The sequence below is a fragment of the Microbacterium sp. LWH13-1.2 genome (genome assembly GCF_038397735.1).
Taxonomy (GTDB): Bacteria; Actinomycetota; Actinomycetes; order Actinomycetales; family Microbacteriaceae; genus Microbacterium.
Genome location: NZ_CP151635.1, coordinates 2866796 through 2979956 on the forward strand (window position 1 = coordinate 2866796; position 113161 = coordinate 2979956).

Here is a 113161-nt window from a genome sequence, read left to right on the forward strand (position 1 = left end):
GCTCGGAGGAGTGCTGCAGAAGACCGACCGCTCGCGGTCGAGCCTCGACGCCCTCGGAGACCGGCGCCCCGCGATCGAGCGCTACGAGGAGTTCTGCGCCGAGCTCGGCATCCGCCCCGGTGTCGTCGCGATCGCCTGGCTGCTGCACCAGCCGGCGGTGACCGCCCCGGTGATCGGTCCGCGCACGATCGACCAGCTCGACTCGGCCGTCGAGGCGCTCGACGTGACGCTCGATGCCGAGACGCTCGCCGAGCTCGACCGCATCTGGCCCGGTCCCGGCGGCACCGCCCCCGAGGCCTACGCCTGGTAGCGAGCGCACACGGAGACCGGATGCCGGGGACATCGCCCCGGCATCCGGTCTTCGTCGTTCTAGTAGACGATCACGGGCAGGCTGCGAGGGCCGCGGGAGTCCTGCCACGGCTCCGTGCCGTCGAATCGCACCGTGAGCAGGTGGATCCCCCGGCCGAGCTTCGGCACCGAGACCGTGGCCCTGCCCTTGTCAGCCGACGTCAGCTCGACCGTCGCGACGATCCTTCCGCGGTCATGCACCGTCACGGTTCCCACCGGGGCCGTGCCATCGTCGGCGGTGACGGTCACCTTGACCGCGGCGCTCTTGCCCGCCTTCACCAGCACATCGGACGAGGCACGCACGCGGGTGTCGATCGGCTGCACCTGGTCGTCGACGAGCACGGCGACCGAGCGGGCGGGGATGGTCACGGTGCCGGTCGCGGCATCCCACGTCGTGGTCTTGACCACGGCATCCGCTCCGTTCGCCTGGGCCGGCGTCAGGGCGAACGAGCGTCCGGCCAGGCCTGCCACCGTCTGCGTGACCGGCGCGGGTGAGGAGTTGAAGGCGACGAGCGCCCCGTCGAGCTCGGCGTCGGCATCAGGACCGACCAGATCGTCGATCTGCATCAGGATCACGCCCGGCGCTGCGGCCTCTCCGCCGTTGGGGAAGGTGACCTTCTGCTGGATCAGCTCGGCGGAGCCGAGACGCAGCAGGTCGACCTCCTCGCGCACCCGCAGCAGATCGAGGGCGGATGCCTCGGCTGCCGCCATGTCGGCGGGCGCCGGCTTGAGCGCGGGATCGGCGAGCAGCGGCGCCATGATCGGCCACTTCTCCTCGTTGTCGGCTGCGGTCGGGAGCCCGGATCCGAAGGTCGACTCCTGACCCGTCCAGTCGATGCGGTTGAACCAGTCGCCCGAGTTGTAGCTGTTGCGGTCGAGTGATTTCGATCGCAGCAGCTCGGTACCGGCGTGCCAGAACGACGGCGACTGCGAGAGCGTCACCGTCGCGAGCTCCAGAGTGTTCATGCGCACCCGATCGGCCATCGACGTATCGACGGGGAGCTTCAGCACCGAGAGGTCGTAGAGGGTCTCGTTGTCGTGCGCGTCGACGTAGTTGATCACCTCGTCGGGCTGATCGGCATAGCCTGCCGCCGAGCCTCGGTAGTCGATGGCCTCGCCTGCCGTGACCGCGCCGTCGCTCGTCGTGAACGAGAAGTCGCGCAGATTGCCCGCGAGCCCGAGCTTGACCAGATCGGTCTCGTGCCCGAGGTCGGCGAGAGCCTGCTCGACGGTTCCGTTGATCGGATCGCCGTTCGGATCGGTGCCGAGCCCCGTGCCGAAGCCCTGGCGGAACGTCGACGACGAGTCGACCGGGCTGCCGCCGTGCACAGCATCGCGCAGCCGGTCGTTGAACGTCCCGATGCCCGTGCCGCCGAGCTGGCCCTGTGTGGCCTGCTCGAACAGGCCGTTGTCGGCGACCTCACCGAAGTTCCAGCCCTCGCCGTACAGGTGGATCGCGGATCCGTCGATGCCATCCTTGTTCAGAGTCAGCGCGTCGAGTGCGTCACGGATGGCCTGCATGTTCGTCGTCGAGTGATGGCCCATGAGGTCGAACCGGAAGCCGTCGACCTTGTAGTCGCGGGCCCAGGTCACGACCGAGTCGACCATGAGCTTCTCTGCGGCGAGGTGCTCGGTCGCGACGTTCTGACAGCACGTCGATGTCTCGACGCCGCCTGCCGCATTGAGGCGGTGGTAGTAGCCCGGAACGACCTGGTCGAGCACCGACTTCTCGGCCTGACCGGATGCCGCGGTGTGGTTGAACACCTGATCGAGCACCACCTGCAGGTCCATGGCGTGCAGAGCACCGACCATCGACCGGAACTCGCTCACCCGTGCGCCGCCCTCGGCGTTCACGGCGTACGAACCCTCAGGGGTCGAGAAATGGTACGGGTCGTAGCCCCAGTTGAACGCGTCGGCATCGGCAACCGCCTGAATGCACGCCTGCTGCGCCGAATCGGCAGGGCCGAACGAGGCGAGGTCGCAGTCGGGCAGCGCCTGTGCCGCTCGGTCTTCCTCGATCGATGCGATGTCGAACGACGGCAGCAGATGCACGGTGTTGATGCCGGCATCCGCGAGCTGCTTCAGCTGGTCGGTGCCCGCGCTGTCGCGGGTGAAGGCCAGATAGGTGCCGCGCTCCGCGGCCGGAACCGTCTCGTCGCTGATCGAGAAGTCCCTGATGTGCAGCTCGTAGATCGCGCGGTCGACCGCTCGCTCCACGATCGGCGACGTCGTCTTCTGCCACTGCTTCGGCTGCCAGGCCTTGTCATCGAGATCGATGGCCACCGAGCGCTCCGAGTTCAGCGTGAGGGCGGTCGAGTACGGGTCGGTGACCCGGTTCGTCTCGATCACGCCGGTGGTCGGAGCGTAGACGACGACCTCCCAGAGGAACTCGTCACCCTTGAGGCCCTTCGCGCCCGCGACCGACCACACACCGGAGGCCGCATCCCACGTGGCCTCGTGACGCACGGGGTCGCCCTCAGCGCCCTCGTTCCAGGTGAGCAGCGTCGCGCTCTGCGCGGTCGGCGCCCACAGTCGGAACGTCGGCTTCTTGCCCGAGAACGTCACGCCGAGGTCGGCATCGTCGAGTGCAGCCGCGTAGACGTCGTCGAGCACACCCGCGATCTGCACGCCGGTGAACGCGGTGAGCGTGCCCGCCTCGTCGCGCTGGGCGACCGCGAGCTGCGTGCGCAGCAGCGTCGCGGCATCCGCATCGGTCACTCGCAGGGCGAGGTAGCCGTCGAGCGCCGGGAATCGGGCGAGCTGATCATCGGTCAGGCCGCTCTCGATCACCTCCAGCGCGATCGGCTCGGCGCCGGCGATGTCGCCGTCGACCACCGTGAGTGAGGCGTCGGACGACGAGTGCAGCTGGTAGGCCGCCTTGTCGACCGACCCGAGGGTCGCCGGCCAGGCGATCGTCTCGGCATCGACCCACTGCGCGCGCTGCTCCCCCGTGCCGGGGAGCTGCGGGGTGTCGCTGCCGACCTCGAGGACGTGCGTCGCCAGCGTGTAGCGGAACGATGTCACCATGCCCTCGGTGGCGCTGAACGAGATGTTCGCGCCGCCCGGCACGCCGTCGGCCCCGTAGTTCTCGGCCCAGCTCAGACCGTGCGCCACCTTGAGTTCATACGCGCCGGTCGGCAGATCCGCCGTCGAGAACTCGTAGACGCCGTCACGGTCGCCGTCGGCCATCAAGGTGCCGAGGCAGTCGGGCGACCAGTCGGCGGCGCAGCCGAGCTCGTCCTGCAGGGAGCCCGGGAGCGTCACGATGGGTCCGTCGGCCGTGGTCTGCACGATGTTCGTGCGCGGGTCGAAGTAGAAGGTGATCGGCCCGCCCGCATGGGTGAGAGTGACGTTCGCGCCGTCGGGCACGCCGTTCGCTCCGTAGTTGATCGCCCAGCTGCCGTTCACCGCGGCCTTGTACTCGTAGTCGCCCGCCGGCAGGTCGAAGGTCCCCGCCCACACACCGTCGGCACGAACGGTCAGCTTCGCCTTCTCGCACGCCGGATCCCAGTCGCCTGCGCAGCCCATCTCGGAGTTGAGGCTGCCGGGCACCGTCACCATGTCGATCGGCGACTCGGGCTCCTCGCCCACTTCGAGCGTCACGGCGTTGCCGACCGATGCGTAGGTCGAGGCGGCGGCGTGGTTACCGGCGGCATCCGTCGTCACTGCCCGGTACTCGATCAGGGTGCCGTTCGCGAGGTCGCGGATGTCGTGGAAGACCCGGGGATCCGTGTCCTCCGCCGTGCCGAGGGCCTGCCACTCGTCAGAGCCGACGACGCGCCAGGCGAAGCTGGTCTGCGCCCACTGATCGGCGATGTCGGCCTGCACGGCGGACTGCCCGGCGACACCGGCTCCGGCGGTCGGCACGGACACCTCGACGGATGCCGCCTCGGTCGGCGCCGTGACGGTGGAGTCGGCCTTCCAGACCACGGCCGAGAGAGCGGGCACCGTGATCGACGCAGCCGCACCGGCATCCGTGGTGAGGGGTGCGGCGTCGCCGTAGAGCACCTCGTACGACGCGTCGGCGGTCAGCGTCGCGAGGTCGACCGTCTGCGCGGTCGCGGCGTTGTTCACCGCGACCAGGTACTCGACCTTGTCGTCGGCATCCACCCGCGAGAAGGCATAGACACCGGCGCCGGACGCCGCGTAGCGCTCGATCTGCGCGCCTTCGCCGAGAGCCGGGTTCGACTCGCGGAGCTCTGACAGCGCGGCGATGTGCTCGTAGAGCGCGGCATCCGTCGCGTAGCGGTCGACGGAGCCTGCCTGCTCGCCGGTGATGAGGTTCTGATCGGCGTACTCGGCCACCTGGGTGGCGAACAGCGACTGCCTGGCGTTCTTGTCGCCGCCGGCGCCCGTGAATCCCTGCTCGTCGCCGTAGTAGACGACGGGCTGGCCGCGGGTGAGGAACATGAGCTCGTGCGCCAGCTCGTCGCGCTGCAGCGGAGCATCCGTCGACTGCAGGAAGGATCCGACCCGGCCCATGTCGTGGTTGCCGAGGAAGGTGGGCAGGGCGGTCGACGACGAATCGGGCGTCGTATAGCGGTCGTCGCCCGCGAACAGCGACTGCAGCCCCCTGGCCGAGTTGCCGGACGCATAGCTGACGGCCGACGACTGGAAGGTGAAGTCGAGGATCGAGTTCATGTCGGTGTCTCGCACGTACGGGGCGAGCTTCACCGGATCGGCGTCGTAGACCTCGCCGAACATGAAGAAGTCGTCGTTGCCCGTCTCGTGCGCGTAGTCGAGGACGTCGGCGGTCCACTTCTCCCAGAACTCGAAGTTCACGTGCTTGACGGTGTCGATGCGGAAGCCGTCGATGCCCAGGTCGATCCACTTGTCGTACACCTCGACGAAGCCGTTGACGACGGTCGGGTGCTCGGTCATCAGGTCGTCGAGCCCGTCGAAGTCGCCGTAGGTGACCGACTCGCCCGACCAGGTCGAGTTGCCGCGGTTGTGGTACAGCGTCGGGTCGTTCAGCCAGGCCGGCACCTTGACGTCGGTCTCGCTGTCGGCCACCACCGGCGTGTACGGGAAGCTGGTTGCCGGGTCGAGCTCGGGGAAGCCGTCGGTGCCCGCGTGGTCGGCAGGGTCGAACGTCGCGCCCGCGGCATCGGTGTAGGGGCTCGTCGCCTGGTCGATGTAGGAGTACTGGCCCTCGGTGTAGTCGATCACGTCGGCCGTGTGGTTCGTGATGATGTCGAAGTACACCTTGATGCCGCGGTCGTGGGCCTCGGCGATCAGCGCCTGCAGCTCTTCATTGGTGCCGAGGTGGGGGTCGATGCGCGTGAAGTCGGTGATCCAGTAGCCGTGGTATCCGGCCGAGGCGTTCTCCCCCTCGCCCTGCACCGGTTTGTTGGCGAAGCTCGGCGTCAGCCAGATCGCCGACGTGCCCAGCCCCTCGATGTAGTCGAGGTTGTCGCGGATTCCGGCGATGTCACCACCCTGGTAGAAGCCCTTGTCGGTGGGGTCGAACCCGGTCGTGAGCCGGTCGCCCTCGAGTCCGCCGGTGTCGTTGGAGGTGTCGCCGTTCGCGAAACGATCCGTCATCACGAAGTAGAACTGCTCGCCGGCCCCGGCCTGGCGTGCCGGGCTCTTGACGAGCGCATCATCGTCTGACGTGTAGCCGCCGCGCAACTCGGTCGCCTCGAGACCCACCCGCTTGAGGGTGTCGTCGAACGTGAAGCGCAGGGTCGTCGGGCCCGCGATCGTGAGGGGGATGTCGTCGGCGCCGCCATCGAGGCCGTACGCCTCGTCCCATGTGTCGTTCAGGGCGACCTTGTACTGCCAGGTGCCCGCGGGGACATCGAACTCGGCCGAGTAGACGCCCTCGGCACCCGTGGGCTCGAGCTCGGTCTCGGCGCAGGCGGGAGCCCAGTCGGCCGCGCAGCCGAGCTCGGACTGCAGCGAGCCGACAAGGGCCACCGTCCGATCGGCGGCCGAGGCGGATGAGCCCCCGAGGGCGCCGTCCGCACCGAATCCCGAGACGACGAGGGCGGTGGCGGCGAGGAGGGCGAGCGGACGTGAGGCGGTCGTCTTCGACCGAGCCGGCTTGAACAAGTGATGCTCCCTGGGTGGCGCGGACACGACGACGTGTCCGAAGGCTTGCGAGTGAAGCTAGCAGGGCGGGAGTGAAGACTGCAAGCGCTTGCAGTGGGGCTATGGCGAAAAGTCAGGGATGTAGAGGATACTGCTGGCCGAAAGTCGCAAGCGCTTCCAGGCGCCGGCATCCGCGCCGATGAGGATTTATCGCCGCGTTCACCGTCCGGACACCTTCGCCGACTAGAAATGCAGATGCGCGGACACAGACTCAGACCGGATCGGGTAGTCACGTCATCCGCGCACCACGGTGAGCGTCTGCTCCCGTTGCGGTGACACACCGCGAAGGACCCCCGCCGAATCGGGTCGGCGGGGGTCTTCTCTGTCGTGCCCGTCTTGGCTGTCCCCGGGCGGGAGGATCAGTCGGGCCGGAGGCAGGGGCTACAGCCGCTCGATGATCGTCGCGTTCGCCATGCCGCCGCCCTCGCACATGGTCTGCAGGCCGAATCGCCCTCCGACCGCGTCGAGCTGGTCGATGAGGGTTCCGAGCAGGCGGGTGCCCGACGAGCCGAGAGCGTGCCCCAGGGCGATCGCCCCTCCGCGCGGGTTGAGCTTTGCGGCATCCGCCCCGACCTCGGCCGCCCAGGCGAGCGGCACCGACGCGAAGGCCTCGTTGACCTCGTACGCGTCGAGGTCGCCGATCGAGAGTCCGGTGCGCTCGAGGATGCGACGTGTGGCGGGGATCGGGCCGGTGAGCATCATGAGCGGGTCGTCTCCGACCACCGCGAACGCGTGGAATCTCGCCCGAGGCGTGAGCCCGAGGGCGTCGGCGCGCTCGGCGCTCATCAGCAGGGCGGCGGATGCTCCGTCGGTGAGCGGCGAGGAGTTGCCGGGGGTGATGCGCCAGTCGACCTCGGGGAAGCGAGCGGCGAGCGCGTCGGTGCGGAACGCCGGGTTCAGCCCCGCGAGCCCCTCGGCCGTCGTGCCCGCGCGGACGGTCTCGTCGGCGACGGCATCCGGGGCCTCCGCGACAGGGATGACCGTGCGGTCGAAGAACCCCTCGGCCCAGGCATCCGCCGCACGGCGATGCGACTCGGCGGCGTACTCGTCGAGCACGGCACGATCGAGGCCCCAGCGCGCGGCGATGAGCTCGGCCGAGACGCCCTGGTTCACGAGGCCTTCGGGGTATCGCTCCCGCAGTCGCGGCGACATCGGGCTTCCGCCGGCCGCAGACGACCCGAGGGGCACGCGGCTCATCGACTCGACACCGCCGACGATGACCGCGTCGTAGGCGCCGGCGATGATCCCCTGCGCGGCGAAGTGCACCGCCTGCTGGCTCGACCCGCACTGGCGGTCGATCGTCGCGGCGGGGATCGACTCGTCGAACCCGGCCGCGAGCACGGCCTGTCTGGCGATGTTCGACGACTGGTCTCCCACCTGACTCACACAGCCGAGCAGCACGTCGTCGATCTGCCGCGATTCGAGGCCGCTGCGTTCGAGGACCGCAGCGAGTGCTCCGGCCGCGAGATCGACCGGATGCACGCCCGACAGGGCACCACCCGGCTTGCCCCGCCCGACGGGGGTGCGGACGACATCGATCAGGACGGCTTCGCTGCGCGTGCTCATGCGTCCCATTCTCTCCCTGTCGCGGAGTCAGGGGCGGATGCCGTCTGCATCGGAGCGACGGATGCCGCCTTCGCGCGCCGCGAAAACGAGCGGTGACCCACTGCATCCGAAATACAATCGTTGATGCGCCCGCACCCCGGCGCATCCCCCACCGTCGAGGCGCCCGTGACCCGGGCGACCGCACTCTCCGAGGACCGCACCATGTCCAGCGAACCCATCACCGTCTCCATCCGCCGCGAGGTCGACCCCGAGCATGTGGCCGCCGCCACGGCCTGGGTGCAGACCGGCGTGAACCTCGCCCACCGGTATCCGGGATTCCTCGGATCAGGATGGGTGCGCGACGGCGAGGACTCGCACGTCTGGCACATGCTCTATCGCTTCACCGACGAGAAGTCGCTGATCGCCTGGGAGCAGTCCGGTGAGCGCGAGTGGTGGAAGTCGACCGGCGACCAGTTCGTGCGCAGCGAGCGCGTGAAGCGCCGCACCGGCATCGAGGGCTGGTTCGACGAGCCGACCACCGACACGATCACCCTGCCCCGCGCCGACGGATCGACGACCACGGTCGCGATGGTCAGCACTCCCCCGCGGTGGAAGCAGGCCGTGTCGATCTGGCTCGGATTCTTCCCCGTCAACCTCGCCTTCACCTATGCGATGAGCCCGGTTCCCGGCTGGAACGAGCTGCCGATCTGGCTGCGCGTGCTGGCGACGACAGCGGTATTGACCCCGATCATGGCCTACTGGGTGCTGCCGTTCGTCACGCGCAGGCTGCGCCGCTGGCTCTCCCGCTGAGGCTGCGCGCTGCCGCGGCTGCCCAGCCGGCGCTGCAGGCGCTGCCATGCGGGGTCAGAAACGCATCGGAATCGAGGGTTTCGGGTGCAGAACTGACCCCACACCGGCAAGCGGATGCAGAACTGTCCCCGCACCGGTCGAGCGGACGCCGATCGGAGGACGATCAGCCGCCGGTCAGAGGCCGACGACCGCCGCGCGCAGCGTGCGCTCGACGAGCGCGACCCCCTCGGACAACGGCCCCGGCCGCCGCACGAGGTGCAGGGTGTTGATGGGCGGGTCATCGGTGTCGCGCAGCACCACGAGTCGGCCCTCGGCGAGTTCGTCGGCGATCAGGTAGGTCGGCAACACCGTCACACCCGCGCCTGCGACGGCAGCGGCGGCGAGCGCGCGCAGATCCGCGACCACGAGTGCGGGCTCTCGCTCGAGACGGATGCCGAAGGTGTGACGCCAATACCGCCGGAGGATCGGGACATCCCGCGCGTAGGCGAGCAGGGGCACCTCGCCGAGAGGATCCGGTCTCAGGTGCGGCGACGGCGCGATCCCCAGCGACGGGGCGGCGACGAGCACGAACTCCTCATCGAAGAACGGCAGGCTGGGCAGCGAGCGACCGCGTGGCCGCACGGCCGAGACCACGAGGTCGAGGCTGCCGACTCTGAGGTCGTCGAGAAGATCATCGGCGAGGCCTGCCGACACGGTGACTCGCAATCCGTCTGCAACGGCCGGCGCGAGAGCGGGCACGGCGACGCGCGCGAGGAACTCGGCAGCTCCGGCCAGGCGCACGATCGGCTGCTCGACGGCCGGACGGCTGCCGAGCGCATCCGCCAATGCGTCGAGAGGACCGGAGACTCGGGCGGCGAGCTCGTCGGCGCGGGGCGTCGGACGGATGCCGCGGGCATGGCGCACGAACAGCGGCTCGCCGACACTCGCCTCCAGCGCCTGAAGCTGCGTGGTCACCGAGGACTGCGCGAGTCCCAGCACGCGCGCGGCAGCGGACACCGAGCCCGATCGGTGCGCCGCGAGGAAGGTGCGCCACAGTCCGAGGTCCTGCAACCCATCGGCAACCCGATTGCTCATATCGGCAATCTATCGGAATCGTTCCCCTGAGATCACGGTTGTCCCGGATATCGCATCCGCACGGCATCCGTCGTCCGACCCTTTGGGAGCATTCATGTCATCCGTCCTCTTCGTCGTCACCGGCGCCCGCACCTGGACCCTCAACGACGGCACCGAGCACCCCACCGGCTACTGGGCAGAAGAGCTGCTCGCGCCCTACCGCCTGCTCACCGAAGCCGGGCACGACGTCGTGTTCGCGACTCCCGGCGGTGTCGAGCCGGTCGCCGACACGGCGAGCCTCGGCGAGGGCGATGCCGCCGCTCTCGCTGAGATCTCGGGGCTCACCACTCCCCTGGTGCTCGCCGACGTCGACAGCGCCGACTACGCGGCGCTCTACTACCCCGGTGGTCACGGCCCCATGCAAGACCTCGCAGTGGATGCCGACTCGGCCGCGCTCATCTCGGCGACCGTCGCCGCCGGCCGCCCGTTGGCCGCCGTGTGCCACGGGCTCGCCGCACTGCTGCCCGCACGCACCGCCACGGGAGAACCGATCGTCGCCGGGCGCCGCATCACCGGCTTCTCCGACGAGGAGGAGCGCATCGGCGGACTCGCCGACCGCGCACCGTTCCTGCTCGAGACCTCGCTGCGCGATCTCGGCGCTGAGGTCGAGGTCACGGATCCCTGGGGCGATCACACCGTCGTCGACGGGCTGCTCATCACCGGCCAGAACCCTCAGTCGTCGGCATCCGCGGCCCACGCTCTGCTCACGGCTCTGGCCTGATCGGAGGGGCGCGGTGCGCATCCGCGACATCCGCGCATCCGCTCTCGCCGCTCCGCCCATGCGGGCCGAAGCGGCGTCGCGCCGAAGCGGCGTCGGGCCGGCCGCCAAGACTCAGACCGCCGCGATGCTCCACGATGCCGCGTGCGCAGCTCCCGGTTCGAGCACGACCAGGTCGGTTCCCGAGTTGAACGCATCCGGCGGGCAGGTCATGGGCTCGACCGCGAGGCCGATGCGGTGGATCGCATCGATCCCGGGGTTGTCGGCCGTGTGCACCTGCACCCACGGACAGCGCTCGTCGAACGTCATCGCGACGCCGGTGCCGGCATCCGTCACGACCCGCACCTCGGCGACGCCTCCCTCGCGGGCGAGCCCGGTGAAGGCATGGTCGATGAAGACGTCGCCGAGCCGGCGCGCAGCGCGGAAGTCCCACTGCGGATGCTCGGCCACACCCTCGAGAGCCACGGGGCTCAGTCGGTCGTCGGTGACGGTCAGCACCTCGGATGCCGGCAGGGTGAGCGTCCAGTCGTCCACCCGCCCCTCGGGGCCGGCGACGAGATACGGATGCGGTCCGGTGCCCCAGGGTGCAGCATCAGCCCCGAGGTTGTGCGCGGTCACGGTCTGACGCAGGCCCTCGGCGTCGATGCGGAACTCGGTCTCGACCTCGACGCGGAACGGGTACCCGGTCTGGGGCTCGATCACGGCGGCGAGCACGACCCGGTCGTCGAGCACGAGACGGTCTTCGAACTCGGCCCAGGCGAGCAGGCCGTGCAGCGCCTGGCCACGGGCGGGCTCGGTGAGAGCCAGCTGGTGCTCGACGCCGCCGAAGGTGTAGCGACCATCGACGATGCGGTTGGGCCACGGCGCGAGGGTGGTGCCGCGGTATCCCGGCCGCACCTCGTCGGCCCCGAACGGTACGACCAGGTCGCGACCTTCGAAGGTCAGCGCCCGCAGCGATGCGCCGACGCTCGCGATGACTGCCTCATAGCCGTGTCCGGCGATGCGCAGCTGTCGACCTGAGCGCGGCCGCGCGGCCGTCGCGAGATCCACGGCAGCAGCAGAACCCTGCGTCATCACAGCCCCTGCGCGAGTCGGTAGTACGCCTGGTTCCAGCGGACCTGCTTCTGGAACTCGGGGAGCGTCGTCGCGTCGTCGATCACGAGCAGCTCGACCTCGGCCATCTCGGCGAAGTCGCGGAAGGCCTCGAGCCCGACGGCCGTCGACATGACGGTGTGGTGCGCGGCACCCGCGGTCAGCCAGGCGGCGGCTGAGGTGGTGAAGTCGGGCTGCGGCTTCCAGACGGCGCGGCCGACCGGGAGCTTCGGCAGCGACTGGCGCGGCGGCACGTTCTCGACCACGTTCGCGGTGAGGCGGAACCGGTCTCGCATGTCGCTGAGCGCGACGACGATCGCCGGGCCCGGGTCGGCGGTGAAGACGAGGCGCACCGGGTCGTCCTTGCCGCCGATGCCCAGCGGGTGGATCTCGAGAGTGGGCTTCGCGGTGGTCAGCGACGGCGAGACCTCGAGCATGTGCGCGCCGAGGATCAGCTCGTCGCCGGGGGTCATGTCGTAGGTGTAGTCCTCCATGAGGCTCGCCCCACCGGGAAGCCCCGCACCCATCACGTTGGCGACGCGCACGAGGATCGCGGTCTTCCAGTCGCCCTCGGCGCCGAAACCGTAGCCCTCGGCCATCAGGCGCTGCACGGCGAGACCGGGCAGCTGCTTGAGCGCACCGAGGTCTTCGAACGAGGTCGTGAAGGCCCCGAAGCCGCCCTCTTCGAGGAACGTCCGCAGACCGATCTCGATCGCGGCACCGTCACGCAGCGACTGGTGGCGGTCGCCTCCGCGACGCAGCTCGGGCACGACCTCGTAGAGCTCTTCGTACTCGGCCACGAGGGCGTCGATCTCGGACTCGGATGCCGCGGCGACGGCATCCGCCAGGTCGTTCACGCCCCAGGTGTTGACCTGCACGCCGAAGCGCAGCTCGGCCTCGGTCTTGTCGCCCTCGGTGACGGCGACGAAGCGCATGTTGTCGCCGAAGCGGGCGAGCTTGAGCGAACGGGATGCCGCGAGACCGGCGGCCGCACGCTGCCAGGTCGCGATCTCCTGGCGCACGCGCGGGTCGCTCACGTGACCGACGACGGTCTTGCGGGGCACGCCGAGGCGCGTCTGGATGTAGCCGAACTCGCGGTCGCCGTGCGCCGCCTGGTTCAGGTTCATGAAGTCGAAGTCGATGTCGGCCCACGGCAGCTCGACGTTCGCCTGCGTGTGCAGATGCGCGAGCGGCTTCTGCAGCACGTCGAGACCGGCGATCCACATCTTCGCGGGGCTGAACGTGTGCATCCATGCGATCAGACCGATGACCCGGTCGTCGGCGTTGGCCTCGAGCGCGGTGCGCTTGATGGCCGCGGCATCCGTCAGCACCGGCTTCCAGACGATCTTCACCGGAACCTCGCCGGCCTCGTCGAGGATGCGGGCGATCTGCTGCGACTGCTCGGCGACCTGCGCGAGGGTCTCGGGGCCGTAGAGGTGCTGACTTCCGGTGAGGAACCAGACCTCGTAGCCGTCGAGCGAGGTGGAGAGCGGGGTGCGGGGCATGAGGGGTCCTTCGGTGTTCCGGTATCAGCGGGGCGAGTTCGCGGGAGAGTTCCGAGTTCGCGGGAGAGTTCAGAGAGCGGTGGTCGCAGCGGCTTCGATCGCGAGGCCCGCGCGGTAGCGGTCGAGGTAGGCGGTGAAGCCGGCGACGTCGGCGGGGTCGGGGTCGGCGACTGCGAGGGATGCCGAGGCGAAGACGTCGCCGTCGAGGTACTCTCCGAGGGTCTGCGTGTCGGCGTGCGCGAGATACGACGCGAGCACGGCGATGCCCCACGCGCCGCCCTCGGAGGCGAGCTCCCCTACAGCGACCGGAGCACCCAGCGCTCCGGCGAGGAAGCGCTGCGCGACTCCCGCGGTGCGGAACATGCCACCGTGCGCGAACATGCGATCGAGTTCGACGCCTTCAGCGGCGAGCACCTGCATCCCGAGCGCGAGCGTTCCGAAGACGCCGTAGAGCTGCGCGCGCATGAAGTTCGCGAGGGTGAAAGCGCTGTCGGGGGTGCGCACGAACAGCGGGCGCCCCTCGGTCAGACCGGCGATCGGCTCGCCGGCGAGGTGGTTGTAGGCGAGCAGGCCACCGGCATCCGCCTCGCCCTCGAGCGCCTCCCGGAACAGGGCATCGAAGACGGCGTCGTCGCTCAGCGGCTGGCCCGCCGCGGCCGAGAAGCGGGTGAAGAGACCCGCCCAGGCGGCGAGCTCGCTGGCGCCGTTGTTGCAGTGCACCATCGCCACGGCGTCGCCCGCGGGAGTCGTGACGAGGTCGAGCTCGTGGTGCACCTCGGCGAGCGGATGCTCCAGCACGACCATGGCGAAGATGCTCGTCCCTGCCGAGACGTTGCCCGTGCGCGGAGACACCGAGTTGGTCGCCACCATGCCGGTGCCGGCGTCGCCCTCGGGCGGGCAGAGCGGGATGCCGGGCCGCAGTGCTCCGGTCGGGTCGAGGAGCGCCGCCCCCTCGGCGGTGAGCGCTCCGGCCGCGGAGCCGGCGGGCAGGACGGTCGGGAGCAGGTCCTTCGCGCGTGCCGGAAGGCGGTGTGCAGCGAGGGCGTCGTACGCCTCCAGCATCCGCACGTCGTAGTCTCCGGTGGTCGAGTCGATCGGGAACATGCCGGATGCGTCGCCGACGCCGAGCACGCGCTCGCCGGTCAGGCGCGTGTGCACGTAGCCCGCGAGGGTGGTGACGAAGTCGAGCCGGGGCACGTGCTCCTCGCCGTCGACGACCGCCTGGTGCAGGTGGGCGATCGACCAGCGCAGCGGGATGTTCACGCCGAGCAGCTCGGTCAGCTCGGCCGCCGCGACACCCGTGTTGGTGTTGCGCCACGTGCGGAACGGCGTGAGCAGCTCGCCCTGCGTATCGAACGCGAGGTACCCGTGCATCATGGCCGAGATGCCGATCGCTCCGAAGGTCTCGGGGCGCACGCCGTGGCGTTCGTGCGCGTCCGCGACGAGACCGGCGTATGCCGCCTGCAGTCCGTTCCAGACCTCGTCGATCGCGTAGGTCCAGAGGCCGTCCTCGAGTCGGTTCTCCCAGGCGAACGATCCGGTGGCGAGCACCTCTGTGGCATCCGACCCGATCAGACAGGCCTTGATGCGCGTCGAGCCGAGCTCGATGCCGAGGCTCGTGCGGCCGGCGGCGATGTCGTCGCGGGCGGTGGTGTTCTCGTCGCGGGGCGTGCCGGTCGTGTCGCTCATCGCCGGGCGTCCGAATTCTGTCCGTAGACGTTCTGGTATCGGTTGAAGAGGCTGTCGATCGCCTCCTGCGGAATCGGGATCAAGGGGCCGGCCTCACGGGCGTAGTGCACGGTGCGCGCCACGTCTTCGACCATGACGGCGGCCTTCACGGCATCCTTCGCGTCGACTCCGATGGTGAAGGGTCCGTGGTTCTGCATGAGCACCGCGCGGCTGCGGTGGCCGGTGAGGTTCTGCACGATGCCGCGGCCGATCGAGTCGTCGCCGATGATCGCGAACGGGCCGACCGGAATCGGTCCGCCGAACTCGTCGGCCATGGCCGTGATGACGCAGGGGATCTCTTCGCCGCGGGCGGCCCAGGCCACGGCGAACGTCGAGTGCGTGTGCACGACGCCGCCGACCTCGGGCATGTGGCGGTAGACGTAGGCGTGAGCTGCGGTGTCGCTCGAGGGCGAACGGTCGCTGCCGGGGGTGCCGGGGATCACGGCGCCGTCGAGGTCGCACAGGATCATGTTCTCGGGGGCGAGGTCGTCGTAGCTCACGCCCGAGGGCTTGATCACGAACAGGTCGGCGCCGGGCACGCGGCCCGAGACGTTGCCGCCGGTCCAGACGACGAGTCCGTAGCGCACGAGTTCGCCGTGCAGACGGGCGACGTCTTCGCGGACGGCCTGGATGGATGCGTCGACCTCAGGGGAGAAGGTGTTCTCATCAGAGAAAGCGGGGGCTTCGTTGCTCACGGATACCTCAGGGTCGTCGGTGGTCACTGTGACCGGTCACAGCAGTGTGACACGGAGATCGGCGGGCCGTCAAGACGTCGGCGACCGCTCGGCGCCCATGCGAACTCGACCCGCATCGCGCCGGCACACACCGTGGCGCCGCTCAGTGCGGCGGCGCGACCGAGTCCCGCGTCACCAGCACCGGCGCCACGGGCGGGAGATCGGATGCCGCAGCTCCGGCGCTCCCTGCCAGCACCGCCGCGACAGCACGGCGCGCCAACTCCGAGAAGTCCTGTCGCACGGTCGTGAGCTTCGGCCAGTAGTAGGCGGCGTCGGGGGTGTCGTCGAAGCCGACCACGCTGATGTCGCCAGGCACGGTGAGCCCGACTTCCTGCAGGCCGCCGAGCAGCCCGAGCGCCATCTGGTCGTTCGCCGCGAAGACCGCCGTCACACCCGAGCGCCGCACGGCGTCGGCCGCCGCGTAACCCGATCCCGCGGTCCAATCGCCCTCGAACACGGGCCCGGGCACCAGTCCGCGAGACGCCAACTCGGCCGCGAACCCCTCGGCGCGGGACTCGGCCTCGAGCCAGTCGGCGGGTCCGGCAAGGTGCGCGATACGCGTGTGTCCGGCGTCGGCGAGTGCCGCGACCGCGAGTCGGGCGCCGGCGGCCTGGTCGACCGAGAGACCACGCGCACCCCGGTCGGCGGCATGGAGGGTCACGACGGGAACGCCGATGCGCACCGCGTCGAGCGCATCGAGGGTGTGGGCGTGGGGCGCGACGACGACGATCCCCTCGACGCCCTGCATCACGAGGTGGTCGACCGCGGCGATGACCGCATCGGCGTCTCCGGCATCCGCGAAGGCCGCACTCAGCCAATAGCCGACCTCGCGGGCCGATGCCTCGAGCGCGGCGATGCTGCGGGAGGGTCCGTAGTGCAGCGCGTCGGTCGCCAGCACCCCGAGGGTGCGGGAGCGCCGGGTGCCCAACGCGCGGGCTGCGTTGTTCATGCGGTAGCCGAGCTCCGCCATCGCGGCCAGCACCCGTTCGCGGGTCTCCGTGGCGACCTCGGGGTGGTCGTTCAGCACCCGCGACACCGTCTGCCGAGACACCCCGGCACGCACGGCGACGTCACGCACGCCGACGGTGCGACGCGGCTCGCTGCTCGTGTCACTCACGCCGACGAGTGTATGCCGAGCGGCCCCGCCGCCTCTCCTTCGTGCCACTCTGGTGACATGCGCATCGCACTCACGGGATCATCGGGCAAGCTCGGCAGCGTCGTCGCGCGGGAACTCCGCGCCCAGGGATACGAGGTCATCGGCATGGATGTCGCGGGCACTCGCGGCCCCGACTTCGTGCAGGTCGACCTCACGGATTACGGCCAGGTCGTGGATGCTTTCACTGCCGTCGGCGACCGGCACGACGGCATCGACGCCGTCGTGCATCTGGGCGCCATCCCGGCCCCCGGCATCCGCAGCGATGTGGCCACGTTCCACAACAACATGCCGGCGACGTTCAACGTGTTCTGGGCGGCGGTGCGCCTCGGCATCCGGCGCGTCGTCTACGCGTCGAGCGAGACGGTGCTGGGCTTGCCGTTCGACGTGCCGCCGCCCTACGTGCCGGTCGACGAGGACTACCCCGCCCGCCCCGAATCGGTCTACTCGCTGGTCAAGACGCTCGAGGAGCAGCTGGCGAGGGAGCTCGTGCGCTGGCACCCCGACCTCTCGATCACGGCACTGCGGTTCTCGAACGTGATGAACCCTGCGGACTACGCCGAATTCCCCGATTTCGATTCCGATGCGCTCCGCCGCAAGTGGAACCTCTGGGGCTACATCGACGCGCGCGACGGCGCGCAGGCAGTGCAGCGCGCGCTCGACGTCGCCGCCCCCGGCTTCGACAACTTCATCATCGCGGCCGCCGACACGGTGATGTCGCGCCCGAACGCCGAGCTCCTCGCCGAGGTCTTCCCCGATGTGCCGGTCGCCCGTGAGTTCGGCCCGAACGAGACCCTGCTGTCGATCGACAAGGCCCGCCGCATCCTGGGGTTCGACCCGCAGCACTCCTGGCGCGACCACGTCTGACCCGGGCGGGGCCGGCCGCCGGCAGGAGGGCGCACGTCAGCGCCGGGCGATGGTCGATCCGCGGATCACGAGACGCACCGGAAGGTGGTGCGCCCCTTCGCCGATGTCGATGCCGTCGATCGCGTCGAACACCCGCAAGGCGGCCTGACGACCGAGCTGCTGCAGGTTCGCGTCGATGCTCGTGAGTTCGGGTCTCGCGTTCGTCGCGAGCACCTCCCAGTTGTCGTAGCCGATCACGGCGAGATCGTCGGGCACAGTGCGCCCGAGGTCGCGCGCCGAGTCCAGAACGCCGCGAGCGATCTGATCGGATCCGCAGAACACGGCGTCGATGTCCGGATGCCGCTGCAGCAGCATCGCCGCGGCGTCGCGCCCCCAGTGCTCGGTCCACTCCGAGAACATCGGCTCGCCCACGAGTTCGAGCCCCGCTTCGCCGAGCGCGGCCCTGGCTCCGGCGAGACGGTCTTGAGCTGCGGCATACGTCGGGTCGCCCGAGATGTGAGCGATGCGCCGACGCCCGCACGCGAGCAGGTGCTCGATCGCGAGTCGCCCGCCCGCATAGTTGTCGGGGGTCAATGAAAGGTCGCGTGGATCGTCCGAGGGGGCGTAGGCGTAGACGACCGGCACAGGGATCTCCTGTCCGAGCGAGGGCCGAGGGTCGGTCTGCCGCCCCACCACGATGATGCCGTCGACTCGGCGGCTGAGCAGCTCGCGCAAGTGATGCTGCTCACGGATCGCGTCGCCTCGCGCGTCGCACAGGAACACGTTGATGCGACCGGCGCCGAAAGCATCCTCGGCACCCATGAGGATCGGCAGCATGAAGCGGCCCTCGAGGTCGCTCGTGAGCAGACCGACGGTTCCGGTGCGTCCGGCGAGCAGTCCGCGCGCCATGGCATTGGGCGTGAAGGAGAGCTCCTCGGCGATCGCACGCACCTTGGCGCGGGTCGCCGCCGATACGTCACCCCGGTCGTTCAGCGCCTTGGAGGCCGTCGAGATCGAGACTCCGGCGCGCGCGGCGACATCGCCGAGGGTCACCGCCCGTGCTGCCGTCGTGTCGCTCATCCCACTCCCTGTTGCTGAAAGGTTATCGGAACGAGGGTTGACGCCCCCGCTGAAACCACGCTATACCTTTCGAAAGGGTTTTCGTAGATTTCGGAGAACCCGATCTCCACCTCATCTCCACACCCGGCGCTGCACTGTCGAAGCGCCGCACCGCACCCGCTCGAGGAAGAGCCCAGAGGAGTCCCCGCCCATGAACACCATCCGCACACACGCCGCGCGACGTGCATCCGCCGCCGTCATCGCGGCCGGCCTGCTGGTCGGCGGTCTCGCCGCCTGCGCACCCGCCGCCGATGAAGCATCGAACGAACCGATCCCCGCCGAGGGCACGGATGACGGCACCACGCTGACGCTGTGGACCCGCGCCCCGATCGAGCGCCAGGCCAAGCTGCTCGTCGACGCCTACAACGCGAGCCACGAGAACCAGGTCGAGCTCACGGTCGTCCCCAACGACGACTACGTCGCCAAGGTCGGCGCGGCGGCCGGGTCCGGCGGACTGCCTGATCTGTTCGCCGCCGACATCGTCTACGTACCCAACTGGGCGCAGCAGGGTCTCTTCCAGGACATGTCCGAGCAGATCGACGCTCTCGACTTCAAGGACGAGATCAACCCTGGCCACCTGTCCGCCGGCACCGTCGACGGCGCCGAGTACGTGCTGCCGTTCGCCCTCGACCTCTCGATGCTCTTCTGGAACAAGGAGCTCTTCGCCGAGGCCGGCCTCGACCCCGAGAAGGCACCAGCCACACTCGAGGAGTTCGCCGAGGCAGCCATGGCCGTGCAGGCGCTGAACAAGCCTGACACCTACGGCACGGCGACCGGCCTCAACTGCGGAGGATGCCTGGTCTTCACCTGGTTCCCCTCGATCTGGGCGTCCGGCGACGAGGTCATGAACGACGACGGCACCGAATCCCTGCTCGACGGCGACTCGGCTCAGGCGGTCTACGACACGTGGGCCGAGCTGCAGGATGCCGGGGCGATCCTCCCCAGCTCGACCGACGAGGCCGGCCCCACCTGGACCGCCGCGTTCAGCGAGGGCAAGGTCGGCGTGATGCCGTTCCCGGCCACGCTCCTCCCCTCCCTCGAGTTCGACGCGGGAGTAGCCGGCATCCCCGGTGTCGACGGCGGCGCCTCGACGTTCGTCGGCGGTGACGGAATCGGCATCTCGAAGGACTCGAAGAAGGCGGCCCAGGCCTGGAACTTCCTCAACTGGATGATGTCGGAGGATGCCCAGGTCGAGGTGCTCGCGAAGGACGGCAACGCCGTCTCGCGCGGCGACCTGGCCGACAACGAGTACGCCGCAGCCGACCCTCGGCTGGTCACGATCAACGAGGTCGCGTCCCAGGGAGACACCCCGGTGGCGCTGAACTTCCAGCAGGCGTTCAACGCTCCGGGCAGCCCGTGGCTCACGCTCGTCCGCAACGCGGTGCTGAACGGCGACGACTCCGTGCCGGCAGACAACGAGGAGATCACCGCGATCCTGTCGCAGTGACCCGTCGCGGGGGCGGCGCCGCGCGCCGCCCCCGCATCCACCTCGTCAGTCCCCCGATTGAAAGAGAACGTGATGACCCAGGCCACACTCCCGCTGCGTCGCCGCAGGCGGCGCACCGCCTTCGGCGGCCCGGTGCAGGGCTGGCTGTACGCGGCCCCGACGGCGATCTTCGTCGCCCTGCTGTTCATCGTGCCGCTCGTGCTGGTGGTGCAGATGTCGGCATCCGACTGGCCGCTGCTGAGCGGCAATCAGCGCATCAACTTCCCCGAGAACTACGCGGATGCCGTCATGCACCGCCTCTTCTGGGACTCGATCCGCTTCACCCTGCTTTACACGGTCATCACGACTGTGATCCTGATCGGCCTGGGGCTCGGCCTGGCCCTGCTGGTGCAGGAGTCGACCCGGTGGAAGGGCTTCCTGCGCACCGCGTTCCTGATCCCGAGCGCCCTCGGCCTGGCATCCGCATCGCTGCTGTTCTACGTGCTGTACTCCCCCATCGCCGGCCCGTTCGCCGAGCTGATGAATTCATGGGGCATCACGTTCCTCGGCACACCGGAGGGCGCGCTGTGGTCGACGATCTTCCTGATCGTCTGGCGCTACGCCGGCTTCTACATGCTGCTGATGCTGGTGGGCCTGCAGGGCATCCCCGACGACGTCTACGAGGCCGCGCGCATCGACGGCGCGAACCGGTGGCAGACGTTCCGCGACATCACGGTGCCCCTGCTCAAGCCGACGTTCGCCCTCACCACGGTGATGTGTGTGACCGGGTCGCTGCTCGCGTTCGAGCAGTTCTACATCCTCACCAAGGGCGGCCCGGACAACAGCACCATGACCGTCGTGCAGCTGATCTACAACGTCGCCTTCCAGGGGCAGAACAGCCTCGGGATAGCCGGCGCCCTCTCGGTGATCGTGCTGCTCGCGCTCATCGTCATCAACGTCTTCCAGCTGCGCGCGTTCCGCCGCACGGATGAGAGCTGAGAACCATGTCCCAGACACTGACACGCACGATCGTCGCCCCGAATCATCAGCCCACCGCACCCCGGTACCGCTCGAAGGCGGCGCGCGTCGTCTTCGGCATCCCGTACTGGGTGTTCACCACAGCTCTCGCGGTGATCTTCCTCTATCCGCTGATCTGGACCGGGGTCTCATCCGTCAGCCCGATGGCCGGCACCAGCCAGACCGACGGCTGGGGCTTCGGCAACTACGCCGCCCTCGGCGAGTACCAGGCCGGCATCTGGGTGTACCTCGGCAACTCGCTCTTCGTCTCGGTGCTCACCGTGGCGCTCACGCTGTTCATCTCGCTGCTGGGCGGCTACGCGTTCGCCCGCTTCTCGTTCCCCGGCAAGAACGCGCTGTTCCTGCTGACTCTCGCGATCCTGATGGTGCCGTACGCGACGCTGCTCATCCCGCTCTACGTGATCCTCAACGCGGTCGGCCTGCAGAACTCGCTCGTCGGCGTCGCGCTGGTGATCACCATGTTCCAGCTGCCGTTCTCGATGTTCATGATGCGCATCTCGTTCGAATCGATCCCGAGAGAGATGGACGAGGCCGCGATGGTCGACGGATGCTCCAGCTGGGGCGCTCTGTGGCGGGTGCTGCTGCCCGCGGTCAAGCCGGGGCTCGTCACGGTCGGGCTGTTCGCATTCCTCACGGCGTGGAACGACTTCATGGCCCCGCTCATTCTCATCAACGACACCAACCGCATGACGCTTCCGCTCGCGGTGGCGAACCTCCGTGGGCAGGTGCAGGGCGTCGTCGACTACGGCGCGACCGAGGCGGGGGTCGTCGTACTGGCGCTCCCCTGCATCCTGCTCTTCCTGATCCTGCAACGACACTACGTGCGCGGCTTCATGTCCGGCGCCTTCAAGGGATGACCATGTTCGACACCACCACACCGGCCGCTCCTGTGGTCCCCACCCGCGGACGACTGCGCCCCCTCGGCCTGCGCGAGGTGCGCATCACCGGAGGATTCTGGGGCGATCGCCAGGCCGTCAACGGAACTGCCACGCTCACGCACATCGAGTCGCGACTCGAGTCGGAGGGGTGGCTGCCGAACTTCGATCTCGCCGCCGCCGGCACGCTCCCCGCAGGACGCCGCGGGCGCGAGTTCGCCGACTCCGAGATCTACAAGTACCTCGAGGCACTGGCGTGGGAGATTGGACGGACGGATGCCGCGGCCGACGGCGACCTCGAACAGCGGTTCCGCCGTGTGGTCGACCGGGTCGCTGCCGCGCAGGAACCCGACGGATACCTCAACACGATGTTCGGCCGCGAGGGTCAGGGCGAGCGGTGGTCGGCGTTGCAGTGGGGGCACGAGCTGTATTGCCTCGGGCACCTGTTCCAGGCGGCCGTCGCCCGGGTGCGCACGAGACCGGATGCCGACGACGGGCTGATCAATATCGCCCGCCGCGCCGCCGACCTCGTGTGCGAGGAGTTCGGCGTCGACGGACGCGACGCGATCTGTGGGCATGCCGAGGTCGAGGTCGGCCTCGCGGAGCTCGGTCGCGCGCTCAGCGAGACGCGCTACATCGATCAGGCTGCCCTCTTCGTCGAGCGGCACGGTCGTGGGTCGCTGGGCGAGATCGAGTTCGGGCGAGAGTACTTCCAGGACGACGTCTCGGTGCACGACGCCGAGGCGCTGCGCGGGCACTCGGTCCGAGCGAACTACCTGTCGTCGGCCGCGGCCGATGTCGCCACCGAGCTGGCCGACGAGTCTCTGCTCGACGCGCTGCGGTCGCAGTGGGACCGCACGGTCGAACGGCGCACCTATGTCACGGGCGGCCAGGGATCCCACCACCAGGACGAGGCGTTCGGCGACGACTGGGAGCTGCCGCCCGACCGCGCCTACTCCGAGACCTGCGCCGGCATCGGCTCGATCATGTTCTCGTGGCGACTGCTGCTCGCGACCGGCGAGGCGCAGTACGCCGACCTGATCGAGCGGACCCTGTTCAACGTGGTCGCGACCTCGCCCGGCGACGACGGGCGCTCGTTCTTCTACGCCAACACGCTGCATCAGCGCACTCCGGGGATCCCGGCGGATCCGGATGCCACGTCGCCGCGCGCCTCGTCATCGCTGCGGGCCCCGTGGTTCGAGGTGTCATGCTGCCCGCCGAACGTGGCCCGCACCTTCGCGAGTCTCGCGGCGTATGTGACGACGGCCGATGACGACGGCGTGCAGCTGCATCAGTACGCGCCCTCGACGGTGCGCACGACACTGCCGGACGGCCGGATCGTCGCGTTCGAGGTGTCGACGGCCTACCCCGTCGATGGAGACGTACGGATCACGATGGCCGAGGATGCCGAGTTCGCGCTGACACTGCGCGTGCCCGCGTGGGCATCAGGAGCGACGGTGCGCGTGCACAGCGGCGGCGAGGTCACGGAGTCCCCTGCCCCTGCGGGTGCGGTCGAGGTCGCTCGCGCGTTCCGTGCGGGCGACGTCGTCGAGCTGAACCTGCCGATCGTGGCGCGGGCCACGGCACCGCATCCGATGGTCGATGCGGTGCGAGGCAGCGTCGTGATCGAACGAGGCCCCGAGGTGCTGGCGCTCGAGTCGATCGACCTCGGCAGTGACGTCGGCGACGCGGTCGTCGCCGGGGACCCGATCGAGCGAGATGGCAGGGTCGTGCTGCCCGTGCGACACCGGTCGACCGATGAGGTCAACGAGGTTGCTCTCGTTCCGTACCACGACTGGGCTCAGCGCGGTCCGTCGACCATGCGCGTGTGGATCCCGACGGTGTGACGACGCTCAGGGGGATTCAGCTCCACAGGGTGGCGACATGGGCTTCGGCGTCGCGGGTGCGTGCGTGCGCGCGGGCTGCGGCGGTCGCGGCGCTGGTGAGAGCGGTCTGCATGCCGTCGGCGCACTCGGTCCATTCGCGTTGAGCGCGGGAGTACGCCTCGTGGGCTTGCCCGGTCCACAGCTGTCTCAGCCCGGAGGCTTCAGACTCGAGTTCGTCGAGCAGACCGCGGATCCGATCTGCGGTGTCAGCGAGAACCGCGATCGACTGAGCGAGCGGCTGGTGATCGACGCGGATGCGCATCAGCTGTCACCCTCTTCGGATCCGGGTTTCGGCCAGCTCAGGTGCAGATCGCGGAGCTCGTACGGCTGAGACACGTCGTCAGTGAGGAAATACGTATAGAAGACGACGGCTGCTTCATCGGCGGTGAAGACCTCGTGCGGATAGACCGTGGTGCTGTGGCGACCGTCGTCGTAGTGGATCACCTCGGTGGGTTCCCCCGTGCGGTGACCACCGGGCTTGCCGATCGCGTACTGGTGGGGGGTGCCGTCGGCCTCGATGCGGCGCACCTCCAGCGCCAGCGCGTCAGCGGTTCCCGCGCACTGCATATACTCCTCGCTGAACGGGATGCTCTCCAGCAGGTCCGCACCTTCGGGCGCACGCCACAAACTGTAGGCCCAGAACGAGGATCCGTCCATCTGAAGCAGAACAAACCGGATCTGTTCGGAGTACGGACGGAATTCATCGAGGAGCGCGCCGCGGGAACGCCCATTCCTCTGGGTGATGTGTGTGGGCTTGGTCACTTGACTTCCTTCAGTATCACTTTGGTGATCTGTATTCTCTCGCCGTTGACGACGGCTGTAGCCGGGCGATCGGGACTGACGGTGCTGTCGAACCCTCTCTGGTATGCGTCACGACTCCCGGTTCCTCCTTTGACCTCCACGCCGGTGTAGGTGCCGTCGGGATTCTTGTATAGGCCGTCGTAGTATCGGTGCTGCTCGGCCGTCGCGCCGGGCTTGTAATACCCGTCGATGGTCGAACGCACCTTGTCGCGGATGATGTCGTACCCGGTATCGCTAGCGACTTCGTCCAACCCGATCTTCTCGGTGTCGACCCAAGGGCGTTGCCCGTCGCCGTTGTACTGGCCCTTGATGTCACGACCCCCGTACTCGGGGTGAGGTGGCGGGCGCTCCGCGATGCGGACTGCATCATCACCGGTCGCCTCGTTCATCCAGCGAGCGCTGGCATGTCCCGCGGCGACAAGGCCTGCTCCGGCGACGCCCACTCCGGCCCACGCGACGCCGCCGCCGGGCACAGCCCCCACCCCCGTGAGCACGAGTGCGCCTCCGCCGCCGATCATCGTGCCGCCACCGACCACGAGGGCGACTCCGCCGAGCAGTTCGAGAAGTAAGTCGGGGTGGTTGAGGAGAGCGTTGCCCATCGAGGCGACGAAGTTCAGCTGCTCTCTCGCCGGGTTGAGCACGGCGGTCTCGAACACCGCCGCGCCGATCGCCCCCGCCACTGCCCAGTTCGTTGTGCTCTCGGTCTGCTTCGGCGTCTCCAGGGGCGCCGCGTCCGCCGCGTCATGGATGGTGTTCGCGGCATCCATGGCGTAGCGATCCAGCACGCCCCTCGCGTTCGTCAAGACGTCTACGGCCTGTGCGCGCAGGTCCGCCCCGCCATCGATGAACGGGACGTCGAGTTTGACGTGCCGCAGGCCGAGGTCGCGCTCCAGCTCCCGCACTTTCACCCGGTGCGCCTGACGCGAGACGACCGTCGCCGCCTCCGCCTGCTCCCACAGGTCGATCGCGCGCGCCGCCTCATCCTGCGCCCATCGCAGAGCATCGCCATAGGCCGACAGAGCGGCGGCGCCACTCATCAGGTACTCGCCGCACCTCTGCCACGACGACCGCACATACTCCGCCCGCTCGAGGTACTTGTCGTACGGGTACCCGGTCCACGCGGAATCGACCTCGAGGCCTCTCAACCCGTCCCGAAGCGCAGTGGCGGCCTCTGACCGAGACCGCCACGCCGACGCGACCGTGTGCGCTGCGGCATGAGAACCGGGCACCAATACGACCGGGTCATTCGTCATCCCCAGTTCGGGCATCAGTAGTCGCTCTCGGCCCAGATCATCTGGTCGAGTTCACTGCTCGACGCCTCGTCTCCCCGGTCGAACACCTCAGCCGTCTGCCGCAGATTCTCGGCGAGCATGTCGACATCCCCGAGACGACGCCCCAGAGCCGTCGTCCAGGTTTCACCGAACCGCGCCACTGCCTCGTCGAGAGAGCCCGCTCCCAGCCCCGACGACTGCGCGACCACCGGCGATCCAAAGTCTCCCCGCACGCTCTCGGCCTGCGTCGCGAGAGCTCGGAGCTCGTCGGTCTCCACATCTGTCATCGCGCCCCCACATGTCCGAATGACGATGTTACGTAGTCATATGAGGTGGATTGCGGTCTCCCCGTGTTACATAGCGGTGTTCAGGAATGCCGCGCGGTCGACGCGTGACACTGCGGGAACGCAGAAGACCCCTTGTCCACCGGACAAGGGGTCTTTCACGTCATTCGAACGGAAGCTACTCGCGTTTTCGAGTGACCGCCCGCTGCAGCAGCACGAACACGAGCAGGATGCCGCCGGTGATGATCGTCGTCATCTCGGGCGGGATCCCGCCGTCGCGCGTGATCAGCACGTTCATGAGCCCGAGCACCAGGGCCCCGATGACCGATCCGAGCACGTAGCCGTAGGCACCGGTCAGCACGGTGCCGCCGATCACCGCTGCGGCGATCGCGTCGAGCTCCCACCCGATACCGGTGATGTTCTGCGCGGTTCCGAGTCGTGCGGTGTACAGCACGGCCGCGAGGCCCGCGAGGCCACCGCTGATCACGTAGACCAGCACCTTGGTGCGCTGCACCGGAAGACCCATGAGCAGCGCCGAGCTCTCGGACCCGCCGATCGCGTAGACCGTGCGCCCGGTGCGGGTGCGGTGCAGCACGAAGAACGCGGCTGCCACGACGATGACCGCGACGAGCACCGCGGGGGTGATCACGAGGTCGTTGACCTTGGGTCCGTCGAGGATCTTGAGCTGCGTGCCGATCCAGCGGATGGGCGAGTCCTCGCCGAGCCGCTCGGGCTTGGTGCTGAGCAGCGAGGCGAGCCCCCGCCCGAGGAACATCATCGCCAACGTCGCGATGAACGGCTGCACGTTGAAGTACCGGATCAGCACACCCGACACGATGCCGAAGAGCACGCCGATGCCGATCATCGCGACGATCACGGCGAATGCGTTCCATCCGGCATTCGAGAGCATCACCCCGGCCACCGACGAGACCGCGATGATCGAACCCACCGAGAGGTCGATGCCTCCGGTGAGTATCACGAACGTCAGCGCGACGGCGAGCACGATGAGGTGCGCGTTGTTGATGAGCAGGTTCGAGACGGTGCTGAACTGGAGGATGCGGCCGTAAGCGACCTCACCGAAGATCACCATGCCGACGAAGATGACGACCGAGGCGATTGTCGGCAGCACCGACGGGTTGGCCGTGATCATGCGTCGCAGGCGGTCGACGACGTTCTCGGTCGCCTGCGGAGCCGGGGTGGCGGTCACGACGCTCATGCGGACACCTCTTCCTTGGCGAGGACCTGTTCGACCGGTCGGGCCTTGCGGCGCGAGCGGAACCAGCTGCGCACCCGCTGCGACTGCAGCAGGCACAGGATGACGATCACGATGGCCTTGAAGGCAGGGGTCGCCGACGAAGAGACGCCGAGATACAGCACGGTCTTGTCGAGGGTGGCGATGAGCAGCGCTCCGACGAACGCACCGCTGAGCGAGAACTTGCCGCCCGCCAACGATGCACCGCCGATCACGACCGCGAGGATCGCATCGAGCTCGAGCTGGTATCCGGTGCGCGAGATGTCGACGGTCATCACGCTGCCGACCGACATGATCCCCGCGATCCCGGCGAGGATGCCGCTCATGATGTACGCCGTCAGCAGCAGGCCCTTCGGCTTGATCCCCGCCATGCGGCTGGCGCGGGGGTTGATGCCGATGGCCTCGATCATGAGTCCCAGCGCGCTGCGCCTGACGACCCAGCCGACGGCGATCACGATGAGCACGGCGAGGATGAACACCACGGGGATGCCGATCACGAAGCCGTTCGCGATCCACCGGAACGCATCGTTCGACGCGGTGGTGTTCTGTCCGCCGGTGATCACCTTGGCGATTCCCCGCCCGGCGAGCATGAGCACCAGCGTGGCGATGAAAGGCTGCAGCCCGACGTAGGCGACGAGCAGGCCGTTGACCGCCCCGAGGATGCCGGTGATGACCAGCGCGAGTCCGACCGCGGCGAGCGCCGCGCCGAAGGAGTCACCCGCGGCGCTGAGGAACTCCATCGAGACGGCCCCGGCCACGGCCATGAGCGATCCGACCGAGAGGTCGATGCCGCCCGTGGCGATGACGAGCGACATCCCGATGGCGATCATCATGATCGGCGCCGCCTGGCGCAGGATGTCGATGAGGTTGCCGACGAGGTTTCCGTTGTTCGGGTTGATCGAGAGCGCGAGGTAGGTCGGGTCCTTGATCACGTTCAGGGCGAGCAGCGCGAGGATCGCGACGATGCCCCAGAAGAACGGCTTGTGGATCAGGTCCCGCCAGATGGTGGTGCCGGCTGACGCGGTCATCGCGCTGCCTCCTTGTCGGTCGTGGGGGCGATGCTATCGGGCACGGCGCCGTCGGTGTCGTCGAGCGTCTCGGCCGCGGCCTCCACGCCGTGGGCGGCGATCACATCGACGATCACCTGCGCGGTGACATCGGGGCCGTTCTGGATCTCGCCGATCTTGCGGTGGTCCTTCAGCACGACGATCCGCTCGGAGAGACGCACGACCTCTTCGAGCTCGGAGGAGATGAACACCACGGCGACGCCGTCTTCGGCGAGCGCGGCCACCGCCTCCTGGATCTCGGCCTTCGCGCCCACGTCGATGCCGCGGGTCGGCTCGTCGAGGATCAGCAGCTCGGGCTGCGTGGCGAGCCAGCGCCCGAGCAGCACCTTCTGCTGGTTGCCACCGGAGAGGTTCTTGATCATCCGGTCGGGGTCGGCCGGCCGGACGTTGAACTGCGCGATGTAGCGGTCGACGATCGCATCCTGCTCCTTGCGGCTCATCGGCCGCGCCCAGCCGCGTTCGGCCTGAACCGCGAGGACGATGTTCTCGCGAACGGTCAGGTCTCCGATGATGCCTTCGTCGCGTCGATTCTCGGTCGAGAAGGCGATCCGACGTGGCAGCGCATCGGCGGGAGAACGCAGATCGACGGTGCGGCCGTGGAGCTCGATCGCTCCCTCGTCGGGGCGATCGGCCCCGTAGAGCAGACGTGCGAGCTCGGTGCGTCCCGACCCCAGCAGGCCGGCGAATCCGACCACCTCGCCGGGGCGGATGTCGAGGTCGGTCGCCTCGACCGCACCACGCCGTGCGATGCCGGATGCCGAGAGCAGCGGCTTCTCGTCGACCTCACGCGGCGCGCGGCGGCGGTTGCCGCCCAGGGACTTCAGCGCGTCGAGGTCCTTGCCGATCATGGTCGAGATGAGGGCGTGCCGGTCGAGGTCTCGGGTGAGGTACTCGCCCTGGTATCGACCGTTGCGCAGCACCGTCAGGCGGTCGCTGATCGCGTAGACCTGATCGAGGAAGTGTGAGACGAAGAGGATCGCGACGCCCTGATCGCGCAGCGCCCTGATCACGGTGAAGAGGCCGTCGACCTCGGCGGCGTCGAGGCTGGAGGTCGGCTCGTCGAGGATGAGGACCTTGGCCTTGATCGCCATCGCGCGGCTGATGGCGACGAGCTGCTGCAGCGCGATCGAGAGAGTCGAGAGCGGTCGGCGCGTGTCGAGGTGCGCCAGCCCGAGTCGGGAGAGGGCATCGGTCGCCGCTCGGTGCGTGGCCGTCCAGTTGATGCCGAACACGCCCCGCAGTTCATGGCCGAGCATCACGTTCTCGCCGATCGAGAGGTTGGGGGCGAGGTTGACCTCCTGGTACACCGTCGAGATCCCGGCATCCTGAGCGTCACCGGCTCCGCCGAAGCTGCGCTCGGCGCCCGTGACGACGATGGATCCGGAGTCGATCGGATAGACGCCGGTCAGCGCCTTGATGAGGGTCGATTTGCCGGCACCGTTCTCGCCCATGAGCGCGTGCACCTCGCCCGGGAAGAGCCGGAAGTCGACTCCGTCGAGGGCTTTCACTCCGGGGAACTCGATCGAGATGCCCCGCATCTCGACGATGGGCAGTTCTTCGTTCATGCTGTCTCTCCGTCCGGGAGAGCCCGGGTGGCGCAGGAATCCGCGCCACCCGGGCTCGATGCCGGATCGCTCCGGCGTCGGCGTCGGTGCTCGGTCAGTACTTGCGGTCGGCCAGCACGGCCTGCGCCGCCTCAGCGGAGTCGAACGCCTCACTGGGGACGACGATGTACGACTCGACGTCTTCGCCGGCGAGCGCCTTCTCGACGACCTCGAGAGCGGTCTCGCCGAACAGCGGGTTGTACTCGTGCACGTAGCTGAGCTGACCGTCGGCGAGCGCCTGCATGGCGTTCTTCGTGCCGTCGATCGTGGCGATCTTGACGTCTTCTCCGACGACGAGTCCGGCCTCTTCCGCAGCCTGCGCTGCGCCGAGACCCATCTCGTCGTTCTGCGCGAACACCAGCTGGATGTCGTTGCCCGAGGCCTTGAGCATCGTCTCGAAGACGCTCTTGCCCTCTTCCGCCGACCAGTTCGCGGTCTGCGCGTCGAGCTTCGTGAGCGAGGAGTCGCCGAGGCCCTCGTCGAAGCCCGTGTTGCGCTCGTTCACGACGCCGACACCGGCAGGCCCCTCGAGCACGACGTAGTTTCCGCCGTCGGGGAACGTGGCCGCAGCCCAGGTGCCGACCTCCTTCGCGACCTCGACGTTGTCGGGAGCGATGCGGGTCACGTACAGGCTGTCGTCGTCCGGCTCGATGCCGCGGTCGAGCAGGATCACGGGGATCTCCGCCTCCTGTGCACGCTTGAGCGAGTCCTCCCAGCCCGAGGCCTCGGTGGCCGACAGCAGGATGACGTCGACGCCCTCGTCGACGAACGACGTGAACGCGTCGATCTGCGACTTCTGGTCGAGGTTCGTGGCGGGGGCGTACTTGAGGTCGTATCCGGCCTCCTCCGTGAAGGTGTCCTGGATGTTCTGCTCGTTGGCTTCGCGCCATGCACCTTCTGGGCCGACGGCCACGAAGCCGACGGTGGTGATCTCCTCCGAGCCGCCGCCGTCGCCGCCGGAGTCGCCCGTCGAGCAGGCCGCAAGGCCGATGGTGAGTGCGCCGACTGCTGCCAGGCCGAACGCGACGCGGATGCGCTTCTTCGCGGACATGATTCTCCTCCTTGAGACGCCGGTAGTCACTCCGGCAACGGTGGACCGGTCGTGGTCCCTGTCGTGATTGCAGGACTGCGGCATCGCAGGTCCTGCGGCGATGTTACCGGGAACAATTTCTGGAACACAAGAGGTTCTGACGAAATCAGCGTTTCTAATCGGTCTCGATTCTGTTACCGATCACAGTCCGCTTGTCAGACTCAGCTCGGCCGCGATCATCTCGACGACCGTGTCTACGGTCACACCTGGACCGTTGCTGAGCTCGCCGATCTTCTCGCGGTCCTTCAGCACGATGATGCGATCGCTCAGCCGCACGACCTCCTCGAGCTCTGACGAGATGAACACGACGGCCACGCCGTCTCCGGCCAGCTGGCTGATGCGGCGCTGCACCTCGACCTTCGCCGCGATGTCGATCCCCCGAGTGGGCTCGTCGAGGATCAGCACGTGAGGGCGCACCGCCAGCGCCCTGGCGAGAAGCACCTTCTGCTGCGTTCCCCCCGACAGGAGGCCGACGGGACGGTCGAGGTCCGTGGAGTCGAGGTGCAGCGCCTCCACGTAGGTCTCCACGAGACTCTTCGACTCGGCGTGCGAGAGAGGACGAGTCCATCCGCGCAGCGCCTGGAGCGAGAGGATGATGTTCTCGCGCGCAGTGAGGTCGCCGATGATGCCCTGCGTTCCGCGGTTCTCCGCCGACAGGGCGATGCGATGCCGCAGCGCGGCAGAAGGGTTCTTCAGCTGCACCTTCTCGCCGTCCACCCACAGCTCGCCGCTGTCGGCACGCACCGTGCCGCTCAGCAGAGAGGCGAGCTCCGTGCGTCCTGAGCCTCGAAGCCCCGCGAGGCCCACGATCTCACCGCGCTGGACCTCGACATCCATCCGCTCCAGCTCGCCGCGGCGACCGAGACCGGACGCCTGCATGGCCGGCTCTCCGTCGTACGCGTAATGGTGCGCCTTGCGCTCCGAGCCGAGCGCTCTGAGGCTGTCGATGTCCTTGCCCAGCATCTTCGAGATCAGGTCGGCTCGGTCGAGATCGCGCGTCGCGTACTCGCCGACCCGTCGCCCACCGCGCAGCACCGTCATGCGGTCGCTGATCGCGAACGCCTGCTCGAGGAAGTGCGAGATGAAGAGGATCGCGACACCGCGCTGCCGGAGGCCCCGGATGACGCGCATGAGCGTGGCGACCTCGGCGACATCGAGACTCGAAGTCGGTTCGTCGAGCACGAGGACCCGCGGCTCATCGACGACGGCCCTGGCCAGCGCGACGAGCTGCTTCTGCGCGGGCGTCAGCATCGACAACGGCGTCTTGGGGTCGAGGTCGTCGAGTCCCAGCCACGCCAGCGCCTCGCCGGCATCCGCTCTGGTGCGGCGCCAGTCGATGCCGAAGTGCCCGCGTCGCTCCCTGCCGAGCATGACGTTCTCAGCCACGCTGAGGTTCGGGCTCAGCTGCGCCTCCTGGAACACCGTCGCGATGCCGGCCGCGCGACTGTCGGCGACTCCCGAGAATCGGCGAGCCTCGCCATCGACGAAGACCGTCCCCTCTTCAGGCACGAGCGTGCCGGTGATCACCGCCACGAGCGTCGATTTTCCTGCGGCGTTCTCACCCATCACGGCGTGCACCTCGCCGGGGAACAGCCGGAAATCGACGTCGTCGAGTGCGCGCACGCCGGGGAAGTCGACCGTGATGCCCTCGAGCCGCACCACCGGCTCGGGACCACGGTCGAGTGTCATCGCGACTCCCGGGGAGCCGCGGAGGATGCGCGAGCCACGAGCTCGGTCGGGATACGGGTGAGCGCGGGGATGTCGCGCCCCTCGATCGCCGCACGCAGCATCTCGACGACCGCGCCGCCGAGCGCGCCGAAGTCCTGGCGGACCGTCGTCAGCGGCGGCAGGAAATGCCGGGCGAGCGGCACGTCGTCGAATCCGACCACGCTCAGGTCCGTCGGCACCTCGAAGCCCCTGTCGTGCAGTCCGTGGATGAGTCCGATGGCCATGTCGTCGTTCGCGGCGAAGATCGCGGTGTAGTCGGGCAGACGCGTCAGGCCCTTGGCGAAGTCGTACGCGAAGTCGGCAGACCAGTCGCCGACGACGATCGGCCGTTCCCGGATGCCCCACGACTTGGCCCGCGAGTGGAAGGCGCGCTCGCGAGCCCTCGCGTCCAGCCAGTCCAGGGGGCCCGCGAGATGCAGGATGTCGCGGTGTCCGAGCGCGACGAGGTGGTCGACCACCAGTGTCGTGCCCGCGTGCTGGTCGATCGACACCGTCAGGAAGGTCGGATCGGCGTCGGCCTTCACCACGAGCATCGGCACCGTGATCGCGATGCGGCGCAGAGCCGCGACGGACGACGAACGGGGCGCGATCACGCAGAGCGCATCGACACCCTGGGTGACGAGGTTGTCGACGGCCTCCTGCGGCGACAGCGCATCGCCCTCATGGAGCGCGATCGGTGTGACCGAGTACCCCGCCGCACGGGCGGAGAGTTCGACCGCACGCAGGATGCTGGTCGGGCCATGGGCCACGGCGCTCTCGACGATCACACCGATACGACGTGTGCGCTGCGTGGCGAGTGCGCGGGCGACCATGTTGGGCCGGTAGTCGAGCTCTTCGATCGCCTCGAGCACACGCCGCTTGGTGTCGGGCTTGATGTTGGGGTGATCGTTGAGCACCCGCGACACCGTCATGTGCGAGACGCCAGCGATGGTGGCGACCTGACGGATGTTGGGCTTGTCGGAACCGACGTTCACCATGCGCACCTCCGTCGGCCAGGCCTCGGAGAATGTTACCGAGAACACCCCCGGACCTGCAATGGATGACGGGCGACCCGCCCCTTCCTTCGGCGCGGCCGGAAGGAAGAGGCGGGTCATCAGAAGGTCAGGCATTGCCGGCGCGCGGCGTCCTCACCTCAGTCCGTCCCGATCTCTGCGACTCGGACTGATCTGCGGCGCCGGACCCAGAACGCGGATCCGAGGGCCAGCAGGATCGCGCCGAGCAACGCAGCCATCAACGATCCGCTCGCGTCACCGCCGGTAGCGGCCAGCGACCCACCGGTGCCGTCGCCTCCTCCGCCGGAGGAGGAGCCACCGTCGGTGCCGCCACCGGAGACCCGCGTGACGGTGATCGGCAGTCGCGCGAGCTCGGTCTCACCATCGCGGAGGATGATGTGGTGCAGACCGGCTGTCGCATCTGCCGGGATCACGACGGTGGCCTCGATCTCGCCGCCTTCGACGGCGACCGTGGCGAGCGCCCGGTATGTGCTGGCGATGCCGATCTCGACCTCGTCCGCTGCCACACCGGCAGCGGTGACGGTGACGGATCCACCCGCCGCGACCTTCGACGCGGAGAGTTCAGCGGTCAGCTGCGATCCCGGGCCGTCGTCGACCGTGTCGAACGACCAGTTGTCGACCTCGAACAGGTCGACATCCGCGCCGACGCCCTCGGGGCCGGCGAAGACGAAGAACACATCGTGCTCGCCCGTGGCACCGGTGACCTCGGCTTCGACCGTGGTCCACTCTCCGACCGTGCCGTCGACGGGGATCTCCGCCACGACGGGGCCGTCGACGTCATCCAGACGCACCTGGATGCTGCCACCGGCGACCAACGGCTTCACCTTCGCAGACACCTTCTGGGCGCCGGAGCCGAAGTCGACACCGGAGATGCCGGAGAAGTCCCCGTCATCGATGCCCGAGAGCACCATGTTGCCCGAACCGTTGTGCTCGGGGAACTCGACCGAGGCGGCATCCGTCTTGGCCGTGGTGACGCCCAGCTGCCAGGCCAGCGTCTCGGCCTCGAAGGTGCGGTACGGATCGAAGCTCTCGACCTGTTCCACGCCCGCCTTGGTTCCGACGATCGGCTTGATGGTGCCGTCCTGGTTGAACTCGAGCTTGTCGATGTGGACCGAGCGGTATCCCTGTGTCGCGCCCGGGGTTCCGAGAGCCGACGCCCACGCCGCCCCACGCGTCTGCGCGTGGTAGGTGAAGTAGGTCTCGCCCTTGTAGGTGAACATGTCGGAGTGGTTGTTGCCGCCGTTGCCCGCTCCGAAGAACGTGCCCTGGTTCTGGAACGCCACGCCCGCGTACTCCGAGGAACCGAGCTTCATCGGGTCATCGGTCATCATGTACGCGATCGCACCGCGCGACGGGTACTGTCCCGGCGCCTCGTTCACCTGGAAGTTCGACGAGTACGAGTAGTAGTACTTGCCGTCGCGCTTGAACATGCTCGACGCTTCGAACATGCCGGGGGCATCGATCTCGACCGGGTCGCCGTCGAGGGTGACCATGTCGTCCTTCAGCTTCACGACACGGGTCGACTTCGGGTTCTGCGGCCCCTGCACGTTCGGCGCGGTGCCGATCTGCGAGTTGCCGCCGAAGTACAGGTAGCCCTGGCCGTCGTCGTCGATGAACACCTCGGGGTCGAAGAGCCACATGCCTGCCGGGAATCCGCCGTCGGCGATGTAGTCGCTCGACACGGTGTCGGGGATGATCTTCTTGCCGAGCGGATCCACCCACGGCCCGAGGGGCGACCCGCCGACGACGACCGCCGTTCCGGTGCCGCTGTCGCAGAAGTACAGATAGACCTTGCCGTCCTTCTCGATCGCCGCCGGAGCCCACGAGTTGCGGGCCCACGGGGCAGCGCCGCCCTCACGAGCGATCGGCACCGAGCCGTGGTCGACCCAGTTGACCATGTCGATCGTCGACATCACGTTGAGACGCGTGATGCCGCCGTAGCCGTTCGACTGTGTCGGCAGGCCGTTCTCGTCCTTGCTGTTCAGGTCGTACTGCTGGGTGTCATCGGTCGAGTAGATGTACAGGCGACCGTTGTAGACGAGGTGGTGCGGGTCGGCGCCGAACTTGTGGCCGACGAGCGGGTTGTGGTCGCCGATCGGCTTGGTCTGCACCTTCTCGAGGCTCGTGAACGCGGGCACTTCGGGCGCATCGGCGATCTTGACGAGCGAGAGTTCGTCGACCGAGAAGTCCTGCAGAGCCTCGGAGCCCCAGGGAGTCTCCACGAACAGCCATCCCGCAGCGACGTGCCTGGCCTCGGCCGTGAACTCCTGCGAGAAGGCGCCCCATTCGCCCTTCGTGAACGTGTGCCCGTAGTCGGCGCATCCGTTGAAGTTCGTCGGGCAGAAGGTGAAGTTGAACTGCTGGGTGGCGTTGCCCTCGTCGTACTTCAGTTTTCCGGTGAGGCGGTACGAGGCACCGAGCTCGATCTTGTCCGCGACACTCGCAAACGGGCCCGACTGGGTGTTCTCCCGGCCGGTGACTTTCAGGGAGTGCGCGCCGCTCGCCGCGTCGTCGCTGAGAGCCAGCGTGCCACCGCGGGTGTTGGTCCACCCGGTCAGGTCCGAGACGAAGCGGCCGTCAGGCAGGAGGTTGCCCGGCACCGCCGGCGGCTCGACTGCGGCGGACGACCCGCCGTCCGTCGTCAGCGACACGTCATCGATCAGAAAGGACTGGACGTCGGTGTTCCACGGCGTTTCGACGAAGAGGATGTCGTAGTCGGCCGTCAGGGGCGAGAAAGTCTTCTCGAGGGTGGACCACTCGCCGGCCGTTGCCGTCGCCGAGACCACCACGTCACAGCGACTGCGCGATGACGTGCACAGAACGACGTTGAAGTCCTGCGTGGCGCGCCCGGCGTCGAACTTCAGCGAGAGCGAGAGGTCATAGGACTGATCCGTCTTCAGCAGTCCCGTCACCGTGGCGGTGGGGCCCGACTGGAAACTCGAGCGGTCGCTGATCGCAAGAGCCTTCGCGCCCGTGCGGGCGTCCGCGCTCTCCGTGAGCGTCCCTCCGAGTGGCGCAGACCATCCCGACAGTCCGCTCTCGAAAGTGCCGTTGTCGATGATGCTCACGGGAGCGGCGAAAGCCGCCTCCGGTGCCCCGGCGGCGGTCACGGAAGACGCGACGAGCGCCGCGACCCCCAGAATCGCTGCCGGAAGCGAAACGGACCGGCGGCGCCGATCGACGGTTCTCAGATGTGGTTTCACGTGTTGCTCCTTGCGGGTAGGTCTCGCTCGAGGGCGCGCCGGCGCGAACGCGCGCCAGGCCGCTTCTTCTGCGAAGAGGCCGTGGACGCTGCTGTCTCGAGCGAAGGTGGGATAGCGACCGACAGCGTCTTCGCAGCAGCGGATCGCCGCGGCGCGCGTCAGTCCCCTTGTGGGGTCGATGTGATTCGGGAATCGAGGAGTGCTGCAGCAGCGATCCGCGCCTGGGAAGAGCGGACGGATGCGGTTCCTCGGTCTGCCGGCGTCCTGGAGGCAGAAGCCTCAGGCGCCGTTCTGCCGGCGGGGACTCACCCCGCTGGCACCGGCGCTCAGTGCGCCGGTCGAGGTTCTCTCATAGCCGAGTGCAGCACGGGAAGGCGTCGTGTGGCGCGGTGCGCGACCCGATCGAGATGGACACAGATGACGCCGTTCATGCACTCTCCTCCTTGAGATACCGAGGTCGCGAACACGCTGCCTCAGTGGCTCCGAACGGAGCCGCGACGATTGCTGTCACTCGGATGTTACCGGTAACAGAATTTGGAACGCAAGAGTCTTCGTCAATCCGTGACCGATCGCCCCTACGGGAGCCCAGCGGGGGCTCCGACGGGCACCTCGCTCCGAAGAGGGGCCCGTACCTACAGCCCGAGGCGCTCCAGGTACGGGTTCACCAGGCGACGCTCGGGGTCGAACCGCCGCGCGAGGGCGGCGAAGTCGTCCCATCGCGCATAGCGCGAGCGCACCTCTGCGGCATCGAGAGTGAAGACCTTGCCCCAGTGCGGGCGGGCGGTGGCAGGCAGCAGCGCCTCGAGGGTGGGCAGGAACGCGCGCACGGCCGCCTCGTCGGGCTTCCAGGTGAAGTGGATGCCGACGGCATCCGTGCCCTGCGACGAGCTCAGCCAGAGGTAGTCCGGGGCGACCGTGCGGATCTCGTTCACGAGCAGCAGCGGCGCTATCTGGCCGGCGAGCGTGCGCACCGCCTGGATCGCGGCGACCGCGTCGGCGCGCGGCACGAGGTACTCGCTCTGGATCTCGGCGCCGGCCGACGGCGTGAACTCGAGCTTGAAGTGAGCGAGGCGCTCGAACCACGGCCCCGGCTCACCGAGCTGCTCGGTGCAGGCGACGGGATCGACGCCGAGGATCGGATGCCGCTTGCTCGTCGCCGGCTCCGCGCCGAGCCGCTCGAAGAGGTCGTCGCGGACGAGCTCATGCGCCTCGGGATGGCGCTGCTTGACCCAGATCTGGTCGGCGATGTCGGTGCGCGTCCAGGTCGAGAAGATGCTGACGCTCGTGCCGATGCCCGTGACCTCGTCGAAGTCGGCCAGGATCGCATCCCATGACGGATGCTCGAACACATGCTGCGCCACGTCGTAGGTCGGCTCGACGTCGAGCGTGACGTCGACGACCGCACCCAGGGCACCGAGGCTGACGACCGCGCCGTCGAAGTCGTCGTCACCGCGTGAGAGCGTCCGCGTCTCACCGGCCGGGGTGATGATGGTCAGCGCACGCACCGCGGTCGCCAGCGACCCGGTCGCGTCGCCCGACCCGTGCGTCCCCGTGGCCACGGCCCCGGCGATCGAGATGTGCGGCAGCGAGGCGAGGTTCGCGAGGGCCAGGCCCTCCGCCCCGAGCCGCGGCGCGATGTCGCCGTAGCGCAGCCCGCCCGAGACGCGCACGGCGTCGCGGGCGTCGTTGATCTCGAACACCACCGGCATCCGGTCGAGCGCGACGAGCACCCCGTCGGTGTCGGCGATGTCGTTGAAGCAGTGCCGGGAGCCGAGCATGCGCACCGGCCCGCCCTCGGCGAACAGCGCACGCAGCTCGTCGATCGACGACGGGTGCTCGACCCGCCTCGCCCGATAGGTGAGGTTCCCGGCCCAGTTGCGTTCCATCGGATCGGCACTCCTTCGTCGCTCGGCGGTCATCCCGTCGCAGTCTATGCGCGCTCAGATCGACGAAGACAGGATCGCCTCGAGCCGCTCTCTGCGCACGCAGTTCTCGAGGGCGAAGGCGTCGGCGAGATCGGCCGCCTCCGCAGGGGTGACTCCCTCGAACGCGTTCGCGTAGTCGGCCACCATGGCCTCGGCGAGCATCACGTGCCGCACGTGCCCGTGGATCCACCGTCGCGCGCCCCACGGGAACGGCGCGAAGTCGGGGAACTCCGTCTCGAACAGCTTCTCGATGGGGTCGAGGATCCCGCGCACCCCGGCATCCGTCGATCCCCAGGAGTCGACGCCGAGGCGCGCCTTCTTCTCGAGGACCGGAGCGATGCGACGCATGTACTCCGACGTCGGGTCGGCGCTGACGGCACCCTGCAGGCCGATGTCCTTGTAGGTCCACAGCGCCCAGCTGGCGTCGTGGCGCGAGAAGATCTCGAGCTGATCCTCGAGCAGTCGATAGCGCTGATCGTCGCGCTCCGGATCGCCGGTGTAGACCGGCCCGAACTCGCCGACCCAGATCGGCGTTCCCGTCTCGCGCATGTAGGCGGTGCGCGCGAGGAACGTCTCCTCGACTCGATCCCGATCGATGTACTGACCGCGGCTCACGCCGGGGTAGGGACCGCCGTCGACGAACCCCGGCAGCGCGTAGTCGTGAGCGGTGTACACGCAGTTCGGCAGCGGGTCGCCCAGCTGATCGAACTGGGTCGAGTACCGATTGCCGTCGAGGAACAGGATGTGCTCCGGATCGACGGCCCGGATCGCGGCCTCCAGCCGCCGGTAGAAGGGCCCCACCGTTGCGCCCTCCGCATCGGCGGGCTCGTTGATCGGGTTGTATCCGGCCACCCAGGGGTTGCCCCGATACCGCTCCGCGATCTGCTCCCAGAGATTCACCACGCGGTCCTGGAACTGACGCTGCGCCCAGAAGTGCGCCCACTGCGTGGGGTTGTCGCTGTGCCAGTGCTGATTCTGGGCACCGGGAACGGCGTGAAGGTCGAGGATCGCGTAGACGCCGTGCGTCGCGCAGGCGTCGACGGCCCGGTCGAGAAGAGCGAAGCCCTCCTCCTTGATCACGAACGGGTCGGCGTCATCCTCGAAGTGGCGGTAGTTGAACGGGATCCGCACCGAGTTGAGCCCCAGAGATCGCACGTGCGCCGCATCCGCCTCGGTGAAGAAGACGGACAGGAACCGCGAGAAGTAGCTCTGGTAGGCGTCTTCTCCGAGGACTCTCAGCAGCGCTCTGCGGTGCTGAGTCTCGGTTCCGGCGTAGCCGGTGATGAAGTTCTCCATGTTCATCCACCCGCCCAGCCCGAAACCGCGCAGCAGCACCGGCTCTGAGCCCTCGACGATGCGGGTGCCGTCGACCCGCAGGATCTGCGGATCGACACTCGCGCCGGTCGCCGCGCTCACCGCGCCGTCACCGCCGTCCAGGACACGGCGGGGAGCGTGATCGAGATGGCACCGTCGATCACGCGCGCGGTGGTGTTCTCCCGCATCCCCACGCGCTCCGGGTCCTCGAGGGTGTTGCGGGCGTGCATGTCGTCGTCGTGCAGCGACTGCGCCGAGGTCACCTGCACGTCACCCAGACGGCTGACGTCGATCTGCACCGTGATCTCCTCGGTCAGGCTGCGGTTGACGAGGAAGACCGCGGTCTCGCCGGTCTCCTCGTCATGGGTCGCGACGGCGTCGACGAGCGACACGTCGCCGAAGACGTCGGATGCGTACGTCGGAGCTTCCAGGCGCACCTCGAGCGCCTTGCCTCTGGCGAGTCGTGAGGTGATCGCGAACGGGAAGAACGTGGTCTGGCGCCACGAGATGCCGCCGGGCTCGGTCATGATCGGTGCGATCACGTTCACGAGCTGGGCGAGGCTGGCCGCGGTCACACGGTCGGCGTGACGGAGCAGCGAGATCAGCAGATTGCCGAACACCACGGCATCCACCACCGAGTACGAATCCTCCAGCAGCCGAGGCGCGACCGGCCAGTCCGTGGCATCCGTGATCTTCTCCACGTCGTTGAACCGCGACTGGTACCAGACGTTCCATTCGTCGAAGGAGATGTTCAGCGTCTTGTCGCTCCGCTTGAGCGCCTTCACATGGTCCGCGGTCGCCACGACGACGTCGATGAACCGATCCATGTCGACCGCGGAGGCGAGGAAGCTCGCGTAGTCGTCGCCCTTCGGCTCGTAGTACGCGTGGCAGGAGATGAAGTCGACCTCGTCGTAGGTCTCCTCGAGCACCGTGCGCTCCCAGTCGCCGAAGGTCGGCATCGAGGCGCTGGACGATCCGCAGGCGACGAGCTCGAGATCGGGATCGATCATGCGCATCGCTCGCGCGGTCTTGACGGCCAGGCGGCCGTACTCGTGAGCGGTCGAGTGCCCGACCTGCCACGGACCGTCCATCTCGTTGCCCAGGCACCACATGCGGATGCCGTAGGGCTTCGTCCTGCCGTTCGCGATGCGCTTCTCCGACAGGAAGGTGCCAGAGGCGATATTCGTGTACTCGAGCACGTCGAGCGCCGACTCGATGCCCCGCGTGCCGAGATTGACCGCGTACATCAGCTCGCTGCCGACTCCCTCGGTCCATGCGGCGAACTCGTCGAGGCCGATCTCATTGGTCTCGGTCGAGTGCCAGGCCAGATCGAGGCGGCGGGGACGCTCCTCGCGGGGTCCGACGCCGTCCTCCCAGCGGTATCCCGAGATGAAGTTGCCGCCGGGGTACCGGATGGTCGACACCCCCAGCTCCTTGACCAGCTCGACCACGTCACCACGGAAGCCGTCGGCGTCGGAGGTCTCGTGGCCCGGTTCGTAGATGCCTCCGTAGACGCAGCGTCCGAGGTGCTCGACGAACGAGCCGAAGAGTCGTCGGTTGATGTCGCCGACCGTGAAGTGCGGGTCGATGGCGAGACGGGCGTTGATCATTTTCACCTTTGCGTGGAGAGGATGGAAGTCGGTCACGGCCCTGGCCGCTACTTGAGACTTCCGATGGAGAGGCCACCCTGCCAGTACTTCTGGAGGGTGAGGAAGGCGATGACCAGGGGGATCACCGACACGAGGGAGCCGAGGATGATGACGCTCCAGAGCGACGTTCCTCCGGAGTTGTTGGCCGACGCGATCCCCTGCCACATGCCGATGCCGACCGTCACGGGGTAGAGCCGGTTGTCGGAGAGCATCGCCAGCGGCAGGAAGTAGTTGTTCCATGACGCGACGACCGACAGCAGGAGCACGGTGACGATCGCCGGGCGCATCAGGGGGAGGGAGACCTGGACGAACGTGCGGATCTCGCCCGCCCCGTCGACCCTGGCGGCGTCGAGGAGCTCGTCCGGCACCGCGTCGCGGGTGTAGATGTTCATGAGGTAGACGCCGAACGGGTTCAGCAGCGTCGGCAGGATCACGGCCCAGATCGTGTTGGTCAGACCGAGCTGCGAGAACAGGATGAACGTCGGGATCACCAGCGCGGTGGCGGGGACCATGACCGAGCCGAGCAGCACGGCGAAGCTGAACGAGCGGCCGCGGAATCGGAACTTCGCGAACCCGTACCCGGCCATCACGGCGAGCACCGTCGCGCCGACGCCGCCGACGACCGCGTAGAGCGCCGAGTTCAGGAGCCAACGGAGGTAGATGCCGTTCTGGTACGTGAACAGGTCGACGAGGTTGCCCCAGTAGTCGATGTTGTCGGCGAACCACAGCGAGCTGCCGCCGCCGAAGAGGCCGGCGGCGTCCTTCGAGCTGTTGACGATGACCCACCAGAACGGGACCAGGAAGTAGACGACCAGGAACCCGAGGAGCACCTGGAGCGGGAGATGGCGTTGACGCGCCGTGCGACGGGTGTCGTTGAGGGTCGTCATGACAGGATGCTCCCGCGCTTTCGGGTGATGAACATGAAGAGGTAGACGCAGACGAACACCACGGCACCGAGGGCGAACGAGATCGCCGATCCGTAGTTGTAGTTCGCCAGAGCGAAGGCCTGCTGGAACGCGTACATGTTCGGAGTGAGATCCGAGGGGATGGCGCCCGAGGCCAGATACCGCAGGATCTGGGGCTCGTTGAAGAACTGCAGCGTGCCTATCAGCGCGAACACGAGGATGAGCAGCAGCGCGGGCGCGATGAGCGGGATCTTGATCCGCAGCGTGATCTGCCATCCGGTCGCGCCGTCGATCTTCGCGGCCTCGTACAGGGTCGGGTCGATGCCCTGAAGGGCTGCGTAGATGATGATCATGTAGTACCCGGCCCACTGCCACGTGACGATGTTGAGCAGGCCGAAGAAGATGAGGTCGCGGCTGAGGAGATCGGGGCCGACCGCCCCGAACATCCCGAAGATCTCCGCGACGGGTCCGAAGCTCTTGCTGTACAGGAATCCCCACATGAGCGCGCCGATGACCGCCGGGATCGCGTACGGCAGGAAGATCATCAGCCGCGAGAAGCGTGCGAAGCGGGTGACGACGGCATCGAGGATCAGAGCGACCCCGAGCGATACCACCATCTGCAGAGGGATGAGCACGGTCGAGAACACGACGACGAACCAGATGCCGTCGAGGAAGTTCGGGTCCGTGAACGCCTTGATGTAGTTGTCGAAGAGGACGAAGCTCGTCCCGCCGATCAGCTTCTTCTGGAACAGACTCAGGTACAGCGCGTAGAGCAGCGGCGTGACGAGCAGCGCGACGAACACGATCGCGAACGGGGCGACGAAGGCCCAGCCCACATGTCCTCGTGCGGATGCGCCTCGTCGCCGAGGGCGGCGGGTGGCCGCCTTCGGACGTGTGGCGATTTCGACGGTCATCTGAAGACTCCTGTGATGAGGGGAAGGGAGGACGGGACGGGTCGCCCGCGGGTGGGGGCGACCCGTCCCGCGGGGTCACTTGACGGTGAAGCCCTGCTCCTCCGCGTACGTGACGATCGTCTCCTGCAACGCGTCAGCGGCCTCGGACCCGGTCACGGAGCCCTCATTGATCGCTGCGAGCTGCTCGTTGAACGCATCGAAGTAGTACGCGCCGAACGGCGTGTACGTCATGCCCTCGTAGCCGTTGGCAGCCGGGACGTAGACCTCCTTGTTGGCGAGCTGTCCGTCGAAGAACGGCACCTCGTAGTTCTCGAACTCGGGCGAGTTGAGGGCCTTGAGGTTCAGCGGGAAGATGACCTGGTTCTGCCAGCCGTCCGTGAGCGACGCGTCATCGGCGTAGACGCCGAGGGCGACCTTCGCCGCGAGCTCGGGGTTCGAGGCCTGGCTCGTCACCGAGAAGGCGGATCCGCCCCAGTTCACGTACGTCGGGTCGGCGGTGTCCCACTGCGGCAGCGGAGCGGTCGCCCAGACTCCGGCATCCTCTCCCTCGCCGACGCCGGCGCCGGTCAGGTACCCGGGGGCCCACGCGGCGGAGATGTAGGTGGCGTAGTCGCCGCCGATCACGCCGGAGACGTACTCGGGGGTGAACTGGTCCTGCGTGCCGACGAGCCCCTTCTCGACCAGTCCGTCCCAGTAGTCCAGCACCTTCTTCGATGCGTCGTCGTTCAGGGTGACCGAGATCTCCTCGGGAGTCGCGGAGTCATAGGTGAACGGCTCGGCGCCCGCCTGGTACTGCAGCGCCATCATCACCGCGGGCACGTTCGCTCCGAGGTCGCCGAACAGCGGCCCACCCGCGTCCTTGACGGTCTGCGCGGCGGCCTCGTACTCGGCCCAGGTGGTCGGAGGCGTGATGCCGTAGGTCTCGAAGATGTCCTTGCGGTAGATCATGCCCATCGGACCGCCGTCGACGGGAACGCCGTAGACGCCCTCACCGACGGAGACGTCCTTCCAGGCGCCCTCGCTGTAGTCGTCTTTGACGTCCTCGTAGCCGAACGACGAGATGTCGACGATCGCCTCCTGCACCTGGAAGGTGGGGATGCGGTCGGCCTCGATCATGATCACGTCGGGCGCGCCGGTGCCCGCGGTGATCGCGGTCTGGAACTTGTCGTACTCGTCGCCGCCCTGGCCGACGTTGGTCCAGCAGACCTGGACGTCGTCGCTCTGCTCGTTGAAGTTGTCGACCACGAGCTCCATGTTCGGATACCAGGCCCACATCGTCACGACGGGCAGGTCGTCCTTCTGGATCTTGTTGGTGCAGTTGGTGGCGTCGCTGCCGCCGCCCTCATTCGTGCCGCCGTCGCCTGCGCACGATACGAGCGCGCCGGCCATGACGAGAGTGAGTGCCGCAGCGAGAAGTGGCTTGGTCTTCACTGTGTTTCCCTTCGGATGCTGGACTTCATTGTCATTGCTCCACTCGGTCTTCATGACTCGGAGTGGTCGGGTTACAACGTTGTATTTCTAACGTTGTAATTTTACCGCATGGGCACTCTCGACTGTCAAGAGCTGGCCCTGCTGTCTGGGGCGCCGATCAGTATCTGACCGGCGCGGGGCCGAGCTCGTCGAGCAGCTGCGCCATGCGCGTGTATGCGCGGTCGCGATACTCGGTCAACGCGGCGATCTGCTCCGGCGGCGTCGCGAGGAAACCACGACCGGACTTCACTCCGAGCTCGCCCCGGTCGACGTGCTCGCGAAGCGACGCCGGTTCGGCGAACCGCTCGGGATAGGCCTCGCCGAGCGACTGGTAGCAGAACCGGTAGACGTCGAGACCGGCGATGTCGGCGATCGCGAAGGGACCGAAGAACGGCAGACGGAAGCCGAAGGTGGTTCGCGCGATCGTGTCGATCGCCTCGGGCGATGCCACACCCTCGTCGACCAGCCTCGCGGCCTCGGTGAACAGCGCGTACTGCAACCGGTTGAGCACGAAGCCCGTGACGTCGGGGATCTCGACGCCGACCTTGCCGCACTCGGCGAGCAGGGCGGTGACCCGCGCCACCGCGCTCGGGTCGGTGCCCTCGTGCGGGATCACCTCCACCCCGGGGATGAACGTGGCCGGATTGCTGAAGTGCACGCCGAGGAACCGCTCGGGCCCGTGCACGGCCTCAGCCAACGCCGCGATCGAGATGGTCGATGTGTTGCTCCCGATCACTGCGGCGGCAGGAGCCGCCGCAGTGATCCGCCGCAGCGTCTCGTGCTTCACGGAGAGGATCTCGGGAACCGCCTCTTCGACGATGTCGGCGTCGGTCACCGCGTCCTCTATCGACGCCGCAGCCGTCACCCGCTCGGCGATCCTCTCTGAGGCGCCGACGGGGAACAGGGATCGCCGCTCGAAGTCGGCCGCCTCGCGGATGATCCGCTCCCGGCTGTTCGACGCCTGCTCGGCTGACACATCGGCGAGCGCGACACGACGCCCCGACAGGGCGATCACCTGCGCGATGCCGCCCCCCATGTATCCGGATCCGACGACTGCCACCTGTTCGGTCATCACGACTCCTCCTCGATCTCGTCTATCAGTTCCACCTTGGCCGCCGACGGCGAGGCCGGGTCGAAGCGGAGGTCGAGCCACCCGTCGACGAGGGTCTTCGCCAGCTCGGGTCCGATGACACGCGCGCCCAGCGCGAGCACCTGCGCATCGTTGCTGAGCACTGAGCGGGCGACCGAGTACGTGTCATGCGCCGTGACCGCGCGCACGCCACGCACCTTGTTCGCCACGATCGCCATGCCCAGACCGGTCCCGCAGACGAGCAGGGCCCTGTCGGCCTCACCCGCGGCCACGTGGCGCGCGGCTTCGGCGGCGACCCGCGGGTACGGGCTCGCGCCGGAGGCATCGACACCGACGTCGACGACCTTCGCCACCCTGTCGTCCTGCTCGAGAACCGCTCGAAGAATCTCCTTGTACTCGTAGCCGGCGTCATCCGCGCCGATCACGATCCGCCAGCCGTTCATAAATCCTCCTCCGTGCCGCCGAGAACGACCTCGGCGACGGTCGACGCGATCAACGCGAAGGACACCGCACCCGGGTCCGGGTGGCCGATGCTGCGCTCCGCGAGCGGTCGGGCGCGGCCCTTGCGCGGAGTCAGGGCCGCCGTGTCGCTCGCCCCCTGCCGGGCCTTCCCCGCCGCACGACCGAGCGCATCGGCCACGCTCCGGCCGTCCGCGAGAGCGGCGTCGAGTTCGCGCTCGAAGGGGAGCAGGGCGTCGAGCATGGTCTTGTCGCCCGCGGATGCTCCGCCGAGCGTCTGTATTCGGGACCGCGCCGCGGAGACGGCCGCCGGCAGAGACAGGGTGCGCGACGCGCCGCCCTCGTCGATGCAGCGACCGAGTGCCGAGATCGCGGCCCCCCACAGCGCTCCCGAGGTGCCGCCCGCGGTCTCCGACCAGGCATCCCCCGCGGCGTCGAGCACCTCGGCGAGGCCTGTCTCGTCATCGAGCGCCGACGCCGCTGCGACTGCGGCCTCCAACCCACGGGTCATGCCTATGCCGTGATCGCCGTCACCGGCGACCGCGTCGAGCTCTCCCAGGTGATCGGCCTCACGCACGACCGCGTCCCGTGCCGCAGACAGCAGTCGGCGTGCGAGTGCCGCATCGCGGCGGGACTCCGCTGTCACCGTCCGCTGACCGAGAGGCTCCTCCGACGCATCGGCGCCGGTCGCGACCTCGGCGACGGCCGGCACACCCGACCGATCGACGGCACCGCGGCGGAAGGCCGGCGAGGCCGCCGGCGCGTTCCACAGCTCTTCGAGCTCGTCATCGAGCCAGAGCAGCGTGACCGAGACCCCGCCCATGTCGAGACTCGTCACGAGCTCACCGCAGAGAGGACTGGCCACCTCGATCCCCCTGCTGGCGAGTTCGCGGTGCAGATGCCCGAACAGGATGAAGAGCTCCTCGTACTTGGCGGTGCCGAGCCCGTTCACGATCAGCGAGACCCGAGAGGCGTGACCCTCCGGGCGCTCCTCCAGCAGCGGCTCCAGCAGGGTGACGGCGAGTTCACGGGCGCTCTGCAGCGGGACGTCGCGGATGCCGGGCTCGCCGTGGATGCCGAGCCCGATGGACATCCTCCCCTCCGGCACCTCGAACAGAGGCGATGACGCCCCGGGGAGCGTGCAGCCGGAGAACGCGACGCCGAGGGTGCGGGTCATCGCGTTGGCGCGCCTCGCGAGACGCTCGACCTCGTCGAGATCGTCCCCCCGCTCGGCGGAGGCGCCGGCGATGCGGAAGACGCACAGGTCTCCGGCGATCCCCCGCCGCTGCGTCCGATCTGCCGCAGGCGCGCTGGCGATGTCATCGGTGACGAGCACGGTGCGCACGTCCAGCCCCTTCTCGCGGAGTCGACGCTCGGCCTCTCCGAAATGGATCACGTCCCCCGCGTAGTTTCCGTAGCTGAACAGCACTCCACCGCCCGCCTCGACGGCGCGGGCGACCTGCACAGCCTGCCCGGCCGACGGTGAGGAGAAGATGTTGCCGCACACGGCGGCCGCGGGCATCCCCTCGCCCACGACACCGGCGAACGCCGGGTAGTGCCCGGACCCGCCTCCGATCACGACGGCGACGTGCCCGGGGGTGATCGCGGTCGCACGGGCCACACCGCCGCTCACCCTCCTCAGCTCGTCGGGATGAGCGAGGACGAGTCCATCCAGCGCCTCCTCGACGAAGGTGTCCGGATCGGCGGGCATGCGTGTCATGACCAGCTCCTCTCGCTGTGCTGGACGACCAGGCTCGCGCCCGGTTCGTAGTCACGCCGGGGCAGGATTCGCCGGCGCAGATAGTCGCGGTTCGCAGCGCTCATGCTCAGTCCGTCTCCGCCGTAGTGCTCCGTGCAGATGACACCCTGGAAGCCGCTGTCGATCGCCATCGCGATCGCCGAGCGGTAGTCGATGAGTCCGCTCTCGAGATAGGCCGGCAGCGTCGTGATGACCCCCGACTGCGGGTCCTCGTCCCTGGCGTAGTTCTTCACGTGCCAGAAATTGGTGAACGGGAGCGTCTGCGCCAGCAGCTCCCGCCAGTCCTCGATCGGCTCGTGCAACCGAACGAGGTTGCCGATGTCGGGGTTGAGGCCGACCTCCGCCATGCCGATCTCCTCGACGAGACGCACCGCCGAGGCACCCGAGCCGAGAAAGGTGTGCTCGTACATCTCGAGCGACAGCAGGAGGCCGAGGTCGGCGGCGTGAGCCCCGAGCTCGCGGAATCCGGAGACAGCCAGATCCCATGCCTCTCGATCATCGAGTCGGTCGCGATGCCCCTCGGCGGTCCAGAACCACAGCTGCTCCCGCTGCCGCGGGCTCAGCGCCTGGTGCAGTCCGACCGACACCACTCCGATGCCGAGGTCGGCGGCGAAATCCAGTGTCCGGTGACTGTAGGCGAGGTTCTCCGCCCCGGTGTCGGCGTCGATCACGCTTCTCCGGATCGCCGAGAGCGAGGCGGCCTTCAGGCCGCTGTCGGCGAGGACGTGCCGGAACAGCTGCCGATGCCGCTCGTCGAGGTCGCCGTAGCGCACCCAGGAATCGGTGAGGTCGACGTGCGCGAAGTCCGCGTCGGCAACCTGCTGGAGGCTCCGCGCCCACTCGACGCGCAGGGCGTCTTCGTTCGCGTCCTCGGGTTGCGCGGCGGGGAAAGGCAGCATCGCTGCCGCGATCGGCCAGGTCTCGGCGGTGAGCGCCATCGTCCATCAACTCCATCGAATCAGGTTTCATGCACGATACCTGATTAGGTAAACGATGTAAACAGCGTCGACGGAGATGACAGCGGCGGGGCCGCGGCCTCAGTCGCGATCGATGTCGAGCTCGGCGAGCGCGCGGCTCTTCACGTTGCGCAGATGCAGGCGCATCGACGCGTCAGCGGCGATCGGATCGCCCGTCTCGATGGCGCGCGTTATGGCCGCGTGCTCCGCTACCGTCTCCGCGGCATCGGTGACTCCGCGACCCGAGAACAGCCGGAACCTCTGCACGTGCGCGCCGAGCGCGTCGTACGCATGCACCAGGAAACGATTGCGGGTACCGGCGACGATGGCGCGGTGGAACTCGCGATCAGCCTCGTAGTACGCGTGCAGCGAGCCGCTGCGGTCTCCCCGTGGCGCGCGCTCGAGATCCGCCACGTTCTCCTCCAGCCCGCGGACGAGCCCCTCGCGATCCGCACTCCGCGCCGCCGTTGCCGCGATCGCGGGCTCGAGGAGGATCCGGGCGTCGAAGAGGTCGGCCATCTCCTCTGCATCGAGCGCCGGGGCGACACGGTACCCGCGCAGCGCGAGCCTCTGCACGAGACCCGTCGCCTCGAGCCGCGTCAGCGCTTCACGCACGGGACTGCTCGAGACCCCGAACTCACGCGCGAGAGCATCGATGCTCAGTGGCGACTCGGCACCGATGTGCCCGTCGATGATGAGGCGCAGGAGTTGATCGTGCACATCGTCCACCACGAGACGCGGGCTGATCCGCTGCGGACGGCCAGGTCGCCGACTGTCGATGGACATTGCGCCATACTACGCGGCGAGGCACGACGACACCCCGTGCCGCGGCCCCACCGTGACGGTGCCTTGCGAATAGAGTGTGGAGAACGTGTCGCACTTGCGGCGCAGGGTGATGGGTGGGCGCCATGGGTTCGACGATGCATGATGTCGCGCGACTCGCCGGCGTGTCCATCAAGACCGTGTCGAATGTCATCAACGACTTCCCGCACGTCAGGCCTGACACTCGCGAGAGGGTGCAGGCGGCGATCCGCGAGCTCGACTACCGCCCGAACCTCTCCGCGCGCGGCCTGCGATCAGGGCGCACCGGGGTCATCGGCCTGGCCGTGCCCGCACTGCGCGAGAACTACTTCGCCGAGCTCGCAGACGCAGTGATCCGCGTGGCCGACCAACGGGGCCTGGGGGTGGTCGTCGAGCAGACCAGCGGCGACCGGACTCGCGAGCTCCAGGCAGTGACCGGCGGGCGGCTTCGTCTCACCGACGGCCTCGTGTTCAGCCCCTCCGCCCTCGGCCAGGACGATGCCGCCGCGCTCGACAACGACTTCCCCCTCGTTCTCCTGGGCGAGCGCATCTTCAACGGACCGACCGATCACGTCGCCATGCACAACACGTCATCGGCGCGGGCTGCTGTCGAGCATCTGATCGACACCGGGCGACGTCGGATCGCGATCATCGGCGCCGAGGAGCATCAGGGCACCGAGGTGAGCTCGGCCAGCCTGCGCCTGAACGGCTACCTCCAGGCTCTGGATGCCGCGGGCATCGCCGTGGACCCCGCTCTCATCCGCCCGAGCACGCACTGGAATCACGCGGCGGGCGCAGAGACCACCCGTCAGCTGATCGCGGAGGACGTCCCCTTCGACGCGATCTTCGCCCTCAACGACACGATGGGGCTCGGCGCCCTCCGCGCGCTCGGCGAAGCCGGCCTGCGCGCGCCGGAGGACGTGGGCGTCATCGGCTTCGACAACACCGACGAAGCCCACTTCTCGGTCCCGTCGCTGTCGAGCGTCGACGTGGGACGCGAGCAGATCGCTGCGGCAGCCGTCGATCTTCTCATCGAGCGCATCGAGGAGAAGGGCGAGCGGCGGCCACCGCGAACGATCACGCCCGACTTCCGCATCGTCCGACGCGAGTCCACGGGTTTCCCCGGTCCGCTGACCTGATCAGTCGGTGCGCGGCACTTCCCCGCGCGCGGAGGCCACGGCTTCGTCGATCCTCGCCTGCATCCTCGATTCCGACCGGGCGCGCGCTCGACGGACACCGAGGAACAGCAGCACAGCGGCGGCGATGAGTGCGAGCTGCGCCCAGGGGATCGTCCACACGGTGAAGGACGCGGATGCCGCGTCGAGGGATCCTTCGATCTCGTCGTCGCCTACGACGGAGGGCTGCACTCTCGTGGTGCCCTCGAGGAGGAGCAGGGGCCACGCCGGCACCTCGAACTCCGCGACCGCCGACTGACCGGGAAGGATCTCGCGCCGTGCGTCGGTCGCGAGATCGACGCCGAGCAGCCCGAAGGGACCGGCGACGTGGACCTTCGAGTCTGCTCCCACGCGCACGTTGCCCGCATTCGTGATGTCGTACGTGAGGGTGAGGGTTCCGGGCGCGAAGGGATTCCACGACGGCTCGTAGCTCGCCCGCACGGCTTCGGGGCGCGCGGCGGCGACGACGTCGCCCGAGACGCGGAGATGCACGCGCACGCCCACCCGCGAGGCGATCTGCACCTCGGTCGCCGCATCGGGCAGCAGCTCCGCCACGATGCCGGCGGGGTGGTCTCCCGGAGAGGCGTCCGATGGCACGTCGACACCCACCGGAATGGCGACGGATGCGCCGGCGTCGAGCGTCACCGCGAATCCGCCGTCATCACGAGGAGTGGCGCCGGCGACGGCGCCGAGAGACACCCAGGCGCCGCCGCCCGTCGATTCCTCCACCGACGGGATCAGGTCGAAGCTGCCGTCTCCGGTGACCGTTCCGTCGCTGGCGTAGACGGCGAATGCCTCCGGCTGAGCACTGAAGTTCGTGAGCACGATGCTCTCGTCGATGCGCTGCCCCGGGTCCACTCGGTGGCGCAACGAGACGCGGCCGTCGGGCAGACCGCCTGTCGCCGGCTGCAGCGACCAGGTCACACCGGCGGTCGGAGCCGGGTCGGTATCGGCGGGCAGCGTCGATGACTGCGCGAGCGCGGGTGGCGAGATACGGCTCTGCGGCTCCGGCTGCGCGGCCCCGCCGGCCGACTGCGCGAACAGGGCGGTGGCGGCCACCACGAGGACACCCACGGCGGTGATGTGACGGTAGGACATGTGACTCCTCATCGGGGTGCGGCCGGTCGGATGCCCGACCGGCCGCACTGTTCGAGACTCTCGGTCAGTCGACCGGGAACAGGGAGATGGACAGGACGCTGGAGTACGACCCCGGCTGCGTGTCCACCGGCACCTCGAGACGAAGACCCGCGCTGAGCGTCGCCGAGCCGAAGCGGCCTTCCGAGTCGGCACTGGCCAGCTCTCCGGATGTCGCCAGACCCAGACCGCCGTCGATGGCCGTCTCCAGCGGATCACCGGCCTCCAGGCCCGCCCGCGGCGTCAGCACCTTCGGCACCCAGCCGAGGTGATCGGCCTCGATCGTCTTTCCGGCCGACACGAACGGCTGCGCCTGAGCCGCGACGGACCATCCGCCCAGGCCCGCCTGCTGCGCGGTGCGCGAATCGGTGACCGAGATCTCGGGCAGCTCACCCGTGAAGCGCAGGCGATCACCCACGTTCTGCGGAGCCGACAGCTGGACTCCCTCGCCGAAGTCGGCGACCGTCATCGCCAGCGCACCGTTCTCGCCCTCGGCGATCGCCGCATGAATCGGCACACCCGACGCGGTCTCGGCGACGAACAGCTTCGGCAGGAAGTCGATCAGCGCCTTCTGCCACACGTCCCAGCTGTGCGGGCCGGGGATCGGCGGGTGGAAGTCGTGGGTGATCCCCCGACTCTCCAACGCGCTGATCAGCGACATCGTGTTCTGGTAGGTGAAGTCCTGGATGTCACCCGTGTAGATCGACAGGAGCTTGGTGCCCGCGTTGATGGCCTCGACGTCGGCGTTCGCCGGTGGCGTGGTGAAGGCGGAGAACGCGCCGATGTAGGCGAACTCGCCGGGGTAGGCATAGAGCGTGCTCAGCGCGTGCCCCGATCCCATCGAGAGTCCTGCGAGCGCTCGCTGCGACGGGTCGGAGCTGACGTTGTACGCCGCCTCCGTCGTCGGGATGAGCTTCTGCGTGATCTCCTTGGGGTAGTCGACGCCGTTGCCGTTCGCCATGACGACCACCATCGGCCGGATCGTGCCGTTCGCATAGTGGTTGTCGAGGATCTGCGCGGCGCGTCCGACCTTGATCCAGTCGCTCCATGTCTGTCCGCCACCGTGCTGGAGGAAGAAGACCGGGTAGGGCTCCTCCCGCTCGGGGTCGTACCCGGGGGGCGTCCACACATAGGCGGAGCGGTCGGCTCCGCCGGCCAGGCTCGAGTACGACATCGTCTGCACCGCTCCACGCTGCTCCGGTGCGACATCACCCGTGAACGCGCCCCGGATGCCGTCGCCGGCCACGAAGAACGTGCTCCAGTTGGGCTCGGATTCGACGTTCGTGGGGTTGCCCGCGTCCTTGCGGTCCACTCGGTCCACCACGAACTTGTAGTAGTACGAGCCGCCCTCGATCGGTCCGAGGGTGAGCCTCCACCGGTCGCCGGCCTTCTCCATGGGAATGCGCAGCCAGTTGCCGCCCGGAGCCCAGTTGGCCCAGATCGTGACGTTCTTGGCCGAACTGAACTCGGTGCCCGTCTCGAAGGTGACGACGCCGTGCTCGTCGACCCATGGTGTCGGCGTGGTGCCGGGAGCGGGCAGCGAGTGCGTGCCCTCGAGGGCACGGTGCCCCTCGCTCATGCCGTGGTCGTCGACGTCATGGAAGAGTCGGGAGCTGAAGTCGCGCAGTGACTCCTGCCAGGTCTCCCAGATGTCGCCGTATGCCGGGTTCACGCCGTCGAACTCGTACTCCACTCCTGCGGCATCCAGCTTCGCGGCCAGATCGACGTTCTGGTTGTAGGAGCGGTCCGTCGTGTTCCCGATGTAGAGGCGCACCAGGTCGGTGCCCGCATTGATCTGCGTCGCCTTGGCCGAGCTGATGCTGCTCACGAGGCTGCCCGAGAACGAGCCGACCTTCGAGAACTCGCCGGGATCTGTGACCATCAGCGTCAGCGCCTGGGAGGCGCCGCGCCCGATGCCGGCGATGGCACGGTCAGCCGCATCGTCGGAGACATGGAACTCCTCACCGACCGCGGGCAGCAGGTCGTCGAGGATCTCGGTGCGCAGGTCGTTCGTGTTGCCGTCGGCCATGACGACGACCATCGGCTCGATCTGCCCCTCGACCGCGAGATTGTCGAGGATCTGCGCGGCGCGTCCGAGTTCGGTCCACTCGGTGTGCGCCTGCCCTGTGTCCTGCAGCAGGTAGAGCACCGGGTATTCGTCGGCGCGGTTCGCGTCGTAGCTCGGCGGGGTCCATACCTGCGCCGATCGCTCGGCGCCGGCAGCCGTGCTCTGGTAGGTCAGCGACTGCAGCTGTCCACCGGCAGGCACATCGGCCTGCCATGCCGCCGACTCCCCGTCGACGAAGAACGTGCTGTACGACGGCTGGGCCGTGACCACCTGCTCGGTCGCCGGATTGCGGAACGTGACGAGCTGCTCGGTCCCCCCGATCGTCGCCTTGTACTGGAAGTAGTACTGCCCGGGTTCGAGCGGGCCGATCGTGGCCGTCCATGACCCGCCGCTCAGCCCCAGGTTCAACTGCGCCGACGTATTGCCCGGACCGAAGTTGCCCTCGACGGCCACGGCAGCGGGAGACGTGCCCACCTCGCTGCGTACCACGGAGTCCGGCACCGTGAACCGATAGAGCCCATCGGCAGGCTGGGATATCCATGGATCCGCCGGAGCGTCGGCTGCGGCCGCCGGCTGCGCAGCCAGAAGCGTCCCCACCCCCACGGCCGTGACCGCAAGCAGCGCCATCCAGCGGCGGTGACCGCTGCCGGGCGACGCACTCGTTCGAGTTCTCATCACCTTTGATTTCCTCTCGTATCTCCCGCGCGCGACACCGCGCACGGCTCGCAGGGCACACGTTCGGAGGGCACCCTCGGCAAGCACCACGGCGGGATGCGAGAAGCAATTTACAACGTCGTAATGCTGCTGTGTGCCAGCATGTCCCTGACGTTCAGGCTTGTCAAGGAGTTTTTACGACGTTGTAATTTGCGGGCTGCGTGCTCCGGTCGTTGAGCGAGAACGCGCGGCGACCGAGACGAGACGCACTCGACTCGCGCACGGATGCCAGCGCGTCTCGACTCTCTCGGCTCCGCCGGGCTCGCTCGACGACCGGAGGCGAGACGACACGCGCCGCTCAGCCCTCGATGTGCCGCTCGTCGACGCCGTCGTAGAACGAGAGCGGGCGGATCAGCGCATTCGCGCCGGCCTGCTCGATCACATGGGCCGTCCACCCCGTCACCCGTGCCGCGACGAACAGCGGGGTGAAAGTGAGGGTGTCGAAGCCGATCAGGTTGTAGGCAGGACCCGACGGATAGTCGAGGTTCGGGTAGATGCCCTTGCGCGCCACGAACTCCGACTCCAGAGCGTCGTAGAGCTCTGCGACCTCTGCCCTGTCGTAGTGCTCGACGAGTGTGTCGAGGGCGGCCTTCATGGTGGGCACGCGCGAGTCTCCGCTCTTGTAGACGCGGTGACCGAAGCCCATGATCTTGCGCTTCTCGGCGAGTGCCTTATCGAGCCACGGCACGACGTTCGACGCCTCGCCGATCTCGTCGAAGATGTGCAGCACGGCCTCATTGGCGCCGCCGTGCAGCGGTCCCTTGAGCGCGCCGATCGCACCGACGACGGCCGAGTAGAGGTCGCTGAGGGTCGAGGTGATCACACGGGCCGTGAAGGTCGAGGCGTTGAACGAGTGCTCGGCGTACAGGATCATCGAGCGGTTGAACGCGTCGACGACGACCGGGTCGGGCTCTTCGCCGAACGTCATCCAGAGGAAGTTCGCCGAGTAGTCGAGGTCGTCGCGCGGCGCGATCGGCTCCTCGCCGCGGCGGCGTCGCTGACCGTAGGCGACGATCGCGGGAAGAGCGGCGAACAGACGGATGCTGCGCTCGAGGTTCTCCTCGGGGCTGCCGCCGGCATCGAGCACCGATCCGCCGGCGTTCGTGTCGGACGCGCCGATCAGGCTCACGGCCGTGCGCACCTCGTCCATCGGGTGCGCCTCGAGCGGGATCAGGTCGATCGCCGCCTTGACGTTGTCGGTCAGGGCGCGATGCGGTCGCTCCTGCGCGCGGAAGGCCGCCAGCTCTTCGAACGTGGGCAGCTCACCGTGCCACAGCAGGTAGGCGACCGCCTCGAACGGCTGGGTCGCCGCCAGCTCCTGCACGGGGTACCCGCGGTAGAGAAGACTGTTCGTCTCGGGGTTGACCTTCGAGATCGCCGTCGTGTCGACGACCACCCCGGCGAGGCCCTTCTTGATGTCCGGCTCGGTCATGCTCACTCCTTCGTGACGGTGAAGCCTGCGACGCCCGAGTCGAATTCCTTGTAGGACTCGTAGTCGATCAGGTCGTAGAGATCGGCACGGTGCTGCATCTCACCGAGCTTCGAGGTGAGGTGCCCCTCCTCGTTCAGCGTATCGAGCGCACGGCCCGCCGCGCCCATCGCGATGCGCAGCAGCGACACCGGCCAGATGACCATGTTCACGCCGGCATCCCGCAGCTGGTCGACCGAGAACAGGTCGCTCTTGCCGAACTCGGTCATGTTCGCGAGGATCGGCACGTCGAGCGCCTCCGCCATCGCCTCGAACTCTGCGAGCGTGCGCATCGCCTCGGGGAAGACGGCATCGGCCCCGGCGTCCACCAGCGCCTTGGCACGGTCGATCGCCGACTCCAGGCCTTCGACCGCGCGGATGTCGGTGCGCGCCATGATCAGGAAGTTGGGGTCGCGACGAGCGTCGGCCGCCGCTCGGATGCGACGGATCGCCGTGCTCTCGTCCACGACGCTCTTGCCGTCGAGGTGGCCGCAGCGCTTCGGGTTGATCTGATCCTCGATGTGGGTGCCGGCGAGGCCCGCGTCTTCGAGCTCCTGGATCGTGCGGGCGACGTTCATCGGTTCGCCGAAGCCGGTGTCGGCGTCGACGATCGCGGGGATGTCGGTCATGCGCGCGATCTGCTTCGCCCGCCCCGCGACCTCGGTCAGCGTGGTGAGGCCGATGTCAGGCACACCGAGGTCGGCGGAGAGCACCGCGCCCGAGATGTAGACCCCGTCGAAGCCCTTCTGCTCGATCAGTCGGGCGCTCAGCGGGTTGAAGGCGCCGGGGAACCGCAACAGCTCGCCGCTCGCGAGGCGTTCACGGAACAGGCGGCGCTTCTCGGTCGGCGTGACGTGCGAGTACAGCATCAGAACAGCCCCTTCGGGGCGTCGGCGCCATCGAGCAGTCCGGGCTTGGCGATGATCGACAGCTCGCCGACCTCGGCGGCCGTGAGCTCGGGCAGACGCTGCACCAGCTCGAGGAAGCGCTCGATCTCGGCGGGCTCGAGCACGGGCTCGGCCAGCAGACGGAACTTCGCGATGTAGTCGTCGCGGGCGAACGGGCGGGCACCGAGCGGATGCGCATCGGCGACGGCGATCTCGTCGACCACGGTCGTGCCGTCGGTCAGGCGGAACTCCACGCGACCGCCGAACGCCTTCACGTCGGGGTCCTCGGAGTGGTAGCGGCGCGTCCACTCGGCATCCTCGGCCGTGGTGATCTTGTGCCACAGCGCGACGGTGTCCTCGCGCCCGGCCCGCTCGGGGGTGTACGAGTCGACGTGGTGCCAGCCGCCGTCCTGCAGCGCGACCGCGAAGATGTACGGGATCGAGTGGTCGAGCGTCTCGCGCGAGGCCGTGGGGTCGTACTTCTGCGGGTCGTTCGCGCCAGAGCCGATCACGTAGTGCGTGTGGTGGCTGGTGTGCAGCACGATCGCGTCGATGTTGGCGGGGTCGCGCAGCGCCGGGTTCTCGATGCCGAGCTTGCGGGCGAGGTCGATCCACGCCTGCGCCTGGTACTCGGCCGAGTGCTCCTTCGTGTAGGAATCGAGGATCGCGCGCTTCGCCTCGCCCGCGGCGGGCAGCGGCACCTCGTAGGCGGCGTCCTTGCCGTCGAGCATCCAGGCGATCACGCCGTCTTCGCCCTCGTAGATCGGGGCGGGGCTGGTCTGACCGCGCATCGCCCGGTCGACGGCCTCGACCGCGAGCTTGCCGGCGAACGCCGGGGCATGCGCCTTCCAGGTCGAGATCTCGCCCTTGCGGCTCTGACGCGTGGCGGTCGTGGTGTGCAGGCCCTGGCCGACGGCCTGATAGATCGTCTCGACGTCGAGCCCGAGCAGCGTGCCGATGCCGGCGGCCGCCGACGGGCCGAGGTGGGCGACGTGATCGATCTTGTGCTTGTGCAGGCAGATCGCGCGCACGAGGTCCATCTGGATCTCGTAGCCGGTCGCGATGCCGCGCAGCAGCGCGCGGCCGTCGGCCTGCACATGCTGGGCCACGGCGAGGATCGGCGGGATGTTGTCGCCCGGGTGCGAGTACTCCGCCGCGAGGAACGTGTCGTGGTAGTCGAGCTCGCGCACGGCGACGCCGTTGGCCCACGCCGCCCACTCAGGGCTCGTGCGGTGGTCGAGCGCCGCACCGAAGACCGTGGCGCCGATGCCACCGGTCGAGACGGGGTGGCTGAACGCCTGGGCGCGGGCCGCGTTGATGGGGCCGCGAGTGAGGGATGCCGCGGCGACCGACGCGTTGTCGATGATGCGGTTGATGATCATGTCGACGACGTCCTGCTCGACCTCGACCGGATCGGCGGCGACCTCGGCGATCTTCCAGGCGAGCTGGTCTTCGCGGGCGAGGTTCTCGTCGCTGCGGTGGACGCGGACATGGTGGGTGACGGTCATTTCACACCTTCGGGGTTGGCTGTCAGGGAGTCGAGGATGCCGGTGAGCGCGTTGTGCAGGTGCACGTGCGTGGCGTGAGCGGCGAGGTCGCCGTCTCGGGCGCCGAGCGCTGCGGCGATCGTGCGGTGCTCGGACGCGGATGCCGCGAGGCGGTCGGGCTTGTCGCGGGCCATGCGGCGCACCCGCACGAGGTGGGTGCGCACGGTGCGCAGCGCCGAGGCGATGTAGTCGTTGTCGACGGCCTGGTCGAGAGCGGCATCGAAGCGGGCGATGAGCGCGTAGTACGCGTCGCGGCCTTCGACGGCGGCGAGATCGACGTGCGCGAACTCGTCGGCGAGGGCGGCGAACAGCGAAGCGTCCCCTCGATGGGCGGCGAGTCTGGCGGAGGTCTCCTCGAGCGCGCGGCGGATCTCGAACAGGGCGCGGATGTCGTCGGCATCCAGGTCAGCGACCACCGTGACTCGAGGCGACTGCTGCACGACCAGGCCGTCGGCCGCGAGGCGGCGCAGGGCCTCGCGCATCGGGGTGCGGCTGATGCCGAGGCGAGCGGCCTGCTCGACCTCGCCGAGCACGAACCCGGCGGGGAGGGCGCCCGACTGGATCTCCTCCAGCAGTGCCGCGTGGGCTCGGTCGCTCGCGGTGGTGCGATCGGCGACAGAGCTCATGCCCTCAGTGTATACACAAATGCGATAAACGGTGTCTGAGATTCATCGATAGCCGCCTCACGTATACATAGTTCTACCGCTGCGGAACCCCCACCGCATCCGGAACCGGTTCGACGAACTCCGCAGGGCGCGGCTCGCCGAGCTTCACGATCACCACTCCGACGAGCACGAGCGCGCCACCGAGAGCCTGCAGCAGGTCGGGCAGCTGTCCGAGCAGCAGCCAGCCGAACAGCAGTGCGGCGACGACTTCGGAGAGTGCGACGAAGGATGCGAGACGCGAGCCCAGCATCCGGGTCGAGGCGATGCCGAGCACGTAGGCGAGGGCGGTGGCGATCAGGCCGATCGCGAGCACCGGCACGAACCACGGCACGGTGCCGAAGCGGTAGGTGATGTCATCGGTCGTCCAGGCGATGGGCAGGATGCCGACGAGTCCGGCGATCGTCAAGGCGACCGCGCCGAGCAGCAGCCCACCTCCGGCGAGCGCGATCGGCGGCAGCCCGGTGTCAGCTTTGGCCGAGAGCAGGAAGTAGGTCGCCGCCCCCACCATCGCGGCGAGCGCCCAGAGGATGCCGGCGATGTTGACCTCGGCCCCGGTGATGATGTCGAGCATCAGCACGAGGCCGACGAAGGCGAGGGCGGCACCGATCACGCTGCGACGACTCGGCCGTTCACCCCGGCGCAGCCACAACCACAGGATGACGGCGATCGGCGCGGTGTACTCGATGAGCAGTGCGAGGCCGACGTCCATCACGGCGACGGCCTGGAAGTAGCAGAGCTGGGTGGCGGTGACGGCGAGCAGGCCGTAGGCGGCGACCATGCCCGCGTTCTTCCTGAGCACACCCCAGCGCCCGCGCAGCGACAGGATCGTCGGCACGAGCAGCACGAGGGCGGCGACCCAGACCCGCGCGGTCACGGCTGCTCCCGGCGTCCATCCCGCATCGATGAGGCCCCGGGCCCAGGCGCCCGACATCCCGAACGCGAAAGCCGCGCCGATCGCCAGCGGCAGACCGAAGCGCACGCCCGTCAGCGCGGTGTCATTTGCAACGGTGCTCATGACAGGTGACGCTACTCGCGCAGGATGTAAGGTGTCAACATGAACTTCACCGATGACACGGAAGAGACCCTCCGTGCAGCCGTCTGGCTGGTGAACTCTGCGGAAGACCCCGACACCCTCGAGACGCTCGCCGACTACGACGCGTTCCTCACGAACTTCCCCTATTCGGGCCGGCTCGACCGCGACGAGGCTGAGCTCGACGCGCTGCGAACCCTGCGTCCGCGGCTGCGCACAATGCTGCTCGCGCCCCGAGACGAGATGGCCGAGCACGTCAACGCCGCACTCGCGGAAGCGCATCTCGCTCCGAGGCTGGTGCGCCACGACGGCGTCGACTGGCACCTGCACGCCGTCGCGGACGAGCGCCCCCTGCCCGAGCGCGTGCTCATCGAGACCGCCATGGCGTTGATCGACGTCATCCGCGCCGACGAGGGGTCGCGCATCTCCATCTGCGCCGACGACACCTGCGAGGCACTCGCCCTCGACCTCTCGCGCAACCGCTCCAAGCGCTTCTGCTCGACGACCTGCACGAACCGCAACGCCGTGGCCGCCTATCGCGCACGGCGCGCGAGCGCCTGAGCCTCCGCATCCGGATTCGGTAGCGTCGTGTCGTCATGACCTTCCCCTCCCCCTACGACATCTGGTTCGCCGACGCCGAGTTCGACGCGAGCTACGGCCACACGCTGAGCACGCTCCGTGCGATCGCTCCGGTCGCCGCACCCGACGGGTTCGGCGAGCGGTGGCAGGGCTGGCGACAGCAGGCGAAGACGGTGGATGCCGCACCCACCGTGCTGTCCGCCGAGACCGCGCACGGCCGACGGGTCTCGGTCATCGAGCATGCGGGAGTCGACGGCACCCGCCTGCGCGCCTGGCTCGTCGAACCCCTCGCCGCCCCGGCGCGCGTCGGTGTCGTGCACAGCCACGGCTACGGCGGACGGGATGCGGTCGACCTCGCACGCATACCCGACGATGCGGCCGCGATCTTCCCGGTCGCCCGCGGGCTGCCCACGCTGAACACGGGCGTCGGCGCCCCCGCACCCCAGGCCGAGCATGTGCTGGCCGGGATCGAGAGCCCGGACTCGTACGTGCTCGGCCTCTGCGCCCGAGACCTCTGGCTCGCGGCGGATGCTCTCACCACCCTTGTCGGCCCCCTGCCCCTCTACTACGTCGGCGAGAGCTTCGGCGGCGGCATCGGCGCCCTCGCCCTGCCATGGGACGACCGCTACGTCGGGGCGACCCTCATCGTGCCGAGCTTCGGACAGTACGACGAGCGCCTCGCCGTGCACTGCGTCGGCAGCGGCGAGACCGTGCGCGACCACGTCGCCGCGCATCCGGAGGCCCGTGAAGTGCTGCGCCTGTTCGACGCCTCGACGGCCCTCGGCTTCGCCCGCATCCCGGTGCGCGTCGAGGCGGCGCTGTGGGACCCGTACGTGCCGCCGCCCGGACAGTTCGGCGTCGCGAACGCGGCACGGATGCTCGAGCTCGCCGTCCTCCCCGCGGGCCACGCCGAGTATCCGGGGGTCGAGGAGGTGGCGGCCGCGGCGATCCGCGACGGCAGGTCCCACCTCGCACGCGCGCTGCGCGCAGCATCCTGAGATTTGGGCATTCCCGACCATCCCTCTCCCCGTCACACCCCGTTTCGGATAGAATCTGTCGGTAGCTCCCCCTTTGCGGAGGCTGGAGAAGTGAACCCGGGATTTCCTGCTGATTGTGGGGCCCGGGTTTCGCGCATCTCGGTGACGATGCGGAGCTGATGGTCGAGTCGGCCCGCCCATAGGTCACGTCCCGTGACGCGTCCATTGACCGCCCCACAGACCGCATCCGGAAGCCAGAGCAACGGCTCGCCCGATCCTCGAACGTGCTCGACTCGCATTCTCGACCCGATCACGCGCGATGCCCGCAGCGCCTGCACCATGGCCATGTCCCGGCGGTCATCACTCTGTCCACGTGATTCGAAGACGACGCGGTCGACGACGTCGAGTCGGTCGAGTTCCCAGAAGAGCCGAGTGATGCACGCGCGGCGAGTCCGTTCGCTGCGATCTCCCGCTTCCGGATGAACGACGACCGCCCAGTGAGCGAGCGGCATCCCCGAGATGACGGAGACGGTTTCATCCTTGAGAGCACCGACGTTGTCATACCAGTGCAGCTTGATCGCACCTTTCGGCTTCAACGCGACCAATGACCGGCGAAGGTCCTGCAGATCCGCCATCTCGCCGCACTGCGGGAGCGTCGCCACCATGACGTACGGCCCGCTGTTGCCTGCCCCGAGCGGTTCGGACTCGTCGATGAAGGCGAATTGCACCGTCTCAGGGTAGAGGCGATCCGGGAGCTCCTTGCGATCGGATTCCGGCATCCCAGGCCAGCGCACACCCGCGCTCTCACCCCCGCGCATCCGAGCACTGGACGCCACTTGTCATAACAGGTACACTCAGCTTGTCATTACAGGTTGCGCAGCGCCGCAGCATCCGCACGAGGAGCACCGATGCCCCAGTTCCACACCCCTCCGATCTCGCCGATGGCGATCGCATTCGACGCCGAGAGGCTCACGCTCTCGCCCGAGGGTCCCACGCTCACGCGCCGGATGTCCGACCTCGAGGGCCTGTTCCTCGACGCGGATGCCTGGGCCGCCGCATCCGCCGGCGACGACCCCGTCGTCTACACGGTGACCAGCTCGCCCGTGCCCGAGGCCGACCGCGAGCTGCCGCAGTCGATCACGACGATCATGCCCGGCGACACCTCGGGTGAGCTCTGGATGACCAAGGGCCACCAGCACCCGAACCACCAGGGCGAGATCTACCTGGCGCTTACCGGCCGAGGCGGCCTGCTCATGTTCGACGGCGAGCGCACCGAGTGGATCGACATGCTGCCGGGCACCATCGGCTACATTCCCCCGGGCTGGGCGCACCGCTCGGTGAACACGGGCGACGAGCCCTATGCGTTCCTCGCGGTGTATCCGGGCGGCGCCGGCCACGACTACGGCTGGGTGCTCGAGCACGGCATGGGCTCCCGCGCCTACCGCTCGACCGAGGGCGTCGACCTGCGCCCCTATTCCGCGTCCCCCTCCGCGGAATAGGGTCGATCATGCTCATCGCGCACGACCTCGGGACCACGGGAGACAAGGCGTCCCTGCACCATGACGACGGCCGCCTGGTCACCTCGGTCACCGTGCCCTACCCGGCTCACTTCGCTGCCGGCGGCATCGCCGAGCAGGACCCGGCCGACTGGTGGGATGCCGTCGTCTCGGCGACCCGGCAGCTGATCGCTCGCGCCGGCATCGCGCCCGAGACCGTGGGAGGCCTCGTCGTCAGCGGCCAGATGATGGGCACCGTGCTTCTCGACGCCCACGGCGAGCCGGTGCGCCCCGCGATCATCTGGGCCGACACCCGTTCGGGTGCGCAGACCCGCGCCCTCGAAGAACGGCTCGGCGCCGCAGACGCGTATCGCGCGCTCGGCCACCGTCTGAACCCGACGTACTCGATCGAGAAGATCATGTGGGTGCGGGACACCGAGCCGGATATCTGGGCTCGGGTGCGCCACTTCTGCGTGGCCAAGGACTACATCGTCTACCGGCTCACCGGACGCCTCGCGACCGAGCGCTCCGACGCCTCGGGCACGAACGCCTACGACCAGCTGCGCGGCACGTGGTCGGTCGAGGTTCTCGCCGCCGCCGGACTCGACGCCGCGCTCTTCCCCGAGATCCTCGAATCGACGACCGTCGCCGGAACGCTCACGACCGCATCTGCGGATGCCCTGGGCCTCCCGGCATCGGTCCGCGTCGTGATGGGCGGCGGAGACGGACCGCTCGCCGCGGTGGGCTCGGGCATCGTCGCCCCCGAAGACGGCGCCTACGTGTGCCTGGGCACCTCGTCGTGGATCTCGTTCGCCAGCCTCACCCCGCTGCACGACCCGCAGATGCGCACCATGACCTTCGACAACGTCGTGCCCGGTTCGTTCGTGCCGACCGCGACCATGCAGGCCGGTGGCGCATCGGTGCAGTGGATCGCCGAAGCGCTCTCCCCCGACCCCGCTCACCCCGACACCGCACGGCTCACAGCCGAGGCCGGCGGCGCCCTCGACACCGAGGATCTCTACTTCCTCCCCTACCTGCTCGGCGAGCGCTCCCCCCTGTGGGACCCGCACGCCCGCGGAGCCTTCGTCGGCCTGGGGCGCCACCACACCCGGGCGCACCTCACCCGGGCGGTGCTCGAAGGCGTGGCGTACAACCTGCTCACCTGCATCCAGGCGTTCCGCGAATCCGGAGCCGCGATCGACCGCATCGACGCGGTCGGCGGCGGGGCGCAGAGCGACGCCTGGCTCGGCATCCTCGCCGACGTCTGGGGCGTGCCGATCCGCCGCCGCACGATCGTCGAAGAGGCCAACAGCCTCGGCGCCGCGGTCACCGGTGCGGTCGGGCTCGGGCTCGCGGACTTCTCGGCGGCCAGGGCGCTCAGCGAGGTGACGGCGGAGTTCACGCCGGATGCCGGTCGGCACGCGATCCACGCGCAGCGCCACACCCGTTTCGTCGACGCCTACGCGGCCCTCGAGCCGTGGTTCGCCGCCGGGCCGCCGGCCGACCGGGACGCCTGATGGGAGTCATCCTCGCCACGAGTCGGTCGTTCTCGGACGGCGACCTCGATCTCGTCGGGCGCGCGCAGGCCGCCGGCCACGAGGTCGTCCGCGGCCCCGCGCACCACGGGCTCACCGAGCTCGCACCGCTCCTGGCCGCGGCCGAGGGGTGGATCGCGGGAACCGGCCCCGTCACCGACGAGCACCTCGCCGCCGCGCCGAACCTCCGAATCGTCGCCCGCTACGGCGTCGGCACCGAGGCGGTGGATCTCGATGCGGCGCTGAGACGCGGCATCCCGGTGACCAACACCCCCGGCGCGAACGCGGATGCCGTCGCCGACCACGCCGTCGGCCTCATGCTCGCCGCGCTCCGCTTCATCCCCGACGGCGACCGCCGCGTCCGCACCGGCGACTGGGCCGTGCGACGAGGGCGGGAGCTCGGTGCTGCGACCGTCGGCATCGTCGGCTTCGGGCGCATCGGTCAGGGCGTCGCCCGGCGCCTGAGCGGCTTCGGCTCGAGGGTTCTTGCGACCGATCCCTTCCTCCCGGCCGACGTCATCGTCGAGAGCGGCGCCGAGCCGACCGATCTCGACGCGCTGTTCCGCTCGGCCGACCTGATCACCCTGCACGCCCCCGGTGGACAGACGCTGGTCGACGCGGCGCGGCTCGACAGCATCCGACCGGGCCTGATCCTGGTGAACACCGCGCGCCCCGACCTCGTCGACGAGGCGGCCATCGCGGACGCCCTGCGCGACGGACGTCTCGGTGCATACGCCGCCGACACCCTCGACGGCGACACCGCGGCGAGTGCGAGCCCGCTTCTCGCCGACGACCTCGCAGATCGGGTGACCGTCACCCCGCACCTCGGTGCGCAGACCACCCAGGCCGTCGACAATATGGGCTCGATGTCGCTCGACGACGTGCTCGCCGTGCTCGCAGGGCGCTCCCCCGCCCACCCCGTCTCTCCCCGACTCTGAAGGACCAGACCATGACCATCACCGAGACCACCGAGACCCCCGCGACTCCCGAGACCGGCGGCTACATGGGCTTCGTCGGCGTGAGCACCGGCTCGTCATCGATCATGTCGGTGTTCCCGAAATGGGCCGAGGTGCTGGGCCTCCCCACCGAGAACCTCATCGGGCACGATCTGCCGATGGATGCGACGCCTGAGCAGTACATCGCGATGGTCGAGCAGATCCGCGACGACCCTCACCACCGGGGCGCACTCGTGACGACCCACAAGATGAACGTCTTCGCCGCGGCATCCGACCTCTTCGACGAGCTCGACCCGTTCGCCGTCTCGTGCTCCGAGATCTCGAGCATCTCGAAGCGGGGCGACCGTCTGATCGGCCGCGCCAAGGACCCTCTCACGGTCGACCTCGCGCTGAACGACTTCCTCCCGACCGACCACTTCGCCCGCACGGGTGCCGAGGTCGTGATCCTCGGCGCCGGCGGCTCGGGCACCGCGCTCAGCTGGGCGCTGGCCGAGCGCGCGGACGCTCCGGCGAAGATCACCGTCACCGCCCGCGACGACGACAAGCTCGACCATCTGCGCGAGGTGCACCGCCAGCACGGCACCGCCGACGGCCTGATCACGTATGCGCGCACCGACACGGTGCAGGATGCCGCGGCGATCGTCGCGGCGGCTCCGGCGGGCTCGCTGATCGTGAACGCCACGGGCCTCGGCAAGGACCGCCCCGGCTCGCCGTTGCCCGACGACGTGGTGTTCCCCGATGGCGCCTGGGTGTGGGAGTTCAACTACCGCGGGTCGCTGGAGTTCCTGCACCAGGCGCGCGCGCAGCAGGCCGAGCGCGCACTGCACGTGATCGACGGCTGGCGGTACTTCATCCACGGCTGGTCGCAGGTCGTCGCCGACGTGTTCGAGATCGACCTCACCCCCGAGATCGTCGAGCGGCTCGCCGAGGCTGCCGAGTCGGTGCGCTGATGCCCGGCATCCGGACAGTGCTCGGCGACGTCGACCCGGCGCAGCTCGGGGCGACGAACTATCACGAGCATCTGTTCCAGATCTCGCCGCTGCTCGTCGGCGACGAGCTCGACGACGAAGACCTGTCGGGTCGCGAGGCCGCGCTGCTGAAGGCCAGCGGATTCACGGCGATGGTCGATGCCACTCCGTTCGGCCTCGGGCGCGACCCCGAGGCCGTAGCGCGCATCAGTGCAGGCACCGGGATGCATGTCGTCGCGACGACGGGGCGCCACCGCGAGGCGCATTACGGTGCGGATCATCCGCTGCAGGTGTGGGGCGTCGAGCGCCTCGCCGAGCTCTTCGTCTCCGAGGTGACTCGCGGCATGGTCGTCGACGATGCACTGGTGTTCGAGACGCCCGACGTCCCCCGTGCCGCAGCTCCGGATGGATCATCGGTGCGCGCCGGGATGCTCAAAGCAGGTGTCGACTACTGGAGCATCACCCCCTTCGAGCGCACGACGCTGCTCGCGGTCGCCGCGGCGCATCGGGCGACCGGGGCGCCGGTGATGGTCCACCTGGAGTTCTGCACCGCCGCCCACGAGGTGCTCGATCTGCTCGAGGCCGAGGGCGTGGCATCCGATCGTGTCGTGCTCGCGCATGCCGACCGAGACCCGGATGCCGGCCTGCACGCCTCGCTCGCCGAGCGCGGCGCGTACCTCGGATACGACGGCTTCGCCCGCCCGCGCACGAGGTCGGATGCCGAGCTGCTCGCCCTGACCGAGCGGGTCGTCGAGCTCGGTGCGGTCGACCGGGTGCTTCTCGGCGGCGACGTCGCCCGTCGAACCCGCTACATCTCCTACGGCGGACTGCCCGGCCTCGCCTACCTCGGCGAGCGCTACCTGCCGCGCCTGCGCTCCGCCGTCGGCGACGACGCGGTGGAGCGGATGCTCGTCGCGAACCCCGCGCGTCTGCTCACCCTGTCTGCCTGATCCCCCTGTCCGAGGAGCACTCCCATGACCGAGCCCACGATCCTGCACGCGATCTTCACCGCGCGCCCCGAGCAGGGCGACAACGTCGCCGCACTGCTGCGCGACTTCGCCGAGATCGTGCGCGCGGAAGAGGGCAACCTCGTATTCGATGCGACACGACTGGTCGACGACCCGGACCGCTTCTTCGTCTACGAGGTCTACCGCGACGAGGCGGCCTTCCAGGCGCACCTCGCCGCTCCCGCCGGAGTGCCGTTCAACGAGGCCCTGCAGCAGCTCATCGTCGAGCCCTCGTCGATACTCACCTTCCTCCGCCGCATCTGACCCCACGCACGCAGAGAAGCCCCCCGCCCGAAGGCGAGGGGCTTCCGTGATCTCAGCGGGTCATTCGTAGAGGACCGCTGCGATGTCCTTGTCCTCGAGGTTCGTGCTGTCGTACCAGTACGAACCGGTGTCGTAGAACTCGTCGACGTCCTTGCCGTTGGCGGCGTCGTACGCCGCCTGGACGACCTGCTCGCCGATGCCGATCGGGTCCTGCGTGATGGCTCCGGCCATCGTGCCGTCCTTGATCGCGTTGATCTGCGCGGCTCCCGAGTCGAAGCCGACGATCGTGATCTTGCCCTTCTCGAGACCGAGCTCGTTCACGGCGTTCACGACACCGATGGCCGAGCCCTCGTTGGTGCCGTAGATGCCCTTGAGGTCCGGGTGGGCGGCGATGAGCGTCTTCGCGATGTCGGCCGACTTCAGGTGGTCACCGTCTCCGTACTGGATGTCGACGATCTTGATGTCGGGGTAGTCCGCCTCGATCTTCTCGACGAAGCCGTCACGACGCTCGACACCGGTCGAGTTGATCTGCGAGTGGCCGACGATCGCGACCTCGCCCGATCCGCCGATCAGGTCGGCCATGTGCTCGGCGGCCAGCGCACCGGCGACCTTGCTGTCGGTCGCCGAGAGGCTCAGGCCCACGTCGCCGTCGCACGGGGCGTCGAAGTAGACCACGGGGATGTCCTTCGACTTCGCCTGCTCGAGCGGGGCGACGCACGCCTCGGGGTCGAGGGCTGCGTAGGCGATGGCATCCGGGTTCTTGTCGATCGCAGCGGTCAGCATCTCGAGCTGCTGTGCGATCTCGGTCTCGGCCGCGGGGCCTTCGAACGTGATGCGGACACCGAGCTCTTCGGCCTTCTGCTCCGCGCCCTTCTTGACGGCCTGCCAGAACTGGTGCTGGAAGCCCTTCGAGACCATGGCGATGTACATCTCGCCGTCGCCGCTGCCTCCGTCGCCGCCGCTGCCTTCTTCGATGACGTCACCGCCGCCGGCACAGCCCGCGAAGACGAGGGCGGATGCGGCCACGAGTGCCGCGAATGCGGTCTTCTTGCCGAATTTCATGGAAACTCCATTGTTCTCTGTGTGGTGGTGGGGGGGATAGGTCTTGATCAGGTGTGCTGGCGGTTGCGCAGCGAGTCGAGGAACACGGCCAGCAGCACGACGACGCCGACGACGATGTTCTGCCACTCCGTCTGGATCGACATGATGCGCAGACCGTTGACGAGCACGCTCATGATCAGCGCGCCGATCACGGTGCCCAGGATCGACCCGCGCCCGCCGAGCAGCGAGGTACCGCCGATGATGACGGCCGCGATGGCCTGCAGCTCGTACCCGGTGCCGATCTGCGGCTGTGCCGAGTCGAGGCGGGCGGCGATCACGATGCCCGCGATGCCGGTGAAGGCTCCCGCGAACATGTAGATGAAGATCGTCCAGCGTCGCGTGTTGACGCCCGAGAGGCGCGTGGCCTCCTCGTTCGAGCCGATCGCGAAGGTGTACCGGCCCAGGAGCGTCTTCGACAGCACCAGCCAGGCGACGATCGCGAGCGCGGCGGTGATCAGCACGGCGTTCGGGATGCCGGGGATGATCACGCCGAGCGCGATCTTCTTGAAGTCCGGTGCCGAGGTCGAGAAGTAGATCGGCGCGACGTTGGAGATGACGAGGGCGAGGCCTCCGGCGATCATCATCATCGCGAGGGTCGCGATGAACGGGGGCAGCCGCAGGAACGTGATGTTGATGCCGTTCACGAGGCCCATCAGCACACCGGTCGCGATGCCGCCGATCACGCCGAGCCAGACCGGAAGGCCGAGATTGGTGACGATGACACCGGTCATCACGGCGCACAGGGCCATGCCGGTTCCGATCGACAGGTCGATGCCGCCGGTGATGATGACGAACGTCGTGCCGAGGGCGAGGATGCCGATGACCGCGGTCGAGAGCAGCACGGTCGCGATGTTGCTGAAGGTGAAGAAGTTCGGGCTGGCGATCGAGAAGAAGATCACGAGCACGATCAGGGTGCCGAATGCGAGGGACTGCTGCACCTGACGCTTCAGGAAGCCGACCACGTCGCGCTTGTCGGTGTTCTCATCGAGAGCCGTCTGGATGATCGTCGTCGTCGACGACCCGTTCTGCGGAGCGCTCATCAGTCTTCCTCTCCGTGGGCTGCGAGTTGCATGATCTTCTCCTGGCTGGCGTCCTCGTTGCGGAGCGTGCCGGTGATGCGCCCGTTCGCGAAGACCGCGATGCGGTTCGCGACGCGGAGGATCTCCGGCAGCTCCGACGAGATGACGATGATGGACTTTCCCTGATCAGCGAGCTGCTGCATCAGGCGGTAGATCTCTTCCTTGGCGCCGACGTCGATTCCTCGCGTCGGCTCGTCGAAGATGAGGATGTCGCAGTCGCGCATCAGCCATCGGGCGATGACGACCTTCTGCTGGTTGCCTCCCGACAGCAGCTTGACGACCTGGTTGACCGAGGGCGTCTTGACGCGCAGCTGCTGGACGTAGTCCTTGGTGCGGTTCTTCGCCTTGCCGTCGCCCATCCAGCCGATCGCGTTGGCATACGACCCGAGTGAGGCGAGCACGGTGTTGAAGGTGACGTCCTGCTCGAGCATCAGCCCGAGCAGCTTGCGGTCCTCCGAGAGGTAGCCGACGCCGTGCTTGACGGCATCCGCCGGCTGAGCGATGCGCACCGGTCGTCCGCCGATCGACACCGTGCCCCCGTCGCGGTGGTCGGCGCCGATGATGGCCCGGGCCGTCTCGGTGCGACCGGCGCCCATGAGACCGGCGAAGCCGAGGATCTCGCCCCGGTGCAGTTGGAACGACACGTCTGTGAGCAGGCTCTTGGTCGAGAGCCCCTGCACATCGAGCACGATCGGATCGTTGGTGTGCTCGCGGGCCTGCGGCCGGGTTCCCTCGTCGATCACGCGGCCGACCATCATCTCGATGATCGTGGGGATGCTCACCTCGGATTTATCCAGTGATCCGATGTATGTGCCGTCACGCAGCACGGTGACCCGGTCGGCGAGGCGCCGCAGCTCGTCCATGCGGTGCGAGATGTAGACGATGCCGGTGCCGGATGCCCGCAGCTGCTCGATCAGCACGAACAGGGTCTCGGTCTCGGAGTCGGTGAGTGCCGACGTGGGCTCGTCCATGATGAGCACCTTGGCGTTGAACGAGAGCGCCTTGGCTATCTCGACCATCTGCTGCTCGGCCACCGTGAGCTCGCCCACGAGCTGCCGCGGGTTCAGTCTGATGTCGAGACGCTGCAGCAGTGCCGCGGTCTGCGCGTTCAGCTTGCGCTCCGACAGGAAGGGACCGGTCGTGGGCTCGCGGCCCACATAGATGTTCTGCGCCACGGTGAGGTCGGGCATCAGGTTGAGTTCCTGATGGATGATCGTGATGCCGAGCTGCTGCGCCTGCAGGGGGCTGGTGAGCTCGACCTCCCGACCCTCGAAGGTGATCGTGCCCTCGTCCTTGGTGTAGATCCCCGAGAGGATCTTCATGAGAGTCGACTTGCCCGCGCCGTTCTCGCCCACGAGCACCAGCACCTCACCGGCCCGCACCTCGAGGTGCACGTCCTTGAGAGCCTGCACACCGGGGAATCCCTTGCTGATCCCCTCGACTCTGAGAATGGGGTCACTCATGTGCTCACCTGCTTCCTTGAAGGTCGTTATGCGATATTCCAGTCGGGCCTGGAAACATCGGATCAATTCTGCGTCCTGCGCCCCACCCTGCGCAAGTTGTATCTAAATGTAACTAAGACTTGTTCGGATGGGAAGACCTGTAATAACAAGTTGACAACGGGTCTGGGTCTCGAGCGGCCTGCGCTGGGTCAGTGCAGCCTGATCGAGTCGACTGCGACGAGCTTGTCGCGGATGTAGGCGTTGGCGTGCGCACCGAGCTCGACGTTGTCGGTCCACAGGTTGCGCCAGATGCCGAGCATCCGGCTGAGGTCGGGGGCGACCACCGCCGAGGAGAACGACTCGAACACGATCGGGCCGTCGTAGCCGATGCGCCCCAGCGCCTTGAAGAAGGTGTCGAAGTCGACCGTTCCGGTGCCGAGATAGCCGCGGTGGCTCTCGCCGATGTGCACGTAGCGGAGGGCGGGTGCGGCATCGAGGACCGGCGCGAACATATCCGACTCCTCGATGTTCATGTGGTACGTGTCGAGGTGGATGCCGAGGTTCGGCCGATCGACCTCCGCGAGGTAGGCGAGTGCCTGCCGCGCGGTGTTCAGCACGTTGGTCTCGTAGCGGTTCACGACCTCGAGCGAGACCGAGATGCCGCGCTCGGCGGCGTGGTCGGCGACGCGGGCGATCGTGCGGCGGCTGCCGGCGAGCCCCTCGGGGGTCACCGGGTCCATGTACTTCTGCATCGCGCTGTAGATCACTCCGCAGAAGTGCCGGCCGCCCAGCTCGGCCAGCACGTCGACGGCCTTCATCAGCAGCGCCTCCCCCGCGGCGACGACAGCCGGATCAGAACTGGTCACATCCGTGGACCCCGAGAGGCCGAGCGATGCGCTCACGGCGAGGTCATGCTCTTCGAGCGCGTCCTTGGCTGCAGCGACGTCGAACGAGAACGGACCCATGAGCGGGAACTCGATCAGGTCGAACCCTGCGGCTTTCGTCTTCGCCACCGACAGACGGATGCCGTCGGCATCGAAGTGTCCGGTCCAGACGAGCCCGTGGCATCCGATGTTCATGAGACCTCTCGGAGACGGGTGTGGGGCACCATCGCCTCTGCGACTTGGCACGTTCCAAGTCCGCGTTCAGGTCACGGTACGCGGGGTCGCACGGGGATGTCAAGAACTTTCTTGGCACGTGCCAACTGCTCGGCTACTGTGGACTCGTCGGTGCCGCGCCGGTGCGCAGTGGCCCCCGCGCACGAGCGCACCGGCGCAGCCGACAAGGAGCTCCATGCCCGCCAGCGTCAAAGATGTCGCCGCCCTCGCCGGGGTCTCCTCCTCGACCGTCTCGAACTACCTCAACCACCCTCACGTGCTGGGCGAATCGAGCGCCGCGAGGGTCCGGGCCGCTATCGAACAGCTCGGCTACGTGCCGAACGAATCCGCACGACAGCTGCGCGCGGGGTCGAGCAAGGCGCTCGCGCTGATCCTCCTCGACGCCTGGCTGCCGTACTTCCACGAGCTCTCGCGCGGTGTCGAAGACGTCGCCCGCGAGGGCGGCTGGTCGCTGTTCTTCAGCAACAGCAACCGCGATGCCGGCACCGAACGTCGCAACATCGACATGTTCGAGGCGCATCGGGTGCAGGGCATCGTGATCTATCCGCTCGAAGACGTCGTGCCCCGGCTCGAGCAGCTCGCCGACCGCGGCATCCGCTCGGTGGTGGTCGGGCCCATCCCCGACTCCCCGACCGTCGGCTCCGTCCTCTTCGACGACCGCGGCGGCGGCCGCCTCGCGGGTGAGCACCTGCTGGCGATCGGACGCCGCCGCATCCTGTTCCTCGGGGCGCCGAGCGTCAGCCAGTCCAACGACCGGCTGCAGGGGCTGCGCGACGCCGTCGTCGGCACGGATGCCACGGTCGACGTGTTCGACGTGCCGCATCTCACGACGGAAGACGGCCTCGAGATCGCCGAGCGGATCGTCGCGTCGCCCGCCGTCGACCGCCCCGACGCGATCTTCGCGGCGAACGACATGGTGGCGATCGGGGTGCTCACCCGGCTGCTGCGCGAGGGGATCCGTGTTCCGGAGGAGATCGCACTGGTCGGCTTCGACGACGTCGCGCAGGCGCACCAGACCGTCGTACCGCTGACGAGCGTGCGCCAGCCCGGGTACGAGATCGGCCGAGCGGCAGGTGCCGCCCTGATCCGTCAGCTCACCGATCCGACCGCCGACCTTCCCGCGCCGACGCCGTTCGCCGCCGAACTCGTGGTCCGGGAGTCCACCGTCGGCCGCTGAGCGTTCTGCGCGGTGCGCAACTCAGCATGACGCCGCGCTGAAACCGATGCCGAAGACCCGGAACCCGATTCCCGGGCCCGCTCATGCTGAATTGTGAACGAGGCAACTCCGGCTCAGGCCGGTATCAGCCCCTCTGCCGCGAGCTCATCCCACAGCGCGCCGGGAATCTCGAGCGCCGCATACTCGGCATTCTGACGAAGCTGCGCCGGCCGACTGCCCCCGACGACCACCGACCGCACGACGTCGGACTGCAGCGGAAACTGGATGGCCGCGGCGGGCAGCGGCACGGCGTGGTCGGCGCACACGCGGGCGATGCGCAGCAGCCGCTCCCACAGCTCGTCGGGCAGCTGACCGTACTCGTAGCGCCCGTCGCGGCGGGGCTCGCTCGACGCGAGCAATCCCGAGTTGAAGACGGATGCCGCGACGATGCCGGTCCCGGTCTCACGACAGGCGGGCAGCACGTCGGCAGCGGCGGGCTGCTCGAGCAGCGTGTAGCGACCGGCGACCATGACCAGGTCGAGGTCGGCGGATCGCACCGATGCGGCGAGCGCGTCCGACACCATCGACCCGATCCCGACCGCGGCGACCTGGGCCTCGGCTCGCAGCTGCTCCAGAGCCGGTAGAGCTTCGGCGAGCGCGAGATCGAGGTCGTGCCGCTCGGGGTCGTGCAGGTAGAGCAGGTCGATGCGCTCGATGCCCAGGCGTTCGCGCGACTCGTCGAGGCTTCTGCGAATCCCTGAGGCCGAGAAGTCCCACACGCGCTGCAGGTCGTCGGGCACGTGGAAGTCGTTCGCGGTGTCGAGGCCGCCGTCGTGGTCGGGGTTCGGCCGCAGCAGCCGACCGACCTTCGTCGACAGCACGAACTCGTCGCGGGGTTTGGTCTGCAGGAAGGCACCGAGGCGGCGCTCCGAGAGTCCGAGCCCGTAGTGCGGCGCCGTGTCGAAGTAGCGGATGCCGCTGTCCCATGCCGCATCGAGCACGGCCCACGATTCGTCGTCGCTCAGCGGGCGGAACAGATTGCCGACGTTCGCCGCGCCGTATCCGAGGGTCGGGATCGCCAGCCCCGTATCCGCCGCCACACCGTCAGACGCCGACATGCTGACCCGTCCACGTGTAGGCGGCGATGCTCTCGGCCTTCATCTCCATGCCCGAGCCTGCCGCGGTCGGCGCCATGTACGAGCCGCCCTGGATGTCGGTGGGGACCACGAAGTGCTCGTGCAGGTGGTCGACGAACTCGATCATCCGGCCCTCGCGCGTGCCGGTGACGGCGACGAAGTCGAACATCGACAGGTGCTGCACCGCCTCGCACAGACCGACTCCTCCGGCGTGCGGGCAGACCGGCACGCCGAACTTGGCGGCCAGCAGCAGGTTGGCGATGTTCTCGTTGACGCCCGCGACGCGCACGGCGTCGATCTGCATGACCGCGATCGCCTCGGCCTGAAGCAGCTGCTTGAAGATGACGCGGTTCTGCGCGTGCTCACCGGTCGCGACGCGGATGGGCGCGACTCCCCTGGCGATCTCGGCGTGACCGAGCACATCGTCGGGGCTGGTCGGCTCCTCGATCCAGGCGGGGTGGAACTCGGCGAGCGCGTTCACCCATTCGATCGCCTCCGACACCTCCCAGCGCTGGTTCGCATCGATCGCGATGGGGAAGTCGGGCCCGCAGACCTCGCGCGCCTTGCGGAAGCGGCGGATGTCGTCGTCGAGGTCGGCACCGACCTTGAGCTTGATCTGGGTGAAGCCGTCGGCCATCGCCTCGCGGGCGAGCCGCTCGAGCTTCTCGTCGGAGTAGCCCAGCCAGCCGGGGCTCGTCGTGTATCCGGGGTATCCGGTGGCGAGCAGCTCGCGCTCCCGCTCGAGTCGACCGGGCTCGGCCGCACGCAGGATCCCGAGTGCGTCCTCGGGCGTCAGCGCGTTGGTCAGGTAGCGGAAGTCGACGAGTCCGACGAGCTCCTCCGGCGTCATCCGCGCGAGCAGCTGCCAGAGCGGCAGGCCGGCCCGCTTGGCCTTGATGTCCCACAGTGCGTTGATGACCGCACCGATGGCCATGTGCATGACGCCCTTCTCGGGGCCGAGCCAGCGCAGCTGCGAATCGCCGATGATGTCGCGGAAGGTCGTGCCCATGTCGTCGAGCAGCGGTTCGATCTCGCGGCCGACCAGGTGTCCGGCGAGCGCATCGATGGCCGCGACCTGCACGTCGTTGCCTCGTCCGATGGTGAAGACGAAGGCGTGCCCGTCGATGCCGTCTTCGGCGTCGGTGCGCACGATCACGTACGCCGCCGAGTAGTCGGGGTCGGGGTTCATGGCATCCGACCCGTCGAGGCTCAGCGATGTCGGGAAGCGGATGTCGGTCGTGTCGAGGGCGACGATGCGGCTCACGGGATCCTCTCGTGCACGGGTGGGGATTCGTGCAGATCTCTTGGAGTGTAAACATCCGATGTCTATACTGTCAACGAGATGGGCCGCCCCGGCGCTCCCCTCTCACCCGGCATCCTCACTGATCAGGAGAGACATGAAGTTCGCACGGCTAGGCACCCCCGGCGCCGAGATCCCCGTCCTCATCGAGGGCGACCGCTACCTCGATCTGCGCTCCGTGACATCCGATGTGAACGGTGATTTTCTCGCCGGCGACTTCCGAGCGCGCATCGAAGCCGCCCGCGCCGCCGACGAGCTCCCCGTGCTCGACGAGGCGGCCGCGATGCGCATCGGAGCGCCGATCGCACGCCCCAGCGCCGTCATCTGCATCGGCCAGAACTACGCGGCCCACGCCCGTGAGTCGGGCGCCGAGCCGCCGACCGTGCCGATCATGTTCCTGAAGACGCCGAACACGGTGGTCGGCCCGAACGACGCGGTCACGATCCCCCGCGGCAGCGAGAAGACCGATTGGGAGGTCGAGCTCGGCATCGTCATCGGCGCCCGCGCCGCCTACCTCGATTCGCCCGAACAGGCCGAGGCGCACATCGCCGGCTACGTCGTGGCGAACGACGTCTCGGAGCGCGCCTTCCAGATGGAGGTCTCGGGCGGGCAGTGGTCGAAGGGCAAGATCGCCCCCGGCTTCAATCCGACCGGCCCGTGGCTCGTCACCCCCGACGAGGTCGACGTCGACAACCTGCAGCTGCGCAGCTGGGTCAACGGCGAGCCGAGGCAGGACTCGAACACCGACGACATGATCTTCGACGTGCGCGTGATCGTGCACCACCTGTCGCAGTACGTCACGCTCGAGCCGGGCGACCTGATCCTCACCGGCACCCCGCAGGGCGTCGCGTTCGGGGGCAGGTTCCCCTACCTGCGGGCTGGCGATGTCGTCGAGATCGAGATCGAAGGACTCGGGCACCAGCGCCAGGAGTTCGTGGCATGGGAGGCACAGAAGTGAGCACTGCACTCGACGGACTCGTCGCGATCGTCACCGGCGGAGCATCCGGCATCGGGGCCGCCATCGCCGCCCGCCTGCACGCCGACGGAGCGCAGATCGCGGTACTCGACCGCGACACCTCGGGCGCGGATGCCGCGTTCGCCGCGTTCACCGCAGACGTGTCCGACCGCGCATCGGTGGACGCCGCCGTCGCGGCCGTCGCAGAGGAGTTCGGCCGCATCGACATCGTGGTGAACAACGCCGGCGTGGGCGCACAGGGCGACATCACCGCGAACGACGACGACGAGTGGGCACGTGTGCTCTCGATCAACGTCACCGGCATCGCCCGCGTCACCTCGGCGGCACTGCCCTGGCTCAAGAGATCGCCGAGCGCGGCCGTGTGCAACACCGCATCCATCGCCTCGTCGACCGGCCTGCCTCAGCGCGCCCTCTACAGCGCGTCGAAGGGCGCCGTCTCTGCTCTGACCCGCGCCATGGCGGCCGATCACCTGCGCGAGGGCATCCGAGTGAACGCCGTGAATCCCGGCACCGCCGACACCCCCTGGGTCGGACGCCTGCTCGACTCGGCGGACGATCCGGCGGCTGAGCGGGCCGCCCTCGAGGCCCGCCAGCCGCACGGCCGTCTGGTCTCGCCCGACGAGGTCGCCGCAGCTGTCGCCTATCTCGTGAGCCCCGCCGCGGGATCCACCACGGGAACGTTCATCGAGGTCGACGGCGGTATGGCGCAGCTGCGCCTGCGTCCCGCCGGCTGAGCCGCAGCATCGATCCGAGTCACCGCATCCGGCTGGCTGCGCCGACCGCGACTTCGCCTACGGGCGCTCGCCGCGCAGCCAGCCCAGGATGCCGCGGCGTGGCCGCTCCTCTCGTGCGTCCTCGTGCGCGGGCCGCTGGCCGATCCGATAGAACTCCTCGGCATTGCGCCAGAGGATCGCGTCGACGTCGTGTCCGCGACGCTCAGCCCAGGCGATCACGGCATCCGCCCACCGACTGCGCGCCGTCGGCTGATAGGTCGGCGAGCCGTCCTCCGGAGCGTGCGGGTCGCCCTCTTCCGCGGGGCCGATGACCGAGACCGGCCAGTCACTCCCCCACATCAGCCGTTCGATGCCGAACGCATCCGCCGCGGCATCGAGGAAAGGCTCGAGCTGCTCCGGCGACCAGTCGCCACCCGCTTCGCCCGGCAGGCCCGACAGCTTGCACCACACGTGCGGATGCCGTGCCAGATCGTCGAGATCGCGCACCCACTCCATCGTCGGCGCGACCGGAGCCTCCGCCGTACCGACCTCGGGCTTGCCGAGATGATCGAGCACCATCCGCAGTTCGGGCACGGCTCCTGCGAGTCGGGCGATATCGGGCAGCTGCGAGGCGCGCACGCACGCGTCGAACGACCAGTTCCGGGCGGCGACCTCGCGCGCCCCGGTCACGAACGCGGCAGACACCGCGAGTCCATCGGGTTCACCCTGCAGGTTGTGACGCACGCCGACCACAAGAGGCTCGGCGGCGAGACCCTCCAGGTGCGCGGTCGTGTCGGTGCCGCGGTCGAGCCTCGCGCCGGCGACGATGCCGACGACGCCGGCCTCATCGGCCTGATCGGCGACCCATCGCACCTCGGCGAGGAAGTCGTCTTCGATCGTCTCGGCCTGCACGAAGACCGACTTCTCGACCGTCGCGGCGTCGATCGGAGAGTGCTCGATCTCGAGCGCCGCGAACTCCCACGCGAGCGGTCCTTCGAGCCAGGTGTAGGTGAGGGTCGACGGTGACCACAGGTGCAGGTGCGAATCGAGTACGCGCATGCCCCCATCCTGCCGCAGACATCCGATGAATGGCTAGGATGACGCCATGGCAGTGACTGACGAGGCGATCGAGAAGATCAAGGCGATGATCGTGTCCGGCGAGCTGGCCCCCGGCGATCGACTCCCTCCCGAGAAGGAGCTGTCCGAGCGTCTCGGCCTGTCACGCAACTCGATGCGCGAGGCCGTCAAGGCGCTCGAGGTCATCCGCGTGCTCGACGTGCGCCGCGGCGACGGCACCTATGTCACGAGCCTCGAACCGCACCTGCTGCTCGAGGCGATCTCGTTCGTCGTCGACATGCACGACGACGACTCGATGCTCGAGATCTTCGCTGTGCGACGGATGCTCGAGTCGCAGGCCACGGGCCTTGCCGCCACCCTCGGCGACGACGACGCGATCGCAGAGCTCGAACGCGAGGTCGACTCGATCGACGCGACGGTCGGCATCGAAGAGCTCGTGGAGCACGACATCCGGTTCCACCGCGAGATCGTGGGCATGGCAGGCAACGCCTACCTCGCCAGCCTCATCGAGCATCTGAGCAGCCAGACCGTGCGTGCCAGGGTGTGGCGCGGGCTCACCGAGGGCGGCGCCGTCGAGCGCACCCTGTCGGAGCATCGGGCGATCGCCGATGCCATCGCGCGTCGGGACTCGGGACTCGCGACATCGCTCGCGACCGCGCATATCGCCGGGGTCGAACGGTGGCTGCGCCAGGCGGCATCCGCCTGAATCCTGGTCGGCCGGAACCCGCCTCAGCCCCCGAGCCGCCCCATGGCCGCGTCGAACTCCGCGGCCGAGCTGTCACTGACCTCGTGGAACAGCACCTGCTCGATCACGTCAGGCGCGGCCGTGAAGTACGGCACGCCGGCGAGCCGCAGACCGGTGATGTCGTCGGGTGAACGCAGGCTCGCGGCCAGCACGTTCGACTCGCTGCCTGCGCAGGCCTCCTGCATGCGCGCGATCACGGCGTCGCCGTCGATGCCGGCATCCCGCATCCGCCCGAGGTACGGGGCGATGTACTGCGCTCCGATCGAGGCGCAGGCCAGCGCCTGAGCGACCGAATACACGGCGGTGACGAGCACGGTCGCGCCATCGCGCACGAGAGCGGATGCCGCGGCGAACCCGTCGCGCGTGGCGGGCACCTTCACGGCCACGCGGTCACCGAGCGCACGGATGCCCTCGGCGTTGCGCAGGAACGATGCAGTGTCGCCGCCCCACGTCTGGAAGAAGATCTCGCGGGCGCCTTCGCCTGACCAGCGGGCGTACAGGTCGGGGATCTCTGCGGCAGTGCGGCCACCGCGCTCGAGGATCGTGGGGTTGGTCGTGACACCGTGCACGACCCCTGCGGCAAGGAGGGACGCGACGCGATCGACGTCCGCGCTGTCGACATAGAGACGGGGGGCCAACACGGTCATCGGGTCTCCTTGTGCACAACCTGTCGTTACAGGTTCGGATTCGGCTAATGTAATGACAGCCGCGGAGGATGTCAAAGCACCCCGCATCGACGACGATCAGGAGTGCCATGACAGCCGCCACCTCGCCCGATCGCACCGGCGTCGTCATCGTCGGCAGTGTGACCGCAGACGTGACGACCTTCTCGACCCGGCTCCCGGCCCGCGGCGAGACCATCCTCGGAGACGAGTTCACCCTCATGCTCGGCGGCAAGGGCGCGAACCAGGCTGTGGCCGCTGGGCGCTCAGGCGCTCGCACGAGCTTCGTCGGATGCGTCGGCGACGACCTCTTCCACGACCTCGTCGTCGACGGGCTCAGCGATGCAGGGGTCGACCTCACCCACCTGCGCACCGTGCCGGGACCGACAGGCATCGCCCACATCCGCGTCGACGCCTCGGCCCAGAACGACATCGTGATGGTGCCGCTCGCCAACGCCGCTCTCAGCACCGAGCAGATCGACGCCGCGCTCGCCGCCCTCGCGTCGACCACGTCGGTGCTGCTGACCCAGCTCGAGACGCCCTCGGCGCTCACCGCTCACATCACGTCGCGCGGCCGCGAACACGGAATGACCGTCATCCTCGACCCCGCCCCCGCCGCTCCGCTCGACGACGCGGTCTGGGCGAGCATCGACATCGTGACCCCGAACGAGACCGAGGCCTCGGTGCTCAGCGGCATCGAGGTGACGGATGCCGCATCCGCCACGCTCGCCGGGCGCTGGTTCCTCGACCGCGGCGTCGGCGCGGCCGTGATCACGCTGGCGGGTCAGGGCTCGTGCGTCGTGACGGCAGACGGAGCATCCGTCGTCCCGCCCTTCCCCGTCGAGGCCGTCGACACCACCGCGGCCGGCGACGCCTACGCCGGGTATCTCGGAGCGGCGCTCGCGAACGGACGGTCACTGACCGATGCCGTGCGCGTGGCGACCGCGGCGGGAGCCCTCGCAGTGACGAAGCAGGGCGCATCGCCGAGCTTGCCGCTGCGCGCTGAGGTCGAGGCGTTCCTGGCTGCCCGAGAAGCCCACTGACCCCCTGAGGAGCACCATGCGCAAGACAGCGACGACCATCAATCCCGCCCTCTCTCGGGTGATCAGCGAGACCGGGCACACCGATCTGCTGGTCGTCACCGACGCGGGGCTGCCGATCCCGCCGGGGTCAGAGCGCATCGACCTCGCCTACCGTCCGGGTGCGCCCGCCTTCTTCGATGTGCTCGACACCGTGCTCGCCGAGCTGGTCGTCGAGGGCGCGACAGTCTCGGAGGAGGTCGCCGAGAAGAGCCCCGAGGTGCTGGCGGCGCTGCGCGAGCGCTTCGCCGGCGAAGACTTCGAGATCGAGCTCATCCCGCACGTCGAGTTCAAGAAGCTCACGCATTCGGCGCGCGCTTTCGTGCGGTCGGGCGAGTTCACCCCCTACGCCAACGTGATCCTGCACGCGGGAGTGGCGTACTGACATGAACGACTCGATCGACCGCCACTCCGCCGCGCCCATGTACGACCAGCTGCGCCAGCTGATCGTCGAGGGCATCGCCCGAGACGGACTGCAGCCGGGCGACCCGCTGCCGGGAGAGCACCGCCTGTGCGAGCGCTACGGCATCTCGCGCACCGTGGTGCGGCAGGCTCTTGCCCAGCTCGAGCACGAAGGACTCGTCGAGCGGGTCAAGGGCAAGGGCACGTTCGTCTCGCGTCCGCGCACGAGCGAGAGCCTCGTGCACACGTTGATCGGCCTCTACGACGACGTCGAGCGGCGCGGCGGCCACGTGCACAGCGACGTGCTGCGCCATGAGCTGACCGTCGCCGACGACGAGATCGCGGCGGCCCTCGAGGTCGAAGTCGGAGCCCCCGTCGTGGTGCTCGACCGTCTCCGCCATGTCGACGGAGAACCCTGGTCGCTCTCGACGACCTGGATGCCGGATGCCGTCGGCACCGTCACCCTCGACGTCGATCTGTCCGAGGCGTCTCTCTATCGCGTGCTCGCCGACAACGGCATCGTGGCGACGAGCGGTGTGCGATCCGCTGAGGCGACGGTCGCGACGCACGAGCAGGCCCAGCATCTCGGCGTCAGCGCCGGGTCGGCGCTTCTGCGTCTGCGCAGCGTCAGTCGCTCCGCCGACGGCATCCCGATCGAGTACTTCGTCGCGCACCACCGCGGCGATCGCTCGCGTTTCGAGTTCCAGCTGCAGCAGGAGCAGTCGCAGGCATCGCTGCTGCACGTCGACGGCGAGGGAAGCACCTCGCGCGCCGGCACCGTGCGGTAGGCGAGCGAGCTGAGCGACTGAACTCAGCCGAGCGCCTGGGCCGCTAGCCTGAAGGCGGAGCATGCGTCGCATCGGGCGACGTGAGCAGGGGGGCAACACCATGGTCGACGACGCGCACTCGAACGGTTCGGATCCGGATGCTGTCATCCCGCCGCCTCCGGCCGCACCCCCCGGCGACCTGGCGTCCTCCGTTCCGCTGGCGCCGCCCCTGAGCGGACCGCCGGCCCCTTCCGCTCCGCAGCCGCCGGCACCCGGTGGCGCGTACGGACCGCCCGCACCGCCCCTGCCGCCTTACGCTGCGGCTCCGCAGGCCGGACAGTACCCGGCCGGACAGTACCCGGCCGGACAGTACGCGGCCGGGCCGTATCCGGCGCAGCATCCGGCAGGACAGCACCCGACAGGGCAGCCGAGCCCGTACCCGCAGTACCCCGCTCAGCCAGGGCAATACGCGACAGGGCAGCAGCCGTCGGCCCCCTACGGTTCCGAGTACCCCTACCCCGCCGCGGCTCCGAGCCGCCCGTCGCGCTCCGGCAGGACCCTCGGCATCGTCATCGCGTCCGTCGTGGCGTTCGTGTTGATCGTCGTCGTCGGCATCGGGGTCGTGGTGGGCCTGGTGGTGAGCTCGCGTCCCGACCCGATCGCCGCTCCGCTCCCTTCTGTGACGGCCGCTCCCAGCGCGCCCTCCGACGACTCGACGGATGACGAGCCGCCGTCCGACGACGCCGGTGGCGCCGATGCATCCGGCATCGCCGACGTGCTGCAGTCCAAGATCGACGAGTACAAGCAGCTCCGCGACAGCGGGGCTCTGTGGGAGAAGATCCCCGACAGCGAGTTCAACCGCACCGCCGTGTCGGCGTTCCTGTACTTTCTCATCGACATGAAGTCCGCGACCGTCTGGGGCGTCGATGAGGCACAGGCGCAGGAGTATCAGGAGCGCATGGCGATGCTCGAGGAGCTCCTGCTCGCTCAAGAGCCGCTCGGCGACGACATCAAGATCACTCTCGAAGACAAGGTCTTCACGTACGACGGCGAGACGGGCGAGGGCGGCTACACCGCCAAGTAGCGGAGCGTTACGCTCGAAGCATGAGCGACTGGACCAGCACCGCGATCGCCCTGCTGGAAGCCGACGCGAACCGCAGTGCCGACACGCACCTGCACCTCTTCCCGTTGCCGCCCGAGTGGGGCATCGATCTGTACCTCAAGGACGAGTCGGTGCATCCGACCGGCTCGCTCAAGCACCGCCTCGCCCGCTCGCTCATCCTCTACGGGCTCGTGAACGGCCGCATCACCGAGCACTCGACGCTGGTCGAGTCGTCGAGCGGCTCGACCGCCGTCTCTGAGGCGTACTTCGCGCGGATGCTGGGGCTGCCGTTCGTCACCGTCGTGCCGCGATCGACGAGCCAGGAGAAGATCGACCTCATCGAGTTCTACGGCGGACGCTGCCACTTCGTCGACCGCGCAGAGGACATGTCACCCGAGGCACAGCGCCTGGCCTCAGAGTGCCACGGGCACTACCTCGACCAGTTCACGTACGCCGAGCGCGCGACCGACTGGCGGGGCAACAACAACATCGCCGAGAGCGTGTTCAGCCAGCTGTCGCAGGAGCGGCATCCGATCCCCCGCTGGATCGTCGTCGGCGCCGGCACCGGCGGTACGAGCGCGACGTTCGGCCGCTATGTGAAGTACCGCCGCCACGAGACCCAGATCGCGGTCGTCGACCCCGAGGGCTCGGCGTTCTACGACGGGTGGGCCGGCACGGTCGATCCGCCCGCCGGTCGACCCAGCCGCATCGAGGGCATCGGCCGGCCCCGCGTCGAGGCCTCGTTCGTGCCGACGGTGATCGACGAGATGATCCGCGTGCCGGACGCAGGCTCGATCGCCGCGATCCGGATGCTGCGCGAGCGCACGCTGCACCTCGCCGGCGGCTCGACCGGCACCAACCTGTACGGGGCGTTCCAGCTGATCGCGCGCATGCGCGCGGCGGGCGAGACCGGCAGCATCGTCACGCTCATCTGCGACAGCGGCATCCGCTACGCCGGCACGTACTTCAACGACGAGTGGGTCGCGGAGCAGGGCTGGGACCTCGCCCCGCACCGCGCCCGCCTCGACCACCTGCTCGAGACCGGGGTGTGGGTCGACTGACCGCGTCGCGCTCCACGACGCCAGCCGGAAGCGCCGCCCTCACGCGGTGACGTAACCGCCCGAAGAGCTGTCGCCGCTGAGGCGATAGAGCGGAGCGCTCCCCGCCCCGCCCGTGCGGCTCCACACGCGCGCCGGTCGCGTCCGCTCGGCATGCGCGTCTCCGTACTCGAGCACCAGCGCGGCCGGGATCCGGCCGTCTGCGCACTCGACGACGACGAAGCTCGGACGGCCGAGTCCTCCGGATTCCACGCGTCCCATGACCCGCGACGGATCGGTGATGCGCGGCGGCGTCGCAAGCAGATCCGACTCGGTGATGTGCTGCACCGCGTGACCTGCGCCGAGTGCGGCGACCGGAAGCTGAACCATCGAGGCGATCGCCACTCAGATCACGCTCACGGACGCGTCATGCTCCGCAGAACGTTCTCGCAGGGCCTCGGCCCACGCCTTCATATCCGCGAGGCCGTGTTCATCGAGATAGGTCCGGACGACGTCGTGGACGAGCCGGATCTGCGCTTCGGACCCCATCGCGGCCTGCATCATGTCGACTGTCGGGGTCGGCGCTCCGTCGATTCGCTCCAGCGCTTCGCGAACGATGCGCTCGCGCCCCGCGCGCCCCATCGATCGATCCATCGGCAGTGATCGGCTATCTTTGGCGTGTTCGTGACTCATGTGAGCCTCCTCAGTCAGGGGTGGTGGTGCTTCACGGACAGTGGTGCCGGGGCTGCAACCCCGGCACCACGTCGTCCCTCCAGCGTACCTTGTTTTGAATGACTCAAAACAACTCACCACGCCTGAGAGGCGAGAATCGTCAGTCGCGCGCCTTCGGCCGAGCGCGGCGGGCGGCGGCGATCTCCGTGTACCGTCCGCGAGGGCTTCCCCGGTGAATCGATACCCGTCGAAGCTGCGCCCCCAGACGGGCAGCGACAGCGGGAACACGAGACGAGCGGCGAAATGCTCGACATGGAAGGAGTTGCGGGGGATGTCCTGCACCGGCGTCTCACTCCTACGGGTGTGCGTGTAGCCGTCGTAGTCGTCGACCAGCTCTCCGTCTGCCCGATGAAGGGTGTAGACCAGGTCTCTTGGCGAAGCGTCGATGAGGAAGTGCTCGACCGGCGCGTCGGCCCCCACCCGGAGGGCGACCCGGGCTCGGCACGAGGGAATCAGAGGCCCGGACATCAGCAGAGTCACCCCGCGTACGAAGTGTTCGCTGGTAGGGGTGTCCGCATCCTGTGGCGCCATCCGCCCACACTAGTTGCGCGGCCTTCCGTCTCGAGGGTCCACGCGGGGAGGGTCCGGCTACGCTGGCCGCATGACTACTCTCATCCTCACTGTCGCGGGTGCTGACCGCCCCGGTCTCGTCGCAGCCGTCGCCGACGTCGTCGATGCCCACGGCGGCAACTGGGAGAACAGCTCGCTCGCCGAGCTCGCCGGAACCTTCGCCGGCGTGATCGAGGTCTCGGTCGCCCCCGAGCACTCGGAAGGCCTGCAGACCGCACTCCGCGAGTTGCAGGGCCAAGGGCTCCTGACCCTCGCCGTGCTCACCGGCGCTGCCGCGACCGGCGCCGATGACCAGGTGCTCGAGATCAGCGTGCTCGGCAACGACCGCTCGGGCATCGTTCGCGAGGTGTCGAACGTGCTGAACGCGCATGAGCTCAGCATCGAAGAGCTGGCGACCGAGACCCGGGATGCCGCGATGGCCGGCGGGCGCCTGTTCGAGGCATCCGTGATCGCGCGGGTTCCGGCATCCGTCGACCTCGATGCCCTGCGTCGCGACCTCGAGCGCATCGCCACCGAGATCCAGGTCGACATCACCCTCGCCTGAGTCGCCAGGCCAGAGGCACCGCGCATGGGATTCCTGGCCGCGATCGACCGGGTGAACGCCGCTCACCCGTGGTCGCACAACGACGCGTACGCGGGCTTCGTGCTCAGGCACGCCCGCGCTGTGCGTCGCCAGGGCGGAGACACCGCTGTCGATGTGGGCTGCGGCACCGGCAATCTGTTGAGCGCCCTGTCAGAGATCTTCCCCGCCGCGATCGGCATCGACCCTGATCCGGATGCCGCGGCGGCCGCCGTCCGACGATTCACCGGAGATGCGGTGCGGATCGAAAGCCGGACCTTCGGATCCGAACCCCTCGAAGCGTACGACCTGATCACCTTCGTCGCATCCCTTCATCACATGGCCCTGCGCACAGCACTTCAGGATGCTCGCGCGGCGCTGCGCCCCGGTGGCCGCGTGGTCATCGTCGGCGTCGCCAGGGAGACCGCGAAGGACGCCCCGCGTTCCGGGGCGTCGCTGCTGCTGAACCCGCTCGTCGGGCTCGTCCGCCATCCGAAACGTGCGACGCGTCCTCCCGCGCACATGCAGGCTCCGATCGCGCACCCCGACCAGAGCTTCGACGAGATCCGCGCGATCGCCAGCGAAGAGCTCCCCGGCATCCGAATGAGGCGCCGCCTGTTCTGGCGATACACCGCCTCCTGGGAGGCACCCCGCTGACGCGACCCCAGGCCCCGCCCGACTCGGGCCACGCCGTCGAATAGGCTCCGGACATGGCCGACGGAATCAGCATCTCGATCGCGGACCGCCTCACAGCGGATGACCTTCACCGGATCGACGCACTTCTCCCTCAGCTCTCGACGACCGCTCGATTCGACTCGGAACGGGTGCTCTCGTTGCTCGAGGCGCAGAACACAGACCTGTTCGTGGCGCGCGCATCCGGCCGGATCGTGGGAATGGCCACCCTCGTGACGGCTCCGCTCATCACCGGATGGCACGGCAGCATCGAAGACGTCGTGGTCGATCAGACCACCCGCGGACGAGGCATCGCACGCCTGCTGCTCGAAACGATCATCGACGAGTCCGAGCAGCGGGGGCTGTCGACACTCGACCTGACGTCCCGGCCGTCTCGCGAATCGGCGTTGCGTCTCTACGAGTCCGTCGGCTTCGTCCGCCGGAACACGAATGTGCTGCGCTTCGCGCCGCAGGAAGACTGAATCGAGGCGAGCCTCGCGACCCCGCGGAACTCAGTCCGGCTCGACGGCCGACCTCTCGGCGACGATGTCGGTCTCGGTGTAGCGCCGCACCCAGTACTCGGTCTGCGCGACGTGAGCGGAAGCCGCCGCCGATGCCGCTACCGGATCCGCCGCCGCGAGTCCGCGGAGGATCGCCCGGTGCCCTGCGTCCGAGTGGAGCTTGAGCTCGGCGGCATCCGCGGCATCCGGAATCCGATAGGCCCGCGACCGTGAGCGCAGCACGTCGATGAGGCTCGTGAGGGCGTCGTTGCCCGCGACCTCCGAGATCGTCATGTGAAAGGCGTGGTCGAGGCGCGAGTGATCCTCGAAGTCGTCGCTGGCCTCGATCTCGTCGAGAACTCCGCTGAGCTCCTCGATCGTCGACGCGTCGATGCGGGCCGCGGCGAGCGCGGCCGCGTGCGGTTCGAGCACGCGGCGCAGCTCCGTGAGTTCGAGCACCCCCGCCATGGGCAGAAGGCCGACCGTGAGCGACAGGCTGCCGATCAGGTCGGCGGCGCGCAGCTCGCTGACGTAGCTGCCCGAGCCGTGCCTCGTGTCGAGCACGCCGAGGGCGGCCAGCATCCGGATGGCCTCTCGCAGCGACCCGCGTGAGACTCCGAGCGTCTCGCACAGCTCGCCCTCGCTGGGCAGGCGATCACCGGGGCGCAGAGCACCGTCGGCGATCAGCGTGCGCAGCCCGTGCAGAGCCGTGTCCAAAGCGCTCATGGTCATCCTCCTGACACCGCCCGATCCCCCTGCTGAGTCTGTCGGATGCAGGGCCTTCATCAAATTCGTATGACAACTATGTTTCATCCTCACCTTTTCGTAGCGATTTAGGAACCCATGTGGCAAAGTTGTGCAACAACTCCCCCTGACGCACCGACGAGGACCGATGCCCGCACCAGCTTTTCCCGCACCGCTCACGCTGAACTCGGGCATGCGAGCCCGTGACGCGTGGCCCCTCGATCCCGATGTGATCCACCTCAACCACGGCTCGTTCGGTGCTGTGCCCACGGCCGTCGTCGAGCAGCAGGATGCTCTGCGTCGCCGCGCCGACCTGAGCCCGGTCGAGTGGTTCCCCCGCATCGCCGAGCGGGTGCGCGCCGCCCGCGAGCGCACCGCTCCGTTCGTGGGCGCCTATGCCGAGGACAGCGCCTTCGTGCCCAACGCCTCCGCCGCGGCGACCGTGATCTACAACGCCATGCACCTCGAGCGCGGCGACGAGATCCTCGTCACCGACCAGGGCTACGGCGCGATCACGATGGGCGCGCAGCGCCTGGCACGCCGCTTCGGAGCATCCGTCCGCGCCGTCGAGCTGCCGCTGCTGGCTTCCGACGACGAGGTCGTGCAGCGCTTCGCCGATGCGCTCACCCCGAGCACCCGCCTGATCGTGGTCGACCAGATCACCTCCCCCACCGCACGGATGCTGCCCACCCGCCGCATCGCCGAACTCGCCGCCGAGCGCGGCGTCCGCACGCTCGTCGACGGCGCCCACGCCCCAGGCCTCGTGCCGGATGCCGCCGCGGTCGCCGGCGGCGACTGGTGGTTCGGCAACCTGCACAAGTGGCCCTGCGCCCCGCGCGGCTCGGCGCTTCTCGTCACGAACGCGCCCGACCGCGACGAACTCTGGCCGCTGATCGACTCGTGGGCCGCGAACGAGGCCTACCCCGAGCGCTTCGACACCCAGGGCACGATCGACGCGACGACCTACCTGGCCACGCCCGCCTCGATCGAGTTCATCGAGGCCGAGTTCGGCTGGCACAACACCCGACAGGCGATGGCGCAGATGGCCGATGCCGGTGCCGAGATCATCGCCGAGGGCCTGCGCCCCTACGGCGACGAAGACCCGCTCACCCCGCTGCCCTCGCCCGTGCCGTCGATGCGACTCGTGCGTCTGCCCCTCGGGCTCGGGTCGACCCGCGAAGAGGCCGATGCCCTGCGCATGGACCTGCTCGACGAGACCGGCGTCGAGACCGCGTTCACGAGCTTCCGCGGAATCGGGTACTTCCGCCTGTCGGCGCACCTGTACACCGAGGCCTCGGACTTCGAGACCTTCGTCGAGCGCTGCATCCCGCAGATCCTCCGCCGAGCCGGAATCCGCACCGGCGCCGACTCCCTCATCATCCCCTGACCCGCTCCAGCCCGACCCACCACCATCACCACCCGATCCACCACACCCACCACCATCACCAACTGAGAGGCACCTCGTGAAGAAGAACAGAATCTTGACGACCGCCGCGGGAATCGGCACCGTCGCCGCACTCGCGCTCACCGGCTGTTCCGCAGGCGGCGGCGAATCCGCCGACGGCACCGTCACCCTGCAGATGGTCGAGAGCCTGACCAACCCTGCGCGCACCGACCTGCTGCGCGGCCTGCTCGACGAGTTCGAGGCCGACAACCCCAAGATCAAGGTCAACCTCGTCTCGCCGCCGACCGAGCAGGCCGATGCGAAGATCCAGCAGATGCTGCAGTCCGGAAAGGGCGTCGACGTCCTCGAGGTCCGCGACATCACGGTCGGCCCGTTCGCGAACAACGGCTGGCTGCACGACATCTCAGGCGATCTCGAGAAGTGGGACGGCTGGGATGCTCTGACCGACAACGCGCAGTCCGCCTCGGTGGCCGCCGACGGCAAGAGCTACTTCGTGCCCTACGGCTTCTACGGCCTGTCGCTCTTCTACCGCACCGACCTGGTCGAGGAGGCCGGCTTCGACGGCCCGCCGCACAGCTGGAAGGACCTGCTCGAGCAGGCCAGCGCCATCCAGGACCCCTCGAACAACATCTACGGCTACGCGTTCCGCGGTGGCGCGAACGCGAACAGCAACGTCGTCGCGGCGATCGAGGCGTACACGATCGACGGCCTCGACGTCGATGACGCATTCCTGATGGAGGACGGCTCGACGATCTTCGCCGCCCCGGAGGCTCAGGAGGCCGTCGACGACTACTTCGACCTCTTCACGGAGGCGTCCCCGCCCTCGGCCGTCTCGTGGGGCTACCCCGAGATGGTCGCCGGCTTCACCAACGGCACCACCGCGTTCCTGTTGCAGGACCCCGAGGTCATCGCCACGGTGCAGGACTCGTCGCTGACCGAGGACCAGTGGGACACCGCTCCGCTGCTCGTAGGCCCCTCGGGCAAGGCCGCGCAGCCGCTGGCCGTCGCCGGCTGGGGCGTCGCCGAGAACAGCGAGCATCAGGATGCCGCAGTGAAGCTCGTCGAGTTCCTCTCGTCGGCCGAGCCCGCCACCGAGTTCGCGCAGGCGAACAGCCTCGTGCCGATCATCTCGGAGGCGGCGGATGACGAGTTCTACTCGACCGGCCCGTGGACGAGCTACGTGACGATGACCGAAGACCCCGAGACCTACGTCAACGTCAAGCAGCCTCGTGGTGTCAGCTGGTGGACCGAGTGGATCCAGAAGTCCGACCAGGACGTGCAGAACGTGCTGCTGGGCAACATGTCGACCAGCGAGCTGCTCGAGTCGTGGGACACCTTTTGGACCGAGAAGTACGCAGCGGAAAAGGGCTGATCCGTGACTCGGACCACTCTCGAAGGGGGCTCCGTCGGCACCGCCGGCGGGGCCTCCCCGGCATCCCGCCGGCGCCGCCCGTTCCGTGGCCGCCACGCGCTGACGCTGCTGGCCTTCATGGCCCCGGCGATCGTGTTCGTGTGCTGGTTCACCTACTGGCCCATGCTGCAGGGTGCACGCATGGCCTTCCACGACTGGAACCTGTGGGATCTCACGTCTACCCCCTGGGTGGGCTTCGACAACTTCGTCACGGTCTTCCAGGACCCGGCGTTCCCCGTCGTCGCCTGGAACTCGGTGCTGTGGGTCGTCGGGTCGCTCGTGCCGCAGCTCGTGATCGGGTTCCTGATCGCGCTCGCGCTGCGCAAGCGGTTCCGCTTCCGCGGTCTCTATCAGGCGCTCGTGTTCTTCCCGTGGGCCGTCTCCGGCTTCCTGATCGGCATGCTGTTCCGCTGGATGTTCAACGCCGAGTTCGGCGTCGTGAACGACGTGCTCATGAAGGCGGGGCTGATCGATGCCCCGCTCCCCTGGCTGGCCGACCCGAAGCTCGCGATGTTCGCGGTCATCGTGGCCAACATCTGGTACGGCGTGACGTTCTTCGCGATCATGATCCTCGCAGCGCTCCAGTCGGTGCCTGACGAGATGCTCGAGGCCGCGAGCCTCGACGGTGCAGGCAAGGTGCGCCAGCTGTTCTCGATCATCATCCCGTACATCTCGATGACGCTGCTGCTGACGATCCTGCTGCGCATCATCTGGATCTTCAACTTCCCCGACATCATCTACGCGATGACGAACGGCGGACCGGCGAACCAGACGCACATCATCACGACGTGGATGATCAACTACACCCAGCAGGGCAACTACGGCATCGCGAGCGCGATCGGACTCATCGTCGTCGCGTTCCTGTTCGTGTTCTGCGCGTTCTACCTGATGGCGATGCGGAGGGTCCAGCGATGACCATCACCGGAACCACGGTCACCGAGACCCGGCGTCTCACCGTCCCCGACATCGCGAAGGCACCGCGACCGAAGCGCAAGGCGTCGGTCGGCGGCGTCATCCGCGTCGTCGGACTCGGCCTCTGGCTCGTCATCACGCTGTTCCCGCTCTACTGGATCGCGCTGACATCGTTCAAGTCGCCGGGAACGATCAACTCGTTCCCGATCGAGTACTGGCCGAGTGAGCCGTCGTTCGACAACTACGTCAGCCTGTTCCAGCAGAGCTCGTTCGGGGTCTTCCTCGCCAACTCCGCGATCGTGGCGACGATCGCGGGCGCGGTGGCGACGCTGATCGCGCTGCTCAGCGCCTACGTGATCGCCCGCTTCGAGTTCCGCGGCAAGGGCACGGTGCTGGTCGCGTTCCTGCTGACGCAGATGATCCCCGCGTTCATCGCGCTGGGGCCGCTGTATTCGATGATGACCGACCTCGGGCTCGTCGACACCAAGCCCGGCCTGATCCTCGTGTACATCGCGGTCTGTATCCCGTTCTCCACGGTCATGCTCCGCGGCTTCTTCGAGAACGTCCCCGACGCGCTCGAAGAGGCGGCCATGATCGACGGGTGCTCGCGCTTCGGCGCTCTGTTCCGGGTGCTCGTGCCGGTGATGACCCCGGGCATCATCGCGGCGTTCATCTTCAACTTCGTCAACTGCTGGAACGAGCTGTTCCTGTCGGTCGTGTTGATGAACACCGATGCCAACCGCACGGTGCCGTCGGCGCTGAACGGCTTCATCTCGACATTCAACATCGACTGGGGCTCGATGAGCGCCGCAGCCGTGCTGACGATCCTGCCGACCATGGTGATGTTCGCTCTCGCGAGCCGCTGGATCGTGCAGGGACTGACAGCCGGAGCCGTCAAGGAGTAGGTCTCCTCGCACACGACGAAGGCCGCCGTTCATCCCGAACGGCGGCCTTCGTCATGCGGCCATCAGACCAGGCGCGCGTTCGGCGACACCGAGTAGGTGGCCTCGGCGTCGCGGTTGACCGTGTCGCCCAGCGCGGTGTCGATCGCGGCGAGCGTGTCGGCGTCGAGCGTCACACCGGACGCCTTGACCGTGTCGGCGAGCTGCTCGGGACGCGAGGCGCCGACCAGGGCCGCCGCGACGTTCGGATTCTGCAGCACCCATGCGATCGCGAGCTGCGGCATCGAGAGGCCAGCCTCTTCGGCGATCGGCTTCAGCTTCTGCACGGCGGTGAGGATGTCGTCCTTCAGGAAGCTCTTGATGAAGTCCGCGCCGCTGTGCGGGTCGGTCGCGCGCGAGCCGTCGGGGACAGGCTGACCCGGCAGGTACTTGCCCGAGAGCACGCCCTGCGCCATCGGCGACCAGACGATCTGAGAGATGCCGAGCTCTTCGGACGCCGGCACGACCTTGCCCTCGATCACGCGGTGCAGCATCGAGTACTGCGGCTGGTTCGAGATGAGCTGCACCCCGAGCTGCTTCGCGAGAGCGTGGCCCTCGCGAAGCTGCTCCGCCGTCCACTCGGAGACGCCGATGTAGAGGGCCTTGCCCTGACGGACGACGTCGGCGAACGCCTGGAACGTCTCTTCCAGCGGGGTCTCGTAGTCGAAACGGTGCGCCTGGTAGAGGTCGACGTAGTCGGTGCCGAGTCGCGTCAGCGAGCCGTTGATCGACTCGAGGATGTGCTTACGGCTCAGACCGGTGTCGTTCGGGCCCTTGGGGCCGGTCGGGAAGTAGACCTTCGTGAAGATCTCGAGGCTCTCGCGACGCTGGCCCTCGAGCGCCTTGCCGAGCACGACCTCCGCCGCCGTGTTGGCATACGTGTCGGCCGTGTCGAATGTGGTGATGCCGGCGTCGAGCGCCGCATGCACGGTCTTGACGGCGGCGTCGTCGCCGACCTGTGAAGCATGGGTGACCCAGTTGCCGTAGGTGATCTCAGAGACCTTGAGACCGCTGTTGCCGAGATAACGATAGTTGACCATGCGACAACGCTACCGGCGGTCGCAGACACCGGGCCCGGATCTCCGTGACCGGTCAGGTATATCCTTCTGGGACTCTCCCACGGAAGGCAGGCAGGCCGTCATGCGTAGATACTCCCTCCTGCTGCTGCTTGCCGCGGTGACCATCGGGGTCACCGCGTGCACTCCTGCCACCCCCAAGCCGACGGAGACGACGGTGACCGATGGAACCGCAGAGAAGCAGGGCGACGGCGTTCTGCGCACAGACCTCGCTCCCATCGCGAAGCGCTACCCGCAGCTCAGCGCGGCCGAATCGGTCGCGTGGATGGGCGGCACGACCGGGTCGAGTGGGATCGGCCCCACCACATACTGGGTGGATGTCGTCGCGATGCTCCCCGAGTCCGAGATCGAGGCGCTGCGCAGCACCGCCGGTCTCGAGCGGATCGACGCTCCCGTCCTGGTGCCGGGCATGGCTTCCCAGGTGCCCGCGGGATCCTTCGAAGGCTCCGCCGAGCTGGACGCCCTGTTCTCGGCCGAGGGCTACAGTGCCTCAGTCGCGATCGATCCCGCTACCCGAACAGTGGTGCTGACCGGCCTCTTCGAGTAGCGGCTACCGGAAGCGGACCCCGCGTCCTCAGACCCGGGGCTCGACCAGCTGCTCCTGCTCCTCGAGCGTCTGGGCCTGCGCACGCTTCTCCGCGAGCTCGCGCTCCTCGGCCTGCGCACGCTCCTGTGCCGCCTGCTCGGCCTCCTTGCGCTCTGCACGCGTCTGCGGTTCAGTCGGCGACGCATCCGCCTGGATGCCCTGCGACTGCACGTTCACGATCGCCGCACGGTCGCGGAAGCCCTCGGCGGTGACCTTGTCGAGCGCGACCTGCTTGCGGATCGCCGCGGCCTTCTCGTAGAGCGACGGGTCGCCGTAGGACGTGAGCACCTTCACGAGCACCGGAAGCAGCTCGATCATGAAGAACAGCGCCGCGATCAGGATGTGCGCCCAGAGGATCGTGGGCTCCTTCTCGCTGAGCCTGTTCAGCCCGCTGATCTGGCTGAGCAGTCCGATCGCCCCTGCATTGCCGGATGCCACGGACTCGGCACGCGCGTTGTAGGCGGCGAGCGCGGTGTCGTAGCTGTCACGCGCGGCGGGGAGCTGCGACTGCGCCTCCTCGCGGTTCTGCGTCTCGGAGGTGCTGGTGTTCTCCTTCGCGGCGGTACCCGCAGCGGCGAGCTCCTCGTTGGCCGTGCGCAGCTGGGCGGCGAGCGCGTCGTAGGTCTGCTGCGCCTCGGCGAGCTGGGCCTGGGCGGCATCCGAGCTCGCGCCCTCGCCGTTCACGCCGGTGCAGCCGGGCACGGTGCCCGCACCTTCACCCGTCAGCTCGCACTGGTACAGCACGCGCGCCTGGTCGATGACGCCCTGCTGGGCTGTCATCTTGGCGGTGAGGTCGTCGACCGTGGCCTGGGCTGCGGACTCGCTCGCGGAGGACGAGTCGGTGCCTGCGACGATGCCCGTGGCCGCCTGGTTCTCGAGCTCGGCGACGCGGTCGGATGCCGCGTCCAGCGCCTTCTTCTCGGGGCCCGTCTCGAGCGCATCCTGATCGGCCTGCGCCTGCGTGATGTTGGTCGATGCGACTTCGCGCGCGATGTCGTTGTGGAAGATCTGCAGCACGAGCGGCTCGGCGACGACGAAGCCGATGATCGCGGCCATGATCACACGCGGGATGGCGAGGCCGATGAGCCGCCAGACGTTGCGGGTCGACGACATGGTCGAGGTGAGGAAGCGGTCGAGGTTGAAGATGATCAGCGCCCACACGATCGCGAGCGGCACGGCCAGCCAGATCGCGGCCTGCACACCCGTGGTCAGCGCGAACAGCATCGAGATGGCCGAGACCAGCGCGGTGCCGGCGAGCACGAAGAACATCTGCACGAACCGCGGGGTCTCACCGGGCACGCGGTCGAGGATCTCACCTTCGGCCCCACCGAGGATCGCGAGCTTCCGCAGACGCGAACCAGGCACGCGGGGAGTGCGCTCGCGCGGCTGGCGACGCGGCTTCGGCTCACGCACCGGCGTGACGGGCGCCGCGGCATCCTGCCCACCTTCTGCGTCGAGCGGGGTGGAGTCGACCGGCTCCGGCGCCTGCAGATCGGCACCCGTGGGCTCGTATGCCCGCAGGAAGTCGAGGTCGTCCGTGTCAGCGTTCGGGTCGCTGTCGAGGATGATCCGACCCTGCGAATCGAACCGTCCGGGGCGGTGAGCGGAATAGGGCATTCCGACAATCTACGAAAGGTCGCCTGTGGATAACGTGCACGAACCCTGTGTCTCCGCCTCTGCTGTGCTCTGAGAAGGGTCAGCGAGGGAGCATGCGGGTGATCGTATCGGCACTCGCGGCGAGCGCGTCGTCGAGCGAGAAATGCCCTGCGGCGCACAGGGTTCCGAGACCGTGCACGAGCCCCCAGACGCCGGTGACGCCGCTCTCGCTGTCGAGTCCTGCGGCGACGGATGCGGCCGACAGCAGCTCTTCGAGCTCGACGATCAGCGGCGCCATGGTCTCGCTCGGCTCACCGGGGATGCACACGGTCGGATCGTAGATCACGTCGAAGCCGTGCGGATGCTCGACCGCGAAGCGGATGTAGGCGGCTCCGCCCTCGATCGCGGCGGATGCGGGGCCGGAGGCGCCCTCGATCGCGGTGCGCACGGCCGTGACCAGGTCGGCCATGCTCCGCTCGGCGAGCACCTTGAGCAGGCCCCGACGGTCGGAGAAGTGGTGATACGGCGCGTTGTGACTCACGTCGGCGGCGCGGGCGACCTCGCGCAGGCTGATCTCGCCTGCGGGCTTCTCTGCGAGCAGCTGCATCGCCGCCGCCTCGAGAGCGTGGGCGAGGTCACCGTGGTGATAGCCGGATCGGGAACTTGACACAAGCAACATTGTTGCCTATCTTGACAGTGTCCACCAGTTCTTGACACTGTCAACATAGGAGTCCGCATGTCTTCCGCCCTGATCATCGACGACCACCCGGATGCCCGGTCCCTCACCGCAGAACTCGCTCGACGCTATGCCGCGGCACACGGCGACGCCCGCGTCCTCGCCCTGCGCGATCTCGACTTCGATCCGTCGCTGCGCTTCGGCTACCGCGAGCGGATGCAGCTCGAGCCCGACCTGATCGACGCCAAGCGCGCGCTGGCCGAAGCGCAGACGGTCGTGGTGTTCACGCCGCTCTGGTGGGGGTCGGTGCCCGCACTACTGAAGGGCTTCTTCGATCGGGCGCTGCTGCCGCAGCAGGAGTACCGCTACTCGAAGCTCGGCATGCCCGAGGGGCTGCTGACCGCAGCGAACGGCCGCCTGTTCCTGCTGGCGGACACCCCGTGGTTCCTCACGCCCTTCACCGGGCTGCCGGCGCAGACGCACGTCGCGCGAGGGACTCTGCGGTTCTGCGGCATCCGCCGGGTGCGCACCACCCGGATGCTCGGCGTCAAGGACGCGAGCCCCGCGCGCATCGAGTCGTGGCTGTCGCGCGCAGAGTCCCTCGGTCGTCGAGACGGCCTCCGCGATCGGAGCGGTGTCGCCGAGCCTCAGGCCATCGCGGCGGAGGCAGCCTCGTCTTCGGTCGTCGCGACGAGCTGACCGCATGCTCCGTCGATCTCCTTGCCGCGGGTGTCGCGGAGGGTCGTCGGGATGCCGGCGTCGTTGAGCCGGCGCACGAACTCGTTCTGCACCGCGGGCTCGGACGACGTCCAGATCGAGCCGGGCGTCGGGTTCAGCGGGATCGGGTTGACGTGCACCCAGCCGCGACCGCGCTCGTTGAGCTTGTCGGCGAGCAGGTCGGCCCGCCAGGCATGGTCGTTCATGTCCTTGATCAGCGCGTACTCGATCGAGACACGGCGGCCGGTCTTGGCGTAGTAGTCATAGGCGGCGTCGAGCGCCTCGTCGACCTTCCAGCGCGAGTTCACCGGGATGAGCTCGTCGCGCAGGTGATCGTCCGGTGCATGCAGCGACAGCGCGAACGTGACGGGGATGCCCTCATCGGCGAGCTTCTTGATCGCCGGCACGAGTCCGACGGTCGACACCGTGATGCCTCGGGCGCTCATGCCCAGGCCGTCGGGCTGCGGCGCGACCATCGAGCGCACGGCGTCCATCACGCGCTTGTAGTTGGCGAGCGGCTCGCCCATGCCCATGAAGACGATGTTCGACACGCGCTCCATCGAGTGGTCGTCGGCCTTCTTGCCGCCGAGGCCGCCGTCGGCGATCAGACGGTTGGCACGGACGATCTGCTCGATGATCTCGGCGGTCGACATGTTGCGGGTGAGACCCGCCTGACCCGTGGCGCAGAACGGGCAGTTCATGCCGCACCCGGCCTGCGACGACACGCACAGGGTGATGCGACCGGGATAGCGCATGAGCACCGACTCGACCAGGGCGCCGTCGTGCAGGCGCCACAGGAACTTGATCGTGTCTCCGCGGTCGGTCTCGAGACGACGCACCTCGGTGAGCAGCGGCGGCAGCATGCCTGCGACGAGCTGCTCGCGGGTGTCGGCCGGGAGGTCGGTCATCTCGGCGGCATCCGACGTGTAGTGGCGGAAGTAGTGGGTCGAGAGCTGCTTCGCTCGGAATCCGGGCAGGCCCAGCTCCTTGACCTTCTCGACGCGCTCAGCCGGGGTGAGGTCGGCGAGGTGCACCGGCGGCTTGCCGCGCTTGGGGCTCGCGAACTGCAGCAGCGGCCGCCCCTCGGCGTCCTTCTGCTGGGTCCAGCCCTCTGTCGCGGGGCGCACCTGCGGAGTGCCGGTGGAGCGGATGGCCCCCGAACGGGACGACGCGGGTGCCGTGGCGGGGCGCGTCTCGCGCGTGCGGGGAGTCTCGGTCATATCTCCAGGGTACGCGGTGCCGGGTGGGAAGGCCCTGGGGCGGGAGCGCACGCGTCCCTAGACTGAGCGGATGGACATCATCCTCGCTCTCGGCGGAGTCATCCTCGTCGTCGCCGTCGGCGTGGTGGTCATCGGCGCCGCACTGCGTTCGATGCGCCCCAAGGCCCCGGAGCCGCACGTGTTCACCCCGTCGCCGACGATGGCCCGCTCGGTCGCCTCCTCCTCCACATCCACCGCCGCCGCCTCGCAGCTGACGCCCGCCGCGATCGCCGAGATCGACCGGCTCGTCGCCGCGGACAGGAAGATCCAGGCCATCAAGCTCTACCGTCAACACACCGGCGTGCGCCTGCAGGAGGCGAAGGATCGGATCGACCACTGGTCGGTCAGCACCACGGCACCGCACCTCGCTGCGGTCTCGAACGCCGCGGCGGCCCACTCGTCGATCACGGCCACGCCGTCGTCCGTGCGCGGCGCACTCCCGGCATCCGTCGCGGCAGAGGTCGACCGCCTCGTCGCCGCCGATCAGAAGATCCACGCGATCAAACTGGTGCGCGAGCACACGGGCCTCGGGCTCAAGGGCTCGAAGGACGTCGTCGAGGCCTGGCCGCATCCGCGCCACTTGTAATTACAGGTTGCGGTCCGGGAGAATGGGACGAACCCCACCCGAAGGAGCCCTCGATGCCCGACCGTCTCTCCCGCGCCTGTGCCACCGGAGTCCTCGCTGTGCTGCGCGCGCCGTCGCCCGAGCTCGCACTCGAGGCCTCTGAGGCGATCATCCGCGGCGGCGTGACCGGCATCGAGGTCACGTTCTCGACACCCGACGCGCCCGCGGTGATCCGCGAGCTGATCGCCCGCCACGGCGATGCCGCCTACATCGGAGCAGGCACGGTCACGACCGCCGAGCAGGCCGCACTCGCCGCCGACGCCGGCGCGGAGTTCCTCGTGAGCCCGGGCACCCTGCCCGCGCTGACCCGCGCGATGCTCGACACCGGCCGCGTCGTGATGACCGGCGCCATGACCCCGACCGAGGTCATGGGCGCGCTCGAGCTCGGCGTCGACGTGGTCAAGATCTTCCCGGCCTCCCTCGGCGGCCCCTCCTACCTCGGTGCGCTGCGCGGGCCGTTCCCGGATGCGCCGTTGATGCCGACCGGCGGCGTCAGCCCCGACAACCTCGCCGACTGGTTCCGCGCCGGAGCCGTCGCGGTGGGTGCGGGCGGCGACCTCGCCAACGGCGCATCGCTCGCGGCATCCGACTGGGCCGACATCGAGCAGCGTTCGGCGCGATTCGCCGCGGCACTCGCAGCGACCCGCGGCTGAGGAGCACTCCATGTCCGACCGCACCCGTGATCTCTTCGACGCCGCATCGGCAGGTGACGCGGATGCCGTGCGCACCGCCCTCGACGCCGGTGCCGACATCGAGGCGCGTGGTGACGGCGGCATGACCGCACTCGTCGCCGCGACCAAGGCGAACAACGTCGACGCGGCCCGGGCGCTCATCGAGGCCGGCGCAGACGTGAACGCCAAGGACGACATCCAGGACTCCGCCTACCTCTATGCGGGCGCCCGGGGTCACGACGCGATCCTGCGGTCGGCTCTCGCGAACGGCGCCGACCTCGCCAGCACGAACCGCTTCGGAGGCACGGCGCTGATCCCGGCATCCGAGCGCGGGCTGCTGTCGACCATCGACATCCTGCTCGAGGCAGGCGTCGACCCGAACCATGTCAACGACCTGAACTGGACGGCGCTGCACGAGGCGATCGTGCTCGGCGACGGATCCGACACCTACGTCGAGGTCGTGCGCGCCCTGATCGATGGGGGTGCCGACATCACGATCCGCGACGGTGACGGCGTGCTGCCCCATGATCTCGCCGCCGCCCGCGGCTACGACGGCATCGCCGCCCTGCTCGAACGCCGATGATCCGGTGATCGAACTCGCACCCCTCGCCTGGGCGGCACTCGGACTCGCGGCCGTCACGATCGGCATCTCGAAGACCGCGCTGCCCGGCGGCAGCATCCTTGCCATCGCCCTCTTCGCCACCGTGCTGCCCGCACGCACGTCGACAGCCGCGATGCTCCTGCTGCTCATCGTCGGCGACGTGTTCGCGCTGGTCACCTATCGCCGCCACGCGCACTGGCCGACCCTGCTGCGCCTCGCGCCCGCGGTCATCGCCGGCCTCGTCGCCGGGTTCGCGTTCCTCGCGCTGGCGGGCGACGGGATCGTCCGTCGCGCGATCGGGGTGATCCTGCTGGCGATGATCGCGGTGACACTGTGGCGACGATGGAGGCAGAACAGGGCGGCTGCCGTGGCACCGACACCGGGCGGCATCGTGCTCTCGGGCGTCTACGGCACGCTCGGCGGGTTCACGACGATGGTCGCGAACGCCGGCGGCCCCGTCATGTCGATGTACTTCCTCGCGACGCGCACACCCGTGCAGGTGTTCCTGGGTACCTCGGCCTGGTTCTTCGCGATCATCAACCTCGTGAAGATCCCGTTCCTCGCGGGCCTCGGCCTGTTCGAGGGACACGTGCTGCTGATGGATGCCGTGCTCGCACCCCTCGTCGTGCTCGGCGCCCTCGTCGGCATCCGCCTGGCGAAGCGCATGAACCAGGTGCTGTTCGACCGGATCGTGATCGTGCTGACGATCGCCGGCGCGGTCTATCTGCTGTTCTGACCGTGGCCCGGCCCGGCCCGGCCAGCCCCCGCCTCAGTCGAGGAAGATGTCCGGGAACAGCCGGTCGTCCGGCGTTCCCGGCACGGCGGCGTAACCCGAGAAGTCGGTCACTCCGTCGGCCTCCAGCACGTCCTCGACGATCAGGGTCTGACCGGTGTACTCCGCCGCGGGCTTGAGCAGCACCGCATAGGCGGCATCCGCATAGATGTCGGGGGTGCGGCTCGCAGCCATGACCTTGTCGCCTCCGAGCAGATTCTGCACCGCCGCGGTGGCGATCGTCGTGCGCGGCCACAGGGTGTTGGCGGCGATGCCGTCGCGGGCGAACTCCGCCGCGAGACCGAGCGTCACCATCGTCATGCCGAACTTCGCCAGCGTGTAACCGGTGTGCGCGCCCAGCCACTTCGGCGTCGGGTTCAGGGGCGGTGACAGCGAGAGGATGTGCGGGTTCTCGGCATCCTTCAGGATCGGGATCGCCGCGCGGGACAGCATGAACGTGCCGCGGACGTTGACGTCCTGCATCAGGTCGTACTTCTTCGCGCCGAGGTCGAGCGAGCGCGAGAGGTCGATGACGCTGGCGTTGTTGATGACGATGTCGATGCCGCCGAACTCGCCCTGCGTCTTGAGGACGGCCTCGGTGATGTCGTCGTCGTCGCGCACGTCGCCGACGATCGGCAGCGCGTGGCCACCGGCGGCACGGATCTGCTCGGCCGCGGAGTGCACAGTGCCCTCGAGCTTGGGGTGCGGGGTGTCGGTCTTCGCGAGCATCGCGATGTTCGCGCCGTCAGCTGCCGCACGCAGCGCGATCGCGAGGCCGATGCCGCGGCTGCCGCCCGACATGAGGATGGTCTTTCCTGCCAGTGACATGGATTCTCCTTGGGTCTGAGGCTGCGGTTTACTTCGGCGCCATACGGATCGCACCGTCCAGGCGGATCGTCTCGCCGTTGAGGTAGCCGTTCTCGACGATCTGCTGAACGAGGGCGGCGTACTCGTCGGGGCGGCCGAGGCGCGAGGGGAAGGGCACCTGCTGGCCGAGCGAGTCCTGCGCGGCCTGCGGCAGCCCCATCAGCATCGGCGTCTCCATGATTCCGGGGGCGATGGTGCAGACGCGGATGCCGTGGCGCGAGAGTTCGCGCGCGACGGGAAGGGTCATGGCGTGCACTCCGCCCTTCGATGCGGAGTACGCGGGCTGGCCGATCTGACCGTCGAAGGCGGCGACGCTCGCGGTGTTCACGATGACGCCGCGGTCGCCGTCGTCGGTCGTGTCGTTCTTCGCGATCACGGCGGATGCCTGCGAGAGGACGTTGAAGGTGCCCACGAGGTTGATGCGCACGATGCGCTCGAAGTCGGCGAGCACGGCCGGGTTGCCCTCGCGGTCGAGGACTTTGGCCGGCGGGGCGATCCCCGCGCAGTTGACCACGATGCGCAGCGGGGCGGCGGCCTGCGCGGCAGCGGCAGCCGCGGCGGCGTCATCCGCACTCGTGACGTCGCCGGCGGTGAACACTCCGCCGAGTTCGGCGGCGATCTCGGCGCCGGCCGAGGAGGGGAGGTCGAGGATGGTGACGACGGCGCCGGCTGCGGCCAGCCGGCGTGCGGTGGCGAGGCCCAGACCGGACGCACCGCCGGTGATGAGAGCGCTCGAGCCCTGGATCTGCATGCGGTTCTCCTTCGAAACGTGTGCGACTCAGTGCCAGTTTAGCTGACTCCGAGTTTCAGTCGATGCGCGGTGGGGTCACGCCCGAGCGCATCGACACCGAGCCTACGCCGCACACGGCGAAGGGGGAGAGCCGCACGGCCCTCCCCCTTCGTCGACGCGTCTCGCTCAGACCTCGATCTGCGCGGCGATGCCCTTCAGCTTGTGGCGGGCGAGAGCGAGGTTCGCCGCTGCCCGACTCAGGACGAGATAGATGAAGAGCCCGTTCGCGCTCTGCGTGTTGAGCACGTTGATCAGGTGGTACTGCGAGCTCAGCGTGATGAGGATGTCGTCGATCTCGTCGGTCACGCCGAGGTCGCGCATGGTCGCCAGCTTCGCGCGCACGACGTTGGAGTTGCCCGCAGCCGCGATGCCCAGATCGAACGACGGATTGCCGCCCTGGGCGAGAGCCATGCCGCTGCCGTAGTCGACGATCGCGGCGCCGGTCGCGCCTTCGATGGCCAGCAGCTGCTGCAGGGCGTCATCAAGTGAACTCATGTTGTACTGCTCCTCTGTGGTGGTGCGTGTGTCCGCGACGGGCTCGTCTGCTGCAGATGTACGGGCCTCCTCGGCCCAGATCCATTCGACGAACCGGTCGAGGTCCCCCTCGTCGGGCTCCCGCGACGGGATCACCGGGGCCCTGGGCAGATCGCCCGCGACGTCCTGAACCGCGTCTGCACCGGCGGCCGCAGGCGGGTTCGACGACGCATCCACGTCACTGCCATGGCGTCGCCACCACTGCGATCGAGACGAAACGCGCACGAAAGACCTCGGTGTATCGATGGGAGAGATGAAGCGGTCGCCGACGGCGACCGGGATCGACACTAACCGGGTCCGAGCCGGCAGAACCGGGAGAATATGTGCATACCGATATACGTTGCAAAGGGGGCGACGCATGAGCATTCCAGACACCGCGATCGAGATCCCGGCGACCGTGCGCATGCTCGCCGGAGACGCCGCGCTGACCCCGGTGTGGCTGAACGGCATCGGCGGACTCACCTTCCGCACCGACGACGGACGGTACATCAAATGGGGGCCGCACGACGCCGAGGCCACCATGCGCGACGAGGCTGAGCGCATGCGCTGGGCCCGGCAGTGGATCACTGTTCCGGAGGTCCTCGAGCAGGGCCAGGATGACGACCACGAATGGCTCATCACCGCAGCGCTCGCGGGTCGCAGCGCGGTGGATCCGCGGTGGGGCGACGACCCGAAGACCGCTGTGCGCGCGGTGGGCATCGCCCTGCGCACGCTGCACGAGTCACTGCCCGTCGACGAATGCCCCTGGACCTGGGACCCGGCGTGGAGGATCGCGAACGCCCGTGAGCGGGGCGTCGCCCTGCCGGACGACCTGCTCACGCCCCCACCCGTCGACCGACTCGTCGTGTGCCACGGCGACGCCTGCATGCCCAACACCCTGCTCGACGAGAACGGTCAGCCGTTCGCCCACGTCGATCTCGCCGCCCTCGGCACCGCCGATCGCTGGGCGGACATCGCCGTCGCCTCGATGAGCACGACCTGGAACTTCGGTCCCGGATGGGAGGACGTGCTCATCGAGGCCTACGGCGCCACCCCGGATCGGGAGCGATTGGCCTACTACCGGCGGCTCTGGAACGAGGGCTGATACTCAGCCGCGCCCCTCAGCGGTCACGCCGGCGTCCGCCGCGGCAGCCGCATCGGCGTCGGTATCCGCATCCTCGTGCAGTGCGACGCGGATCTCTGCGATCCGTCGCCGATCGACTGCCGTCACGCGGATCGTCGCGCCGGGCACCTCGACCGCGTCGCCGACCACCGCGAGGCGTCCGAGCATCTCGGTCACGAATCCGGCGACCGTGTCGGATGCTCCGCGCGGCAGGTCGATGCCGGTGATCTCGGAGAAGTCCTGCAGGTTGAGGCGACCGTCGAGCGCACCGCCGGCATCCGGCATCCGCTCCTCCGTGTCGTACTCGTCGAAGATCTCGCCGACGACCTCCTCCACGAGGTCCTCGAGGGTCACGATGCCGTCGGTGCCGCCGTACTCGTCGACGACCACGGCGATCTGGTGCCCCGCGGCCCGCATGCGGGTCAGAGTCGGCAGCACGCCGGCCGTCGACGGCACGTACTCGACGGGACGCATGAGCCCCAGCACCGCGCGCGTCGCATCGTCGGCGGCGGCCTCGAACAGGTCACGCACGTGCACGAAGCCCACGATGTCGTCGAGGGAGGCGTCGATCACCGGGTACCGCGAGAACGGCAGCTCCCGCACCTGGGCGATCGCATCGGTGAGCGTCGCCGCGCCGTCGAGCGCCACGACCTCGGGGCGGGGCCGCATGACCTCGCTGACCTGGCGGCCGCGTAGCGACAGCACGTCGTCGAGGATCCGGCGCTCGTCGTCGGGCAGGCTCTGGTGCGTCGCGACGATGTCGCGCAGCTCCTCCTCGCTGAGCTCGTCCGCCGCCTTGTGCGGATCGCCGCCCAGCAGGCGCACCATGGCGTTCGTCGACACCGAGAGCAGCCAGATCACCGGGCGCATGACCGTGGCGAAGCCGTCGAGCACCGGTGCGACCGCGTAGGCGAACTGGGCGTTTCGCTGGATTGCGAGGCGCTTGGGCACGAGCTCGCCGAGCACGAGCGACAGGTACGCGATGACCAGCGTCAGCAGCACCGTCGCGAGGGTCATGGCCAGTGGCGCCGCGACCCCGAGGTTCTCGAGAAGCGGGGCGACAGAGGGGGCGATGGACGTCGCACCGTACGCCGCCGAGGCGAACCCGGCGACCGTCACACCGATCTGCACGGCAGAGAGGAAGGTGTTGGGATTGCGGGCGAGGCCCGCGACCTTCTGCCCGCGTCTGCCACGGGCCGCGATCGCGTTGATCTGGCTCTCTCGCAGAGTGACGAGGGCCATCTCGGTCGCGGCGAACACGCCGCCGACGAGGACGAAGACGAACACCAGAGCGATGTTCAGCACGAGATCACCCATCAGCGGGTCACCTCACGAGGTGCAGGGGCGCCCGAGGTCGTTCGGGCGCCGGGTCTGTCAGGCTCTGCGGACGCGTCGGAGCGGCGCGACTGGTTCACGAGTGTTCCTTCTGTGTGTCGGTGGTGAGACCGGTGTCGGTGGTGAGGGATGCAGAGGTCGAGGAGGAGTCGTCGAGCGCGTCGCGCCTGTCGTCGCGGCGCGTCTTCATGAGGCTGGCGATGGTGGCGACCGCGATGGTCGCGCCGATGAAGACCAGCGAGAACCAGATCGGGATCTCGGGAGCCCACAGCATCGGCTCGCCGCCGTTGATGAACGGCAGCTCGTTGACGTGCATCGCGTGCAGGACGAGCTTGACGCCGATGAAGGCGAGGATGACCGCGAGGCCCTGGGCGAGGTAGACGAGGCGCTGCAGCAGGCCGCCGATGAGGAAGTACAGCTGGCGCAGACCCATGAGGGCGAAGGCGTTGGCCGTGAAGACGATGTAGGCCTCTTCGGTCAGACCGTAGATCGCCGGGATCGAGTCGACCGCGAAGATCAGGTCGACGAAGCCGATCGCGATGATCACGAGGAACATCGGGGTGAAGAATCGCCTGCCGTCACGCTGCACGGTCAGACGGTCGCCGTTGTACTCGTCGCTCACCGGCAGGATGCGGCGCACGAAGCGCATGAAGCGGCCGTTCGCCGGGTTGTGGTCGCCCTGGGCGAATGCCTGGCGGTATGCCAGGAACAGCAGCAGGGCGCCGAAGAGGTAGAAGATCCAGGAGAAGTTCTCGATCAGCGTGGCGCCGAGGGCGATGAAGCCACCGCGCATGATCAGCGCGATCACGATGCCGATCATCAGCACCTTCTGCTGATACATCCGCGGCACGGCGAAGCCGGTCATCACGATCAGGAACACGAAGAGGTTGTCGATCGACAGCGCCTTCTCGGTGAGGTAGCCGGCGAAGTACTCGCCGCCGTATGTCCAGCCCGAGACGGTGCCGATGCCGACGCCGAACAGCAGCGCAAGTCCGATGTAGAAGGCCGACCAGCGCGCGGACTCGCCGATGGTGGGCTCATGCGGCTTTCGCACATGGGCGAAGAACTCGTACACGAAGAAGACGATCGTGACGGCGATCGTGATGATCCACACGAGGGGTGTGATGTTCAAGGGGGTCTCCAGAAGACGTAGGCGTGACGATGTCGACGCCAAGGTCTTCTCCATCCTCGAGATCGAGGACCGGGGACCCGGGATGCAGGGACATCCGTAATGACGAGCCGCCCGTGGTGGAGTACTCCCCTTGGGTTCACTCGATGCTAGCGAATACATCGGCATTCCAGCTATGAGGAAGCTGAGTATGCGCTGCGACGTCGAGCGCCTCGTCAGAGCGTGGAGGCTCAGGCCCTTCGTCAGGCCGCGGGGCCGAGGATGAAGTTCCATGCCCCCGTCAGCACGGCCGCGGTGATCGCGACGACCGGGATCACCGCCGCGACGATCACGAGGAGCGTGTCGCGTCGATCCCACACCGATTCCCTGGCCCACGACCTCGGTCCGCTTCCGCCGAACCCGCGCGCCTCCATGGCTGTGGCCAACGACGACCCTCGACGGATCGCGAGTACGAACAGCGCGAATGCCATGCCGAATGCGCGGCGCACGCGCGCCTCGTCGGCGACCCCGCGGGCCCTCCGGGCGAGGGCAAGCGCTCGCCAGTCCTCGACGAGCAGGCCCAGCATCCGCATGCCGGCGAGCGCCCCGACGACGAACCGAGCCGGGAGCCCGACCCGCTGGGCGAGACCGTCGGCGAGGTCGGTGGGATCCACCGTGATGAACAGCACCACCGCCGGCAGGCCGATCGCGAGCACGCGCACGGCGGTCGCCGCGGCAAGCGCCAACGACCCGTCGCTGATGCGTATGAACAGCCATTCGACATGGATCGTGCCGCCGGTCGCGCCGTACAGGGCGATCGTGACGGCGCCGAGCGGGGCGGCGATCCACAGCACCGCCGTGCGGGTCCAGAACTCCTTCGCGCGGAGGCCCGCGAGCAGCAGGAGCGGGATCTCGAGCATCAGCGCGACGGCAGCCGACACGACGTCGATCGTCAGCACGAGCGGCAGCGCGATGAGCAGAGCCGCGGCGAGCTTGGCCAGGGCCGAGCGCGGCGCGATCGGTCCCGGACGTTCGATGCGGGCGGTGAGCGGATCGATCATCGGCCGACCTCGATGCGACGGGCGCGGAGGGCGTCCAGCACGGCCTCGTCGTGACTGATCGCGACGATGGCCGTCCCCTCGTCCCGGAGCCGGGCGATCAGGCCGACGAGCTCGGCCCAGGTCGTCGCATCCTGTCCGAACGTGGGCTCGTCGAGCACCAGCATCCGGGGGCGCGTCGCGAGGGCGGCGGCGACGGTGAGCCGTCTCTTCTCGCCGCCCGACAGCGTGTAGGGGTTCGCACCGGCGAGCGACGTGAGCCGCAGCCGATCGAGCAGGTCGTCGACCCGCACGGCGATCTCGGCCTCCGGGAGCTTCAGGGCTCGCGGGCCGACCGACAGCTCATCCCGAACCGTCTTCGCGAGCAACTGGTGCTCGGGCGTCTGCATCACCGTGGCGATGCGAGTGAGCAGAGCGCGTGACGACCAGCGGAAGGGATCGCTCCTCTCCCCCGCAGCGAGGGCGGGGAGCGCCGAGACCAGGCCGCTCTCGGCGGGGATGAGCCCCGCCAGCGTGAGCCCGAGAGTCGACTTGCCGGCGCCGTTCGCGCCCGTCACGCCCAGCGCCTCACCGGCGTGCACCTCGATGTCGAAGGGGCCGGCCACCGCCAGTCCGCGCCGTCGGGAGACCGAGAGCCCTCGCGCCTCGAGCAGGGTCTCCCCCGGCCGCTGCGACGGCGCCGACGGCGTGGCGGGGGGATGCCCCGGAACCCACACACCGGATGCCGCGAGCTCCGCGCCGCGTGCGCCGAGCACCTCGTCTGGGTTGCCGTCGGCGAGGACGACCGTTCCCTCCGGGGCGGCGCCCAGCACGACGACGCGGGTGACCAGCGGCAGCCAGACGTCGATGCGGTGCTCGATCACGACGAGGGTCGCGCCGCTGACGTCGAGGGCTGCGGCTACCGCATCCCTCACATCCTGCACGCCCTGCGGGTCGAGGTTGGCCGTCGGCTCGTCGAGGAGGATCGCGCCGGGGCGCATCGCCAGCACCCCGGCCAGGGCGAGGCGCTGCTTCTGTCCGCCCGAGAGGGCCGCTGTCGACCGATCCAGCGCGACGTCGAGATCGACGGCATCCAACGCCTGCCGCACCCGCTGCCAGATCTCGTCGCGAGGGATGCCGAGGTTCTCGCAACCGAACGCGACGTCATCGCCGACCCTGGCGAGGATCGTCTGGGTGTCGGGATCTTGCAGGACCATGCCGACCCGTCCGCGCGCATCGGCGGGCTTCTGCCCGTCGACGAGCAGCGCACCCTGCGTCTCACCCTCATCGGCCCCGCCGAGCACACCGCCGAAGCCCTGCAGCAGGGTCGATTTCCCCGAACCCGAGGCGCCGAGCAGCAGCACCCGCTCCCCGGGCTCGATGCGCAGGTCGACGTCACGCACCGCCCACCGCAGCCGCGTCGCGTACCGCCACCCCCAGCCGCGGGCTTCGAGGGTGGCGGGTGTCGTGGGCGAGGTCACACCCGTGCGGTGACCTCGCGGCCGGCAGCGAACCGACCGAGAGCGCCGGTCGCCGCGAGTCCTCGGGCGATCAGCCAGGCGCCGAGCCCCGCGATGATCGCACCCGAGATGGTCGTCGAGACGATGTAGACGGTGGTGAACAGCGTGTCAGCCCCGGCGTACCAGAGGATGCGGTCGTTGATGCCGCACGCGAGGCCTGCGCCCGCTCCCGCGAGCATGACGACGGGAAGGCGCCAGACGCCGTAGAGGAACACGAGGAAGATCAGCTCGGCGCCGAGGCCCTGCACGAGGCCCGAGACGATGGTGAGCGGCCCCCAGGCGTTGCCGACGAGCGCCGAGATGACGGCGGCCACCAGCTCGGTGTAGAGCGCGGCGCCGGGCTTGCGGATGATGAGGCCGCCGAGAACTCCGGCGATCAGCCATGGACCCGCGAGCAGACCCTGCACGCCGGGAAGCAGCGGGGTGAGGATGTTGCTCGGCACCTCGTACCCGACGTTCCAGAGCAGGAAGACCAGGGCGCACGCGACGGCGATGACGCTGGCCACGACGATGTCGACGACCCTCCAGCGCCACAGCTCCGGGCGACCGAGGCCCCTCGAGGGGGATGCGGTGGCAGATGCCGATTCCGTGCTGGATCCGGACGTGGATGTGCTCATCAGTGACTCCTCCCTGCGCTGGCATTACCCAGATCAGGTTCGACGGTCGAAGCGCGATTCGCTCCCTCTCAGCCCGGCTCGCCGGACTCCCGTGGTTGTTCTCACGATCTTACCCAGTGCCGACACTCGCGTCTGCTCCTGTTGCAGCGCCGCGGATCTGCGTGCGAGTTCGGTACCGTGAGGAGGTGACCGCTCCTGAATCCGCCGAGGCCACCGCCTCCGACGCGCCCACAGGCGACGCGCCCGGGGTGGACGCGCCCGTGGACGACGCGATGGGAAGTGGTGCGCCGGACGCCACACCCGCGACACCCGTCGAGGGCGACGCACTGGCCGTGTTCGACGACGAGCCCGAGGCGCAGTGGGCGGGGGCTGCGAGCGGAGGCACACCGCTGACCTGGGTCGACCCGGTCAGGGTCGCCGAGGAGACGACCGGCGGCTCGCTGGACGAGAGCGCGGGCACCGCGTCGGGAACCGCGCTGCTCAAGGATGCTCGGCTGCGACCGGCGATCGCGCGGCCGGGACTTCTGGTGCCGCTCGGCGTTCTCGTCGGACTGGTCGCCTCGTATGCGGGGACGACCCTGCTCTGGCCTCTGCACGAGGTGGCGCCGACCGTGCAGGCGGTCGAGATCACACCTGCCGCCGCGGACGCGGCAGCGATCTCGTGGCCCACTCAGGGAAGCGGCGCCGTCGGCATCGGCGGGCTCTCCACCGCCTCCTCATCTCTCGATGCCGCGGCGATCGCGAGCGTCACGAAGGTCGTATCGAGCCTGATGGTGCTCGAACGGATGCCGCTCGCCGTCGGCGAGCAGGGCCCGGAGTTCTCCTTCACCCGGGCGGACAACCTCGCCTACTGGGACTACCGGCGCTCGGACCAGTCGGCGCTCGACGTGCCCGTCGGCGGCACGCTCACCGAACTGCAGCTGCTGCAGGGGACCCTGCTGGGTTCCGCGAACAACTACATCGATCGCCTCGCCAGAGAGATCTGGGGATCGGAGTCGGCGTTCTCCTCCGCCGCCACCGTCTGGCTGCGCGATCGCGGTCTCGACGGCATCACGATCGCCACGCCGTCGGGCTTCGACGCCCGCAACACGGCCACGCCCGAGTCGCTCATCGCGCTCGCCGAGATGGCGATGCAGAATCCGGTGTTCGCCGGCATCGTGGGCACTCCCTCGGTCGATCTCCCCGGCGCGGGAACGGTCACGAACACCAACGGGATGCTGGTGGATGCAGGAGTCGTCGGCGTGAAGACGGGCACACTCGGTGACAGCTGGAACCTGCTG

At 68.6% G+C, this 113161-nt stretch carries 103 protein-coding genes and 1 riboswitch (2 of these 104 cut by a window edge); of the genes, 41 read left to right on the forward strand and 62 right to left on the reverse strand.

Annotated features, from left to right (window positions below; all coding sequences use genetic code 11):
* Window positions 1-310, forward strand: partial view of an aldo/keto reductase gene (locus MRBLWH13_RS13830; protein WP_341955527.1) — the 3' end only. The gene continues 656 nt to the left of window position 1, outside the view; the window shows 310 of its 966 coding nt (coding positions 657-966); its start codon lies beyond the left edge, outside the window; the stop codon is at window positions 308-310.
* Window positions 311-369: 59 nt separating this feature from the next.
* On the opposite strand, the gene pulA is transcribed toward MRBLWH13_RS13830, so the two are convergent.
* Window positions 370-6402 carry a pullulanase-type alpha-1,6-glucosidase gene (gene pulA, locus MRBLWH13_RS13835; protein ID WP_341955528.1) on the reverse strand — a complete coding sequence of 2011 codons (6033 nt, stop codon included), beginning with the start codon at window positions 6400-6402 and terminating at the stop codon, window positions 370-372.
* Between the two features lie 420 nt (window positions 6403-6822).
* On the reverse strand, window positions 6823-8007 hold the full coding sequence (locus tag MRBLWH13_RS13840) for a thiolase family protein (RefSeq protein WP_341955529.1): 1185 nt from the start codon (window positions 8005-8007) through the stop codon (window positions 6823-6825).
* A 201-nt stretch (window positions 8008-8208) separates the two neighbouring features.
* Here MRBLWH13_RS13840 and MRBLWH13_RS13845 point away from each other — a divergent pair, with 201 nt between their 5' ends.
* On the forward strand, window positions 8209-8796 hold the full coding sequence (locus MRBLWH13_RS13845; RefSeq protein ID WP_341958322.1) for an antibiotic biosynthesis monooxygenase: 588 nt from the start codon (window positions 8209-8211) through the stop codon (window positions 8794-8796).
* 174 nt (window positions 8797-8970) lie between these two features.
* On the opposite strand, the gene MRBLWH13_RS13850 is transcribed toward MRBLWH13_RS13845, so the two are convergent.
* Window positions 8971-9870, reverse strand: coding sequence for a LysR family transcriptional regulator (locus tag MRBLWH13_RS13850; protein WP_341955530.1), 900 nt, complete (start codon window positions 9868-9870; stop codon window positions 8971-8973).
* 94 nt (window positions 9871-9964) lie between these two features.
* Between MRBLWH13_RS13850 and MRBLWH13_RS13855 the strand changes: the two genes are divergently transcribed.
* Complete coding sequence (locus MRBLWH13_RS13855; protein WP_341955531.1) at window positions 9965-10630, forward strand: type 1 glutamine amidotransferase domain-containing protein; 666 nt, start codon at window positions 9965-9967, stop codon at window positions 10628-10630.
* 111 nt (window positions 10631-10741) lie between these two features.
* On the opposite strand, the gene MRBLWH13_RS13860 is transcribed toward MRBLWH13_RS13855, so the two are convergent.
* From MRBLWH13_RS13860 to MRBLWH13_RS13880, 5 genes are all read right to left on the reverse strand, one after another.
* Window positions 10742-11701, reverse strand: coding sequence for an aldose 1-epimerase family protein (locus MRBLWH13_RS13860; protein ID WP_341955532.1), 960 nt, complete (start codon window positions 11699-11701; stop codon window positions 10742-10744).
* Window positions 11701-13224, reverse strand: coding sequence for an L-arabinose isomerase (araA, locus tag MRBLWH13_RS13865; protein WP_341955533.1), 1524 nt, complete (start codon window positions 13222-13224; stop codon window positions 11701-11703). The genes MRBLWH13_RS13860 and araA overlap by 1 nt, the downstream gene beginning before the upstream one ends.
* A gap of 69 nt (window positions 13225-13293) precedes the next feature.
* Window positions 13294-14913 (reverse strand): FGGY-family carbohydrate kinase, encoded by a 1620-nt coding sequence (locus tag MRBLWH13_RS13870; protein ID WP_341955534.1) that lies wholly within the window; start codon window positions 14911-14913, stop codon window positions 13294-13296.
* Window positions 14910-15647: an L-ribulose-5-phosphate 4-epimerase gene (locus MRBLWH13_RS13875; RefSeq protein ID WP_341955535.1), complete on the reverse strand. Its 738-nt coding sequence runs from the start codon at window positions 15645-15647 to the stop codon at window positions 14910-14912. Before MRBLWH13_RS13875 ends, MRBLWH13_RS13870 begins: the two co-directional genes overlap by 4 nt.
* A 142-nt stretch (window positions 15648-15789) precedes the next feature.
* Window positions 15790-16803, reverse strand: coding sequence for a LacI family DNA-binding transcriptional regulator (locus tag MRBLWH13_RS13880; RefSeq protein ID WP_341955536.1), 1014 nt, complete (start codon window positions 16801-16803; stop codon window positions 15790-15792).
* 57 nt (window positions 16804-16860) lie between these two features.
* Between MRBLWH13_RS13880 and MRBLWH13_RS13885 the strand changes: the two genes are divergently transcribed.
* Window positions 16861-17706 carry an NAD(P)-dependent oxidoreductase gene (locus tag MRBLWH13_RS13885; RefSeq protein WP_341955537.1) on the forward strand — a complete coding sequence of 282 codons (846 nt, stop codon included), beginning with the start codon at window positions 16861-16863 and terminating at the stop codon, window positions 17704-17706.
* Between the two features lie 36 nt (window positions 17707-17742).
* On the opposite strand, the gene MRBLWH13_RS13890 is transcribed toward MRBLWH13_RS13885, so the two are convergent.
* On the reverse strand, window positions 17743-18765 hold the full coding sequence (locus MRBLWH13_RS13890; protein WP_341955538.1) for a LacI family DNA-binding transcriptional regulator: 1023 nt from the start codon (window positions 18763-18765) through the stop codon (window positions 17743-17745).
* A 190-nt stretch (window positions 18766-18955) separates the two neighbouring features.
* On the opposite strand from MRBLWH13_RS13890, the gene MRBLWH13_RS13895 reads away from it, so the two are divergent.
* The 4 genes from MRBLWH13_RS13895 to MRBLWH13_RS13910 all read left to right on the forward strand — a co-directional run bounded on the left by MRBLWH13_RS13895 (window position 18956) and on the right by MRBLWH13_RS13910 (window position 23990).
* The gene (locus MRBLWH13_RS13895) at window positions 18956-20251 is read left to right on the forward strand and encodes a sugar ABC transporter substrate-binding protein (RefSeq protein WP_341955539.1); all 1296 of its coding nucleotides are present in this window, start codon (window positions 18956-18958) and stop codon (window positions 20249-20251) included.
* Window positions 20252-20323: 72 nt separating this feature from the next.
* Window positions 20324-21229 carry a sugar ABC transporter permease gene (locus MRBLWH13_RS13900; RefSeq protein ID WP_341955540.1) on the forward strand — a complete coding sequence of 302 codons (906 nt, stop codon included), beginning with the start codon at window positions 20324-20326 and terminating at the stop codon, window positions 21227-21229.
* A 5-nt stretch (window positions 21230-21234) separates the two neighbouring features.
* Entirely contained in the window at window positions 21235-22125 is an 891-nt protein-coding gene (locus MRBLWH13_RS13905) for a carbohydrate ABC transporter permease (protein ID WP_194762532.1), read from the forward strand.
* Between the two features lie 2 nt (window positions 22126-22127).
* Window positions 22128-23990 (forward strand): beta-L-arabinofuranosidase domain-containing protein, encoded by a 1863-nt coding sequence (locus MRBLWH13_RS13910; RefSeq protein WP_341955541.1) that lies wholly within the window; start codon window positions 22128-22130, stop codon window positions 23988-23990.
* 16 nt (window positions 23991-24006) lie between these two features.
* On the opposite strand, the gene MRBLWH13_RS13915 is transcribed toward MRBLWH13_RS13910, so the two are convergent.
* The 22 genes from MRBLWH13_RS13915 to MRBLWH13_RS14020 form a co-directional block, all read right to left on the reverse strand.
* Window positions 24007-24291 carry a WXG100 family type VII secretion target gene (locus tag MRBLWH13_RS13915; RefSeq protein ID WP_341955542.1) on the reverse strand — a complete coding sequence of 95 codons (285 nt, stop codon included), beginning with the start codon at window positions 24289-24291 and terminating at the stop codon, window positions 24007-24009.
* The gene (locus MRBLWH13_RS13920; RefSeq protein ID WP_341955543.1) at window positions 24291-24686 is read right to left on the reverse strand and encodes a hypothetical protein; all 396 of its coding nucleotides are present in this window, start codon (window positions 24684-24686) and stop codon (window positions 24291-24293) included. Before MRBLWH13_RS13920 ends, MRBLWH13_RS13915 begins: the two co-directional genes overlap by 1 nt.
* Before the next feature lie 101 nt (window positions 24687-24787).
* On the reverse strand, window positions 24788-26098 hold the full coding sequence (locus MRBLWH13_RS13925; RefSeq protein WP_341955544.1) for a putative T7SS-secreted protein: 1311 nt from the start codon (window positions 26096-26098) through the stop codon (window positions 24788-24790).
* Window positions 26098-26388, reverse strand: coding sequence for a type VII secretion target (locus MRBLWH13_RS13930; RefSeq protein ID WP_042541407.1), 291 nt, complete (start codon window positions 26386-26388; stop codon window positions 26098-26100). Before MRBLWH13_RS13930 ends, MRBLWH13_RS13925 begins: the two co-directional genes overlap by 1 nt.
* A 175-nt stretch (window positions 26389-26563) precedes the next feature.
* On the reverse strand, window positions 26564-27601 hold the full coding sequence (locus tag MRBLWH13_RS13935) for a sugar ABC transporter permease (RefSeq protein WP_341955545.1): 1038 nt from the start codon (window positions 27599-27601) through the stop codon (window positions 26564-26566).
* Complete coding sequence (locus MRBLWH13_RS13940; RefSeq protein WP_341955546.1) at window positions 27598-28665, reverse strand: ABC transporter permease; 1068 nt, start codon at window positions 28663-28665, stop codon at window positions 27598-27600. The genes MRBLWH13_RS13935 and MRBLWH13_RS13940 overlap by 4 nt, the downstream gene beginning before the upstream one ends.
* Entirely contained in the window at window positions 28662-30269 is a 1608-nt protein-coding gene (locus MRBLWH13_RS13945) for a sugar ABC transporter ATP-binding protein (protein WP_341955547.1), read from the reverse strand. The genes MRBLWH13_RS13940 and MRBLWH13_RS13945 overlap by 4 nt, the downstream gene beginning before the upstream one ends.
* Before the next feature lie 94 nt (window positions 30270-30363).
* The gene (locus tag MRBLWH13_RS13950; RefSeq protein ID WP_341955548.1) at window positions 30364-31359 is read right to left on the reverse strand and encodes a substrate-binding domain-containing protein; all 996 of its coding nucleotides are present in this window, start codon (window positions 31357-31359) and stop codon (window positions 30364-30366) included.
* 180 nt (window positions 31360-31539) lie between these two features.
* Complete coding sequence (locus tag MRBLWH13_RS13955) at window positions 31540-33087, reverse strand: sugar ABC transporter ATP-binding protein (RefSeq protein WP_341955549.1); 1548 nt, start codon at window positions 33085-33087, stop codon at window positions 31540-31542.
* Window positions 33084-34235: a LacI family DNA-binding transcriptional regulator gene (locus MRBLWH13_RS13960; RefSeq protein ID WP_341955550.1), complete on the reverse strand. Its 1152-nt coding sequence runs from the start codon at window positions 34233-34235 to the stop codon at window positions 33084-33086. Before MRBLWH13_RS13960 ends, MRBLWH13_RS13955 begins: the two co-directional genes overlap by 4 nt.
* Window positions 34236-34258: 23 nt before the next feature.
* On the reverse strand, window positions 34259-37342 hold the full coding sequence (locus MRBLWH13_RS13965) for a carbohydrate binding domain-containing protein (protein ID WP_341955551.1): 3084 nt from the start codon (window positions 37340-37342) through the stop codon (window positions 34259-34261).
* Window positions 37343-37974: 632 nt separating this feature from the next.
* On the reverse strand, window positions 37975-39228 hold the full coding sequence (locus tag MRBLWH13_RS13970; RefSeq protein WP_341955552.1) for a D-arabinono-1,4-lactone oxidase: 1254 nt from the start codon (window positions 39226-39228) through the stop codon (window positions 37975-37977).
* Between the two features lie 54 nt (window positions 39229-39282).
* On the reverse strand, window positions 39283-40683 hold the full coding sequence (locus tag MRBLWH13_RS13975) for a cellulase family glycosylhydrolase (protein ID WP_341955553.1): 1401 nt from the start codon (window positions 40681-40683) through the stop codon (window positions 39283-39285).
* On the reverse strand, window positions 40680-42191 hold the full coding sequence (locus tag MRBLWH13_RS13980; protein ID WP_341955554.1) for an alpha-N-arabinofuranosidase: 1512 nt from the start codon (window positions 42189-42191) through the stop codon (window positions 40680-40682). Before MRBLWH13_RS13980 ends, MRBLWH13_RS13975 begins: the two co-directional genes overlap by 4 nt.
* A gap of 47 nt (window positions 42192-42238) precedes the next feature.
* Window positions 42239-43117 (reverse strand): carbohydrate ABC transporter permease, encoded by an 879-nt coding sequence (locus tag MRBLWH13_RS13985; RefSeq protein ID WP_341955555.1) that lies wholly within the window; start codon window positions 43115-43117, stop codon window positions 42239-42241.
* The gene (locus MRBLWH13_RS13990; protein WP_341955556.1) at window positions 43114-44049 is read right to left on the reverse strand and encodes a sugar ABC transporter permease; all 936 of its coding nucleotides are present in this window, start codon (window positions 44047-44049) and stop codon (window positions 43114-43116) included. Before MRBLWH13_RS13990 ends, MRBLWH13_RS13985 begins: the two co-directional genes overlap by 4 nt.
* Before the next feature lie 75 nt (window positions 44050-44124).
* The gene (locus MRBLWH13_RS13995) at window positions 44125-45480 is read right to left on the reverse strand and encodes an extracellular solute-binding protein (protein WP_341955557.1); all 1356 of its coding nucleotides are present in this window, start codon (window positions 45478-45480) and stop codon (window positions 44125-44127) included.
* A gap of 157 nt (window positions 45481-45637) precedes the next feature.
* Window positions 45638-46591 (reverse strand): 3-hydroxyacyl-CoA dehydrogenase family protein, encoded by a 954-nt coding sequence (locus tag MRBLWH13_RS14000; protein WP_341955558.1) that lies wholly within the window; start codon window positions 46589-46591, stop codon window positions 45638-45640.
* Window positions 46591-47052 carry a ribose-5-phosphate isomerase gene (locus tag MRBLWH13_RS14005; RefSeq protein ID WP_341955559.1) on the reverse strand — a complete coding sequence of 154 codons (462 nt, stop codon included), beginning with the start codon at window positions 47050-47052 and terminating at the stop codon, window positions 46591-46593. Before MRBLWH13_RS14005 ends, MRBLWH13_RS14000 begins: the two co-directional genes overlap by 1 nt.
* Window positions 47049-48788 (reverse strand): dihydroxyacetone kinase family protein, encoded by a 1740-nt coding sequence (locus tag MRBLWH13_RS14010; protein ID WP_341955560.1) that lies wholly within the window; start codon window positions 48786-48788, stop codon window positions 47049-47051. Before MRBLWH13_RS14010 ends, MRBLWH13_RS14005 begins: the two co-directional genes overlap by 4 nt.
* Complete coding sequence (locus MRBLWH13_RS14015) at window positions 48785-49765, reverse strand: TIM barrel protein (protein ID WP_341955561.1); 981 nt, start codon at window positions 49763-49765, stop codon at window positions 48785-48787. The genes MRBLWH13_RS14010 and MRBLWH13_RS14015 overlap by 4 nt, the downstream gene beginning before the upstream one ends.
* A 99-nt stretch (window positions 49766-49864) precedes the next feature.
* A complete protein-coding gene (locus MRBLWH13_RS14020) occupies window positions 49865-50569 on the reverse strand; it encodes a GntR family transcriptional regulator (protein ID WP_341955562.1) in 705 nt (234 codons plus the stop codon).
* Window positions 50570-50703: 134 nt separating this feature from the next.
* Between MRBLWH13_RS14020 and MRBLWH13_RS14025 the strand changes: the two genes are divergently transcribed.
* Window positions 50704-51723: a LacI family DNA-binding transcriptional regulator gene (locus MRBLWH13_RS14025; protein WP_341955563.1), complete on the forward strand. Its 1020-nt coding sequence runs from the start codon at window positions 50704-50706 to the stop codon at window positions 51721-51723.
* On the opposite strand, the gene MRBLWH13_RS14030 is transcribed toward MRBLWH13_RS14025, so the two are convergent.
* The 7 genes from MRBLWH13_RS14030 to MRBLWH13_RS14060 all read right to left on the reverse strand — a co-directional run bounded on the left by MRBLWH13_RS14030 (window position 51724) and on the right by MRBLWH13_RS14060 (window position 61257).
* Window positions 51724-52857 (reverse strand): hypothetical protein, encoded by a 1134-nt coding sequence (locus MRBLWH13_RS14030; protein ID WP_341955564.1) that lies wholly within the window; start codon window positions 52855-52857, stop codon window positions 51724-51726.
* 64 nt (window positions 52858-52921) lie between these two features.
* Entirely contained in the window at window positions 52922-55636 is a 2715-nt protein-coding gene (locus MRBLWH13_RS14035) for an alpha/beta hydrolase-fold protein (RefSeq protein WP_341955565.1), read from the reverse strand.
* A gap of 337 nt (window positions 55637-55973) precedes the next feature.
* Window positions 55974-57107 (reverse strand): bifunctional 2-methylcitrate synthase/citrate synthase, encoded by a 1134-nt coding sequence (locus MRBLWH13_RS14040; RefSeq protein ID WP_341955566.1) that lies wholly within the window; start codon window positions 57105-57107, stop codon window positions 55974-55976.
* Window positions 57108-57109: 2 nt separating this feature from the next.
* A complete protein-coding gene (gene prpB / locus MRBLWH13_RS14045) occupies window positions 57110-58012 on the reverse strand; it encodes a methylisocitrate lyase (RefSeq protein ID WP_341955567.1) in 903 nt (300 codons plus the stop codon).
* Window positions 58012-59538: an MmgE/PrpD family protein gene (locus MRBLWH13_RS14050; RefSeq protein ID WP_341955568.1), complete on the reverse strand. Its 1527-nt coding sequence runs from the start codon at window positions 59536-59538 to the stop codon at window positions 58012-58014. The genes prpB and MRBLWH13_RS14050 overlap by 1 nt, the downstream gene beginning before the upstream one ends.
* Window positions 59535-60203 (reverse strand): GntR family transcriptional regulator, encoded by a 669-nt coding sequence (locus MRBLWH13_RS14055; RefSeq protein ID WP_341955570.1) that lies wholly within the window; start codon window positions 60201-60203, stop codon window positions 59535-59537. The genes MRBLWH13_RS14050 and MRBLWH13_RS14055 overlap by 4 nt, the downstream gene beginning before the upstream one ends.
* A gap of 73 nt (window positions 60204-60276) precedes the next feature.
* Window positions 60277-61257, reverse strand: coding sequence for an EamA family transporter (locus tag MRBLWH13_RS14060; RefSeq protein ID WP_341955571.1), 981 nt, complete (start codon window positions 61255-61257; stop codon window positions 60277-60279).
* A 39-nt stretch (window positions 61258-61296) separates the two neighbouring features.
* Here MRBLWH13_RS14060 and MRBLWH13_RS14065 point away from each other — a divergent pair, with 39 nt between their 5' ends.
* Both MRBLWH13_RS14065 and MRBLWH13_RS14070 read left to right on the forward strand, forming a co-directional pair.
* Window positions 61297-61833 carry a CGNR zinc finger domain-containing protein gene (locus tag MRBLWH13_RS14065; RefSeq protein WP_341955572.1) on the forward strand — a complete coding sequence of 179 codons (537 nt, stop codon included), beginning with the start codon at window positions 61297-61299 and terminating at the stop codon, window positions 61831-61833.
* A 35-nt stretch (window positions 61834-61868) separates the two neighbouring features.
* Window positions 61869-62849 carry an acetylxylan esterase gene (locus MRBLWH13_RS14070; protein ID WP_341955573.1) on the forward strand — a complete coding sequence of 327 codons (981 nt, stop codon included), beginning with the start codon at window positions 61869-61871 and terminating at the stop codon, window positions 62847-62849.
* A gap of 32 nt (window positions 62850-62881) precedes the next feature.
* Here the strand turns inward: MRBLWH13_RS14070 and MRBLWH13_RS14075 are convergent, their stop codons facing one another.
* Window positions 62882-63556: a hypothetical protein gene (locus MRBLWH13_RS14075; RefSeq protein ID WP_341955574.1), complete on the reverse strand. Its 675-nt coding sequence runs from the start codon at window positions 63554-63556 to the stop codon at window positions 62882-62884.
* 180 nt (window positions 63557-63736) lie between these two features.
* Here MRBLWH13_RS14075 and MRBLWH13_RS14080 point away from each other — a divergent pair, with 180 nt between their 5' ends.
* From MRBLWH13_RS14080 to MRBLWH13_RS14105, 6 genes are read left to right on the forward strand one after another with little or no spacing between them, the layout of a single operon-like run.
* Window positions 63737-64327 (forward strand): glucose-6-phosphate isomerase family protein, encoded by a 591-nt coding sequence (locus MRBLWH13_RS14080; RefSeq protein ID WP_341955575.1) that lies wholly within the window; start codon window positions 63737-63739, stop codon window positions 64325-64327.
* A gap of 8 nt (window positions 64328-64335) precedes the next feature.
* Entirely contained in the window at window positions 64336-65841 is a 1506-nt protein-coding gene (xylB, locus tag MRBLWH13_RS14085; protein WP_341955576.1) for a xylulokinase, read from the forward strand.
* Entirely contained in the window at window positions 65841-66797 is a 957-nt protein-coding gene (locus tag MRBLWH13_RS14090) for an NAD(P)-dependent oxidoreductase (RefSeq protein ID WP_341955577.1), read from the forward strand. Before xylB ends, MRBLWH13_RS14090 begins: the two co-directional genes overlap by 1 nt.
* Before the next feature lie 11 nt (window positions 66798-66808).
* Window positions 66809-67765 (forward strand): shikimate dehydrogenase, encoded by a 957-nt coding sequence (locus MRBLWH13_RS14095; protein WP_341955578.1) that lies wholly within the window; start codon window positions 66809-66811, stop codon window positions 67763-67765.
* A complete protein-coding gene (locus MRBLWH13_RS14100) occupies window positions 67765-68733 on the forward strand; it encodes an aryldialkylphosphatase (RefSeq protein WP_341955579.1) in 969 nt (322 codons plus the stop codon). The genes MRBLWH13_RS14095 and MRBLWH13_RS14100 overlap by 1 nt, the downstream gene beginning before the upstream one ends.
* 24 nt (window positions 68734-68757) lie before the next feature.
* A complete protein-coding gene (locus tag MRBLWH13_RS14105) occupies window positions 68758-69054 on the forward strand; it encodes a putative quinol monooxygenase (RefSeq protein ID WP_341955580.1) in 297 nt (98 codons plus the stop codon).
* Window positions 69055-69114: 60 nt separating this feature from the next.
* Here the strand turns inward: MRBLWH13_RS14105 and MRBLWH13_RS14110 are convergent, their stop codons facing one another.
* The 4 genes from MRBLWH13_RS14110 to MRBLWH13_RS14125 all read right to left on the reverse strand — a co-directional run bounded on the left by MRBLWH13_RS14110 (window position 69115) and on the right by MRBLWH13_RS14125 (window position 73755).
* The gene (locus MRBLWH13_RS14110) at window positions 69115-70116 is read right to left on the reverse strand and encodes an ABC transporter substrate-binding protein (protein WP_341955581.1); all 1002 of its coding nucleotides are present in this window, start codon (window positions 70114-70116) and stop codon (window positions 69115-69117) included.
* A 47-nt stretch (window positions 70117-70163) separates the two neighbouring features.
* A complete protein-coding gene (locus MRBLWH13_RS14115; RefSeq protein WP_194285966.1) occupies window positions 70164-71195 on the reverse strand; it encodes an ABC transporter permease in 1032 nt (343 codons plus the stop codon).
* The gene (locus tag MRBLWH13_RS14120) at window positions 71195-72697 is read right to left on the reverse strand and encodes a sugar ABC transporter ATP-binding protein (protein ID WP_341955582.1); all 1503 of its coding nucleotides are present in this window, start codon (window positions 72695-72697) and stop codon (window positions 71195-71197) included. The genes MRBLWH13_RS14115 and MRBLWH13_RS14120 overlap by 1 nt, the downstream gene beginning before the upstream one ends.
* 188 nt (window positions 72698-72885) lie before the next feature.
* Window positions 72886-73755 carry a sugar phosphate isomerase/epimerase family protein gene (locus tag MRBLWH13_RS14125; RefSeq protein WP_341955583.1) on the reverse strand — a complete coding sequence of 290 codons (870 nt, stop codon included), beginning with the start codon at window positions 73753-73755 and terminating at the stop codon, window positions 72886-72888.
* Between the two features lie 214 nt (window positions 73756-73969).
* Here MRBLWH13_RS14125 and MRBLWH13_RS14130 point away from each other — a divergent pair, with 214 nt between their 5' ends.
* Complete coding sequence (locus MRBLWH13_RS14130) at window positions 73970-74971, forward strand: LacI family DNA-binding transcriptional regulator (RefSeq protein ID WP_341955584.1); 1002 nt, start codon at window positions 73970-73972, stop codon at window positions 74969-74971.
* 113 nt (window positions 74972-75084) lie between these two features.
* Here MRBLWH13_RS14130 and MRBLWH13_RS14135 read toward each other — a convergent pair whose 3' ends face one another.
* A complete protein-coding gene (locus MRBLWH13_RS14135) occupies window positions 75085-76068 on the reverse strand; it encodes an aldo/keto reductase (RefSeq protein ID WP_341955585.1) in 984 nt (327 codons plus the stop codon).
* Window positions 76055-77350 carry an L-fuconate dehydratase gene (locus MRBLWH13_RS14140; RefSeq protein ID WP_341955586.1) on the reverse strand — a complete coding sequence of 432 codons (1296 nt, stop codon included), beginning with the start codon at window positions 77348-77350 and terminating at the stop codon, window positions 76055-76057. The genes MRBLWH13_RS14135 and MRBLWH13_RS14140 overlap by 14 nt, the downstream gene beginning before the upstream one ends.
* A 133-nt stretch (window positions 77351-77483) precedes the next feature.
* Here MRBLWH13_RS14140 and MRBLWH13_RS14145 point away from each other — a divergent pair, with 133 nt between their 5' ends.
* Window positions 77484-78344 (forward strand): fumarylacetoacetate hydrolase family protein, encoded by an 861-nt coding sequence (locus MRBLWH13_RS14145; RefSeq protein ID WP_341955587.1) that lies wholly within the window; start codon window positions 77484-77486, stop codon window positions 78342-78344.
* A complete protein-coding gene (locus MRBLWH13_RS14150; RefSeq protein ID WP_341955588.1) occupies window positions 78326-79096 on the forward strand; it encodes an SDR family oxidoreductase in 771 nt (256 codons plus the stop codon). The genes MRBLWH13_RS14145 and MRBLWH13_RS14150 overlap by 19 nt, the downstream gene beginning before the upstream one ends.
* 57 nt (window positions 79097-79153) lie before the next feature.
* On the opposite strand, the gene MRBLWH13_RS14155 is transcribed toward MRBLWH13_RS14150, so the two are convergent.
* Window positions 79154-80134: an amidohydrolase family protein gene (locus MRBLWH13_RS14155; protein WP_341955589.1), complete on the reverse strand. Its 981-nt coding sequence runs from the start codon at window positions 80132-80134 to the stop codon at window positions 79154-79156.
* Between the two features lie 46 nt (window positions 80135-80180).
* Between MRBLWH13_RS14155 and MRBLWH13_RS14160 the strand changes: the two genes are divergently transcribed.
* The gene (locus MRBLWH13_RS14160) at window positions 80181-80858 is read left to right on the forward strand and encodes a FadR/GntR family transcriptional regulator (protein ID WP_341955590.1); all 678 of its coding nucleotides are present in this window, start codon (window positions 80181-80183) and stop codon (window positions 80856-80858) included.
* 23 nt (window positions 80859-80881) lie between these two features.
* On the opposite strand, the gene MRBLWH13_RS14165 is transcribed toward MRBLWH13_RS14160, so the two are convergent.
* Window positions 80882-81544, reverse strand: a complete 663-nt coding sequence (locus tag MRBLWH13_RS14165; protein WP_341955591.1) for a transaldolase family protein — start codon at window positions 81542-81544, stop codon at window positions 80882-80884.
* A 107-nt stretch (window positions 81545-81651) separates the two neighbouring features.
* On the opposite strand from MRBLWH13_RS14165, the gene MRBLWH13_RS14170 reads away from it, so the two are divergent.
* The 5 genes from MRBLWH13_RS14170 to MRBLWH13_RS14190 all read left to right on the forward strand — a co-directional run bounded on the left by MRBLWH13_RS14170 (window position 81652) and on the right by MRBLWH13_RS14190 (window position 85970).
* Window positions 81652-82602, forward strand: a complete 951-nt coding sequence (locus MRBLWH13_RS14170) for a ribokinase (protein WP_341955592.1) — start codon at window positions 81652-81654, stop codon at window positions 82600-82602.
* Window positions 82603-82618: 16 nt separating this feature from the next.
* The gene (gene rbsD / locus MRBLWH13_RS14175; protein ID WP_056313840.1) at window positions 82619-83023 is read left to right on the forward strand and encodes a D-ribose pyranase; all 405 of its coding nucleotides are present in this window, start codon (window positions 82619-82621) and stop codon (window positions 83021-83023) included.
* A gap of 1 nt (window position 83024) precedes the next feature.
* On the forward strand, window positions 83025-83828 hold the full coding sequence (locus MRBLWH13_RS14180; RefSeq protein ID WP_341955593.1) for a GntR family transcriptional regulator: 804 nt from the start codon (window positions 83025-83027) through the stop codon (window positions 83826-83828).
* A 61-nt stretch (window positions 83829-83889) separates the two neighbouring features.
* Complete coding sequence (locus MRBLWH13_RS14185; protein WP_341955594.1) at window positions 83890-84891, forward strand: hypothetical protein; 1002 nt, start codon at window positions 83890-83892, stop codon at window positions 84889-84891.
* A 20-nt stretch (window positions 84892-84911) separates the two neighbouring features.
* Window positions 84912-85970, forward strand: coding sequence for a PLP-dependent cysteine synthase family protein (locus MRBLWH13_RS14190; RefSeq protein ID WP_259161651.1), 1059 nt, complete (start codon window positions 84912-84914; stop codon window positions 85968-85970).
* 39 nt (window positions 85971-86009) lie between these two features.
* Here MRBLWH13_RS14190 and MRBLWH13_RS14195 read toward each other — a convergent pair whose 3' ends face one another.
* Together MRBLWH13_RS14195 and MRBLWH13_RS14200 are read right to left on the reverse strand one after the other, a co-directional pair.
* Window positions 86010-86351, reverse strand: a complete 342-nt coding sequence (locus tag MRBLWH13_RS14195) for a hypothetical protein (RefSeq protein ID WP_341955595.1) — start codon at window positions 86349-86351, stop codon at window positions 86010-86012.
* Entirely contained in the window at window positions 86352-87209 is an 858-nt protein-coding gene (locus MRBLWH13_RS14200; protein WP_341955596.1) for a hypothetical protein, read from the reverse strand.
* A 70-nt stretch (window positions 87210-87279) separates the two neighbouring features.
* On the opposite strand from MRBLWH13_RS14200, the gene MRBLWH13_RS14205 reads away from it, so the two are divergent.
* Genes MRBLWH13_RS14205 through MRBLWH13_RS14215 form a run of 3 tightly spaced genes read left to right on the forward strand, consistent with a single transcriptional unit; the run spans window position 87280 to window position 88961 of the window.
* On the forward strand, window positions 87280-87792 hold the full coding sequence (locus tag MRBLWH13_RS14205; RefSeq protein WP_341955597.1) for an ACT domain-containing protein: 513 nt from the start codon (window positions 87280-87282) through the stop codon (window positions 87790-87792).
* 24 nt (window positions 87793-87816) lie between these two features.
* Window positions 87817-88464 (forward strand): class I SAM-dependent methyltransferase, encoded by a 648-nt coding sequence (locus MRBLWH13_RS14210; protein WP_341955598.1) that lies wholly within the window; start codon window positions 87817-87819, stop codon window positions 88462-88464.
* A gap of 53 nt (window positions 88465-88517) precedes the next feature.
* Window positions 88518-88961 (forward strand): GNAT family N-acetyltransferase, encoded by a 444-nt coding sequence (locus tag MRBLWH13_RS14215; RefSeq protein ID WP_341955599.1) that lies wholly within the window; start codon window positions 88518-88520, stop codon window positions 88959-88961.
* A gap of 30 nt (window positions 88962-88991) precedes the next feature.
* Here the strand turns inward: MRBLWH13_RS14215 and MRBLWH13_RS14220 are convergent, their stop codons facing one another.
* A complete protein-coding gene (locus MRBLWH13_RS14220) occupies window positions 88992-89705 on the reverse strand; it encodes an FCD domain-containing protein (protein ID WP_341955600.1) in 714 nt (237 codons plus the stop codon).
* 166 nt (window positions 89706-89871) lie between these two features.
* Here MRBLWH13_RS14220 and MRBLWH13_RS14225 point away from each other — a divergent pair, with 166 nt between their 5' ends.
* The 4 genes from MRBLWH13_RS14225 (at window position 89872) to MRBLWH13_RS14240 (ending at window position 94356) form a co-directional block, all read left to right on the forward strand.
* On the forward strand, window positions 89872-91110 hold the full coding sequence (locus tag MRBLWH13_RS14225) for an aminotransferase class V-fold PLP-dependent enzyme (protein WP_341955601.1): 1239 nt from the start codon (window positions 89872-89874) through the stop codon (window positions 91108-91110).
* A gap of 76 nt (window positions 91111-91186) precedes the next feature.
* Complete coding sequence (locus MRBLWH13_RS14230; protein WP_341955602.1) at window positions 91187-92500, forward strand: sugar ABC transporter substrate-binding protein; 1314 nt, start codon at window positions 91187-91189, stop codon at window positions 92498-92500.
* Between the two features lie 3 nt (window positions 92501-92503).
* Window positions 92504-93454 carry a sugar ABC transporter permease gene (locus tag MRBLWH13_RS14235; protein WP_341955603.1) on the forward strand — a complete coding sequence of 317 codons (951 nt, stop codon included), beginning with the start codon at window positions 92504-92506 and terminating at the stop codon, window positions 93452-93454.
* On the forward strand, window positions 93451-94356 hold the full coding sequence (locus MRBLWH13_RS14240) for a carbohydrate ABC transporter permease (RefSeq protein WP_200933995.1): 906 nt from the start codon (window positions 93451-93453) through the stop codon (window positions 94354-94356). The genes MRBLWH13_RS14235 and MRBLWH13_RS14240 overlap by 4 nt, the downstream gene beginning before the upstream one ends.
* 62 nt (window positions 94357-94418) lie before the next feature.
* On the opposite strand, the gene MRBLWH13_RS14245 is transcribed toward MRBLWH13_RS14240, so the two are convergent.
* Window positions 94419-95432 (reverse strand): aldo/keto reductase family protein, encoded by a 1014-nt coding sequence (locus tag MRBLWH13_RS14245; protein WP_341955604.1) that lies wholly within the window; start codon window positions 95430-95432, stop codon window positions 94419-94421.
* Between the two features lie 100 nt (window positions 95433-95532).
* Here MRBLWH13_RS14245 and MRBLWH13_RS14250 point away from each other — a divergent pair, with 100 nt between their 5' ends.
* The gene (locus MRBLWH13_RS14250) at window positions 95533-96015 is read left to right on the forward strand and encodes a hypothetical protein (RefSeq protein WP_341955605.1); all 483 of its coding nucleotides are present in this window, start codon (window positions 95533-95535) and stop codon (window positions 96013-96015) included.
* Between the two features lie 27 nt (window positions 96016-96042).
* On the opposite strand, the gene MRBLWH13_RS14255 is transcribed toward MRBLWH13_RS14250, so the two are convergent.
* Both MRBLWH13_RS14255 and MRBLWH13_RS14260 read right to left on the reverse strand, forming a co-directional pair.
* The gene (locus MRBLWH13_RS14255; RefSeq protein WP_341955606.1) at window positions 96043-97671 is read right to left on the reverse strand and encodes a DUF4407 domain-containing protein; all 1629 of its coding nucleotides are present in this window, start codon (window positions 97669-97671) and stop codon (window positions 96043-96045) included.
* A 79-nt stretch (window positions 97672-97750) separates the two neighbouring features.
* Window positions 97751-98320, reverse strand: coding sequence for a TetR/AcrR family transcriptional regulator (locus MRBLWH13_RS14260; RefSeq protein WP_341955607.1), 570 nt, complete (start codon window positions 98318-98320; stop codon window positions 97751-97753).
* Between the two features lie 66 nt (window positions 98321-98386).
* Between MRBLWH13_RS14260 and MRBLWH13_RS14265 the strand changes: the two genes are divergently transcribed.
* On the forward strand, window positions 98387-99025 hold the full coding sequence (locus MRBLWH13_RS14265) for an NAD(P)H-dependent oxidoreductase (protein ID WP_341955608.1): 639 nt from the start codon (window positions 98387-98389) through the stop codon (window positions 99023-99025).
* Here MRBLWH13_RS14265 and rlmN read toward each other — a convergent pair.
* On the reverse strand, window positions 98974-100263 hold the full coding sequence (gene rlmN, locus MRBLWH13_RS14270) for a 23S rRNA (adenine(2503)-C(2))-methyltransferase RlmN (RefSeq protein ID WP_341955609.1): 1290 nt from the start codon (window positions 100261-100263) through the stop codon (window positions 98974-98976). The two genes, MRBLWH13_RS14265 and rlmN, sit on opposite strands and share 52 nt — an antisense overlap.
* Window positions 100264-100333: 70 nt before the next feature.
* On the opposite strand from rlmN, the gene MRBLWH13_RS14275 reads away from it, so the two are divergent.
* The 4 genes from MRBLWH13_RS14275 to MRBLWH13_RS14290 are packed head-to-tail and all read left to right on the forward strand — an operon-like array spanning window position 100334 to window position 102935.
* Entirely contained in the window at window positions 100334-100888 is a 555-nt protein-coding gene (locus MRBLWH13_RS14275) for a ribosomal protein L7/L12 (RefSeq protein ID WP_341955610.1), read from the forward strand.
* 53 nt (window positions 100889-100941) lie between these two features.
* On the forward strand, window positions 100942-101580 hold the full coding sequence (locus tag MRBLWH13_RS14280) for a bifunctional 4-hydroxy-2-oxoglutarate aldolase/2-dehydro-3-deoxy-phosphogluconate aldolase (protein WP_341955611.1): 639 nt from the start codon (window positions 100942-100944) through the stop codon (window positions 101578-101580).
* A gap of 10 nt (window positions 101581-101590) precedes the next feature.
* Window positions 101591-102181 carry an ankyrin repeat domain-containing protein gene (locus MRBLWH13_RS14285; RefSeq protein WP_341955612.1) on the forward strand — a complete coding sequence of 197 codons (591 nt, stop codon included), beginning with the start codon at window positions 101591-101593 and terminating at the stop codon, window positions 102179-102181.
* Window positions 102182-102185: 4 nt separating this feature from the next.
* Complete coding sequence (locus MRBLWH13_RS14290) at window positions 102186-102935, forward strand: sulfite exporter TauE/SafE family protein (RefSeq protein WP_341955613.1); 750 nt, start codon at window positions 102186-102188, stop codon at window positions 102933-102935.
* A 33-nt stretch (window positions 102936-102968) separates the two neighbouring features.
* On the opposite strand, the gene MRBLWH13_RS14295 is transcribed toward MRBLWH13_RS14290, so the two are convergent.
* From MRBLWH13_RS14295 to MRBLWH13_RS14305, 3 genes are all read right to left on the reverse strand, one after another.
* Complete coding sequence (locus MRBLWH13_RS14295) at window positions 102969-103799, reverse strand: NAD(P)-dependent oxidoreductase (RefSeq protein WP_341955614.1); 831 nt, start codon at window positions 103797-103799, stop codon at window positions 102969-102971.
* Window positions 103800-103827: 28 nt separating this feature from the next.
* On the reverse strand, window positions 103828-104589 hold the full coding sequence (locus tag MRBLWH13_RS14300) for an SDR family NAD(P)-dependent oxidoreductase (RefSeq protein ID WP_341955615.1): 762 nt from the start codon (window positions 104587-104589) through the stop codon (window positions 103828-103830).
* A gap of 165 nt (window positions 104590-104754) precedes the next feature.
* The gene (locus tag MRBLWH13_RS14305; RefSeq protein ID WP_341955616.1) at window positions 104755-105123 is read right to left on the reverse strand and encodes a hypothetical protein; all 369 of its coding nucleotides are present in this window, start codon (window positions 105121-105123) and stop codon (window positions 104755-104757) included.
* 397 nt (window positions 105124-105520) lie between these two features.
* Between MRBLWH13_RS14305 and MRBLWH13_RS14310 the strand changes: the two genes are divergently transcribed.
* Window positions 105521-106246, forward strand: a complete 726-nt coding sequence (locus tag MRBLWH13_RS14310; RefSeq protein WP_341955617.1) for an aminoglycoside 3'-phosphotransferase — start codon at window positions 105521-105523, stop codon at window positions 106244-106246.
* A gap of 3 nt (window positions 106247-106249) precedes the next feature.
* Here the strand turns inward: MRBLWH13_RS14310 and MRBLWH13_RS14315 are convergent, their stop codons facing one another.
* From MRBLWH13_RS14315 to MRBLWH13_RS14335, 5 genes are all read right to left on the reverse strand, one after another.
* A complete protein-coding gene (locus MRBLWH13_RS14315) occupies window positions 106250-107581 on the reverse strand; it encodes a hemolysin family protein (RefSeq protein WP_341955618.1) in 1332 nt (443 codons plus the stop codon).
* 94 nt (window positions 107582-107675) lie between these two features.
* Window positions 107676-108731 (reverse strand): TerC family protein, encoded by a 1056-nt coding sequence (locus MRBLWH13_RS14320; protein WP_341955619.1) that lies wholly within the window; start codon window positions 108729-108731, stop codon window positions 107676-107678.
* A 239-nt stretch (window positions 108732-108970) separates the two neighbouring features.
* Window positions 108971-109768, reverse strand: coding sequence for an energy-coupling factor transporter transmembrane component T (locus tag MRBLWH13_RS14325; protein WP_341955620.1), 798 nt, complete (start codon window positions 109766-109768; stop codon window positions 108971-108973).
* A complete protein-coding gene (locus MRBLWH13_RS14330; RefSeq protein ID WP_341955621.1) occupies window positions 109765-111225 on the reverse strand; it encodes an ATP-binding cassette domain-containing protein in 1461 nt (486 codons plus the stop codon). The genes MRBLWH13_RS14325 and MRBLWH13_RS14330 overlap by 4 nt, the downstream gene beginning before the upstream one ends.
* Window positions 111222-111881: an ECF transporter S component gene (locus tag MRBLWH13_RS14335; RefSeq protein ID WP_341955622.1), complete on the reverse strand. Its 660-nt coding sequence runs from the start codon at window positions 111879-111881 to the stop codon at window positions 111222-111224. Before MRBLWH13_RS14335 ends, MRBLWH13_RS14330 begins: the two co-directional genes overlap by 4 nt.
* A riboswitch (TPP riboswitch) is annotated at window positions 111875-111984 on the reverse strand. Its footprint overlaps the gene before it by 7 nt.
* A gap of 82 nt (window positions 111985-112066) precedes the next feature.
* On the opposite strand from MRBLWH13_RS14335, the gene MRBLWH13_RS14340 reads away from it, so the two are divergent.
* Window positions 112067-113161 carry the 5' portion of a D-alanyl-D-alanine carboxypeptidase gene (locus MRBLWH13_RS14340; protein WP_341955623.1) on the forward strand. Its footprint extends 444 nt past the window's final position, so the window shows 1095 of its 1539 coding nt (coding positions 1-1095); its start codon is at window positions 112067-112069; its stop codon lies off the right edge, out of view.

Bases quoted from the DNA above. Each gene is read 5' to 3' on its own strand.
- MRBLWH13_RS14240 (WP_200933995.1), top strand. From the start codon at position 93,451: ATGACCATCACCGGAACCACGGTCACCGAGACCCGGCGTCTCACCGTC.
- MRBLWH13_RS14295 (WP_341955614.1), bottom strand. From the start codon at position 103,799: ATGTCACTGGCAGGAAAGACCATCCTCATGTCGGGCGGCAGCCGCGGC.
- MRBLWH13_RS14300 (WP_341955615.1), bottom strand. From the start codon at position 104,589: ATGCAGATCCAGGGCTCGAGCGCTCTCATCACCGGCGGTGCGTCCGGT.
- xylB (WP_341955576.1), top strand. From the start codon at position 64,336: ATGCTCATCGCGCACGACCTCGGGACCACGGGAGACAAGGCGTCCCTG.
- MRBLWH13_RS14215 (WP_341955599.1), top strand. From the start codon at position 88,518: ATGGCCGACGGAATCAGCATCTCGATCGCGGACCGCCTCACAGCGGAT.
- rlmN (WP_341955609.1), bottom strand. From the start codon at position 100,263: ATGACCGAGACTCCCCGCACGCGCGAGACGCGCCCCGCCACGGCACCC.
- MRBLWH13_RS14135 (WP_341955585.1), bottom strand. From the start codon at position 76,068: ATGTCGGCGTCTGACGGTGTGGCGGCGGATACGGGGCTGGCGATCCCG.
- MRBLWH13_RS13910 (WP_341955541.1), top strand. From the start codon at position 22,128: ATGTTCGACACCACCACACCGGCCGCTCCTGTGGTCCCCACCCGCGGA.
- MRBLWH13_RS13925 (WP_341955544.1), bottom strand. From the start codon at position 26,098: ATGCCCGAACTGGGGATGACGAATGACCCGGTCGTATTGGTGCCCGGT.
- MRBLWH13_RS14205 (WP_341955597.1), top strand. From the start codon at position 87,280: ATGACTACTCTCATCCTCACTGTCGCGGGTGCTGACCGCCCCGGTCTC.
- MRBLWH13_RS14080 (WP_341955575.1), top strand. From the start codon at position 63,737: ATGCCCCAGTTCCACACCCCTCCGATCTCGCCGATGGCGATCGCATTC.
- MRBLWH13_RS14305 (WP_341955616.1), bottom strand. From the start codon at position 105,123: ATGAGTTCACTTGATGACGCCCTGCAGCAGCTGCTGGCCATCGAAGGC.
- MRBLWH13_RS14070 (WP_341955573.1), top strand. From the start codon at position 61,869: ATGACCTTCCCCTCCCCCTACGACATCTGGTTCGCCGACGCCGAGTTC.
- MRBLWH13_RS14030 (WP_341955564.1), bottom strand. From the start codon at position 52,857: ATGTCCTACCGTCACATCACCGCCGTGGGTGTCCTCGTGGTGGCCGCC.
- MRBLWH13_RS14025 (WP_341955563.1), top strand. From the start codon at position 50,704: ATGCATGATGTCGCGCGACTCGCCGGCGTGTCCATCAAGACCGTGTCG.
- MRBLWH13_RS14000 (WP_341955558.1), bottom strand. From the start codon at position 46,591: ATGACCGAACAGGTGGCAGTCGTCGGATCCGGATACATGGGGGGCGGC.
- MRBLWH13_RS14335 (WP_341955622.1), bottom strand. From the start codon at position 111,881: ATGAGCACATCCACGTCCGGATCCAGCACGGAATCGGCATCTGCCACC.
- MRBLWH13_RS13945 (WP_341955547.1), bottom strand. From the start codon at position 30,269: ATGAACGAAGAACTGCCCATCGTCGAGATGCGGGGCATCTCGATCGAG.
- MRBLWH13_RS14225 (WP_341955601.1), top strand. From the start codon at position 89,872: ATGCCCGCACCAGCTTTTCCCGCACCGCTCACGCTGAACTCGGGCATG.
- MRBLWH13_RS14055 (WP_341955570.1), bottom strand. From the start codon at position 60,203: ATGAGCTCTGTCGCCGATCGCACCACCGCGAGCGACCGAGCCCACGCG.
- MRBLWH13_RS13920 (WP_341955543.1), bottom strand. From the start codon at position 24,686: ATGGACGGATCCTCGTTCTGGGCCTACAGTTTGTGGCGTGCGCCCGAA.
- MRBLWH13_RS13980 (WP_341955554.1), bottom strand. From the start codon at position 42,191: ATGATCAACGCCCGTCTCGCCATCGACCCGCACTTCACGGTCGGCGAC.
- MRBLWH13_RS14315 (WP_341955618.1), bottom strand. From the start codon at position 107,581: ATGGGTGATCTCGTGCTGAACATCGCTCTGGTGTTCGTCTTCGTCCTC.
- MRBLWH13_RS14275 (WP_341955610.1), top strand. From the start codon at position 100,334: ATGGACATCATCCTCGCTCTCGGCGGAGTCATCCTCGTCGTCGCCGTC.
- MRBLWH13_RS14255 (WP_341955606.1), bottom strand. From the start codon at position 97,671: ATGCCCTATTCCGCTCACCGCCCCGGACGGTTCGATTCGCAGGGTCGG.
- MRBLWH13_RS14060 (WP_341955571.1), bottom strand. From the start codon at position 61,257: ATGAGCACCGTTGCAAATGACACCGCGCTGACGGGCGTGCGCTTCGGT.
- MRBLWH13_RS14150 (WP_341955588.1), top strand. From the start codon at position 78,326: ATGGGAGGCACAGAAGTGAGCACTGCACTCGACGGACTCGTCGCGATC.
- MRBLWH13_RS13890 (WP_341955538.1), bottom strand. From the start codon at position 18,765: ATGAGCGACACGACGGCAGCACGGGCGGTGACCCTCGGCGATGTCGCC.
- MRBLWH13_RS14005 (WP_341955559.1), bottom strand. From the start codon at position 47,052: ATGAACGGCTGGCGGATCGTGATCGGCGCGGATGACGCCGGCTACGAG.
- MRBLWH13_RS13915 (WP_341955542.1), bottom strand. From the start codon at position 24,291: ATGCGCATCCGCGTCGATCACCAGCCGCTCGCTCAGTCGATCGCGGTT.
- MRBLWH13_RS13895 (WP_341955539.1), top strand. From the start codon at position 18,956: ATGAACACCATCCGCACACACGCCGCGCGACGTGCATCCGCCGCCGTC.
- MRBLWH13_RS13950 (WP_341955548.1), bottom strand. From the start codon at position 31,359: ATGTCCGCGAAGAAGCGCATCCGCGTCGCGTTCGGCCTGGCAGCAGTC.
- MRBLWH13_RS14210 (WP_341955598.1), top strand. From the start codon at position 87,817: ATGGGATTCCTGGCCGCGATCGACCGGGTGAACGCCGCTCACCCGTGG.
- MRBLWH13_RS13935 (WP_341955545.1), bottom strand. From the start codon at position 27,601: ATGAGCGTCGTGACCGCCACCCCGGCTCCGCAGGCGACCGAGAACGTC.
- MRBLWH13_RS13870 (WP_341955534.1), bottom strand. From the start codon at position 14,913: ATGAGCGACACGACCGGCACGCCCCGCGACGAGAACACCACCGCCCGC.
- MRBLWH13_RS13900 (WP_341955540.1), top strand. From the start codon at position 20,324: ATGACCCAGGCCACACTCCCGCTGCGTCGCCGCAGGCGGCGCACCGCC.
- MRBLWH13_RS13860 (WP_341955532.1), bottom strand. From the start codon at position 11,701: ATGACGCAGGGTTCTGCTGCTGCCGTGGATCTCGCGACGGCCGCGCGG.
- MRBLWH13_RS13840 (WP_341955529.1), bottom strand. From the start codon at position 8,007: ATGAGCACGCGCAGCGAAGCCGTCCTGATCGATGTCGTCCGCACCCCC.
- MRBLWH13_RS14110 (WP_341955581.1), bottom strand. From the start codon at position 70,116: ATGAAATTCGGCAAGAAGACCGCATTCGCGGCACTCGTGGCCGCATCC.
- MRBLWH13_RS13970 (WP_341955552.1), bottom strand. From the start codon at position 39,228: ATGGAACGCAACTGGGCCGGGAACCTCACCTATCGGGCGAGGCGGGTC.
- MRBLWH13_RS14165 (WP_341955591.1), bottom strand. From the start codon at position 81,544: ATGACCGTGTTGGCCCCCCGTCTCTATGTCGACAGCGCGGACGTCGAT.
- MRBLWH13_RS14050 (WP_341955568.1), bottom strand. From the start codon at position 59,538: ATGACCGTCACCCACCATGTCCGCGTCCACCGCAGCGACGAGAACCTC.
- MRBLWH13_RS14325 (WP_341955620.1), bottom strand. From the start codon at position 109,768: ATGATCGATCCGCTCACCGCCCGCATCGAACGTCCGGGACCGATCGCG.
- MRBLWH13_RS14115 (WP_194285966.1), bottom strand. From the start codon at position 71,195: ATGAGCGCTCCGCAGAACGGGTCGTCGACGACGACGATCATCCAGACG.
- MRBLWH13_RS14160 (WP_341955590.1), top strand. From the start codon at position 80,181: ATGGCAGTGACTGACGAGGCGATCGAGAAGATCAAGGCGATGATCGTG.
- MRBLWH13_RS14090 (WP_341955577.1), top strand. From the start codon at position 65,841: ATGGGAGTCATCCTCGCCACGAGTCGGTCGTTCTCGGACGGCGACCTC.
- MRBLWH13_RS13960 (WP_341955550.1), bottom strand. From the start codon at position 34,235: ATGCCTGACCTTCTGATGACCCGCCTCTTCCTTCCGGCCGCGCCGAAG.
- MRBLWH13_RS14105 (WP_341955580.1), top strand. From the start codon at position 68,758: ATGACCGAGCCCACGATCCTGCACGCGATCTTCACCGCGCGCCCCGAG.
- MRBLWH13_RS14120 (WP_341955582.1), bottom strand. From the start codon at position 72,697: ATGAGTGACCCCATTCTCAGAGTCGAGGGGATCAGCAAGGGATTCCCC.
- MRBLWH13_RS13940 (WP_341955546.1), bottom strand. From the start codon at position 28,665: ATGACCGCGTCAGCCGGCACCACCATCTGGCGGGACCTGATCCACAAG.
- MRBLWH13_RS14130 (WP_341955584.1), top strand. From the start codon at position 73,970: ATGCCCGCCAGCGTCAAAGATGTCGCCGCCCTCGCCGGGGTCTCCTCC.
- MRBLWH13_RS13845 (WP_341958322.1), top strand. From the start codon at position 8,209: ATGTCCAGCGAACCCATCACCGTCTCCATCCGCCGCGAGGTCGACCCC.
- MRBLWH13_RS14065 (WP_341955572.1), top strand. From the start codon at position 61,297: ATGAACTTCACCGATGACACGGAAGAGACCCTCCGTGCAGCCGTCTGG.
- MRBLWH13_RS14220 (WP_341955600.1), bottom strand. From the start codon at position 89,705: ATGAGCGCTTTGGACACGGCTCTGCACGGGCTGCGCACGCTGATCGCC.
- MRBLWH13_RS13990 (WP_341955556.1), bottom strand. From the start codon at position 44,049: ATGACCGTCGAAATCGCCACACGTCCGAAGGCGGCCACCCGCCGCCCT.
- MRBLWH13_RS14020 (WP_341955562.1), bottom strand. From the start codon at position 50,569: ATGTCCATCGACAGTCGGCGACCTGGCCGTCCGCAGCGGATCAGCCCG.
- MRBLWH13_RS14125 (WP_341955583.1), bottom strand. From the start codon at position 73,755: ATGAACATCGGATGCCACGGGCTCGTCTGGACCGGACACTTCGATGCC.
- araA (WP_341955533.1), bottom strand. From the start codon at position 13,224: ATGCCCCGCACCCCGCTCTCCACCTCGCTCGACGGCTACGAGGTCTGG.
- prpB (WP_341955567.1), bottom strand. From the start codon at position 58,012: ATGCTGTACTCGCACGTCACGCCGACCGAGAAGCGCCGCCTGTTCCGT.
- MRBLWH13_RS14190 (WP_259161651.1), top strand. From the start codon at position 84,912: ATGAGCGACTGGACCAGCACCGCGATCGCCCTGCTGGAAGCCGACGCG.
- MRBLWH13_RS14245 (WP_341955604.1), bottom strand. From the start codon at position 95,432: ATGGTCAACTATCGTTATCTCGGCAACAGCGGTCTCAAGGTCTCTGAG.
- MRBLWH13_RS13850 (WP_341955530.1), bottom strand. From the start codon at position 9,870: ATGAGCAATCGGGTTGCCGATGGGTTGCAGGACCTCGGACTGTGGCGC.
- MRBLWH13_RS14155 (WP_341955589.1), bottom strand. From the start codon at position 80,134: ATGCGCGTACTCGATTCGCACCTGCACCTGTGGTCACCGTCGACCCTC.
- MRBLWH13_RS14170 (WP_341955592.1), top strand. From the start codon at position 81,652: ATGACAGCCGCCACCTCGCCCGATCGCACCGGCGTCGTCATCGTCGGC.
- MRBLWH13_RS13885 (WP_341955537.1), top strand. From the start codon at position 16,861: ATGCGCATCGCACTCACGGGATCATCGGGCAAGCTCGGCAGCGTCGTC.
- MRBLWH13_RS13955 (WP_341955549.1), bottom strand. From the start codon at position 33,087: ATGACACTCGACCGTGGTCCCGAGCCGGTGGTGCGGCTCGAGGGCATC.
- MRBLWH13_RS14010 (WP_341955560.1), bottom strand. From the start codon at position 48,788: ATGACACGCATGCCCGCCGATCCGGACACCTTCGTCGAGGAGGCGCTG.
- MRBLWH13_RS14285 (WP_341955612.1), top strand. From the start codon at position 101,591: ATGTCCGACCGCACCCGTGATCTCTTCGACGCCGCATCGGCAGGTGAC.
- MRBLWH13_RS13855 (WP_341955531.1), top strand. From the start codon at position 9,965: ATGTCATCCGTCCTCTTCGTCGTCACCGGCGCCCGCACCTGGACCCTC.
- rbsD (WP_056313840.1), top strand. From the start codon at position 82,619: ATGCGCAAGACAGCGACGACCATCAATCCCGCCCTCTCTCGGGTGATC.
- MRBLWH13_RS14280 (WP_341955611.1), top strand. From the start codon at position 100,942: ATGCCCGACCGTCTCTCCCGCGCCTGTGCCACCGGAGTCCTCGCTGTG.
- MRBLWH13_RS14250 (WP_341955605.1), top strand. From the start codon at position 95,533: ATGCGTAGATACTCCCTCCTGCTGCTGCTTGCCGCGGTGACCATCGGG.
- MRBLWH13_RS14095 (WP_341955578.1), top strand. From the start codon at position 66,809: ATGACCATCACCGAGACCACCGAGACCCCCGCGACTCCCGAGACCGGC.
- MRBLWH13_RS14145 (WP_341955587.1), top strand. From the start codon at position 77,484: ATGAAGTTCGCACGGCTAGGCACCCCCGGCGCCGAGATCCCCGTCCTC.
- MRBLWH13_RS14100 (WP_341955579.1), top strand. From the start codon at position 67,765: ATGCCCGGCATCCGGACAGTGCTCGGCGACGTCGACCCGGCGCAGCTC.
- MRBLWH13_RS14180 (WP_341955593.1), top strand. From the start codon at position 83,025: ATGAACGACTCGATCGACCGCCACTCCGCCGCGCCCATGTACGACCAG.
- MRBLWH13_RS13905 (WP_194762532.1), top strand. From the start codon at position 21,235: ATGTCCCAGACACTGACACGCACGATCGTCGCCCCGAATCATCAGCCC.
- MRBLWH13_RS14265 (WP_341955608.1), top strand. From the start codon at position 98,387: ATGTCTTCCGCCCTGATCATCGACGACCACCCGGATGCCCGGTCCCTC.
- MRBLWH13_RS14040 (WP_341955566.1), bottom strand. From the start codon at position 57,107: ATGACCGAGCCGGACATCAAGAAGGGCCTCGCCGGGGTGGTCGTCGAC.
- MRBLWH13_RS14200 (WP_341955596.1), bottom strand. From the start codon at position 87,209: ATGGCGCCACAGGATGCGGACACCCCTACCAGCGAACACTTCGTACGC.
- MRBLWH13_RS14015 (WP_341955561.1), bottom strand. From the start codon at position 49,765: ATGGCGCTCACCGCCGAGACCTGGCCGATCGCGGCAGCGATGCTGCCT.
- MRBLWH13_RS13985 (WP_341955555.1), bottom strand. From the start codon at position 43,117: ATGACGACCCTCAACGACACCCGTCGCACGGCGCGTCAACGCCATCTC.
- MRBLWH13_RS14035 (WP_341955565.1), bottom strand. From the start codon at position 55,636: ATGAGAACTCGAACGAGTGCGTCGCCCGGCAGCGGTCACCGCCGCTGG.
- MRBLWH13_RS14185 (WP_341955594.1), top strand. From the start codon at position 83,890: ATGCGTCGCATCGGGCGACGTGAGCAGGGGGGCAACACCATGGTCGAC.
- MRBLWH13_RS14310 (WP_341955617.1), top strand. From the start codon at position 105,521: ATGAGCATTCCAGACACCGCGATCGAGATCCCGGCGACCGTGCGCATG.
- MRBLWH13_RS13930 (WP_042541407.1), bottom strand. From the start codon at position 26,388: ATGACAGATGTGGAGACCGACGAGCTCCGAGCTCTCGCGACGCAGGCC.